Below are 115,343 nucleotides of genomic sequence, written 5' to 3'. Positions count from 1 at the left end.
ACCACAAAGTTCTTCCACAATTTTTGATACTTTACGAGTTGAAACGCCTGATACATACATTTCCAACATTGAAGCCATGAGGGCTTTTTCGTTTCGTTGATAACGTTCAAACACTGTGGGTGAAAAATGGCCATCACGTGTTCTGGGTACTTTTAATTCTAGCGTGCCTACACGTGTCGTAAAGCTGCGCTCATAATAGCCATTTCGTTGACTTTGTCGGTTTTCTGTTCGTTCATATTCTTTTGCTTGAATATATTCTGTTCGTTGATTTTCCATTAGTTGATTAAATACCGTTGTTAAAATATTTTTAGAAACGTCATCCTTTACAGAATATTCAATAATGCTTTGAATCTCTTCGCTTTTCAGTGTAAAATGTACTTGGGTCATGTAAAAGTCCTCCTGGGTATGTTTTTGTCGTTAATAAAACAGCTAATACACCGGTTGAACCAGCAAACATAGAAGTAAACAATCCTACGTTTGTCATATCACCTGTTTTTACAGGGTTCTTTTGTCCGCTAGGCTTTGTTGGAGTAGTTGGCTTGCTCGGTTTCTGTGGCTGTTGTGGACTTACAGGTTTATTTGTTACTTTTTCTTTTACGGTAACTGTAATTGTTTTTTCAGTAATTGCACCATTTTTATCTACTACACGGAAAGTTACATGATAAGTGCCAGCCTTAGAAGTATCTACATCATTTGCAATAATGTTATCTTTTGTTAAAATAATCGTTCCGTCCTCTTTATCTGTTGCTGTCACATTTGCCAATGGGTCGAACGTATCGCCTACATTCAATGTAACATCATTTGCTGAAATGATTGGAGCAGAGTTAAGGTCGCCTGTATTTTGTTTCACAGTTACAGTAATCGTTTTTTTAGCAGAAGCTCCGTTTTTATCTGTTACTTTATAAGTCACATGGTAAGTACCAGCCTTAGAAGTATCTACATCATTTGCAACAATATTATCTTTTGTCAAAGTGATAGTTCCGTCCTCTTTATCTGTTGCTGTTACATTTGCCAATGGGTCGAAAGTATCGCCTACATTCAATGTAACATCATTTGCAGAAATAGTTGGTGCTGTATTATCTTCTCCTTGTGAGTTTAACGATAATTCTACTTTTAAAACAACGTTTCCGTCTTTATAAGTACCGCAATCATACTCATAAGTAACTGGTTTTTTTACATCATCTACCGTTATAATTCCTGTATCTTTATCTAAAGTTCCATTTGCAGTAACTTTTACTTTTGAAATATCTATTCCTTGTTCAACATCTTTTTTTAAGTCGATTTTATTCCCTTTAATATCAATATAACCGTTGCCTACAAAAGCATGATTATTTTCAAGAACTTTATTCTCTCCGACATTTAACCAGTATAAATCATCGCAAATTAATTTTTTAATTTTTGTGTTTTTACTTATATCAAGACCTCTTATCCCTTGTTCAAAAATTTCACCGCAACGTAGCATTTCAAGTTCTAAATTATTGCTTAAATCTAATTTTTTAATAGTTGTATCATGACAAAAAAGGCGTGTCAGTTTTGTGTTTTTTGTTACATCTAATTCAGCTATATTTGTCATATAACATGATAGTTGTTTCAAATTAGGGTTCTTACTTATATCAAGTGTTTTTACTTTTGTATCTCCTATATCTAAAGTGACTAATTGCGGATTATGTGTGACATCAAGTTCCATTAATCCTGTATTGCTACAAGATAGTTGTTCTAAGTTAGGATTGTTTGTTACATCTAAATTGGAAATAGAGGTACTATCTGCAAATAACGTATTCAATTTTTCATTCTTAGATACATCAAGACTGTTAATTGATGTATTATCGCAAACGAAAGCTTCCAAATTCGGATAACGTGTTAAATCAACGCTTCTTACTTTTGAAGAACGACAATCTAATCTTTTTAAAGATGAGTTTTTAACCGGACTTAAGTCTGAAACAGAAGTCGTAGAAACATCTAAAGACTGCAAATTTGTTAGATATTGAATACCCTCTAATGAAGATATCGTTTTCATATCATGCAAGTTTAAGAATTGGGCTTTTGATATTTCATCAACAGATAACACACTATCGCCGTCTTTATCAAATTCTGCAATGATTTGTTCTCTAAATACTTTGTCTGGAAAATGTGCTTCATCAATAGCAATGCTTCCAGCTTTTACTTCTGTATTTTTGCTTGCTTCAACGGTCTTATCTTCGGTAACCACTTCTTTTTCTGGTGTTGCAGGTGTTTCCTGTTTTGTACTTTCTTCTTTTAAAGTTTCTGCATTTTCAGCAGTTTCTTCCTGTTCCTTGTCTGTTATATTCTCTTGTACTTCTGCGTTTTCTGTTTTCTGTTCCACAGGAACTTGCTCTGTCTTGTTTTCTTCTACAACGGCTTCCTGCACAACTTCTGTGTTTTCCTGTGCCATGACAGGAGTAGGAAGCCCTGTAAGTGCAGTTGTTGTTCCAATCATCAATGCGGAACTTACTGCAAGGACTTGTTTTTTCTTCATAGTTTGTTCACTCCTTATTTTTCATAAATTCTTTGCATAGAAAAACGCACAAACTCCCCCTTATAACTGGATAATCTGTGCGTTCTGTTTATTATTGATAGAATTGAAAAAAGGGCAGAATTTACTTGTCTGTCTGTCTGTCTGTCTGTCTGTCTGTCTGTCTGTCGCAAGCGTAACAATGTGTGAACATGACTGTCAACCCTTTCTTTCAAAAAAATTCAATCCTTGCTTCTATACAAAAAACATTATACTGGAAACAAACACCTCTTTCAATCTTTTTATGCGTGCAAGATAAAAAAATTGAGACATCACACTTTTCCTTTTTTCCTCTTGAGTACCCACAACAGAAAAGAAAAAGCCCTGTCAAGAGCTTGCCACCATTGGTGGTGCTTTGCACTCTTGATCGGGCTTTTTGTTTGCTGTATCTTCTCGCAAGAGGAAAAAGATTACTCGTCCTCATCATCAAAATGGTTATTCCTTAATACTTCCCGTAACAGTTCCATATCCTCTTTTGAGTTCGGATTTATCATTTTCACGACTTGATAAGGTGTCCTATATTTATGTCCCTCTATGCTTTCCCCAAACATATCCATACTGTATAAATCATCATAGCGGTCTAGTAATTTTTGAAACTTCAAATGCTGGATAAATTCTTTGATTGGGTAAAGGTCGGACGCTTCAATGCTTTTCCCGTTGATATAGTCTGTAATGTATTCCCGTAACTTTTCCAACTCATATTCCAGCCATTCTTCCTCGCTGTCAAAGAAGTTATCATAGTGTCCGTGTTTCAGTTCTGCATTTAGACGTTCTTCTGTTCTTAAAAACTGACAGACTTCTTTTTCAGACTGATTGACATACTTCCATTCTCCCGATAATAATTCATTCGGCGTTACGTCCAGCACTTCCATTATCTTTTCCAGCGTTTCATAAGCAGGATAGTTCAACCCTCTTTCAATCTTGGAAAGGCTCTGCATATTGATACCGATTTTGTCCGCAAGTTCCTGTTGTTTCATTCCCCTAAATTTTCTTATGGTCTGTATATTATTTCCTAAATGGCTTATTTTCATTGCACAACCCTCCATATCTCGTTATATCTTCACTGTTATAAGTCTATCATGCTTAATATGATTTGTAAAGACAAAAAAAGATATTGACAAATAAGCATATAAGAATTACTATGCTATTGTGAGTGAATAAGCACAATAGCATGAAATACAAAAACATTCAAAAAGAAATACCCATCTGATTAAACCCGTAGATATGAATATTGGTTGAAATGGAACTTGTTAGAAAAGGCAAAACAGGACTTGCTGACAAAGTATTTCTGACACGGTGGCGGAAGCCTCTCAGGCTTACCGCCATGACACCTTGTGTCAAGGGGAAGAAATGCTTTGTCGGCTGGCGAGCCTGCGAGCCTTGACTGTGCCCCCGTTATCTAACAGGGGGGCACTATTTCACAAAAGACAAGTCAAAAACCATACAACCCCAAACCTGTGAGTAGTAATGAGAAGTTTTAAGAAGATAGTAATTTCACATTCTTTTGAATAGTGGTTTACAGGTATTTCAAGGCTGTTGTGGGATTGGAGGAATACAATGAACAATTTAGAATTTGCACTTGAAATGAAGAACAAACGTCTTGCAAGCGGTCTTTCACAAGGAGAACTTGCAAGTCTTACCCATGTATCAAGATATAGTATCAACCGCTTTGAGAACGGAAAAGCCAACGCAAGTAAAGAAACACAGAACATTATCCTGCGTTGTCTGAATTACTATGTCTGTGATAAGCCTTTTTATCTGCTCGTTGATTATCTGTCTGTCCGTTTTCCAACGACTGACGCATTAGAAGTTATCCGAAAGGTGCTTGGCATGAAAGCGGACTATTTTATCCATTATGACTATGGGTATTATGGCTATAAGGAGCATTATGCCTACGGGGAAATCAAGGTCATGGCTTCTGATGATGAACACATGGGTGTATTTTTAGAATTAAAAGGGGCAGGCTCACGCAACATGGAATATGTCTTACAGGCACAGAACAGGGATTGGTATTCATTTTTAAACCGCTGTCTTGACTGTGGCGGTGTTATCCGACGTTTTGACTTGGCAATCAATGATATGTGCGGTCTGCTGGATATTCCCGTTTTGTCTGAAAAATACAAAAATGGCGGTGCGGATTGTCGCTGTAAAAACTATGAAAATGTACAAGGTGGAAAACTAAGCGGAAAAAACCGTAATTTAGCAAGTACCCTTTATATCGGCTCAAAGGCAAGCACAAAATATTTCTGCCTGTATGAAAAACAAAAGGAACAGGCAACCAAAAAGAAACATACGGATATTATCAACCGTTTTGAAATTCGTCTGCGTGATAAAAAGGCAGTACAGGCAGTTGAGGAATTGTTATTGACATATAACCCTCATGGGTTGGTGTTTTACCTTATTACTGATTTTGTGCAATTTCCCGATTATCCGCTGTGGGAGATATTCATTTCCCATGACAGTTTACCTTTTGAAATGAACCCCGTACCTGTCAATATGGAACGCACTCTGCAATGGCTGGAAAGACAGGTCATGCCGTCAATCGTGATGATAGAGGAAATCGACAGGCTGACAGGCTCAAACTACATGAAAATGATTGATGAATGTACCAACCTTTCCGAAAAACAGGAAATGCTTGTAGAACAGATGTGTACGGATATAGCAGATGTAATCGAAAGTGAGGGGGTGTTTTATGAGTAATGCACAGGATATTCCCGTATGGGAAAAATATACCCTTACCATTGAAGAAGCGTCAAAGTATTTCCGTATCGGAGAAAACAAGTTAAGACGCTTAGCAGAGGAAAACAAGGACGCTGGCTGGCTCATTATGAATGGCAACCGCATACAGATTAAACGCCGACAGTTTGAACAGGTTATTGACAAATTGGACGCAATCTAATGCAAATGAGCCTTGTATGTGTTATGATGAACACAAGTCATATCAAGGCTCTTTCCAACAAGGAAAGGAGCAGACACCATGAAAGAAAAAAGACGGGATAGTAAAGGACGTATCCTGCATACTGGAGAGAGCCAACGAACAGACGGGAAATACTTATATAAATATGTAGACGCATTTGGAAACACAAAATATGTGTATGCTTGGAGATTGACACCCACAGACCCGACACCAAAGGAAAAACGGGAAAAACCCTCACTTCGTGAACTGGAACAGCAGATAAGACGGGATATTGAGGACGGTATCGACAGCACAGGCAAGAAAATGACGCTTTGCCAACTCTATGCCAAACAGAACTTACAGAGGGCGAATGTGAAGAAAAGCACACAAAAACAACGGGAACAACTCATGCGGTTATTGAAAGAGGACAAGTTGGGTGCTAGGAGCATTGATGCGATAAAACCCTCTGACGCTAAGGAATGGGCGTTACGCATGAAAGATAAAGGCTTTTCCTATAACACCATTAACAACCATAAACGCTCGTTAAAAGCGTCATTCTATATCGCCATACAAGACGATTGTGTAAGGAAGAACCCTTTTGATTTTAAGTTAAGTGAAGTCCTAGAAAATGATACCAAAGAGAAAGTCGCATTGACAGAGGAACAGGAACAAGCCTTACTCTCATTTATCAAGACAGACAATGTGTATCACAAGCATTATGATGATGTGCTGATACTGTTAAAGACTGGACTTCGTATCTCGGAACTGTGCGGACTGACAGTAGCTGATATTGATTTCAAGAATGAAGTTGTAATTATCGACCACCAGTTACTAAAGAGCAAGGAACAGGGCTATTATATTGAAACGCCTAAGACGAAAAGCGGAATAAGACAAGTGCCATTAAGTAGAGAAACAATACAGGCATTTCAACGGGTTATGAAGAAACGCCCAAAGGCAGAACCATTTGTGATAGACGGACAGAGCAATTTCTTATTTGTCAATCATAAAGGCAAGCCCAAAGTTGCGATTGATTACAACGCCTTATTTGTCCGTATGGTAAAGAAATATAACAAGCACCACAAGGACAATCCCTTGCCACATATCACACCGCATACGCTACGCCATACATTCTGCACAAGACTGGCAAGCAAGAACATGAACCCAAAAGATTTACAGTATATCATGGGACATTCAAACATTAGTATCACAATGAACTGGTACGCTCATGCGTCCATAGATACCGCAAAATCAGAGGTTCAGCGTCTAATCGCATAGAAGTATTTACCACGATTTTAACCACGCTTGATAGCGAAAATATAAGAAGATAGACCTAGATATGTGAGGTTTACCACAAAAGCAAAATGCCCGTAGAGCCTATAAAATAAGGCTTTGCGGACATTTAAGGAGATATAAAAAGATAGTCAAAAAGACATATATAATTTTCTACTAATTTTTGAAAATATCGACAAACCTCCTGCCAATCTCATATTCAGACATATTTCTCTATGAAATGATTTCCCGGTATTTCTTTATATGTTTCCGGATCATTAATATTGGAAAAATACCAGTCCGCGACCTGGCTTTCGTAGCATTCGTATCCATTTTTCCGCAGAAAAGCAAATACTGCGCCTTTCCGCTCTGTGATTTCTTCAAGCATGGCATCTGCCAGGTCTGTACAGTATACTCCCATAAGAGGTTCCTCATGCCCGCCGTGGCTCAGTATCACTGCTTTTGCATCTGAATGCAGAGATTGGCGAATCAGTGCAGCCAGTTCCTCTGCCGGAACCAGAGGAACATCTACACCAAGTACCAGGCAATATGGATTCTTTGCTTTACGAAAACAGGCTTCCAGCCCTCCCAACGGACCTTTTCCCGGGAAGCGGTCTGGTATAATGGGATATTTATATCTATTTTCACCATGATAGCCAGACAGAAGAATATCACTGATTCCAAGCTTTTCCCCCTTTTCTATCTGCATCTCAAGAAATGTCTTCCCATCTATCGTCAGATCTGATTTGTCCCGTCCCATGCGGCTGCTGGCACCGCCAGCAAGAATAATCATAGAAATTTCTTTCTTTCTCATTATCAGTTTTCCTTTTTGTTTATATAAATCATCAATAAAAGTATTGATTTTTTTCTTCATATTACATATAATAAAATCACAGACAGAAATGTCTGTATAGCGGTTAGAGTGTCCAGCCAAAACACTCGTTTAAAAGCGGTTAGGTTGTCCAATTAAAACAATCGATTAACAGTAATGGGTGGAGTAATCCACCCACTTTTTACTTTCAGGAGGTTTTATGAATTGGTATATTGTTGATAAAAAATATATAAATTACCTAACACAATTTGATTCCCACGTTGGATATGTGGAATATGGGGAACGTTTAAAACTTCATGTAGGAACTCTTCTTACAATTGGAAATTTTCATTACTATGTTCCTATCTCTTCCGCCAAACCCAAACATCAGAAAATGTCAAACAGTCTGGATTTCCACAAACTTCAGGATGAATCTACCAGATATCTTTATGCAGTATTAAATATCAATAACATGATTCCCGTTCCAGACAATTGTCTTACGCAATTAAAATATAATCAGATTGATTGTTTCCGTTCTTTTAAAAGTGACAAAGAAAAAACCGATTATATTTATCTGCTCCAAAAAGAAAAATTTCTGATTGACAATATTCAGAATACTTTGCAAAACAAAGCCATGAAATTATACCAGAAGTGTATTGCCAAACCAGATTCTTCCCTTGCCGCAAGATGCTGCAATTTCAAAATGTTAGAAGAAAAGTGTCTTTCTTATTTACATATCTCACCCGCCAATCTGTGACATTCCTCTGATTTCATCCTGTTCTGTCTTCGTTTGATAAAAATTATGGCTCACCGGTTTATTCCAGACTACCTGATAAATTGCTTCTTTCAGTTCCGAATCCATGCATCCGCCGCGCATAAGCCCCCGCAGGTCTGTACCTTTCTGATACTGGAGGCATCCTTTCATGAATCCTTCGGATGTAAGACGTACTCGGTTGCACTGACTGCAGAATTTGTGGGTCATTGCACTGATAAATCCGATTTTTCCCTTAAATCCTGCGATTTCATAGTAATGGCATGGGCCGTTTCCGTAGCGTTCATTGACTGCATGCATCGGACCGTAGGCTTCTTCCAGTACTGCTTTGATAGATTCTTCATCCTGGAATGGGAACTGTTTTCCAAATCCGATTGGCATCATCTCGATAAAACGCACATGGATTGGATATTTCTGCGCCAGTCCTGCAATCCCGATGAAGTTTTCTTTTTCCTTGATCACCGGAACGCTGTTGATCTTCAGGGAAAGTCCCGGATGTGCAAGTGCTGCTTCGATTCCCTCAAATACCTTTTCCAGTCCGTCACGTCTCGCTACTTTTTTGAACAGTTCCGAATCCAAAGTATCCAGACTGATATTAATGGCGTCAATTCCTGCATCCAGTAATGCATCCAGCTGCTCGGCGAGCAGGATTCCATTTGTTGTTAATGTCACTTTCTCAATTCCCGGGATCGCCTTGATCTGTTTTGCAAGACTTGCACAGCCCTTACGAACAAGAGGCTCACCGCCTGTCAGTTTAATCTTACGGATTCCCAGATCTGCTGCGCACCTGCAGATGCGGAGAATCTCATCGTATGTGAGGATTTCTGCATGAGAAAGGGATTTTACGCCTTCTTCCGGCATACAGTAAATGCATCTCAGATTACATCTGTCTGTCAGGGAAATCCTTAAATAATCTATTTCTCTTCCATATTTGTCTATCATCGGCTCTACCTGCCTTTTACTTTCTAATAATTGATTTTCCTGTTACCGGATACGGGTGAACCGCAACCTTTGTAACCTTTTCTTCTGTTATTCGCCGTCAAAATCACAGGCAATATTTTCTCTCATAATCGTTTGACACTCCATACTCCGCAGTCTATACTTAATGTATCAAGATTATTAAAATCCTTACCGGACGAAAGGAACTGTCCTATGAAAATCAACGAACAATACCACGACCTGAATCTGCTCGAGAATGTTACCTATGAGTTTCTGGGTCGTGACGGGGAAACTCATGAGGAAACAGAACCCATTCTTGTGGAACACATGATGGATGTATATGTAAATGAACGTCTGACCATGAAACTGGTCTGTATCCCACAACATCTGGCTGAACTGGTTCTGGGGCGTCTTTTTACTGAAGGAATCATCTCTTCTGCTGATGACGTTGACCAGATCTACATCTGTGAATTCGGCAAACGTGCCCGCGTTATCCTGAGTAAAAATAAATCCGGGCAGTCTCATGAGGAAAATGAAGATTATGTTGCTCCTACTCCGACCTGCTGCACCGGAAATCGTGTTCTTAATGATTATTTTATCACAGATCAGCCAATGACGCCAGTTACACCTGTCCCATGGAAAAAACAGTGGATTTTTGACCTTGCAGACTGTTTCGCCAATGGTACCCCGCTTCACAGCCAGACCTGGGCAACTCACAGCTGTTTCCTTGCCTGTGACGGAGAACTGCTCTTCCAGTGCGAAGATATCGGACGCCATAATGCTCTGGATAAGGCCATCGGTTATGCCCTACGCCATAATATTGACCTGAAGAAATGCGTGGTTTATTCCAGTGGACGTATCCCTACAGATATGGCGATCAAGGCAATCCGCGCCGGGATTCCGGTTCTGGCAAGCAAGGCATCCCCTTCTGCCGAGGCAGTTGCCATGGCCAAAGAATACCACCTTACCCTTATCTGCGCCGCACGCAGAGACCGTATGAAACTTTTTACCGGAAATAATCCGACAGAATAAATTCTGCAATACACTCTGCATTGTCCAGTTCAAAGAATGGAACATTTTCCAGTACAGACAGTGCTTCTCTTTCCTCTGCATCCAGATTTGTGGCGATCGCCATCAGTTTCTTCGGATTGCAGACACTTTCTGCTGAATTTCCCTTACGGATAATTTCAATTTTCGGATAAGTACTGTATTTAAATCCTTCCAGTAAGATCAGATCTGCCTCCGGAAAAAATTCTGCCAGCTCTTTTTCGGAAATCTGCGGCTGCTGTTTTACCAGCATATATTTGCCTGCTGAAAAAACTGCTGTGCCGTAGGCTCCGGACTGAAGCTGACAGTATGTATCCGTTCCCGGTACGTCCGGCACAAAATCATGCCCGTCATGCTTCAGCACTGCCACTTTAAGGCCCTTGTCTTTAAAAATCTCCAAAAGCCTGCAGATCAGAGTTGTTTTCCCTGAATTCTTTACACCGCTGATTGCAAATATTCTTTTTCTTTCCACCTGTTTGCTGCTCCTCTCAAAGCAAAATCGCGCTCACTTTATCCCCTGCGTTCAGGCTTCTGCTTTCCTGATTTTCCATGGTTTTTGTATCGATCAGGCAATTGCAGCCGGCCATGGAACTGAGGACTCCGTTAGAGTGAAGACCATTGGGAAGATGAAATTTTCCATTTTCCAGATATGCCCGGATAAAGCGGCGGCCCTTGATTCCTTTTTCAAAATTATCAGCCATAATGCCATTTACTTCTTTCAGACCGATTGATGGATCCTGCATCATCTTTTCCAGTGCAGGACGGATCAAAAGTTCTATGCTGACTGCAACACCAAAAGGATTTCCGGAGAGACTGATGATCGGAATCTCTCTTTCTGAAGCGCAATGATCTGTTGCAGTTATATCGGAAGTCTTTTTATATGCAGAAAACAATGTAGGCATTCCCGGTTTCATCTTTACCCTCCAGAAAATCCGCTCTGCCCCCATCAGTCTCAGGGACTCATGCATGATATCCTTCTTGCCTACAGATACACCTCCCGTAGTGATGATCATATCTGCCGCTTCTGCTGCTTCTTTTAATTTCTCAGACATAACCGTCGGATCATCTTTGACTGCTTCCATATGCAAAGATTCGATTCCCAGTTCACGCAGTCTGGCAGACAGCATTGTCATATTGCTGTTATAAATTTTTCCTTCCGGCAATGGAATTCCCGGTTCTACCACCTCATCTCCTGTAGTCAGAAGCACAATTCTCGGCTGACGGTAAACCGGCACTTTCGCCACTCCTATCCCGGCCAGAATTGCTGCCTCCACATATCCGATATGTGTTCCTTTTTTCAGAAGTGTAGTTCCCTTTTTAAAATCCTCTCCTGCGAAGCAATAATTACTCCACCGCTTCTGTTCGCTGTAAACTTCTACCGAATCTTCGCCATAATCGGTATCCTCCTGATAAATACAGCAATTGCAGCCATTGGGTATTGCAGCACCTGTCATAATGCGCACTGCCTGTCCCTGCTGGATTTCTCTTTCCGAATACTGTCCGGCATCAATCTCTTCCACGACTTTCAGCCTCACCGGATGCTCTTTAGCGGCACCTGTAAGGTCCTCTGCCTTACACGCATAGCCATCTACCGGAGAGCGGTCAAAAGGAGGATTGTCAAACCCTGCCACCATATCCTGCGCCAGGATTCTTCCCCCTGCTTTATTCAGTTCTGTTTCTTCTGTCTCGTTTATTACAGGCGTATGCTGCAGAATCTGTTCCACTGCCTGTTCTACACTGATTCCCTCCACGCACTAATTCCTCCTCTTGTATATTACATTTTTATAGTCTTTTCAATGCCTTTATAACCACCGGGTCAATTGACGGATATATTAGTTTTACTTTTTGAACTCTATAGCAATTTCAGAGAATAATATCACTAAGATACTCCATTAGAGCCTTATTTTTTATAAACCAAATTGTCTTCAGTATTTTGGAAATTGCTATAACATCATAATATTCAGCCCACTGCTGAAGAATTACATATTTTTCATCTCTGTTGGAGAATGATTTCTCCTTCTCTCAGCCTCCCTGCCTCCAGAATCTGACAGAATACAAACCAGGGTTCCATGGGCGTGCATACCTTTTCTCCCTTATAGGCATCTGATGCAGGACCGCCCGCACCGATCCTGACTGCTTCCAGAAGTACATCTCCACAACGAAATCTGTTCCCCTCCGCAATACTGTTCCAGTCAATCCCTTCCACAAGGAGATTTTCTCCAAACCGGCCATATCTGAATTCTTCTTCGGACTGTTCGAAATATTCTTTTACCTTCTCATAAGGAAGAAGACTGACCTGCTTTCTTCCGCCCATTCCATAATGCACATCTCCCACAAGTCCCTGCAGATCAGCTTCGCATTCATGAATGTTCTGCGAGCAGGTCTTGCGTTCCTTACTGATGCATACACATAATATCTTCGCCATTTTCTGCCTCATCCTTCCTGATGTGTTACTGTTCACTCCGTTCACAGCAACACGCTTCGCGATGCACAGAATTTATGCTAATCGCATAAATTCGCGCGGTATGTCTCGGGTTTTCTGTGACCTTCGCTCACAAAAAACACCTCGCGGGATATTACCAGTGAACAGTAACCCTGATATCTCTTTATAAAACCATGTACTGCTGTTTTTCCTGCTTTCTCAGATCGCCCAGAATGCAATATTCACATTCTTTCCTGCATTCTGCAGATGCTCCACAAGTTCTTCTGCTGCCTGTTCTTTCCTTTTTTCTGTGATTCCCAGTTCCACGTTACTCTTATTGATAGCACCACCGAAGTAGAAATTAATATCCGTTGCCTGCTCAAACAGCATCACACCAAGCAATGCTGCCGCATCTTTTTTTCGTTTCAGCCTGTTAAAGGACAGCCTGTCCTCCATCCATTCTTCACAATATTCAAGCAAATGCTCAATCGTAAGAAATCCCTCTGTCACCAGCTCTGTACCTTCCAGCTTATAATAGGCAGGAACGTCTCCGCAGGCAGTTTCACTAAGAGAGATCAGCTCTTTATCCAGATATCTGGCAGCACACTGTGCAGTAGTTCCGCCGCAGATTACATGATATCCCTCTGAATCGAAAAAGGACTTCAGATATCGCTCATCATGCTCCTCCTTACTTGGCGGGCCGATCATAAGGTTTACCACCTGTTTATGCCGCATCCGCAGGACAATGGCTGTAATATCATCATCCGTTTCATTCAGATTCAGATCCAGGCTGGCCTCTGCCAGATAGCCTGCCATCTCCTGTGCGCTCATCCCTTTATGGTACTTTGCCCTGCAGAAAGCCATTACATCATCTCTTCCCCAACCGCCGTTGGTAGTTTTTCCCATTCCCGCATTGGTGACACCGTCGGACATAACGATCAGCATATCCTCATCTTTCAGTTCAAAACAGCTTTTATGGATTTCCTTTTCTTCGATCATACTTGTCTCCACCGGATAATCAAAGAGCTTGCCATCCCGGATCAGAATTGCATCCGGATTATCAAACTGATAAAGACTTACCTGTTTCCCCTGAAAATTCAGCACTGTAAAAGTGGCATATGCCAGATTTCTCACACTGCACACAGGAAGCGTTTTCGCCACTGCACGCACTGCCTCATCCAGTTCCACCTGATTAATGATCATAGTACTGAGCATGGTCGCAGTCAGCGTGGAAAGGATATTCGCCTTTACTCCGCTCCCAAGTCCGTCAGAAAGCACCAGAACATGGTCTTCATCATTTTCTTCAATCTTATAGCAGTCCCCACAGAGAAATTCTTTCTTTTTATTCAGGCTCACATGACCAAAATCCATGCATAAGCCGTCAAATTCCACATTCAGTCCATGATGCTTATTTCTTTTCATTCTCTTCTTCACTCTCCAGAAGTATGGTATTTTTCAGTTTTTCTACTGCCACTTTGGTGTCTGCAGCAGTTTCTCCAAGAAGTCCGGCGATCTGCTGCACGATCTTCAGCTGTTCTTCTACCAGCTTATCTGCCATACGCGCAGCTTCAATCTGAGCATTATGAATCTGATCTTTATGCTTCCGCTCCTTTGTAATATCCTTCATAATGCAGAGAATCATTTTATTTTCTTTATCATTCGTCATTACGCGATCCAGATAACATTTCTGATCCTCCAGATAAATCTCATCCTGCATCAGATTCCGTTCAAAAGCCAGTATACTCGCCAGACTGTAATCATCCATGATCTCCGATACCGGTTTCCCGATCAGGCGCCGCTTTTTCGGCATATTGAACAATTTGGACGCCGCCTCATTCATCTGAATGATCTTCAGATTATAATCCACAGTTACCAGAAGTCCGGGCATGGCATTAAAGACTTTATTGGAGTAACTTTCCTGTTTTGCCCGCATATATGGAATACACATGGCAACCTCAGCCTTATTCTGGATAATGGCAATTGCCTTTTCCCTGCATGTGTTGTACCCGCAGGCACCGCAGTTTAATTCATCTTTTGGAGAAAATTTTCCCATTTCCGCCAGAGCATCCCTGATTTCTTCTTCTGAGACCTCATCCTGCTCCTGTGCCGGACAGTAGCCGAAATTCTTTCTCAGTTCAAATCCCGGAAGTTCATAGTCTCCCTGTTCTCTGTGAAAATCTTTTCCAAAGGCTGCATTCTTCACTGCCAGAACGTCTGCCAGATAATGTCCCCTCTTCATCTGGAAAGAAGGACCTGCCACACAGCCGCCACTGCATGCATACATCTCAAGAAAGCAATTTTCGAAATCCTCCGGATGAAGTTCTTCCAGAACCTCCCTGCACTGCTCCATCCCACTTACAGAAAGCCTGCGGATTCCCCTTACAGCCCCAAGCAGGTCTGTTAAACCATCCGCAATGGCAATTTCTCTGGAACGGTAGGCAATCTGCTCAGGTTCTTTCTCAGTTATGGAAATCCCTTCTTTTTTCATCCATTGCACCAGCTCTTCCAATGTGATCACATAATCCACTTCATTTCCTGAGTCTCTCAACTCTGACATAGCTGAAATACAGGGACTTACATAGACAATCTCTGCCTTCGGATATTTTTTTTTCAGATAACTGGCATGAAACTGCATCATAGAGGCAGACTGTACCAGATTTCCCAGAAGATGCGGATAGTGTTTCTTGACAAGCTGTACGATTACAGGGCAGGCAGAAGAGATCATTATTCCCGGCTCTTTCTGTTCCGCAAAAAGTGCTCTGTACTGCGAGGTCATCAGGCTTGCACCTTCTGCTGCATCTGCTGCATCTGCAAATCCCAACTTCTTCATCGCTTCCCTTATTCCGTTGATACCGGTTACCCCAAAACGTGCCAGATATGCCGGATGAAGAGAGGCTATAACCTGCGTCTTATTCTCCATTGCATTGCAGATTGCAGGAATCATATTCTGCTCTTCCTTGGCATCCTGCGGGCAGACAAGGATACACTTCTCACAGTAAATACACTGACTTTCTATGATCCTGGCCTGATGATCATGAACACGTATCGCCTTGACCGGGCAGTTCCGGACACATTTGTAACAATTTTTACAACTGACTTTTTTAAACTGAAGGATTGACTGAAATCTCTGCATGCCTCGTACTCCTTATTATGTAACACTATATTTTTCACAAAAAATTATCTGTAACCGTTCCGTACTTTCACAGAATGATGTACTGCCGAATGATTATTTTTGCCTTTCCATAAAGGAATATGGAGCTGCCGCAAGGACAGCAGATCCATGTGCGACAGCCCCATATAATATTTACGATATCAGATCCGGAACTTTGTCTCCGATATTGTTTTATGCTTTCTCAATCTTAATTGCGCATACCTTATATTCAGGAATTCTTGCGTATTTGTCAAGTGCGGCGTTGGTCAGCCAGTTTGCATTTCCATCCGGGAAGTGGAATGGCATCCAGCTCTCACCCGGTGAGGTCTTTGTACCTACACGAGCGGTAGATTCAATGGATCCTCGTCTGGAAGAAACTCTGACTTTATCACCGTTTTTGATACCCAGCTTATCGGCATCTACGATGTTCATTTCGATAAATGACTTACCTTCGATCTCCATAAGCTCAGGTGTCTTTCCTGTCATGGCTCTTGTTGTGTAATGATACAGGATACGTCCTGTCATCAGGATGATCGGATATTCCTCATCCGGAAGCTCTGCTGACGGTACATATTTTGCAGGGTAGAACCATCCAAGACCACGGGAGAATTTACCAACATGCATGATCGGTGTTCCCGGATGATTCTTGGAGGTACATGGCCACTGAAGCCCCTGTCCGTGAACTTCTTCACTGTCAAGACGTTCATGGCTGATACCTGCGAAGCTCGGTGTCAGAGATGCGATCTCATCCATGATCTGAGCAGATGTCAGATGTGGCTGCGGATATCCCATACGGTTCATCAGATCAATAATAATATCTGTATCCAGTCTCATCTCGCCAGGCACTGTGACAGCCTTGCGGACTCTCTGTACGCGGCGCTCTGTATTGGTAAATGTACCCTCCTTCTCTGCATAGCTTACGCCAGGAAGAATAACATCTGCATACTGAGCTGTCTCTGTCATGAAAAGTTCCTGAAGTACAAAGAAATCAAGACTCTTTAATGCTTTGATAATGTGTGTGGTATCCGGATCAGTAACTACCGGGTCCTCACCATAAATATACAGACCCTTGATCTCGCCTGTGATTGCCTTCGGGAATACATCAGTTGCATGAGTTCCGATATTCGGATCAAGTTTTACACCCCATGCTTTCTCGAATTTCTCACGAACTGCAGGATCAGTAACCTTCTGATATCCGGGATATACATTCGGCTGAGCACCCATATCGCAGGCACCCTGTACGTTATTCTGTCCACGAAGCGGGTTAACACCACAGCCTTCACGTCCAAGCTTGCCAACCATCATTGCCATATTGGACATGGACATAACGCCCTCTGTACCTGTGGAATGTTCGGTTACACCAAGGCAGTAGATGATCGGAGCGCGGTCTGCTTTTGCATACATGATTGCTGCTTTTCTCAGATCGTCTGCGTCAATGTGGCAGATCTCAGCTACCTTCTCAGGTGTGTAATCTTTTACGATTTCCTTTAATTCTTCGAAACCTTCTGTACGCTCTGCGATGAACTTGTCATCCTGAAGACCTTCAGAAAGGATCACATTCATGATACCGTTTGCAAAAGCAACATTTGTACCTGGTTTCAGTTTCAGATGGATATCTGCTTTCTTAGCCAGACCGATATCACGAGGGTCAACTACGATCAGCTTGCAGCCTCTCTTGATGGCCTGACGGATCTGCATGCCGACTACAGGATGTGCTTCCTCAGGATTGGAACCAACCAGCATGATCAGATCTGCATTCTTTGTGATATCTTCGATAGGGTTTGTCATGGCACCTGAGCCAAGAGTCATTGCAAGACCTGATACAGATGCGGAATGACATACACGTGCACAGTTGTCTGTATTGTTTGTGCCGAAGCAGCAGCGAACCATCTTCTGTACCATGTAAATATCTTCATTGGGTGATCTGGAGCACGCAAAACCAGCAAGGGAATCAGAGCCATACTGTTTCTTGATCTCCATAAATTTGGAAGCAACAAGATCCAGTGCCTCATCCCATGTTGCACGTTCGAATTCACCTGTCTCTTTATTCTTGATCAGCGGATATTTAATACGCTCCGGTGACTGTACGAAATCGAAACATCCGCTGCGTCCCTTAACACAGAGCAGTCCTTTGTTGGACGGTCCGTTTACAGCTTCTGTATCTACAATCTTTCCGTCTTTTACAAGGAGATAATACTGGCAGCCTGTTGCACAGTGAGGACAGGTAGTCAGAACCTTCTTGTCAATCTGGTACGGACGGTATTTCTTTCTGCGCTTCATGGTCAGTGCACCTGTCGGACAGGCCTGCACACAGTTACCACAGGATTCACAGATACCTTCGTTCCATTTATGTTTGTAATGTGCACCGATCACTGACTGGAAACCACGGTCCATAGTGTCGATCGCACCTCTTCCCACGATTTCCTTACATGTATTCACGCAGCGATGGCAGAGAATACACAGGCTTGGATCATAGGTAAAGAATTTATTGGTATCATCGATGGGCATATCCTTCATTTCACCAGGATAGCTTGTCTCAGTCACACCATATTCAAAACAGTAATCCTGTAATTTACAGTCGCCGTTTGCCTCGCAGGAGAAGCAGTGTACACGGTGGTCAGAAAGAAGGAGATCCAGTGTATCTTTACGATATGCAACTACCTTCTCTGACATTGTCTGTACTTCATCACCTTCTGAGCAGCGAAGTGTACATGCCGTATCAAATTTGGTTCTTCCGTTGTTTGTTACTTCTACCACGCACAAACGACAGGAACCATCCGGCAATACATCTTCCAGATAGCAGAGTGTAGGAATCTCCACTCCGATCTGTCTGGCAGCCTGCAGAATGGTCGTACCCTTTTCCACTTCTACAGGAATTCCATCTATTGTCAAATGAATCATCTTTTCACCCTCCTTAATTCACAGAAATTGCGCCGAATACACAATTTTCCAGACATGTTCCGCACTTAATACACTTGGAGGTATCAATGCTGTGAGGCTCTTTCTTATTGCCTGTGATCGCACCAACCGGACAGTTTCTTGCACACTTGGTACATCCTTTACATTTCTCAGGATCAATCACATAAGAACGCATTGCCTTACATACATGAGCCGCGCACTTTTTATCAACGATATGCTCTACATATTCATCTCTGAAGTTTCTTAATGTGGAAAGTACAGGAAGCGGTGCACTCTTTCCAAGTCCGCAGAGTGAACGGTCCTTGATAAAGTTTCCAAGATGTTCCAGTTTCTCCAGATCTTCCATCTCACCTTTACCATCTACGATCTTCTCAAGAATCTCAAGCATACGTTTCGTACCGATACGGCAAGGTCCGCATTTACCGCAGGATTCTCTCTGAGTAAAGCCCATGAAGAATCGTGCAACCTCTACCATACAGGTATGTTCGTCCATAACTACCAGACCACCGGAACCAACGATCGCTCCGTATTTCTTGACAGAGTCAAAGTCAAGCGGTACATCCAGATGTTCTTCTGTCAGACATCCGCCGGACGGACCACCAATCTGAACAGCCTTGAATGCAGCGCCGGATTTCAGACCTCCACCGATATCGAAAATAATCTCTCTTAAAGTTGTTCCCATCGGAACTTCGATCAGACCTGTATTTTCGATAGAACCGGTCAATGAGAAAGTCTTTGTTCCAGGTGAACCCTCTGTACCGATACTTCTGTACCAGTCAGCTCCTTTGAGAATGATCTCCGGAATATTTGCATAAGTTTCTACGTTATTCAGAACAGTAGGCTTTGCCCATAATCCCTGTTCAACTGTACGGGGCGGTTTTACACGAGGCATGCCTCTGCTTCCTTCGATAGATGCAGTCAGGGCAGAACCTTCACCACATACAAAAGCTCCTGCACCACGGTTGATATGCATATGGAAAGAGAATCCTGTTCCAAGAATATTGTCTCCCAGAAGTCCGTTCTCCTCCAGAACTGCAATTGCATGTTTCAGACGTGCTACAGACTGCGGATATTCTGCACGTACATAAATATATCCATGCTGTGCTCTTACTGCGTAAGCTGCAAGCATCATACCTTCGATCAGACGATACGGATCACCTTCCATTACGGAGCCATCCATAAATGCTCCCGGGTCACCCTCATCACCGTTACAAACCACATAATGAACAGGATCAGCCTGGCGTGCTACCTGAATCCATTTCTTACCTGCCGGGAAGCCGCCGCCACCACGTCCGCGGATACCGGATTTATCAACCTGATCAATAACCAGATCCGGATCCATCTCAAACATTGCTTTCTCCAGAGCCTGGAAACCGCCGCTTGCTATGTACTCATTCAGAGATTCTGCATCAAACTTACCACAGTTCTTCAAAACAATACGGGTCTGTTTCGCGATAAACGGAATATCTTCCGGTCCGCGGCTTACTTTACCGCCTTTCTGATAAAGCAGTCTCTCGATAGTCTCATTACCCTGAACACTCTTCTCAAAAATCTCCTGGCAGTCTTCGATCTGAACCTTCGTATACTGGATCACATCGTCGCCTTTCTGGATACGAACAAGTGGTCCAAGCTCACAGACACCCTGACATCCTGTTTTCTTTACACCTACATGTGCATCTTTGTCATGAGGTCCAAACTCAATGGTAACTCCCGGAGCATCTTTGGCAATCTCCATGAATTTCTCATAGATTTTCTGAGAACCGGTTGCCACACATCCGGTACCTGAACAGACAAGAATACGACAGTCATAAGAATTAAGTTCTTTCACAGCTTCTTCTCTGATCTGCTCCAATACTTCCTTATTCTGGATCATCCCTGTTCGCCCCCTCTCAGTTTATCAATCAGCTCATCTGCCTTCTCCGGAGTCATTCTCGGATATACCTCTTCATTGACCATCATAGTCGGTGCAAGTCCGCAGGCACCAAGACAGGAAACTGTTTCCACAGTAAACATCATATCGTCTGTCGTCTTCTTTGTCTTTGACAGCCCCAGTTTCTTATAAAGTTCCTCCAGAACCGGTATTGATTTTCTTACATGACAGGCTGTTCCGTCACAGACCTTGATCACATATTTACCTTTCGCATCAAATGAGAAATTCTCATAAAATGTGGCAACACTGAACGCTTTCGCTTCTGTCACACCGATCTGCTCCGCAACATATGTAAGCAATTCTTCCGGGAGATATCTGTACACCCCCTGAATATCCTGCATGATCGGAATCAGTGATGCCGGCTTTTTACCATAGAAAGCAATGATCTCATCCGCTTTCTGATAAAATGACTGATCTAGCATTTCGCACCCTCCTTATACCTGTTTTTTCTCTTTTTATTGCACTCTTTACATATTGTAACGTTAATTATATGCCTTTTTCGTCATTTTCACAAGCGCATTTATAGAAATTTTCTAATTTTTTATCATTTTCCTCTATAGATGTTTGTTTTGTTTGTCTAATTTTTATCAGCTTTGTTCAATACTAAACCATCTCAGATGTAAACCAAACTAAACTGAATCAAACTAAACTGCCACTCTTTCTCTAGAGCGTGTCTGAAAAAGGCTTTCTGCAAGATGTGCATCACAATCAGTCCTAACAAAAAACAGACCACATTTTATGATCTTTGTTTCATAAAATGCAGTCTGTCTGTTTCATGCGTTCTTTTTATTGTGCCTGGAAATAATATCCAACGCCCCATTTGGTGTGTACATACTTCGGTTCACTTGGATTGGTTTCAATCTTCTCACGGAGACGGCGGATATGTACATCCACAGTACGCACATCACCCGGATACTCATATCCCCATACAATGTTCAGCAGGTTCTCACGACTGTAAACCTTATTCGGATTAAATACCAGAAGCTCCAGTACATCAAATTCCTTTGCTGTCAGATTAATCTCTCTACCTGCAATAAATACACGTCTGCCTTCACAGTCCATACGAAGATCGCCCACCTGAATGCTCTTTGCCTTTTCTTTCTCCTCGTGGTCGCTTCCCGCACGGCGCATGATCGCTTTGATACGTGCCTTAACTTCCAGGATATTGAACGGTTTGGTGATATAATCATCCGCACCATATTCAAGACCAAGGATCTTATCCATATCCTCGCCCTTAGCTGTCAGCATCACGATCGGCACATTGGAAAATTCGCGGATCTGCTGGCATACTTCCAGCCCGTCCATCTTCGGCAGCATCAGATCCAGAAGGATAATATCATATTTTTTATCTTTTGCTTTCTCTACTGCCTCTTCTCCATCATAAGCGCAGTCTACCTCCATACCATCCTGTTCCAGACTAAAACGGATTCCTTTTACGATCAGTTTCTCATCATCTACTACCAAAACTTTCCTGCTCATTCGGTTCTCCTTATCCTACTACTATCTCATCTTTTATCTTTGCAAAAGTACCTTCTTTGATACCCTGTACATTCATAATATCCTCTATCGCAGCAAATGGCCCGTTCTCTTCTCTGTAGGCAATGATCGCCTGCGCACGTGTTGCACCGATCCCCGTCAGCGTAGTAAGCTGAGCTTCATCTGCTGTATTTATGTTGATCCTGTTATCCTGCTGAACCTGAGCGACCATCCCTGTGTTCTGTCCTGTCCCGGCACTTCCATTCATCTGTCCATCTGATGCTTTGGCCATCTCTGCAGGATCCAGTCCCTGCCGCTCCATCTCTTCCTGTGTGAGAATATAAAGCTGCTGTCCGTCTGTCAGAACTCCTGCACGGTTTACACAGGTTAGAGCTGCCTCGGGAAGATATCCTCCCGCCGCCTCAATCGCCTGAAACACCCGGCTCCCGGCTGCCAGCTGAAAAACTCCCGGATTCGCAACTGCTCCGCAGACATCAACATAGATCATCGCCTGCTGCATTTCCTTATCAGAAACTGCTTCTGACCCATTATCTATATCAACATCTGAAGTATGTTTCCCAGAATCACTTCCTGTCCCATTACCTGCATCTGAACCATCTGATTCTGCCTGTTTTTTCCGGGACTCTGCAGAACTGCCATCATCATTCTGTCGGTCTTCTGTATCAGCGTTCTTCTCATCTGTATCTTTCTTCGACTTCTGTCCTGATGTTTTCTCTTCCGATGACTCCGCATCCACCTCTGCTTTCGCTTCCTGCAGTCCTTCAATCAGAAACTGTGCCTCTCTGCTCTTACAACCTGTCAGTCCTGTAAGAAACAAAGTTCCACACAATATCAGCGTCACAGTATAACAACATCTGTTTTTTATTTTTATCATAAGGGTCCTCCTCTTATTTCTCAGAGTAAGAGTCCCCCTGTCCATAATGCCACCCTTATTGTAACGAAATCTTAATGATTTTACAATAGTAAACTCTTATTTTTGCCACTTAAATATAACAATTCCGGAAATCGCGATCAGCAATCCAAGGATTTTGCGCCATTCAAAAGGTTCTTTATCTACCCCAAACAATCCAAATAATTCAATTACATAAGCAACTGCCAGCTGCGAAATGACGATCAGCATTGCCGCCCTGGCAGGTCCAAGAGCTCCCATGCTCTGGATTACTGTAATTGTAATAAACGCTCCGATCACACCACCAAGGAGTGTATATTTATTGTCCACCTGCCAGAGCGCAGCCACACTTTCCCGTCCTGTGAAAAGCCAGGCAAGAACACAGACTGCAAAAGCCGACAGCTGCACCCAGCCGGTTGATACCCAGAGACTGGTCTGCTTTGTCACCTCCGTGTTAAAAACACCCTGAATACTCATCAGCGCCCCTGAAATCAATGCCACTATAAATTCCCACATAAATCTGTCCTCCTGGATAATATGATCATTCTGCTTACTCCGGTAATCATTCCTGTACCGAAAAGAGGCACCGCCTTTTAGCAGTACCTCTTGTTTTCTTTAGTATTAGTCTATTCAGTTACGAAAAAAACATACAGTAAATTTCTTCATTGTGGAGTATGGACTGTAAACTCTGGATTTATTCTTGGAGGTCTTATTCCAGGATCGCACTGTCACATACCAGGTACCTTTCTTTACGTTTGTAAAGGTTACAGTTACGGTATTTTTGCCTTCTGTACGTTTCACATATTTCTTAACCGGATACTTCTCTCCTGCGGAGGTCTTGTATTTGGTTCCGAGCAGAATCTCATAACCTGTGGCATTTTTGCATTTTGTGTAAGTAATAGTCACAGTGTTTCCTTTTACAACGATATCCCTGATCTTTGGCTGCTGTGGTGTGACAACTGTGATCTTGATCTTTTTAACCTTTGTCCAGGAACCATAGACCTTATTGCCCTGTGCATCCAGAACCCAGCTTCGGGCTGCCACATACCAGGTACCTTTTGAAAGATATCTGAAGGATGCCTGCGGCTTGCCGGTTGAGGAAACTGTTTTGCTGAATTTACCTGTCTGGAGCATATCCGATTTCCTGCTGATCACGAAGTCATAACCCTGAGCACCGGCACATCCTTTGGCAAGTTTGACAGTAAGCTTGTTTCTGTCAATGGAGTGGCTGGAAATCTTTGTGTCGGCAGGTCGCAGGTATGCACCGTTTTCATCTGTGATACTTCCGTCTGTGTGAATAACTCTGCCATTGAGAGATTCTGTACCAAATGCTATGAAATAATCCTGTCCTTTGGAAAGGGTAAAGTCAGCATATGGAATACTGCGCTCAAATGCACCGCCTACAGTTACAGTCTGGATACACTGCAGAACCCCATTCTCAACATCATACCAGAACAGATTTGCCATAAGTCCTGCACAGGAGGCATCTGCTTTTACAGAAAGCACAGCCGGGAAATCAAAAATTCCATTTCTTCCAAGATGGAAACCGAAATCATTCTGGTTTGTGGAGATCAGACTGTATAATGCTGCCGGGATATATTCTGTTGTGTTTATAACAGAAAGATCGGTATCTGCAGGTGTTTCTGCTGTAATGGAAGTACCGTTGATCTTCCAGATGAAACCATTCTCCATATCAAGGTTCAGGGAAATATCTTTGCCTTTTATCCCGGATAAAACGGAAGCAGGAAGTGTCCTGGCACCATTCATGATAATGGAGATGGTATCTTTTTCTTTGGATGTCTTGATCAGATCATTAACAGTATCCCAGCCTTTCTTCTGGAAACTTCCCTCAATGTAAGGTTCCCCGTCACCAAGCTTTCCGAGATTTTTTGTATCCTGATGTTTGCAGCGTTTACAGGTGTAAGTTATGATTCCGTCAATTTCTGTAGTTGGTTCTGTAGTGATAACGCCGTTGTCATAGTCATGGCCGTATGCGGAAATGGTATAACCATAGGAAAGTGTTTCATTACAGTCTGTGCAGTAGGTATCTCCGCTATATCCGCTGGAAGTACAGGATGGAGAGGAGTAATAACGTCCGGCGGTGTGTTCGTGCGTGCATTGACTTCTGGTGATTGTGTAAGTAATAGATTCTTTTTCGTAATTCCCCTTATCGTCGCCATTGTAAATTGCGGTAGCTGTAATGGGTTTTCCAACTTGTAATTCCTGATCAGGATTAACGTTATCCCAGTTCCAGTCAGCCGAAAAAGGGTTGGCAATGTCGCTGATCTTTTTACAGGACCATAGAACGGATATAGAAGTTTTATTAAAATCTGCTCCTGGTGCTACAGGGGCTTTTTCAATAGTAAATGTCCATTTTGGACTTAGTAATCCTTTATGTGCAAAATAGGATTTACTTGCCTCTATCTCAGCCTTTACGGTATATGTGCCTGCATTTACAGGAACACCTTGGAGCGGTTGAGTGTTCTCATTGATATCATTGTAGTTACCTTTATAATATACCAATGAGATTTTTCTGTTATTTTCATGTGTAGGTTTAAATTTAAACTCTAATGAGGCTTCTTTAGGCTGACCATCGTAAATAGTAGGCTTTACAGGGGACTTAAATATAAAATCATTAACAACTTGAGCAGCTTTAAATGTGTTGGTAACGGTGTCGAATGAATAATTCCGTATTCGAGATTCTGAACCGTTTTTTGGGTCAAGTATAATCAAATAGCTGTTTGTAGAATTGCCTTCGAGCTTGGGTAGCCAAACATACAGATTAGTGTCATCAGGGTCGAGAGAGGAATGGTTTACAGGCTTCCAATTACCTGTTCCAGGTTTGATTGTTACGTTCGCATTTTCGGGATTTTCAATAGTACAACAGTAAACCTCTTTCCCTTCGTTTGTTGGGGAACCGGATACAGAAGAGGCTTTTACCGAGCCGCCATTAATGGTAATATTTTTGCAAGAACCTCCATATCCCTTGCCGCCACCAATTCCGGCACCATACTTAGAACTAGCAGTTACAGAACTACTATTAATGGTAATATTTTCGCAAGAATTTCCTTCGCCGCCACCAATTCCGGCACCATTCGTAGAACTAGCAGTTACAGAACTATTATTAATGATAATATCACTGCCATCGCCGTAAAGGCCGCCACCAATTCCGGCACCATCCGTAGAACGAGCAGTTACAGAAGCACTATTAATGGTAATTTTACTGCCAGCGCCTTGATTGTTGCCACCAATTCCAGCACCATACTTAGAACTAGCAATTACAGAACAACTATTAATAGTAATATTACTGCCACCAATTCCGGCGCCATTCCCATCGCTACTACCATGAGCATTTAAGATTCCTGCAGTAGTGTCTAAAACCTTGGTTGTTATTATAAGCGAAGCTTTGTTAGCTTTATGTAAACCGGCATACCATGTATTCTTTGCTATAAGATTATTTGTGCCTGTTAAATAGATAGTGACTGTAGCTTTAACATTAACATTTATTTGCAGTGCCGGACCAGTAGATGTATTGATATTTACTTTATTAAGATAAATGTTGATGCTGTCTTCCGGTGAAATTCCCTCTCCATCAACCACAATTCTATTTCCTGTTTCCTGGCTACATATGAATTTGTGATCTCCTGCCGAACTTATAGTATAAATTCCGCCCGAAACATTAGCTAAATCAATTCCTTCATTTTCCGCAGCAGCCATTGCCTCATCGGGGGCATCATTAAATTCAGGAACCTCGTCTGAACTGAATACAGACAGTTCCTCATCTGTCTCTCCTGCCGCTTCCAGCTCCTCATTGGTAAAAATCTCCGGAGTTTCTTCCTCAGACACTACATCCTGATTTCCGGAAGTAAATTCTTCCGCAAATATGGTCTGGGGGGGCATATTTGTAGAACACAGTGCAAGTGCCAGAATCCCGGCTAATAACTTTTTCCTCATGCTTTCCACCTTTCCTTTCTTTATACATGATCTTCTGCGTCTTGACTCTTTTGTCCTCTTTTTCTGAATTTGATACATAATGCGGTAATCACGACTGCCACATTAAAGGAAATGACAGCCACCAACACATAGCCGCCTGCGTCCTCATGCAGCAGAATTGTGCCGTACATTCCCGTAACGTTTATTGGCTGGCTTTGCATTATCCCCGTTGCTCCCACAAGAGACAGGAATAACAGGGTACACAGAACAGACAGCCGGCAGACTGCGCGCCGCTCCTGGCGGCGGTGGTATTCATGCATTCGCTTTTTTACCAATTCGATACGGGTTTTGGTATCGTACATGCCTTCCAACCTCCTTCCCAAAAAACAGTCTAAAAAAGTCTTTCACTTATATAGGTACAAAAAAACCGAAAAACTCTCACCTGAAAATCAAATTTTTTTTAAAAAATTTGAGAGCTGCCGAAACAGCTCCCAAAAACGGAAAATCAGGTTATATTATTGTATCGAATCTCCTTCAGATTCCCAGAACAGCGGATATCTTAATCTCTTTTTCCGTTTCACTGAGATCAAAGTCACCACCATCTTCCACAGTCATGTGTACCTCATACAGTACGTCTTCGGATAATGTATCCGGTGTTTCACCATCTTCTGTCTGGATATGCCATTTCTCTGCCGGAACTTCTTTCAAGGTACCATCTGCGCCATATGCATACAGCTTCATAGAACCTGTTTCCCCTGAGATTCCTTTCATACGTATTGCAACAGTCGTATTCGGATGTACATTCTCAATTGTGATCGTGTTCAGCCATCCTTCCACATCTCCCTGGCCGCCGTCTGCTTCAAATTTCTCCTGGCTTAACACATTGCGCATTGCCTGATCCAGATCCACCTTGCGGTAAGGCATTTCCGGCAGATATACAAACCTGTCCTGAAGTCTCAGAAGTTCCAGATAACCGGTCGGACAATAAAGTGAATTTCCGCTGTTTCCGGCATACATACCGATAGCCATGTTATTGTATCCCGGTTTGTCAGAAATATCCATGGTAAATACAGTCTCGCCTGTCTCAAAATCAAGCATGATATACTGCCACATACCAGTTTCCAGATTCTGTACATATCCGTAGATATATCCGGTTGCTGTAGATAATTTCATCATGGAAGTATCTGACAGATCACTTCTGCACCAGATACTCTTCATTTCATATCCATCCTCAGTCTTAATCGTATCTACTCGTTCCACACCCGGCGCGATCATTTTATTGCCCTGTCTCAGCCAGCCCACATCATAAATATTCTCATAGCTTTGTATTGAGGAATCATTGTCTGCTTCTCCAAGCTTCGCACTTCCTGCACCAAACCAGTTACATACGATCGTGCTTACTGTTCCCTCTCCATCATCATATACAATTGCAGAATTTTCCACAGACACCTGTGTACCTTCCGGAAGCTCATCTATAACAGGCATACTCGCAACCTGTTCTCCTGTTTTCATATCCACCGCAATAAGATTTACCGGATCCTGATTATCTGTAAACATAACCAGATCTTTGGTCAGAGACGGGGAACATCCACCTCCCCATGCAAGACCGCCACCTGTCGTCTCATCGCCTTCTTTGCTTTCCTTGGCACCCACACTTTTATAGGAAGTTTCCCAGACTTTTTTCACACCATTATCCGCCTGGAGCAGATAACACTTCAGATTTGTCAGAATGACCGCACCCTCCTTAGATGCCGCAATACCATTCTCTGCACCCTCTCCCGGTTCCAGTTCATATACAAACACTGAATCTGACAGATCCACATCTTCTCCATTCAAGATCTTATCGATAGCTGCACGTGAAACATAGCCAAAGGTTCCCTGCTGTTTTCTGTCAGGATAAATGCGGAAGCCTCCTGTTGCAAACCAGAGATTTCCCTCATAATCAAAAACTACAGATAACAGATTCTGATCCAGTGTTTTTCCAAGTGCAGCCTCTGCTGCGGCTTTAATATCAATATCCAGCACTTTCTCAAATTCCGGAAGTACATTTCCCTCCTCATCTGTAGCCTTAAGCATAAGTACCCGATTATCGTTCGTCGGACACACAATGCGATTGCTCTCATCTACAAAAGAATATGAACTCTGTATCAGATAGCTTCCATTGTCATGCTGTTTTGGTGAAAAATAGCCCAAGGTCTGTGTCTCATCTGCATTAATATCACGGATTGCCAGGCCACCCAGAAGCGGAACCACAGAATGTCCATAGGAATCAAAAAAGACTGCCGGGGAAGCATTGGGATTAACTTTTTCATAAGAAACATTGATCTCAGAATAAATATCAACAGGCAATACCTCATCTGTTGAATCTGTATTATAGCAGTCATGATGAATATTGGAATCACTTGCTGCCATATAAGGATTCACATCCATAGCCTTCGGTGTAAGTGCCTTGACTGGAAGTTCTGATGCCTCTTCCGCATGAACAATACTAATTGTATAATCAGATGAAGCTGTTACCATAAACGCTGCCATCGCAAGAATTAAAACTCTTTTCTTCATATTATTTCCTCCTGAATCATAATAATATTCCTGTTACATTGCCTTACTGTGTTTCAGCCAGACAGAAAAACCTTCTCTTATCTTCTGCTCGTCCACAGGTTCCATAAAAAAATACTCAACCCGCAATCTGAAAGCATGAAGCGAAAAATCAAGGTCACTGCACCAAATGACACCACATCCCGGATATAAGGAGCGGAGATGTTCTGCTGCATTCAGTCCGGACACTCCGGGCAGTGCAAGAAGCACTACAGCCGGCACAGTTTTCTGTATCTGTTCAAAAAAGCTTTCCTGGTTCTGATAGAGTTCAACCAATGGAAAGATACTTCTCTCAGTACAGTAATCAATAATATATTTTGCATAATCCTGTCCTTCTTTTTCATTGACAGCCAACACAGCAATACAGTACACCAAACCCCTCCTTTTTTCTGTTAAACTCTTTCCTGTACCTGTTAAGCACATTATAAGAAAGCAGAAATTTATTTCAATGATTCTGTCACGAAAGGAATAAAAATAGCACGAATTGTAAATCAGCCACCTGTTTTTGTGATATACTGTTTCCAGAACGTACCATTACCGATACAAAATAAAAAGGAAGATTTACTATGCGAATTGCAATTGTTGATGATATTTCAGAGGAACGGACACTGCTTCGCAACAGACTGGACTCTCAGTTTTCCAGGCGCAATGTCCACGTAGATATATTTGAATATGAAAATGGAGAAACTTTCCTCACTGCAGCGAAGGAATGTCCTTTCACGGTAGTGTTTCTGGATATTTATATGAATGGTTCTAACGGGATTGATACAGCAAAAGAACTTCGCAGATCAGACACTGACTGTCTGCTGATCTTTACAACAACTTCCACTGACCATGCATTAGAGGGATTCCAGGTCCGGGCTCTGCACTATCTTGTAAAGCCCTACAGTGAAAATGATATTTCCGCACTGACAGACGAAATCCTTTCCCGCATCCCGGATTCCGGGAAATACATAGATGTAAAGGTAAACGGCAGTAATATTCAAATCCCCTTTCGGAAAATAATCTACGCAGAGCATTTTTCCCATATGATCCACATCCACACTGCCGGTGAAAGGGAACTGATCACCCGCCAGTCCTTTGATTCCTTCATAACCTCCCTGAAAATGGACTCACGTTTCTATCGGTGTAACCGGGGCGTTGTGATCAATCTGGAGCATGCAGTTGATTTTGACGGATCAGGCTTTCGCCTTGATAACGGAAGCAATGTCCCTGTCAGCCGGAAGCTGCTGAAAAACGCCAGACAGACATTTATGGAATTTCTGTTCCAAAGGAGGTCCTGAAATGACTGACATACTTCGCCCTGTACTTGAACTTTCCGTAATCATTCCCGGTATACTGCTGGCATATCTGCCTGTAAAGAACTATCTGAGGCAGACACCGCTTAAGCTGACAGCATGGCTTCTTCCCCTTCTTCTGGGAATCTGTATTTTGGGAGGGGCAGTTTGCTGTGCCCTGCAAATTCCCACCAGATGGTTCCTGTTTCCTCTGCTGCCTGTGATTATGCTCATTTATCACAAAACGCTGAAAATCTCTGTCTGGAAATCTGTCAGTATTTTTCTTGCAGTCTTCGCAGTTTTTACATGTGTCAAAAGTTTGTCCCGGGCAGTTAATGCACTTATGACCGCAGACCTGCATATTACAGAAAATGAACTGTGGTTTCACACCGGTGCCGGGATTTTCTATAACGTGATCTGCCTGCTTTTTGTTCTGGCAGCCTGGTATCCTGCCCGCCACTGTGTACAGACAATGATCACAGACGAGAACTTTGCCCAGACCTGGTACGTATTCTGGATTCTTCCGGTAATCTTCATCGGAGTGAATCTTTTTATGATTCCTAAATACCGCAATACTTTATATACCGGACGGGTCCTGCAGTGCTATATTGTTTTCAGTCTTGTACTGCTCATAATCCTGCTCCTGTTTTATGCCATGTTTCTTATGATGGCAGTCAGCCTGAACAGAAATGCCAGACTTCAGCAGGAGAACCATTTTCTTTCCCTTCAACAGGAAAGATACGAGAATCTCTGCATGGCCATTGAAGAAGCAAGGCAGGCACGTCACGATATCCGCCATCATTTTGTCCGTCTGTCCACTCTGGCAGAACAGGGTGACATAGAAAAAATTAAAGAATATCTCTCTGCTGCAACCGGCAAAATCTCTGACTATAACCTGCATTTCTGTGAAAATCAGGCTGTTGACAGTGTTTTCGGATATTATTCCACCATTGCAGAAAGAGAAAACATTCCTTTTCATGCAGTGGTTTCCCTGCCTGCTGATCTTTCCATAGATGAGATCAATCTGTGCCTTGTGTTCTCCAATCTGCTGGAAAATGCCATCCAGGCAAGTGTGAAAACAGTACCCGCCCGCAGAAAGATTAATGTGGAAGTTTATCCCCACCATAATCATCTCCTTCTGATCCATGTGGAGAATACCTTCGATGGCAAAATACAGCAAAAAAACAATATTTTCCAATCCTCCAAACGCTCTGGAAACGGCATAGGAATCGAATCTGTCCGCCACATTACCGACAAAAACGGCGGTGCCTGTGACTTTACCTATAAAGATGGTATTTTCTCTGCAAAAATAATGCTCCGGATATAATCAGTTACTGATTATATCCGGAGCATTTTGCAAAAATATTCAAATATCTCTTGAAGTATCTAAAATTATTCCATACACTCATCCAGAATAGCAGCCATCTTGTCAATGTGTTCTTTTGTGATCACAAGCGGAGGTACGATTCTGAGTACATCACTGCCTGCAGAGATCACCAACAGTCCTTTTGCAAGAGCAGCCTTTACAACTTCACCAACCGGGCGGCCCTGGATTACGATTCCCTGCATGAAGCCCATGCCTCGTCTTGTTGCAGCGCATTCATGTTTTGCAACAATTTCATCCAGTTTCTGTTCCAGATATGGAGTCATTTCCTGTACATGTTCAATGATCTTATCATTCTTATAAATGTCAAATACTTTGCTGACTGCAGCACATACAAACGGGTTTCCACCATAAGTTGTACCATGATCACCTGGCTCCAGAGAAGCTTTGGCAGCTTTCTCATTCAATACAAACGCACCTACCGGCACACCACATCCAAGAGCTTTCGCACTTGTCATAATATCCGGCTGTACACCGTATGCCTGCCATGCAAAATAATGTCCGGTTCTTCCCATACCGCACTGAATCTCATCGAAAATCAGCATAATATCTTTCTCGTCACAAATCTGGCGCAGACCTTCCAGAAATTCTTTCTTCGCCGGATAAATACCACCCTCACCCTGAACAACCTCAGTGATAATTGCGCAGGTCTTATCTGTGATCTGAGCCTTTACGCTCTCAAGGTCATTAAAATCCGCAAACTTCACACCACCCATCAGAGGCTCAAAGGGCTCTCTGTAATGAGCAGTTCCTGTTACGGAAAGTGCTCCGATACTTCTTCCATGGAAGGAATGGTTCATGGCAATGATCTCATGATCTGCATGTCCGTCACGTACATATGCATATTTCTTAGCTGCTTTTAAAGCACCTTCGATTGCTTCTGTACCACTGTTAGTAAAGAATGTCTTGCTCATTTTACTTGCCTTTACCAACTTCGCACCTGCTTCAATGATCGGCTCATTGTAATATAAGTTGGAAATATGCATCAGCTTATCAATCTGATCTTTTAATGCTTCATCATATCCCGGATAATGATATCCCAGAGAATTTACAGCAATACCTGCTGCAAAATCCAGATATTCCTTTCCTTCGGAATCATATAAATAACATCCCTGTCCCTTTTCAAAAACAACAGGAAAACGATTATAAGTGTGAAGGATACTCTCTTCGGATTCCTTCATCTGTTCATTCATGTTCATTGTAATATTTCTCCCCGTCTTCTCTCAGAATCGCAGTACCAATACCTTTGTTTGTAAAGATCTCCAGCAGTAAGCTGTGAGGAATTCTTCCGTCAAGGATATGGACTCTGTTAACGCCTTCTTCAATGGCATCAATACAGTTTTTCAGCTTCGGAATCATACCTCCGCCTACATAACCGTCATCGATCAGTTTCTGTGCTTCATCTACATGAAGTTCAGAGATCAGGCTGGACGGATCATCCTTGTCTTTATAAACGCCTTCAATATCAGAAAGGAATGCAAGCTTCTCAGCATGAACAGCCTCTGCAATGGCACATGCCGCATCATCCGCATTAATATTATAAGTAGCGAACTCATCGTCATAACCTACCGGGAAAATGATCGGCAGGAAATCTTTCTCCAGAAGATCCTCCAGAATCTTCGGCTCAACCTTTGTAACTTCACCAACAAATCCGATGTCTCCGCCCTCTGTCTGTTTCTTGCGGCATTTCAGCAGACCACCGTCTTTACCGCTGATACCAACAGCATTTACACCAAGAGATTCCACCATGGCAACCAGTTCCTTGTTCACCTTCGCAAGAACCATCTCTGCGATCTCCATAGTATCTTTATCTGTAACACGAAGACCGTTAATAAATTTCGGCTCCATACCTACCTTGCCAACCCAGCGGCTGATTTCCTTACCACCACCATGAACGATGATCGGTTTGAAACCAACCAGTTTCAGAAGAACAACGTCCTTGATCACATTCTTCTTCAGTTCATCATCCAGCATGGCGCTTCCGCCGTACTTTACAACTACAATCTTACGATTAAATCTCTGAATATAAGGAAGCGCCTCGATCAGCACCTCCGCCTTGTCCAAATATTTCTGATTAACCATTATTCTCTCCTTTTTCCAGTCAATGTCTGTTCTCCATCCACTGCTTATTGCTTTTCGCAATTAAAGCAGGAGACTTACCTGATTCGGTTAAAATCACCCTTATTCACAGAATTTTGTTATGAACGGTAATCTGCATTGATTTTTATATAATCATAAGTCAGGTCACAGCCCCATGCAGTTGCTGTGGCATCACCCATCTTCACATCAGCGATTGCTGTGACAGCTTCCTCAGAAAGAATCTTCGTTGCCTCTTCTTCACTGTAATCCACAGCCACACCATTCTCAATAATCTGGATCTTACCAGCCTTACTCTCAAAGAACAGATCCACCTTCTCAGGATCAAACTTCGCACCGGAATATCCCATAGCACACAGGATTCTTCCCCAGTTCGCATCATGACCGTAGATAGCAGCCTTTGTCAGAGAAGAAGTAACAACAGACTTACTCAGTGTAACTGCCTGCTCCTTAGACTCTGCACCAATGATCTTCACCTCAAACAGTGCAGTCGCACCCTCTCCGTCACCTGCGATCTTTTTCGCCAGAGTAGTATTGATATAATTCAGCGCAGCCTTGAAGGTTTCGTAATCCTCACCCTTCTCTGTGATCTCCGGATTCTCAGCCAGACCATTGGCCAGAAGAAGCACTGTATCATTGGTAGAAGTATCTCCATCAACAGAAACCATATTGTAAGTATCCTTAACATCCTCACTTAACGCTTCCTGCAGCATCTTCTTGGAAATCTTCGCATCAGTAGTAACAAACCCAAGCATGGTACACATATTCGGATGGATCATACCGGAACCCTTACACATACCACCAACAGTAACCGTCTTACCGCCAATTTCAATCTGAACAGCAACCTCTTTCTTCTTGGTATCAGTAGTCATGATCGCCTTCGCCGCCTCAGTACCAGCCTCCAGAGAACCATCCAGCTTCGGCGCCATCATCTTCACACCATTCTTAATACGGTCAATGGGAACCTGCATACCAATCACACCTGTAGAAGCAACCAGCACACTGTCAGCAGCCACCCCAAGAATCTCAGCAGCCGCATCTGCAGTCTCCTTACAATAACCATAACCTTCTGCACCAGTACATGCATTGGCAATACCACTGTTACAGATCACCACCTGTGCAGACGGATGATTATAAACAATATCCTGATCCCATTTAACAGGCGCAGCCTTCACCACATTGGTAGTAAAAGTCCCCGCAGCCACACAAGGCACCTCACTGTAAACCATAGCCATATCCGTTCTACCCTTATACTTAATCTCAGCCGCAGCCGCCGCTGCCTTAAATCCCTTAGCCGCCGTAACGCCGCCCTCTATAATCTTCATAAAACCTCAATCCTTTCTATATAATAAGACAAACTATCTTGTTTCCCGTCCACATCCTCCACGCTCAGCGACTGCCGCAACTCCCCTGCGCAGTCACGTCCGTCAGACATCCACATCTCTTCCGTCCTGAAAAGTCAGCTCCGGAAATTATTTGGTTTTGAACGCATTTGCAGGGGCTGTAGTAACTCTTAGAGTTAGTAAGCCCCGAAACCGCGTTCAAAACCAAATAATTTCCGGAGCGTCCCTTTCCATTAATCTATCACGGACACATCGGCACCTGCAGCAGTCCCTCAGCCTCCTTAAATCCAAACATCAGATTCATATTCTGCACAGCCTGTCCTGCTGCACCTTTCACCAGATTATCCATAGCCCCCATCATAATAACTCTATGAGTTCTCGGATCAATCTTAAAGTTCACATCCACATAATTACTTCCTTCCACACACTTAGTCTGCGGACAAACATCCTTATCCAGCACACGAACGAAAGTCTCATTCTCATAATACTTATCATAAACTGCCTTCACCTCTTCATAAGAAACATCCTTAGTCAGAGAAGCATAAGCAGTCACCAGAATACCACGATTCATAGGAATCAGATGAGGTGTAAAATTAATCAGCACCTCTTTGCCACACGCATAACCAAGCTGATCCTCAATCTCCGGTGTATGTCTGTGACTTGCAACACCATAAGCCTTAATATTCTCATTCACTTCACAGAACAGATTGGCAACCTTCGCTCCACGTCCTGCTCCTGAAGTACCGGACTTCGCATCAATAATAATGGTAGACGGATCGATCAGTCCCTCTTTAATCAGCGGATAAATAGAAAGTGTGGAACATGTAGGATAACATCCCGGATTCGCAATCAATCTTGCCTTCTTAATCTCCTCACGATTAATCTCACACAAACCATAAACCGCCTCATCAATAAACTGCGGAGCTTTATGCTTAATTCCGTACCATTTCTCATATTTCTTCACATCTTTAATACGGAAATCCGCACTCAGATCAATAACTTTCGCCTTAGAAAGAATTCCTTCATTAATTAAAGAAGCACACAGTCCCTGAGGAGTAGCTGTAAAGATCACATCCACTTCATCAGCTAATGCTTCCATATTATCATCCATACATTTCGCATCTACCAGCTTAAAAAAGTTCTGATAAACATCTGCATATTTCTGGTCAATGTAACTTCTTGAACCATACCACGCAACTTCCACATCTTTATGTCCCAGAAGCAGTCTCACGATCTCGTTACCTGCATATCCTGTGGCACCGATAATTCCTGCTTTAATCATAATAATTTCCTCCATCTTCGCCTCATCCGGCGATCTTCATTTCATAGTAAAACTTTACTCTATCAGAGTGCTGGACTAATTATACATCTTACCTGCATAATATGCAATAGTCATTTTTCAATGTTTTTACATGGATTCTATTTTGCTTCACGAATTTCCCCCTGTCTTTTCCTATATTATGTTGCATATTTATGCAAAAACAGATAAAACTTTTTTGCATTTTTCTATTGCATATTTATAAAAAAAGGTGTATATTATCACTTGTTAAGCGGAATCATACGAAATCATCTTGTTCCGCATTGAATATTTATTCAAAAATTTCAATCAGAAATTACCGCATTTATTCAAAAATAATGCGCTGAACTCCCGACCTATTCATTTACTTTCGGCAAACGGATATCTCAGGAAATTTTTACAAATCAGGAAAATAATAAAATCCAATTTCAGGAGGAATACAATCATGAAAGAAAAAGTCGTTTTAGCATACTCAGGCGGTCTTGATACCACAGCCTTAATCCCATGGTTAAAAGAAACATTTGATTACGATGTTGTCTGCTGCTGCGTAAACTGCGGTCAGGGAAACGAACTGGACGGACTGGATGAAAGAGCAAAGCTTTCCGGTGCTTCCAAATTATATATCGAAGATATCGTAGATGAATTCTGTGATGACTTCATCGTTCCATGTGTACAGGCAGGTGCTGTATACGAACACAAATATCTCCTTGGTACATCCATGGCCCGTCCGGCAATCGCTAAGAAATTAGTTGAGATCGCACGTAAAGAAGGCGCAGTTGCCATCTGCCACGGTGCTACAGGTAAAGGTAATGACCAGATCCGTTTCGAACTTGGCATCAAAGCTCTTGCTCCTGACATCAAAATCATCGCTCCATGGCGTATGACAGACAAATGGACCATGCAGTCACGTGAAGATGAAATTGCATTCTGTAAAGCTCACGGAATCGACCTTCCATTCGATGCAAGCCACAGCTACAGCCGTGACAGAAACTTATGGCATATCAGCCATGAAGGTCTGGAACTGGAAGATCCTTCACAGGCTCCAAATTATGACAATATGCTTGTTTTAGGTGTTACACCTGAGAAAGCCCCTGATAAAGAAACAGAAGTTACCATGACATTCGAGCAGGGTGTTCCGAAAACATTAAACGGCAAAGAAATGAAAGTTTCCGAGATCATCACTGAGCTTAACAAATTAGGCGGCGAGAACGGTATCGGTATCGTTGATATCGTTGAGAACCGTGTTGTTGGTATGAAATCACGTGGCGTATATGAGACTCCTGGCGGAACCATCCTGATGGCAGCTCATGAACAGCTCGAAGAACTTACACTTGACCGCGAGACAATGGAAACCAAGAAGAAACTTGGCAGCCAGTTCGCTCAGGTTGTTTACGAAGGAAAATGGTATACACCACTTCGCGAGGCAATCCAGGCATTCGTTGAATCCACACAGAAATATGTAACAGGTGAAGTGAAATTCAAACTGTACAAAGGCAATATCATCAAAGCCGGTACAACTTCTCCATACAGCCTGTACAATGAATCTCTTGCATCTTTCACAACAGGTGACCTCTATGACCACCACGATGCAGATGGATTCATCACACTGTTCGGACTTCCACTGAAAGTTCGCGCTATGATGTTAAAAGAAGTTGAGCAGAACAAGAAATAATTAATTGATAACAGATTCAGCCAGATGGACACTTTATTCATCTGGCTGTTTTTATTACCTGATACAGTATTGCAATTCTGTAAAAAATGGCACAAAAAAGACACAGCCAGATGGCCATGTCCGTTTTATCTGCTATGTTTATGATTATCTGCTTTCCAGTTCCGCACGTTTCTTATCGATAAGCTCCTGAAGTTTTTCCAGCTCTTCCACTGTAATCCCATCAGATTCCAGAAGCGCATTCATCATTTCCACCGGATTAATCTTTCTGCTTTTGGCATTTCCCTTTAAATAATCCTCTCTTGAAAGAAGAGGGGTATAATTTCTTGCATACACCTTGCCGTTCATTGAAGTTCCCGCAACCTGGATCAGGTTCTCTTTCAAAAGAAGCTCCAGGCATCTTCTTACTGTCGGCATTTTCAGTTCCGGTGCAATGTCATTGATCTCAAAAGCAGACAATGGTCTTCCCTCTTCCCAAAGCACATTCATAATATCATAACGTTTACCTTTTAAGATGTCCATCTTAAGATCTCCTTCCATTTTTAACCAGATATCACTATAATACAGAAATATCGAATTAATTACAATTACAGAGACCTTACACTGATTTACAGTCCTTTTACAAATTTGTTACCAAGTTTATCCGGACAATAATACATCTTTCTACACATCACGAATCATTTCGTCATAAAACAAGCTGTTTTTTCTCAAGACGGGCATATACCCACTCTCTGAAAAGTGTATAGATGACAGATACTGTCGGAATGAAGATCAGCATTCCCGCAATTCCCATCAGACTGCCGCCAAGTGTTACAGCTACCAGTACCCAGATGGATGGAAGCCCGACAGAACCACCTACCACATGAGGATAGATCAGGTTTCCTTCTATCTGCTGCAGGATAAGGAAAAGTCCCAGAAACAGAACTGCTTTTACAGGACTTATCATAAGGATCAGAAAAAATGCTACCCAACATCCGATAATTCCGCCAAACAGCGGGATCAATGCTGTAAATGAAATCAGGACACCCACCAGCATTGCATATGGAAAATGCAGGATTGTCATGGATACAAAGAACATACTTCCAAGAATCACAGCTTCGATACACTGTCCGGTAATAAAGCTGGAAAAAATCCTGTTTGCCAGATTCCATACATGTGCCAGATATCTGACCGGTTTTTCAGGGAACATTGCGTACATTGCTTTTTTTATCTGCTGCAGGAGCTTTTCTTTCTGTAAAAGGACGTAGCAGGCGAATACAAAGCCAATGGATACATTCATTGCAGTAGTCAGAAGTCCCATGGTGATGGACACTGTGGAAGAAACAATGTTATTGACTCCGTTCTTCAGTACGCCGAGTACAGAATCGATTATTTTTCCCGGCTCAATGTCAAGAGACTGCGCCCATTTCACAACTTCCGGATTGTTTCCGAATACATTGTCGATCCATTTCTGGAAAACCGGAATATTTTCTTCTATCTTTTTCGCTATGTTTACGAATGTTGCCCCCAGTTCCGGTACTACTACCAGCATAACGATCACGATTATACAGATCACAAAGCAGATAGAAAGCACTAGGCTGACCGGCCTTGCCAGTTTTTGTGCTGTTTTTTTCTCTTGTTTCAAGGCTTTTCCAAACAGATGATGTTCTATGAATTTCATTGGAATATTGAGGATAAAAGCGATTCCGAAACCAATGATGAACGGAAAGAGAAAGCCAAGCAGAACTCTGGCAGTGCTGATGACCATGTGCAGGTTCTGGACACCCAGGTATAGGAGAATTGCGAATGCGATGAGCCATCGGATTTTTTTTATGTTTTCTTTATCTAGCTGCATGTTTGTTTTTCCTTTCTTTTTGATATTGGAGAGTATTATATCATATTTTCCCAAAAAACGGACGCTTAGAAAAATATTTTATCTGCTATGCGGTTTCGGCATCTAAGAGATTCTAAGTCATCTGAAATCTGCTAAAAGCATGAGAAGAAAAGTCTATGATTGCTCGCTGGTGCTCAGGCAATGGACTTTTCTTCTCATAACGCAGATTTAAGAGGACTAAGAATCTCTAAGATGCCTGCAAATGCATAGCAGATAAAATATTTTTCTAAACTGGTAATTGGAAGGTGGAAAATATCGTATCAATTCGCATGTTAAAAGCCTACATGAATAAGAAAGACTTTAAATATGAAAGAGATTGTATAAGTTCACATGGGATATCATATACTTTATATAAATTCTGCCTGTAAAATGCTTTATAGACTATGAATTATCAAATAGCAATGCAAAAAGAATATTAAATTAAATCGCAGAAAGGAATTGACAGTTAACTACAAATATTTTATAATCATTTTATAAACAATATAAGTAAACTTATATATGTCCATAATCGGTTGGACGTTTCTACCAACTACCGTAATAGTTGTCTATAAGTTCTCTCCCCAGGGAGAAAGAATGAGGTAAAGGCAGCATCGGTAGATTTTTTTTGCCTTTCCTTAACCACAAAAAGGAGGTATGGTTATGAACGAACGGACTTTTGTTTTAAAGGGAACAATTTGCTACAGTAATTCTCTGACAGAACTTTCCATCACTGAAAATGGATATTTAGTATGTGAAGATGGGCGATGTGCAGGGGTGTTTGATGAGCTTCCTGAGAAATTTGCAGGAATCTCATGTACAGATTTTGGCGATGAGCTGATCATTCCGGGACTGACTGATCTGCATCTTCATGCTCCGCAGTATACGTTTCGTGCCTCGGGTATGGATCTTGAACTGCTGGACTGGCTGAATACTTATACTTTTCCGCAGGAAGCACGTTATGAAGATACAGAGTTTGCAAAAGAGGCTTATTCTATTTTCACTGAGGATATGAAGAAGAGCCCGAATACAAGAGCATGTATTTTCGGAACTCTGCATGTCCCTGCTACCGAGATCCTGATGGAACAGCTGGATAAAACCGGAATAAAGGCTATGGTCGGCAAGGTAAATATGGACCGTAATGGTTCTCCGCAGTTGCAGGAAGAGAGTGCTCAGGCTTCTGCTGATGCTACGGTTCAGTGGATTAAGGATACGCTTGATAAATTTGAAAATGTAAAGCCAATCCTTACTCCGAGATTTACTCCGTCCTGTTCTGATGCACTGATGGAGAAGCTTTCGGAGATTCAGAAAAAGTATCACCTGCCGATGCAGTCTCACCTTTCTGAGAATTTCGGTGAAATTGCCTGGGTGAAGGAGCTTTGCCCGAATACACATTTTTATGGAGAAGCATATAGCCAGTTTGATCTTTTCGGCGGTGACTGTCCGACGATCATGGCTCATTGTGTTCATTCTTCGGATGAAGAAATTGCCCTTATGAAAAAGCAGGGCGTTTATATTGCTCATTGTCCGCAGTCTAACACAAATCTCGCCTCAGGTATCTCTCCTATGAGACGTTATCTGGACGAAGGTTTACACATCGGACTGGGATCTGACATTGCAGGTGGAACTTCCGTTTCTATTCTGCGTGCTATGGCTGATGCTATTCAGGTTTCCAAGCTGTACTGGCGGTTGGTTGATTCTTCCATGAAGCCGCTTACTGTTGAAGAGGCCTTTTATATGGGAACAGAAGGAGGCGGTTCCTTCTTTGGAAAGGTTGGAAGCTTTAAGGAGGGGTATGAATTTGATGCGGTTGTGCTTAATGACAGCACTATTCCAACTCCACTGAAGCTCTCTCCGAGGGACAGACTTGAAAGACTGATCTACCTTTCCGATGACCGTAATATTACCGCTAAATATGTAGCCGGAAGAAAGATTCTGTAACTGCAGGAAATACAGATTCTGATGGTGTTTTTCCGGCATATCGTTAACAAAACGATATGCCGGGACGATTGATTCCAGGAGTTTCACCCTGTTTTTTCGGGATGATTATCTGAGGCACCACAAAACGGCCGGCAATTTTTAAAATCAAAAGGGGGAAAGATTATGAATCTTGACAAATTATTCCATCTCAAAGAGAACCACACAGATGTAAAGACCGAAGTTATGGCAGGTATTACCACATTCATGACAATGGCATACATTCTGGCTGTAAACCCAAACATTCTGGAAGCATCCGGCATGGACAGAGGAGCTGTTTTTACAGCGACCGCACTGTCATCCTTTATTGCCACCTGTCTGATGGCTGCGCTTTCTAATTATCCATTCGTTCTTGCACCTGGCATGGGCCTGAATGCCTACTTTGCCTACACTGTTGTTCTTGGCATGGGTTACAGCTGGCAGCAGGCACTGGCAGCTGTATTTGTAGAGGGTATTATTTTTATCCTGTTATCTCTGACCAATGTGCGTGAGGCAATTTTCAATGCGATCCCAATGAACCTGAAACATGCAGTATCTGTTGGTATCGGACTGTTTATTGCTTTCATCGGACTGCAGAATGCTAAGATCGTAGTTAACAACGACTCCACTCTGGTAAGTGTATTTTCCTTTAAATCCTCCGTTTCCGGCGGAACCTTCAATACAGAAGGAATTACAGTTCTTCTGGCGCTGATTGGACTTCTCATCACCGCCATCCTTCTTGTTAAGAGTGTAAAAGGAAACATTCTCTGGGGTATCCTGATCACATGGGGACTTGGCATTATCTGTCAGTTGACAGGACTTTACAAACCTGATCCTGCAGCCGGCTGGTTCAGCCTCCTGCCTGATTTTTCAAACGGAATCTCCATTCCAAGCATGGCTCCCACATTTATGAAAATGGACTTCTCCATTGTCTTCACACTTGATTTCGTAGTCATTATGTTTGCATTCCTGTTTGTAGATATGTTCGATACACTTGGAACACTGATCGGTGTTGCTTCCAAAGCTGATATGCTTGACAAAGAAGGCAAACTTCCAAACATCAAAGGTGCTCTTCTTTCTGACGCAGTAGGAACTACAGTAGGTGCTATGTGTGGTACTTCCACAGTTACTACTTTCGTAGAGAGTGCTTCCGGTGTTGCTGAAGGCGGACGTACAGGACTTACTTCCCTGATAGCAGCCATCCTCTTCGGATTATCACTGCTGTTATCCCCGATTTTCCTGGCAATCCCGTCCTTTGCCACAGCACCGGCTCTGATCATCGTTGGATTCCTGATGCTCACATCAGTAACCAAGATTGATTTCAACGACCTGACGGAAGCCATCCCAGCATTTATCGCGATCATCGCAATGCCATTCCTGTACAGCATTTCTGAAGGTATCTCCATGGGTGTTATCTCCTATGTGATCATCAACGTTGTTACAGGTAAAGCTAAGGAAAAGAAAATCAGCGTACTGATGTATGTACTGGCTGTATTGTTTATTTTGAAATATATCTTTATCTGATATAAATATCAGATACACATTTACAAAAAGAAGTCTCCTGCAGAGGCTTCTTTTTATTTCTACAATCTTCTTTCTCTTTTTACATTTATGATGTATAATTATGAAAGTGTTTCTTCATTTTCAGATCAATAAGGCACTGGCACTCTTAAAATATATTTGAAACATTTTATAACTATGAGGGCACTGAACAGTTACAAAATTTCAGTGCTTCTGTCCACACTGAATGAATAAATATTTTGTTTTATCCACATTTTATACATTCTATTTACACATTAATATAAGGAAGGATTACACACATCATGCAAAAACAACAGATTCCATTAAAAAATTCCCTGCTCCTGCTTCTCGCAGCGATCATCTGGGGTATCGCTTTTGTAGCTCAAAGCGTAGGAATGAAATACGTAGGAGGCTTTACTTTTAATGCCGTCCGTTCCCTTATCGGAGCAGTCGTTCTGATTCCACTGATTTTTATTCTGAAAAAGAGAAACTCTCCTTCAGATTCTGCTTCCAAAGCATCTGGCAGATCTGACACCTCAAGTAATACTGTATCCAATATGCAGGAGAAAAAAACTCTGATTATCGGCGGTATCGCCTGCGGTATCTGCCTCTGTCTGGCAAGCAATTTCCAACAGTTTGGCATCAAGTATACAACCGTCGGAAAAGCCGGCTTTATCACTGCCTGTTATATTGTGATCGTCCCTGTCATCGGACTGTTCCTTGGCAAAAAATGCACGAAATTTATCTGGGCTGCCGTTGCAATGGCTCTGATCGGACTTTATCTCCTGTGCATCACAGATGGATTTTCCATTGGAAAGGGAGATCTGCTCGTACTGGTATGCGCTTTTCTTTTTTCGTTGCACATACTGGTCATCGACTACTTTTCTCCGAAAGTAGACGGAGTAAAGCTCTCCTGTATTCAGTTCCTGACATGTGGAGTTCTTTCCGGCATTCCCGCTCTGCTCCTTGAGCATCCGGAACTCTCATCCATCCTGGCAGCATGGCAGCCAATCCTCTACGCAGGTGTTATGTCATGCGGAGTAGCTTACACCTTGCAGATTATCGGTCAGAAAAACATGAACCCAACTGTAGCATCCCTGATACTCAGCCTGGAATCCTGCATCTCTGTCCTAGCCGGATGGATCATCCTCAGACAGCAACTGAGTACTAAAGAAATCCTTGGATGTGTCATCATGTTTGCCGCTATCATCCTTGCACAGCTTCCACAGAAGCAGACAGAATAATATGTAGAGTAGGTCAGAGGGTCTATTCCCTCTTTCCTCTCATCAAACTGCATGTGAATTTCTCCTTCATACGACTATACAGCTTTCCAGCATTCTTCTTTCTACAGCATTGTACCACACCACCATTCGTTGTAAGCCTTTTTTCGCAATCCTTATTCTGCTCCATGGATATTTCAAACAGAAGATGGAAAAGAAAAAGTTATTGCTATAGACGGGCATGGAAGCTATGTAACAGAAATAGTAGATGACTAACTTTAAAAAATAAACTCCCCACTTCGTCAGAAATTCATCCGACGGGGGGAGTTTATTTTATCCGCTATTCAACTTCCCCAATCACCTTGTGGAAGTGCTCCTTTATCCTAGTAAAACTCTCATCGCTCAGGTCATGCTCTAACTTACACGCATCTTCTTTTGCAACTTCCGGGCTTACGCCGAGATGTTCCAGCATCTTACTCAACACTGTATGGCGTTCATAAATATGCGTTGCAATCTGAGCCCCTTTATCCAGAAGCGTCACCGTACCATAACGATCCATCGCGATATAGCCATCCTCACGTAACAGTTTCATCGCATGACTTACACTCGGTTTCGATACCCCAAGCATCGTTGCAATATCAATAGAACGAACTCCGCCCCCCTGTTTTGACAATACCAGGATTGCCTCCAAATAATCCTCCGCTGATTTTCTGATCTGCATTCAAAATACCTCCCATATTGTTTTGATATTAACACAATATGGAAAATTTTTCAATCGCTCTTCTTGAGAACAGTCGTCATTAACTGTTACTGCTCACTCCGTTCTCAGTAACGTAGCCAAAATTTTATTCATTCCATATGAAAAAACAGCGTCGAAAAATATTTCATTTCATGTGCATTTGCAGGATACTTAGATATTCTTAGCCGCCAAAAATCTGCGTTATGAGCCATCAAGGACACTGTCTGAGCGAAGCGAGTTTGTCCTTGATGGCTCATGCTTTTAGCAGATTTTTGACGGCTTAGAATATCTTAGTGTCCGAAACCGCACATGAAATGAAATATTTTTTGACGCGTCCCTACTGAATTAAAAAAAAGCCCTCTGACCAGTATTCCCACATACCAGCCAAAGAGCCTTTTTATACCGGGATTATCCTTTAAATTCCTAAAGCAATCTCCATCATCCTGTTAAACGAAGTCTGCCTGGCCTCCGCAGAAATTGCCTCATCCCTGAAAACATGATCCGAAATCGTAAGAATCCCCAATGCCTCCTTACCGGCTCTCGCAGCATTCATAAACAGCGCCGCACACTCCATCTCCACACAGAGAACCCCCATCTTTCTCCATGCCTTCGAACTCTCCGGATTATCTCCATAGAACGCATCCGAAGATACAACAGAACCCACGCGAACCGGTGTACCCTGCTCCTTCGCGACCTCTACAGCCCTTGCAACCAGTTCATAACTTGCTGTAGGAGCAAAAGTCCCCGGCAGCTGATACTGGCTTGCATAATTTGAATCCGTACATGCACTCATAGCGATCACAACGTCCATTACGCTTACATCATCCTGCAGCGCACCTGCAGAACCTATACGAATGATCTTCTCTACATCATAAAAATTATAAAGCTCATAACTGTAAATACCCATAGATGGCATCCCCATACCGCTGCCCATGACAGATATCTGCTCACCCTTATAAGTTCCGGTATAACCAAACATATTTCTCACTGTGTTAAAACATACCGGATTCTCCAGATATGTCTCCGCAATATACTTCGCACGCAGCGGATCTCCCGGCATCAGAACCTTCTTTGCAATATCACCTTTCTTTGCACTGTTGTGTGGTGTTGGAATACTCATAATCACCCTCTCCTTTCCCGTAATGCTACATCACTGCATTATTTATCATCACCTGTAAGCCGCAGCACATCCCTGATCTCTTCTTCATCCATATCAAGAATGATCGCCAGCTCCTCTACACTGAACTTTGAACTTTCATCCTCTTCATCCTCTGTAAGTTCCCGGACTGCCGCTTCCAGCTTCTCCACCTTTGCTACCAGATAGTCATCCTCAAATTTCCTCTGTGTCTGCTCCTCGATAGCATGGCGGATCCCACACCGGATACGTCCAAGCAGCCATTTCTCATCTTTCTCTTCCGGTTCTTCCTCTCCCAGAGCCATTAGAAGGCTTATATTTGCCTCCTGAATCAGATCAGCGATAAAAATCTCCTCACAGTTCATTTCAACCGCCATTTCGGCTGCTGCATGCAGATACTTCTGTGACAGCTCTGCCTGTGCCAGAGCATCTCCCTTTGAAAGCAGTTCAAAAAGTTCTTCCGCACTTCTCTCTCCCTGCTCCTGTTCTTCAAGACCTTCCAGATATTCTTTCAGATACGCCTCTTCCTCTGCTGTCAGAGGAACTTTTTCTTCTTTTTCTTCGGATACTTCTTCCGGTCCGGCCTGAGATGCTGCTGAGATCTCCTCCGCACCTTCAATGGAAATACCTTTTAATTTTAAATACTGTAATATCTTGATCAGCTGTGACTTATCCAGGTCAAGTTCGCCAAAGCATTCCTTTATCTGTTCCGGTTTCAATACTTTGCCATTCTTCTCTCCAAGTTCACATACTTCTGTAAGTTTCTGCTGAAATTTCTGTATATCCATAGTCAAAATCTCCCTGTCCTGTTTATAACTTAACTATACAACAAAAAACCATGTCTGTAAAACAAAAAAGCACCGTTTTAACCGGTACTTTTTCTGAATGCGGATAACAGGACTTGAACCTGCACGGGAAGCCCACTGGTACCTAAAACCAGCGCGTCTGCCAATTCCGCCATATCCGCATTTTCTCATATTTTCAGAGTGTATCCGAAAAATCATTCTCACACTCTGCAAAAGCAATAAAATAGCGGAAACCTCACAAAAGATTTCCGCTATTAATGAAGCATCGGGGATTCGAACCCCGGACAACTTGATTAAAAGTCAAGTGCTCTACCAACTGAGCTAATGCTCCATATTAAGACTGGGCTAGCTGGATTCGAACCAGCGAATGCAGCAGTCAAAGTGCTGTGCCTTACCGCTTGGCGATAGCCCAAAGGCGAAGGGTGGATACAGGGATTCGAACCCTGGGCCTCCAGAGCCACAATCTGGCGCGCTAACCAACTGCGCTATACCCACCACAGCGTGCCTGAAGGGATTCGAACCCCCGACCCACGGCTTAGAAGGCCGTTGCTCTATCCAGCTGAGCTACAGACACATCTCTCTGTACATACAGAGAAGCGGGTGATGGGAATCGAACCCACGTATCTAGCTTGGAAGGCTAGTGTTCTACCATTGAACTACACCCGCATTTCGCTGAAACGGTAATGTTGTTGTTACAGCAGTCGGGGTGACAGGATTCGAACCTGCGGCCTCCTGGTCCCAAACCAGGCGCTCTAGCCAAGCTGAGCCACACCCCGCTGTTTTTCTTTATTTATTTGTGCTTCGTTGTCCGACGCAAGACATATTATATGTTAAGCGACCCCAAATGTCAACACCTTTTTTCAATTTTTTTTGATTTTTTTTAAAAAAGTGATTTTTTATCCCTCAAAAAGTCCCTGAAACCCGCTAAATACAAGGCTTTGCGGGCTTTTCACTTTTTTCAAAAAAATCGTTTTTTTTGTTCGCAAAAAGGGATTTTTTACTGGTTTTTGAGATTTTTTTTAAAAAGATATTTTTTTCATACAATAAAAAAATCTTAACTTTTTTTATTTTTTCTTCTATTCTTTTACTGTCACGTATCTGTAAAAAGAGGTATTGCCGTTATCCGATCAACAATACCTCAAAAATATACAGTCAGATGAGTCAGGCGGATATTCGCAACCTCCGCAAGTAACTTACCTGATTCAGTTAAATAATTTTTCAGAGGTATCTGATCTCGACCTGAGGATCTTTTCCCTCTTCTATCTGCATAACTGCATAGCTTGGCCTGCGGCCTCTCTGACGCGGGTAGGTAAGACTGCCGGGATTAATTACCAGAATCCCATCCTCATTCTCGATCACAGGCATGTGAGTATGACCATACATTGCAATCTTACATCCCTTAGCCTGCGCATTCTCAACAAGTTTATCATAATCCCGGGACACAAAATAGTGATGTCCATGTGTAACCAGTATCTTATGTCCCTCCAGGGTAACTTCTTCATCATAGGGAAGATCTGTAAAAAAGTCATTATTTCCTGCGACAATCGTACATGGGCACTCTGCCAGTGCCTCAATGAAAATCTCTCTGCCTTCCACATCCCCGCAGTGGATCAGATAATCAAAGGGAGCTTCTCTGAGCACTGTCTCTTCCAGATTCTCATCCTGTCCATGAGTATCGCTGACGATCAGTACCTTCATTTCAGTTCATCCTTTATGGCACGTAATGCTTTTCCCCTGTGGCTGATCTTATTTTTCTCTTCGCCGGAAAGCTCTGCAGAAGTACATCCATATTCCGGCAGGTAGAAGATCGGATCATAGCCGAAGCCGTTCTCTCCCTTCTCCTCATAGCCTATACGGCCTTCCATTGTTCCACGCACTGTTTTTACACTTCCATCCGGAAAAGCCGCTGCAACGGCGCATACGAACCTTGCAGTACGCTTCTCGTCCGGAACTCCGTTCAGTCTCTCTATCAGACTTGCATTTTTGATATGATATGAGGTATCTTCTCCCATATAACGGGCAGAATAAATGCCCGGCTCTTTATTCAGATAGTCAATCTCCAGACCGGAATCATCTGCCAGAGTGATCTCCCCTGTCAGTTCACAGATTGTCTTCGCCTTGATCACAGCATTTTCCTCAAAAGTAGAACCATCCTCTACAATATCTGCATGGATTCCCGCTTCTTTCATAGAAACAACCTCTGCATCTATATCTGCAAGGATCTCGCAGATTTCTCTCATTTTATCCTGATTTCCGGTAGCAAAAATTATTTTTTTCATAATCCTTTGTATCCTCTTTTTATTTTGATTTTTCGCAATTACAGAAGCACTCAGCTACGGTTTTTCTTCGGTGGGCGCGGCCCAAGGAACTGATAGTAATAGGTCTTAAGCATACCATTATAGATCTTACGGTTTTTATCTGCTTTTCGCCCGATATCGTTCTCCGCTTTCTCATAAGATGTGATCAGATACATGGACCACTTGTCAAGCCTTTCATAGCTTTCCCCGATTTCACGATAAAGCTGAGTTAAATTCTCTTTTTCTTCCAGTCGTTCCCCATAAGGAGGGTTTGTGATGATGAATCCATATGGTTTGGGATGGCGGAGATCTTTTACCGCTCTCTGCTGGAAATGGATCAGCTTGTCCACACCTGCCATTTTTGCATTAGCTCTGGCAGCCTTCAACGCCTCAGGATCAATGTCAAAGCCCTGGATATCTGTTTCAATATTAAGATTTATCCTGTCCTGTGCCTCTTCATTTGCATCATACCAGCATTTTCTCGGAACCAGATGCTTCCATTCCTCAGCAAGGAAGGAACGGTTCATGCCGGGTGCAATATCTGCTGCCATCATTGCTGCTTCAATAGGAAAGGTACCGCTTCCGCAGAAAGGATCTACCAGAATCCTGTCTTTATTCCATGGCGTAAGCATGATCAGAGCAGATGCCAGTGTTTCTGTGATCGGAGCTTTCACTGTCATTTTACGATATCCTCTTTTATGCAGAGATACCCCTGAGGTATCAATACCGATCGTGGCCACATCTTTCATAAATGCCACGCGGATAGGAAAGCTTGCCCCATCCTCTTCAAACCAGGACACCCCGTATACGCCCTTCAGACGCTCTACAATGGCTTTTTTCATAATGGACTGGATATCAGACGGGCTAAAGAGCTTACTCTTCACAGAATTGGCCTTGGCAACCCAGAATTTCCCATCCTTGGGAATATAATTTTCCCATGGCAGGGCTTTTGTCTTTTCAAAAAGCTCGTCAAAGGTTTCTGCCTTTACTTCTGCTACTTTCAGCAGGATTCTTTCTGTGGAACGCAGAAAGATATTGGCATCTGCGATTCCCTGTGCATCTGCCTCGAATGTTACTTTTCCATCCTCTACTTTGGTAATCTCATAACCCAGATCAAGGATCTCACGTTTCAGCACAGCTTCCATACCGAAATGACATGGAGCGATCAGTTCAAATTTTTCCATTCTTTATCCTTTCTATATGTAGATGGGACTTCCCTATAATTCTATGCTCTTAACAATATTTCCCTCAAAATCCTTAATTGTAAACACACCGTCCTCAAAGATCGCATATGTAGGCGGGTTTCCTTCTTTTGGAATGGAAACAGAACCCGGGTTGAGAAGTACATAGCCTTCTTTCTGCTCTGCTTTCAGTACATGGGTATGTCCATGGATCAGAATATCTCCTTCCTGGATCGGAGGCAGATTATTTTCATTGTAAATATGCCCATGTGTGGCATAAAAGGTTCTTCCATCCAGGTTCAGAATACAGTAGTCTGCCATAACCGGAAACTGCAGGACCATCTGATCGACCTCAGCTTCACAATTCCCACGTACAGCATAAATTTCTTTCTTCATGTCATTAAGCATGGAAATGACCTGTTTGGGAGCATATTCTCTGGGAAGATCATTTCTCGGGCCATGATAGAGCAGATCGCCCAGCAGTACCAGGCGTTCTGCCTTTTCTTCTTTATAGGCATCCAGCATTTTTCTGCAGTAGTATGCAGAACCATGGACATCTGATGCAAACATATATTTCATAGTTTTGTGTCTCCTCTTTTATTGGTATGCCGACAGATTGATTTCTGAAATAACCTGAAGATATACCGGTTCGTATTTTTTCTCTTACACCTTATCATGCTTATGGCGAAATTACAAGATTTCTTCCCCGATATGCTCCAAAACCGCCTATAACAGACCTGGTACAGTACCCAAGCTTTGCAAGCTGCCTTGCAAGCAGAAGGCTTGCCCCGCCCCTGTCGCAGTACAGAACCAGTATTTTCCCTTTTGGAAAGGCTGTATATCCGTCTATTTCTCCATATGGCATGTTTACGGCTCCTTTTACATGACTGTGCATATAGGACTCTTTTTCTCTCAGATCTATAATCAACGTGTCCCTTCGGCCCACATAATAATCCAGCATTTTTGCAGAAATCGTTTCCACCGGAAACATGGCAGACTCCTTTTTGTTATATCATATGATATCAGGGACAGATATGCCACTGCCTGACAAAAAACAGCCGACACATAAATTGGCTCACAGCAGATCAGGAGGGGCATTTCCCCCTCCTGATCCAATCAATATCTGTCTTCTTCTGAGCTGTAAGACTGGGAAGTTTTATTTTTTGCTTTACTTCTACAATCTGTCTCGTTTTTGCTTTTCACACTGTTTTTTGCATTACCAGCATGGTTCATTTCATTACCATAGCTGTTCTTATCTGAAGTTCCTGTGTAATTTCTGCTGTTTTTACTCTCAGATTCATAGTTTTTTGCCATTATTATTTTCCTCCTGATGAGATTTATCTGCCCGGATCTCCTGATACTCTGCAAAATCCGGTTTTTTTCTTCCACACTTCATCGCTGAAAGTGCTTCACATTGACTATTATCCCAAAAACCGGGGGGAATATTCATCAAAATATGTTGCTTTTTTCACCAAGCTATATTATAATCATAGCTGTAAAAAGAATTTACCCTTCAAAAATTTTTTTTACATAAACCCCTTATTTAATTATTTATACTCCCCTTGAAAGTCCCGGCAGCTCCCCTGCCGGGGCTTTCTCTTTGTATTTATTCGGCTGCGAATCACTTGATAACAATTTCAGAAAAACTGCAAAAAACAGCATCGCCGGTCTCATGATCTGCGATGCTGCTCTGTTTTTTATATTCTTCTTTTCCTATTCATTTTCATATGCGCCGGCAAACAGTTTGTTTCTCAACATTTACCAGATTTCAGACTCTACTGCTGCTCTTTCAATAGAAAGACCTTTCATATAGCTGTCCATAAATGCATTGAATCCAGCCACACCTTCCGGTTTTGGATCCAGTGTGCTGCTTTCCTGATCTGCAAACACTTTATTATCAAGGAAGCTTTCCAGAGTCTCACCTTCTTCTTTATTTACCAGATAAGAAGCAAGAAGTGCGATTCCCCAGGCTCCGCCCTCACCTGCAGTAGCCATTACAGATACCGGTGCATTGACAGCATCTGCCAGAATCTGCTGTCCTACGCCTTTTGTCTTGAATAATCCTCCATGACCAAGAAGACGGTCTACTTTTACATTTTCTTTCTCAAACAGAAGGTTCAGACCTACTCTCATGGCTCCAAGGCATGTATACAGATTAGTTCTCATAAAGTTTGCAAGGTTAAATTTGCTTTCAGGAGAACGTACAAATAACGGACGTCCTTCTTCAAAGCCTGTCATATGCTCACCTGAGAAATAACAGTAGGACAAAAGTCCGCCACAGTCCGGATCTCCTTCAAGTGCTTTATTATAAAGGGTTCCGAACAGTTTGTTCATATCCACTTCCATACCCATAGCTTCTGCAAACTCTTTAAATATATTTACCCATGCATTCAGGTCAGAAGTACAGTTGTTGGAATGAGCCATAGCTACCAGATGTCCAGACGGAGTGGTAACCATATCAATTTCTTTATAAGGTCTGGAAAGCTCTTTTTCCAGAACGATCATGGCAAATACAGAAGTTCCTGCGGAAACATTACCCGTACGTACTGCTACACTGTTTGTGGCAACCATGCCTGTTCCTGCATCACCTTCCGGAGGGCACATCGGGATTCCGGCTTTCAGTTTTCCTGTTACGTCGAGAAGTTTCGCACCTTCTTCTGTAAGAACACCGGCATCTTCACCTGCAACAAGGGCTTTCGGCATAATATCGCGAAGTTTCCATGAGAATCCATAAGGAGCAACCAGTTCATCGAATTTATCAACCATCTCCTGGTTGTAATCTGCCTTTGTGGTATCAATCGGGAACATACCTGCTGCGTCACCGATACCGAGAACTCTCTTTCCTGTCAGTTTCCAGTGGACATAAGCCTCCAGAGTTGTAATATAATCGATATCTTTTACATGTTCCTCGCCATTAAGAATTGCCTGGTACAGATGTGCGATACTCCATCTCTGAGGAATATTGTAATTAAACAGCTCCATCAGCTTTTCACTGGCTTCCCCTGTAATATTATTTCTCCATGTACGGAATGGTACAAGAAGTTCTCCCTCTTTGTTAAATGGCATATATCCATGCATCATGGCGCTGACGCCAAATGCACCTACAGATTCCAGTTCTATGTCATATTTTGCCTTCACATCCCTTGCCATATCCTGATAACAGTCCTGAATGCCTGTCCAGATATCATCAAGGCTATATGTCCAGACACCGTTTTCATAACGATTTTCCCATTCATGACCGCCAGATGCGATTGGCTGATTTTTATCATCTACAAGTACTGCTTTGATCCTGGTAGAACCAAATTCAATACCAAGCGCTGTTTTGTTAGCGAGAATCGCTGCTTTTGCTTCTGCTGCTCCCATTTTTATGTACCTCCCTGTTTCTCTGTTATTTATGATTACAGATCATTCGACAATCTATAATCATATATTGTTTGTACACCAATATTATTGCATTTCTTTTATTGTTTTACCATGGAAATTTTACGGTTTTAACATACTTTTTATTACTTTAAACTTCTCAGGGCTGCCATCCCAGGCAATTAATTTCAGCCTGATATGGCAGCCTCTGTATTAATTACAAAAATTATTATTTTCTGAATGCAAGTTCATTCCATCTCAGTTCATTCTTGAAATCACGAATATTTGTATCTTTATCAATGTAAACAGCTTCAATACCCATAGCTGCTGCCCAGTCACCCATCTGCTCTGCTGTCAGGTCATAGGAGAATGCTGTATGGTGGGCTCCGCCTGCAAGGATCCATGCTTCTGCACCTGTCTTAAGATTTGGCTGTGGTGTCCAGAACGCACTTCCTACAGGAAGCTTCGGCATCGGTTTCTCAACCTTCTTGCATTCCACATCGTTGATGATCAGACGGAAACGGTCTCCAAGATCGATCAGGGATGTTGCAATACCCGGGCCTGTCTTGCTTGTGAATACAAGTCTTGCAGGATCTTCTCTGTCACCCATGGAAAGCGGGCATACTTTAATGCCAATCTTACCATCTGCGACAGACGGGCATACCTCAAGCATATGAGACTGAAGGATTCCTTCTTTTCCAGGTACAAAGTTATATGTATAGTCTTCCATCATGGAAGTTCCTTTTGCATCTTTTACACCAGCTGTCATGATCTTCATCAGACGAACCATTGCAGCTGTCTTCCAGTCGCCTTCTGCACCGAATCCATAGCCTTTTTCCATAAGTCTCTGGATTGCAAGTCCGGGAAGCTGTTTAAGAGCACCCAGATCTCCAAAGTGTGTAACGATTGCCTGATAATTTTTCTCTTCCAGGAATTTCTCAAATCCGATCTCAATCTGAGCCTGAACTGCTACATGACGTTTAAATTCTTCCGGATCTCTTCCCTCAAGAAGAATATCATATTTGCTGTAGTATTCATCTACCAGCGCATCTACATCACCTTTAGCTACATCTTTTACATAATCAGCAATCTCATTTACAGGATAAGCATCAACTTCCCATCCGAATTTAATCTGTGCTTCTACTTTATCACCTTCTGTAACAGCTACGTTTCTCATGTTATCTGCTACACGACATACGCGGATATGACTGCTCTCCATGATACCAACTGCTGTACGCATCCAGGAAGCAAGTCTTTCCTGAACATCTTTATCTGCCCAGTGTCCGACAATAACTTTTCTTTCGATTCCCATTCTTGTAACAATATGACCATATTCACGACCGCCATGAGCAGACTGGTTTTCATTCATAAAATCCATATCAATGGTATCATAAGGAATCTCCTCATTAAACTGTGTATGAAGATGGCAAAGCGGTTTTCTGTATTCTTTCAGACCAAGGATCCATGATTTTGCCGGTGAGAAAGTATGCATCCATGTGATAACACCTGCACAGTCCTCATCTGCATTTGCCTCATTAAATGTTTTACGGATCAGTTCGTTTGTGATCAGTGTTGGTTTCCATACTAATTCAAATGGAAGAACACCGCTCTTGTTTAATTCCTCAACAATGATTCTGGAATGCTCAGCAACTTTTCTTAAGCACTCATCTCCGTAAAGATCCTGTGAACCTGTACAAAACCAGAACTTATAGTTTCTTCCTGTTTTCATGATAAAATTCCTCCTGGATTTATTCTTATTTTTTATTTATTTCATTTGTTTACAATATTTTTCTGCATGATCCCCGTATGATCAGTTCCGGATAAATCAGTCTTTCAACCTTACTTTCTTCTTCAGGAACTCCGTTGATCTTCTCAAGTATAAGCTCTGCTGCCATTTCTCCCAGCTTTTCCTGCGGATGAGCTATCGTTGTGATTCCGCTTCCTCGCTGAGCATACAGTGAATTGTCATAACCGGTAATGGAAATATCATCCGGTATCCTGACTCCCATTTTCTCCAGTTCTTCCATAACCTGAACAGCAATCTGATCATTGTAACAGACGATTCCATCCGGAAGCTGTCCGCTCTGTACCATTTCTTTTGCCATCAGTGCAGGTTTTACTTTCCTGTCCTCTGTATGAAACCAGACAACATCATCAGGATCATAGGCAATCCCTGACTCCTGTAAGGCCTTCACATATCCCTTGTGGCGCTCCAGTCCCTGCATATCGTCTGCCTTAAAGAAACCCTTGATCTTTTTATGTCCCAGTTCCAGCAGATATTTTGTTACAAGATAGCCTCCCTGTGCATCATCCATAAGAATATGAGGTTTATCCCTCATTTCTGAATAGATTCCCTGAATAAACACATACGGAATTTCAAATTTATCCAGATTCTGATAAAGATTTCTGTGTTTACAGATCATCTCACTTTTGCTTGGTTCAATGATCAGTCCATCAATATCTTTCTTCAGAAGTTCCTCCAGACATCTGGCCTCCTTCTGTCTGCTGTTTGCTGTGTTTTTCAGGATAATACTGTAACCGCTTTCTGAAAGGACATTATCCATTCCCTGTATCAGTCTCGGAAAAATATAATCAGAAATATATGTGGTCACTACCGCAATATTCTTTGAATTCTTTATATGGCGCATATTCTCAGAGCAATAAGTACCTCTTCCGTGAAATGCCTCTACATATCCGTCCTGCTCCAGGATTCCCAGTGCTTTACGAACTGTATGTCTACTCAGGGAATATTTCTGTGAAAGCTCGTTTTCTGAAGGAAGCTTCTCTCCCGGTCGGATAGCTCCTGACATAATATCACTTCTGAGCTGTTCCATCAGTGAGAAATATTTCGGCTTTCCATTATCTGTCATGTCTTCTTCCCTCCTGTATTTAGGATACAACTTGTACGCACGTACGAACAAGTTGTTTTTTATGCATAAATTATACAAAATATTGAGAGATTTTTCATTAGTTTTTTCCAAAACACCTCGAGGGATAGTGATATGTAAACAGTAACAGTTCATCCTTTACGAAAGTTACCAATATCCGATTGATTTCAACATCACTTCGGCTCAGCTTTTTCTATACCATAACATTCATGGCAAATCCCATGTACCGCCATACGTATTTCTTTATCCAGACGTGAATTACAGGTGATCAGAGTCACCATTCTCTCCCTTTCATCAGGCTCTACTCCTGTGTCATACATGGAATTATTTTTCAATATAGATAATTGTCTCCTGTATGCAGGACTGGATAACTTGTATCCATATTCAAATGCCGGGCTTTGGGAAGATGCCTGTTCCACAGAAAAAATTTTGTACAGAAACTTTCTTTTTGGTGTTGTGATCTCAATTTCAGGACATTTTTTCAGAAATTCAGGTTGTTCATAACGGTTCAGATTTGCAAACATCATATTACCTTCTATATTATGCCCGTAAAGAATACTGTGGGAATCTGTAAAATTCTTTTTTATGTCATGTTCCAGAAAAATACATCCAAACAGATCTTCCTCTCCTCTGAAATTATGTTTCAGGTAATATTCATCATCCGCCGCCTGAACTACAGGATAAGAAATATCGGCTCCCGGGACAGTAATCCAGGCAACTGTCTGAGAGTTGATCTTTCTTAAATTTTCCCAGGAAATCCCGAAGGATTCCCTGATTTCATCTGCATGGTTTTTGTTTTTTGATTCAGAAGATCTTCTCTGTTTTTTCCTGCGTTTTTTTTCACTGTTTTTTGTACTGCTGTCTTCATCAGTTTTTTTGCCATCTGCCAATAATCCGGCACCTTCTCTGTTCTTCACCCCTGCCATTTGGGAAAGCTCTGCATATTCCTGCCTTGCTGCAAGATTCTGTTCATAACTTTTTATATAGAAGCCGGCACAATATATAAGAAGCCCAATTGCTGCTATGATCATACTTACTGCAAATGTTCTGAGTTTTTTCATTTCCGCGGCATACCCTTTATATTTCTTTTCCCGGAAACAGTTCTTCTGTAGATCACCACACCTCCTATCAGCAGTCCCATTCCGATAAGGCCAAGAACAGCCATCATTTTAAACGGTCTGACATCTCCTGTTTTAGAACTTCCTGCCATGGAACCACCCTGATAGCTTCCGTATCCACCGGTATATCCACCCGAATTTGCGTAACTGCTGCCTCCGCTTCCGGAAGTTATGCCTCCATTATTTCCACCATTGTAAGATGCTAACGGTGCTTTCGTCGGTACAGGAGTCATTTTCGGGCAGGTTCCCGGTACAGATGGTGTTGGTGTGGCTTTTGGCTGCTCCGTCGGTTTCGGTACTTCTGTAGGTTTTGGTGTCTCTGTCGGCTTTGGTGTTTCTGTTGGTTTCGGTGTTGCAGACGGTGTTGGTGTGGCAGTCGGTTCTGCTTTTGCTTTCACATATGCCTCCTGCTGTGCAGTAATTTCCGGTGAAATATCACCTCTTGCTTTCGCTGTGTTTACAATTTTTTCAGGCTCTGTGCTTTCTGTTTTAAATACCATTTCATAGCAGACTTCAATTTTATCCATATCTGACAACGATGCTCCTGTCTGAATTACAAATCCTGTATCATCTGCCTCTATTTTGGCATCTTTCAGTTCTATACCGTTTTTTTTCACAAAAATGCTGTCTTTTACAATGGAAGCCCCTTGGGTTTCCAGTTTATCTTCGATAACAATATTCTGATCTGTGACATCCTCACGCAGTTGTCTTACTGTCAGTTTATAGTATCCTTTCTCACCGGACGCATACTCTTTCTTATCTGATTCCTTCACAATTTCCAGAATCGGACTGTGTACCTCTGTCTCTGCTTTCCCGGTTGCAGGTATCTTTTCACTGCTGTCTACAACTGCAGTATTGTGCACCTTCTGTCCTGCCAGGGCTGCATCAATCACTGCTGCCTGATATTCCACGATCATACTTTTCTGTTCCTGACAGTCCAGAGGATTATACATTACCTGCTCAAAAAGACCGCCTTTATCATTATCGCAGATACTATATCTGCTATCCCTGACCAGTGTCCTGCCTGTTGACATCAGGAAAGTATTATCATCATTAATCTGTACATCAGCATCTGCCACATTTCCTTTCTCATCCATCAGAATCACCGAATCCTTCAGAAGACGTACTCCCTGAGTATCGATCACATCCTGCAAAGTAACATTACGCGCCACACATCCGGTCTGCTCCTGTGTCAGGACAATGCGGTATGTAATAATATCACCATATTTGTAAAATGGTTTGTCCGTCGTCTTCTCTACTTTAAGAACAGGCGAGTTCACCCAGATTTTTGAGGAGTCCTTTACTTTCTGTGCATTATCTGCATACGCCTGTGCTGTATTTACGATCTCCATCCCATTTACGCTTTCCTGCGCAGTACAGCGGAAATTAACAGTCACAGGTGTCTGATACGGAAGATCTGAAATCGTCACGATCCATCCGGTTCCCTGACGTGTAACCTGACAGCTGACCGGTTTTTCCACTGTTTCTTTATAATTTTCCGGATTCAGCTGATTTCCTGCATCATCAGTTCCTGCCACCGGATTCTGAACAACAGCCGGAACACCGCTTACAGTAACAGCATCTTCAGCTCCGTCCAGAGCCAGCCCTTCAGGAAGGGAAAGATCACTGATCACAAGATTTCTTGCGATAGATCCCTTCTGAAGATTATTAACCGTAACCTGATAATTCACCTGTTCTCCTACCCGAAATTCATTTTCCGCACGTCCGTCCCCGGCTGCCAGATATGGATTCTGAAAACTTTTCTCAATAGAAAGAACTGCTGTATTTACATACACTTCTGCGTCATCCTGTGAAACAGGGGCATTCTGCGCCTGCACATTGGCAACATTAATGCTTTCCATTCCATTTGCCGCTTCCGTAACTGTGCAAAGGAAAGAAATCATAACCGGAGTATTTGCCGGAAGATCTGAAATGTTCAGTCTCCATCCGCTTCCCTCCTGAAGAAATTCATAATTCACCGGTTTCTCTGATGTCTCATTATAAAATTCCGGATTGAGCTGGTTCAAAATATCTTTGGTCCCTGCTGTCAGCTGCGTAATATTCTGTGGGATTCCGCTTACCGATACATCCTCTGCCGATGAAAGCGCAAGTCCTGCCGGCATACCGGTATCCCAGACAGTTACGTTCCGGGCCACTGTACCTGCTTTTTTATTCTCCACCACCACATTGTACTGTACCTGTTCTCCGACCTGCCATTCATAATGATCTGCAGATTTCTCAATCCAGAATTCTCCTGAATTTACATATACTTCTGCATCATCAGATCTCTCATCTGTATTAGCAGCTTTTACAGTTGCTGCATTTACGCTTTCGTGTCCATTTGCCTCTTCCTGTGCGATACAATGGAAAATAATCGTTACAGGCTGACTGTATGGTACATAAGAACAATAAAAGGAAAATCCGTTCTCATCTGCATTCAACTGAGAATCCACAGGTCTCGCTTCATATGCCTGTCCTGTTTTCTTATCCGGTACGGGATAGTTTACCTGTTGCTGAACTCCCAGTACTTCCATGCTCTGTGTACCACCTGCCAGAACCAGTCCCTGCGGCAGACCAATATCAGTAACAGTTACATCTTTTGCAATTGTTCCTGCCGTCACATTATTCACCACAATCCGGTAAGCTACCTGCTCTCCTGCCTGCCATTCATATTTGTCTGCTGTTTTATCAATTTCAAGCTGTGGACTGTTCGGCCATACTTCTGCCATATCCTTTCTGGATTCCTGTTCTCCTGTCTCAGGATTGATCAGATTATCCGCTGTTGCAGTCACAATATTTTCCCATTCCTGTCCATTGGAATCCGCAGATGCCTGACATTTAAAACGGATTGTGATCGTCTCTCCATACTTCAGGGACGGACACTCTGCTTTCCATCCATTTTCTCCCTGTCCGGTAAGCGTACAGTTCTCACCTCCCTGACTTGTCTCTGCAGCATACTGCCCTTCCAGAAGCTGCAGACATGATGGAAGCTCGTCTGTAATAACAACATTTACTGCTTTTACATCCTGTTTTGTCTGAGAAACCAGAACCTCATAATCTATGATATCTCCCGTTTTCCATTCATACTGAGAAGTATTTTTCTTTACTTCCAGTTCCGGTGGAATCACACCCTTTACCCACACTGTTTCCGTATCCATTGTATCTCCGCTTCCGTTTGTACGTTCATAACTCATGGATGCATGGTTTGGTACAAGAATACTGTATCCATCCTCTGCAAGGTATTTTGAAATGTTAATTTCTGATTCCGGTCTCTGGCGTACTTTTAAAGTAAATGTGTAAGTCTGATTATCTGTAAATGCTTCATCCTGAAGGCTCTCTGCTTTGGCCCTGCAGGTCACTTTCTGTCCTTCAACAGCAACATCAAACCAGTCTGTCACTGTCTGCCCTGCATCATTCACAATACTGACTTTTGATGCATCCTCTATAGTAAGACAATCCTCAAGTATATCCTGTACCACAAAGGATTTCAGTCTATTGGGTGTCACCTCCGCCCGGATCATATACTGAAATTCCTGTCCCTGACGAATGCCAAAAGGTTTTTCTTTTGATGCGGCAGCTGCCTGTTCCCATGTACAGTTTGCCTCTCCCACACGTTTCTCAGGCGCTTTTTTCATCTCAACATCACCGAAACAATAGGATGTAAAATCAAAATATGCATATGCTTTGCAGTATTTCTGTCCTTTAAAGTTCGAACAATAACTGTTGCCTGATGGATCCAGATATTTATTTCTTGTAATCTCTGCCCATCTTTCCTGAGAACCGGCTTTTGCAATGGCATCTTCACGACTTTTATCCCATTTATCCAGTCTGAACTGATGACAGAATTCTACCGTAAAATTATCTGTATCATAAAAAAGATTCAGCCATCCTCTCGGATCATCCGGCTCAACGGAACCAAGGGGTGAGCTTACAGAATTTCCATCTACCGTCAGATAATCATTGTTTTTCAGAACATATGCATTATCCAGACTGCTGTCTGACGGAATACGGACTCCCTGTCCCGCATCAATATCACGTATGGTTCCATGGCCACTGATCGGCAGTGTTTCTTCTGTTCCATGCCTCAGAAACTGAAACTTAACCTTTGCGTATCCTACAGAATAAATAAATACACCGATACTGTTTTTGGAAAAGCCAACCATTGGATAAGCTTCATTATCTTTCCATGCAAACGTAGCTCCGCCTTTATTCTGAACAATCGATTCTGCAGTGCGCAGATCATAACGGGGTTCTGCATTCTCTACTCCCACAAGAATGAGTCTGACATCAACAATATTTCCATTTCCATCTTTTCCTACATTGTTATAACGCATCCCTGCGCTTCCGGCTTTATAGTCCACTCCTACACGAACGCACTCTGTGTCGCGTTCGCTTTTTCCATTGTCTGAAAAAGCTTCCCTGTCCAGATTATCACACCCAAAAGATTCATATGTGGTAATTCCGGGCTGAAACTTCATGTTAAAGCGATAACCATAATCTACCACCTTGTCACTGTCCCATGTTTCTACAGTTAACGGTGCCGCCTGAGTTACGCAGACAGGCACAAGCCCCAGAATTGCCTGCAGAATAAAAAGCATTGCAAGCAGCAAAGCTCCAAGGCGTTCTTTCAGTTTGAAATTGTGTTTCATTTTCCGTCTCCTTTCCGAACAAAAAATATAAAAATGAATGTGGGATTTTTCCCTGCACCAGGCAGGATTAAAGAATAGAAATAAGTTGAAATGTATGATTATAAATATTCAAGGGGAATTAATATCGTGAAACAAGAACGTTTACACTTAAGATTTTAAGATTCTGCGCAGGGTTCCTTTTCTGAAACCCTGCACAGATTTTCATTGATCATTTCTTTTCTTCAGCCATGAAAGAAAATAAAGAATAATTGCAAGAATAATAAAAAACGGAATCGCAACTCCGATTATCAGTATCAGTAAAATAATTATAACAGCCGCTGCTGCAATAACAACAGCCCTGCCATGCCAGGTAGAAAGATCGATTACTTTTTTCCATCTTTTCTCCTGCTGATGAGGAAGCTCTGTCTCATTGCCATAACTGCTTCCGTAAGAAGAATACTCTCCGTAATCTTCCTGTGTACTTCCATCATCTGTATCGATCAGAGTTTTTGCTATCAGATGTGGATCTCCCAGTTCCTGCAGTACCTCCTGCTCTGAACGTCCGCCACGTACCTGAGACTGTATATAATCTTCATAATACCTGATATGTGCCGCTGCTTTGCCTTCCTGCATCTGCCCGGCAAGCTGGCTTCTCAGGATTTCCAAAAATTCTTTTCTGTTCATCTTCTACACTCCATTTTGCCAGAAATACATATCAAAACTCTACTGCTCTCTCCGTTATCAGTAACGTTCGTACTCTTATTTTACCATATATACCGCAGGTAGCAACTAATATAATCATAAACTTTTTATGAAATTCTTATAAACTCAGTTACTGTTCACTCCGTTCTCAGTAACTGAGCCAAAATTCATTCCAGATTGCCTGCGGCAATGGAAGTTTGGCTCGTATGTCATTTCCCGACAATTTTTGCATACATCTCCGGTCTGCGGTCTCTGAAAAGTCCCCAGTTCAGTCTGTCTGCCTTTAATGCATCCAGGTCAAAAGTGCTTACAAGCACCCCCTCTTCCCCTCCGGGCAGTTCTGCACAGAGAGCGCCTGTGTTGTCTGTGATAAAAGAAGAGCCGTAAAAATTAAGAGCAGATTTCTGCATTCCGTTTTCCGGACATGGCTCTACTGTTTCCTCACCGATTCTATTGGCAGCGATCACAGGGATCAGGTTGGAGGCAGCGTGTCCCTGCATACATCTTCTCCAGTGTTCCATGCTGTCACATTCCAGGATGGGTTCACTTCCGATGGCAGTGGGATAAAAGAGAAGCTCTGCTCCCTGCAGTGCCATACATCTTGCCGTTTCCGGGAACCACTGATCCCAGCAGATTCCAACTCCAATGGTTCCAAATCTGGTATCAAAAACCTTAAAGCCGGTATCTCCCGGTGTGAAATAGAATTTTTCCTGATAATAATGGTCATCCGGAATATGTGTTTTCCGATAAATACCGAGATTCTTTCCATCTGCATCCAGAACCGCAACGCTGTTATAAGTATTATTGACCTCTTTTTCATAAAAGCTGACCGGAATCACAATCCCCAGCTCTGCCGCTACCCTGCTGAAATGACGCACTGCAGGGTTTTCCTCTGCAGTCTGCGCATATTCATAATACTCGTATCTGCGCTCCTGGCAGAAATAGGGCCGTTCAAAAAGCTCCGGAAGAAGAACAATCTCAGCTCCCTTTGCTGCTGCCTGACGCACCAGTTCCTCTGCATGGGCAATATTTTTCTCCACACTTTTACTGCATTTCATCTGAACTGCTGCCACTGTTACATTTCTCATCCTGTCTGTTCCTCCTGCTCCTGTTTACATAAGTAAGTTTTTTCATAACTTTCAGGTATAACCCTCAAACACATGACTCTCAAAGTTTTTCTGCATCAGGGTCAGATATTTTTTCCGGGGATCTGCTGGGTAATACAGTGAATATTTCCACCGCCGACAATGATGGCTCTGGCATCAATGGGATAAATCCTTCTTTCAGGAAAACACTTCTGCAGAATCTCCACTGCCCTTTTGTCATTTTCATCCCCAAATTGTGGAAGGATGATCCCTCCATTGGAAATATAAAAATTCACATAACTGGCAGCCATCCGTTCTCCTGCTTCCCGTTCGTCTTCTCCCTCTTCAAACACAAAGCCATCCACATCTTCCCGGGTAAGGCAGACCGGTTTCTGAGGAATCGGAAGCTTATGAATCTTAAATTTTCTGCCTTTTGCATCTGTTTCCTGTTCCAGCACCTTCAGATCAGCCAAAGACATGGCATACTGCGGATCTGTCTCATCCTCTGTCCATGCAAGCACAACCTCTCCGGGCCTTACAAAAGCGCACACGTTATCCACATGCTCATTGGTTTCATCCTGATAGATTCCACATGGAAGCCAGATAATCTTGTGGACACCGAGCCAGTACTTCAACTGTTCCTCTATCTGTTCCCTGCTCATCTGAGGATTGCGTCCCTGACTCAGAAGACAGGCCTCTGTAACGATCAGAGTCCCCTCTCCGTCAGAATGGATGGAACCGCCCTCAAGCACAAAAGGTCTGGCATCCAGACATGGACAACCAAGAGTCCTGCAGATAAAGGCAGCCACCCTGTCGTCCTTCTCCCAGTTCCGGTAAAGCCCGTCAAAGTCTCCTCCCCAGGCATTAAACTGCCAGTCAACTCCACAGACCGCCCCTTTCTCATCCAGAACCATGGTTGCTCCCACATCTCTGGCCCAGGCGTCATCTGTCTCGCATTCCAGCAAAGTCACACCGGAAACATTCCCAAGCTGATTCTTTGCATTCTCCATCTGAGCTTTGGAAACCAGCATATACACCTTTTCGCTCTCTCCAATAGCCTCTGCAACTTTCACAAATGCTTTCTGTGCTTCCCTTGCCCCATAATTCCAGGAACCGGGACGTTCCGGCCAGATCATCACACATCCCTCATGAGGCTCAAATTCTCCGGGCATACGATATTTTGTTCTGTTCTTCTCTGTAACTTCCATGTCTGTCTCCTTTTCTTTGATAACCCGGCAGATATCAGGAAAGCCGGCTCTTAAAGTCTTCGTATCCGAAATGTCTGATAACCTCACACTCTCCGTCCTCATGCATAACCGCAATATCCGGCAGCGGCATACCGTTAAATGTATTATTCTTCACCATAGAATAAATCGCCATATCCATAAAATACAGCTTGTCCCCGATCCGGATCTCTCTGTCAAAGGAATAATCTCCGATCACATCTCCTGCCAGGCAGGTGCAGGAAGATAAGCGGTAGGTATATGCCTTCTCCCCTGCTTCCCCGCTGTCCTTAAGAGGCGGACGATAGGGCATCTCCAGCACATCCGGCATATGGCAGGCTGCAGAAGCATCCAGAACCAGCGTTCTGATTCCATTTTCCACAATGTCCATAACCTCTGTCACCAGATATCCGGCATTCAGGGCAACAGCCTCCCCGGGCTCCAGATAAATATCCAGATCATAGGTTTCCTTCATATGCTGAATACATTTTTCCAGGAGCTTTACATCATAATCCTCTCTGGTAATATGATGTCCGCCGCCCATATTCAGCCAGGAAACCTCAGACAGAAATTCTCCAAACTTCTCCTCTACCGCCTGCAATGTTTTCTCCAGGTCATCCGCATTCTGTTCGCAGAGCGTATGAAAATGCAGTCCGTCGATCCATTTCAGACATTCCCCGTCAAAGTTCTCTCTGGTAACCCCCAGCCTGGAACCCGGCGCACAGGGATCATAGATCGCATGATCCCCCTGAGTGGAGCATTCCGGATTAATACGGAGTCCCAGACTGGCTCCGGTACACACTTCTTTAAATTTTTTCAGCTGTGCTGTGGAATTAAAGATAATATGGTCACAGATCCGATCCAGTTCCTCCATATCTTCTGTACGGTAAGCAGGGGAAAAAACATGATTCTCTTTCCCCATCTCTTCATATCCAAGCCTTGCCTCAAACAGACCGCTGGCAGTGGTACCTGCCAGATATTTTCCGATCATGGGATACAGGGCAAAGCCGGAAAACGCTTTCTGCGCCAGAAGGATCTTACACCCGGTATCCTCCTGGACTTTTTTCAAAATCTCCAGATTCTCCCGCATCTTCTTCTCATCGATCACATAGCAGGGAGTTTGCAGTTGATCAATCTTCATTGGCTTTCCAGACCTTTACCAGTTCAGGATCTTCGCAGACTTTCCATGGAAGTCCCCATTTGTTCAGTGCTTCCATATATGGATCCGGATCAAATTCTTCCACATTAAATACACCCGGCTTCTTCCACTGTCCTGTCACTACCATCATGGAACCGATCATAGCCGGAACACCTGTTGTATAGGAGATTGCCTGGGATTCCACCTCTTTATAGCATTCCTGATGATCACATACATTATAAATATAAATACTTTTCTCTTTTCCGTCCTTAACACCTGTGAAAATACAGCCGATATTTGTTTTACCCACTGTTCTCGGGCCCAGAGATGCAGGATCCGGCAGAAGAGCTTTCAAAAACTGGATCGGCACAATCTCCTGTCCATTAAATTCCACAGGTGCGGTGGAAAGCATTCCTACATTTTCCAGACATTTCATATGTGTCAGATAACTCTGTCCGAATGTCATAAAGAAACGGATCCTCTGTACTCCCGGAATATTTTTTGCCAGTGATTCAATCTCTTCATGATGAAGAAGATACATATCCTTCTTTCCTACCTCAGGAAAATCGTAGACAGATTTAAATTCCATAGGCTCTGTTTCTACCCAATGTCCGTCTTCCCAGTAGGAACCATTTGCGGAAACCTCTCGAAGATTGATCTCCGGGTTAAAGTTTGTGGCAAAAGGATATCCATGATCACCGCCGTTACAGTCCAGAATATCAATGGTATGGATTTCATCAAAATAATGCTTCAGGGCATAAGCACTGAATACACTGGTAACACCCGGATCAAAACCGGTTCCCAGAAGAGCAGTCAGTCCTGCTTCCTTAAATTTCTCATCATAAGCCCACTGCCAGGAATAATCGAAATATGCAGTAAAGCCTTTTTCTTTACATCTCTTTTCATAGATTGCACGCCATGTGGGATCTTCTGTATCCTCTGCTTCATAATTGGCAGTATCAATATAATCCGCACCGGCTTCCAGACATGCATCCATGATGGTAAGATCCTGATATGGAAGTGCCACATTCAGGACAGCATCCGGCTTATAGGCTCTGATCAATTCTGCGACCTCTGCTGCATTATCCGCATCTATCTTTGCTGTCTCAATTTTTGTCTTCGTTGTACTTTCAATCTTCTCTTTGAGTGCATCGCATTTTTCCTTTGTCCTGCTTGCGATCATAATCTCTGTAAAAACATCGCTATTCTGACAGCATTTGCGAATTGCCACTGAAGCTACCCCACCACATCCGATTACCAATAATCTGCTCATAAACTGTTTTCCTCCTCTTCCAGTAAATCTTCTACATATTTTGGAAGCATAAATGCTCCTCTGTGAAGGTTTGTTGTATAATACCATGTTTCTATATTAAGATTATCAAACCTCTCCGGCCTGAAATCTTCCAGTGGATGATATTTCTTTGATGCAAATCCAAAAAGCCAGTATCCCGAGGGACAGGTAGGGATATGTGCCTGATAAACCCTGCTCACCGGAAATGACCGGAAAACCTTTCTGTGCATCTTTCTGCATTCCACCTCATCCTCATCATAAAAAGGACTTCCATGCTGATAAACCATGATTCCGTCATCTCTGAGAGCCTTATAACAGCTTCCGTAGAATTCCTTTGTAAAAAGTCCCTCTGTATGTCCCAGCGGATCTGTGGAATCATTGATGATCAGGTCATATCTGGCCTTTTTATTCCGCAGGAACCGAAGGCCGTCTTCATAATAAATGTTGACTCTCTCATCCTTCAGTCCCTGGGCAATATCCGGAAACATCTCCGCACATACATCCACAAACATTTTATCGGATTCCACCACATCAATGCTCTCAATCTGTGGATAATGGATCAGTTCTCTGGCAACTCCACCGTCACCGCCGCCGATGATCAGAACATTTTTTACATTGGGATGTACTGTCATTGGCACATGCGTGACCATCTCATCATAAATAAATTCATCTTTATCAGAGAATACGATCTCACCGTCCAGAGCCACAAATCTCCCAAATTCTTCAGACTCAAACACATCGATTCTCTGAAATTCACTTTCCCCTGAAAATAACTGTCGGTTAATCCGGACAGAAAGCTTTACATTTCCTGTATGGAACTCGGAATACCATAATTCCATGATCAGATACCCCCTTTCAGAACCTGAAGATATTCTACCTTCGGATCCTCCATTCCCTGCATGGAACAGCCTTTGTCTCTTGCATAAAGAATGTATTCTACAATTTCCTGTGTCACCATTTCCCCAGGAGCAAGAATCGGGATTCCCGGAGGATAACACATAACAAATTCACCACTGATCCTGCCTGCCGCCTGTTCCATGGGCAGAGATTCTTTCTCCGCATAAAATGCCTGCTGTGGAGACGCCACCACTGCAGGTGCGATATATTCCCCGGAAAGCATACCTGTGCTGTCCTTCTTATACAGACGTTCAATATCAGCCAATGCCCCTACCAGTCTCTCAATATCCTGAAGCCTGTCTCCGATGGAAATGTAAGCCAGAATATTACAGATATCTCCAAACTCGATCTGAATATCATATTCATCTCTGAGAAGATCATAAACTTCAATACCTGCCAGCCCATTTCCCAGTGTATAAATAGAGAGTTTTGTAACATCAAAATCAAAAACACTGGTTCCATTGATCAGATCCATACCATATGCATAATAACCGCCGATCTCATTGATCTCCTCTCTGGCATACTGCGCCATCCCTGCAACCTTTTCAAAGGATTCCTCTCCCCTGAGTGCCAGATTTCTTCTGGAGATATCCAGACTGGACAACAGAAGATAAGAAGCGCTTGTGGTCTGAGTCAGATTGATGATCTGGCGCACTTTCTCTGCATTCATACTCTTATTCAAAAGCAGCAGCGAACTCTGTGTCAGACTTCCGCCGGATTTGTGCATGGAAACTGCCGCCATGTCAGCACCTGCCGCCATTCCGGATACAGGAAGGTTTCTGCCGAAATAAAGATGGGTTCCATGAGCCTCATCTGCCAGCACCTTCATTCCTCTTGCATGAGCCTTCTTTACGATAGTCCGCAGATCCGAACAAATTCCATAATAGGTAGGGTTATTTACAAGAACTGCCACCGCATCCGGATTCTCATCCATAGCCTTCTCCACCTGACTGACTTCCATGCCAAGGGAAATGCCCAGCTGCGCATTCACCTCCGGGTTTACATAAACCGGAATTGCACCGCACAGTACCAGGGCATTGATGGCACTTTTATGTACATTTCGCGGCAGAATGATCTTATCCCCTGCCTTGCAGACAGACAGGATCATGCTCTGCACTGCAGATGTGGTTCCTCCTACCATAAGGAATGCATGCGCTGCGCCAAAAGCATCTGCTGCAAGCTCCTCCGCTTCTCTGATCACCGAAACCGGGTGGCAGAGATTGTCCAGCGGCTTCATAGAATTAACATCCAGCCCCACACATTTCTCTCCCAGCAACTGTGCAAGCTCCGGATTTCCTCTTCCTCTTTTATGTCCCGGCACATCAAAGGGAACGACTCTCTTCTTTCGGAAACGTTCCAGTGCTTCATATATGGGCGCATGCTGTTGTCTTTCATAATCCATTTGACATGTTCCTCTTTTCCTGTCGTCATGTACCGGCAAATACAGTTCTATCATTCAGCAATTGTATACTGCCTCAAACCGGCACAATGATTCAATTATTTCTCTATATATTCAAGTCGAACGCATGTGAGACACATCCCCGCAAAGCGTTTATCTCCAACCATATCCTTTATATTTGCTATATCTGCACAAAAAAAGAAGCAGATAAGTTCATTCACCATCTGCTTCTCTCATGATCTATAGAATTTCTCAGGCTCTGTCTCTTTATATACTGACCGGATTTCCCGTATAAATCCGTCTGTATCCTGTGCCTGTTCCCGTATTCTGAAATATTCATGACTGCTGTCGTCTTCAATCGCTGGCAAATATATGCTATGCTCTTATTGACCGTTTCACAAGATGATGTGTGCTTACGCACTGATTATTATAAAGTAATCAACTTATAAAATTTGAGCTTCTAACTCAATCAATAATGTGGTGTCTCCCACCCGGCAACTGCCCCGCCTGTCCGTATGGCTTAACATTCAGAAACTGTCTCTGAATGTGAGCAAATATTTGCATGAAAACGATAGTGTCTTTTCATACTAAAGATGAGAATAACATATCTTCTGAACTGTTGTCAATTCCATTTTCCATATTTTGCACAGTCTTTACCCGCTTTTTATATTTTCTTCATTTGTCAGGGAAAACTGTGTTTATTTTTTAACAATTTCTTCCCTTGAGAAAACGTATTTTCTTTCATTACCAGGGATTACGATTCTCTTCTCTTATCAATTTGCACAACTTTTATCCAGTTTACTCACATTTTTTGACGTTTCAACAAAAATTTTCTTGACATTTTTTTCTCAAAATGATATATTGTATTCATCAATTGAAAGAACCTTCGAGTACTGACGGAAAGAGTGGAGTGCAAACCACGTGGAGTCGGAGGTTTGTGGGAGCCGACCGTCTGGGCAGTATTTGAAATATTCAGATACTGGCCTTTTTTTATAACTTTCAGGGCAGAAATCAGGAATACCAGGCAGACCGGCCAATACTTCTTTCAATTAATAATTGTTGCTGATCGCAGAGTGAACAGCAACAGAAGTTTTTCATGTTATGCGGAAACGAAAGGAGAAAAACAATTATGGGATTCAAATCAGACATTGAAATTGCACAGGAATGCGAGATGCTTCCAATTACTCAGATCGCAGAGAAAGCAGGTATTGACGACAAATATCTGGAGCAGTACGGAAAATACAAAGCAAAAATCGACTACAATCTTCTGAAAGAAAGTGATAAGAAGGACGGAAAATTAATCCTCGTTACAGCTATCAACCCAACTCCAGCAGGAGAAGGTAAAACTACTACTACTGTAGGTCTTGCAGATGGTATGCAGAGACTTGGCAAGAGTGTTATGGTAGCTCTTCGTGAGCCATCCTTAGGACCGGTATTCGGTGTAAAAGGTGGTGCAGCAGGCGGCGGATATGCACAGGTTGTTCCTATGGAAGATATTAACCTTCACTTCACAGGTGACTTCCATGCCATTGGCGCAGCTAACAACTTACTGGCAGCTATGATCGATAACCATATCTTCCAGGGCAATGCATTAAACATCGACCCACGTAAGATCACATGGAGAAGATGTGTAGATATGAACGACCGTCAGCTTCGTAACGTAGTAGATGGTCTTGGCGGAAAGACAAACGGTATGCCTCGTGAAGACGGATACGACATCACAGTTGCATCTGAAATCATGGCAGTTCTCTGTCTTGCAAGCGACATCAAAGACCTGAAAGAAAGATTATCCAAGATCATCATCGGATATACATACGGAAAAGTTTCCGAGCAGAAACCTGTAACAGCAGGTGACCTTCACGCAGAAGGCGCTATGACAGCCCTGTTAAAAGATGCTCTGAAACCAAACCTTGTACAGACTCTGGAACACGTTCCTGCAATCGTACATGGCGGACCATTCGCAAACATCGCTCATGGATGTAACTCTGTAACAGCTACAAAGATGGCTATGAAGCTTGCTGATTATGCAATCACAGAAGCTGGTTTCGGTGCTGACCTTGGTGCTGAGAAATTCCTTGATATCAAATGCCGTATGGCTGGTTTAAAACCAAGCGCAGTTGTAATCGTAGCTACAGTACGTGCCCTGAAATACAACGGCGGCGTTGCTAAAGCTGACCTTAACAATGAAAACCTGGAAGCTCTTGAAAAAGGTATCCCGAACCTGTTAAAACACGTTTCCAACATCAAAAACGTATACAAACTTCCATGTGTTGTTGCTATCAACGCATTCCCTACAGATACAAAAGCAGAGCTTGACTTTGTAGAAGCTAAATGTAAAGAACTGGGCGTTAACGTTGCTCTTTCTGAAGTGTGGGCAAAAGGCGGCGAAGGCGGAATCAAACTTGCAGAAGAAGTTATCCGTCTTGTTGAAGAACCAAACGACTTCTCCTATGCATATGAACTGGAAGGTTCTATCGAAGACAAACTGAACCAGATCGTTCAGAAAGTATATGGCGGTAAGAAAGTAGTTCTGACAGCTAACGCTCAGAAACAGGCGAAACAGTTAGAAGCTCTTGGATTCGGCAACTGCCCAATCTGTGTAGCTAAGACTCAGTACAGCTTAACAGATGACCAGACCAAACTGGGTGCTCCTACTGACTTCGAAGTTACAGTACGTAACCTGAAGATTTCCGCTGGTGCAGGATTCATCGTAGCTCTTACAGGCGAGATCATGACAATGCCAGGTCTTCCTAAAGTTCCGGCTGCTGAGAGAATCGACGTAGACGAGACAGGTAAGATTACAGGTCTGTTCTAATCCGGTTGAAATCAATCGAATAATTCAAAAATATAAAAATCATATTTATATATGATATGTGTCCAGACGATTTTACAGGCGGGAAGATTTTCCCGCCTGTTTTTTTCTTATTTTTTTATAAGATAATCTTTTCCGGAAATACCAGGTTCCGTCATATGGATCGGATCCAGAATGCGATTAAGTTCATCCTCGTCCATAAGCTTTTCTTTCAAAATCAGACTTCTTACAGATTCGCCTGTCTTAATTGCCTTTTTTGCAATATCCGCAGCCTTCTGATATCCAAGATGGGGGCTGATTGCAGTGATAATACCTACACTGTTTTCTACCAGATAACGGCATCTTTCTTCATTTGCTGTAATTCCTACAATACAATTATCCACCAATGTCTGGACTGCATAGCCAAGAGTATCGATAGACTGGAACATGCAATAGAAAATAATCGGCTCAAACGCATTTAATTCCAGCTGACCAGCCTCTGCAGCCATGGTAATGGTAACATCATTACCAATAATATTAAAAGCAACCTGATTCACTACTTCAGGAATAACCGGATTAACTTTACCTGGCATAATAGAGGAACCATTCTGTTTTGCCGGAAGATTAATCTCCCCAAAACCAGTACGTGGACCGGAGGACATCAGACGGAGATCATTTGACATTTTGGAAAGAGTTACCGCACATGCTTTCACAGCACCGGAAACGGCTACAAATGGATCCAGATTCTGAGTGGAATCAATCAGATCAAAAGCCTGTATAAAGTCCATTCCCGATATTTCAGTGAGATTTGGAACAATTCTTCTCAGATAGCCCTCATCTGCATTAATTCCTGTTCCAATAGCAGTACCTCCCATATTAAGAGTCCGCATTTCATCCATTGCTTTATCCATTCTGTGGATATCACGCATGATTGCTACCGAATATGCCTTAAATTCCTGTCCCAGACGAATTGGTACTGCATCCTGCATCTGTGTACGCCCCATTTTTATTATGTGATCAAACTCTGTAGCTTTTTCATTAAGAGCATCATAGAGGCGAAGAAGCTGTTTTTTCAGATTCTGCAACAAACGAAGAGAAGTCATTTTACCGGCAGTAGGAATAACGTCATTGGTAGACTGTCCACAATTCACATCATCGTTAGGATTTATAATTGTATAATCGCCCTTTTTTCCTCCCAGTATCTCAATCGCGCGATTTGCAATTACTTCATTGGCATTCATATTTAAAGATGTGCCAGCTCCTCCCTGAACAGGATCCACAATAAATTCATTATGGAATTTTCCTGAAACAATTTCATCACATGCCTGGACAATCGCCTGTGCTTTTTTCTTCTCAAGAAGCCCCACCTCACAATTGGTTATCGCTGCTGCTTTTTTTATGTATGCAAGACTGTTAATAATTTCCGGATGCATATTCAGCCCCGTAATGTGGAAATTTTCAGCCGCACGTAAGGATTGTACTCCATAATATACATCTTCCGGAATATCCTTTACACCAATAGAATCCCTTTCTACACGATAGTCTGTTTTTTTCATAGTTATTCGCCCTCCCATGTATTTGCCCTCATTATATATCTCTGCTATAATATAATCAAATACATATATTTTTATAAAATATATAGTGTTTAAGTTATATATCGGAGGAGTTTATATGTTTCAGGGAATGGAATACATCTATGAGGTATACAAGGAAAAAAGCTTTTCCAAAGCTGCTGCTGCTCTTTTCATTTCGCAGCCTTCTTTAAGTGCAAATGTAAAACGTGTGGAAAACCGCATTGGTTATCCTATTTTTGATCGAAGTACCAAACCTTTACAGTTAACTGAAGTCGGAAAACATTATATACAGGCTATTGAAAAAGTCATGGATATTGAAAATAATCTCGAAAACTACCTACTGGATCTGGGAAATCTCAAAACAGGAACTCTTAATGTAGGTGGCAGTAACTTTTTTTCTTCGTGGATTCTGCCTCCCCTTATTGCTGATTTTTCCCAAAAATTCCCCCATGTTCAAATTTCTCTTGTAGAAGAAAGTACAGCAAAGCTATCCCAGTTTCTCCAGGCCGGAAAGTTAGATCTGGTGATTGATAACTGTATTCTGGATAACCAGATTTTTGAACATTATATCTACCAGAAAGAACAACTTCTTCTAGCGGTTCCCAAAAATTATTCAGTAAATACCAGACTGCAGGAATATCAGATTCCTATTGAGGAAATCCGGAACGGGCAGTTCCGTTCTTCTCATATTCCTTCTGTTCCATTAAACAAATTCGAGAACGAACCATTTATTATTCTTCGTTCAGATAATGATACCGGTAAGCGTGCACTTACCATTTGTCAGGAAAATCACTTTTCGCCTTCTGTAGTATTTCGCCTGGATCAGCAGATGACTGCCTATAATATTGCATGTTTGGGAATGGGTATCACTTTCATCGGGGATCTTCTGCTCTCCAGAGTTCCAACAAATTCAGAACTTGTTTTTTATAAGCTGCCCGGCCAGAGCAGTAAACGCACTGTGTTTTTTTACTGGAAGAAAGGCCGCTATATCAGCAGAGCCATGGAAGAATTCCTGAAGCTGCCATTTTCCTGATATGTCATAATCAAATAGGTTATGGTGATTGGTCATCATCAGATGTACGTCAAAATGGGGTTGTTGTGCTAAATAAGCACAACAACCCCAGTATGTCAGGCAGATATTCGATTAGAACAATGGCTTCATCGCCGGATACAGAGTTCTGAACTTCTGATATCTCTCTTCATATTTTGCAACCAGTTCAGGATCCGGTTCTACTGTATCAACAACTTTGGCAAATTTCTTACCGATGGTTTCTACATCCGGGTAAGCACCACAGCCTACTGCTGCCAGCATAGCTCCACCCATGGACGGTCCTTCTTCATTCTCCAGAACATCAACCTTCAGGTTCATAACGTTTGCAATGATCTTCTTCCACAGTGGGCTCTTAGCTCCACCACCGCAGATCTTGGTTCTCTCAATCTTGATTCCAAGGTTTCTTGCAACTTCCAGGGAATCACGAAGACCAAAGGCAACACCTTCCAGAACAGCCTGTGTCATGTCTGCTCTTGTGCTGTCCATGGACATTCCGAAGAATACACCTCTTGCATCAGGATTATTATGAGGTGAACGTTCTCCCATCAAATATGGAAGGAAGAATACATGATTCTCTCCCAGCTTCTGAATTGGAGCCTGCTCTGCTGCGAAATCCTTTGTCTGAAGAATCTCCTCTGCCCACCATTTGTTACAGGAAGCTGCGCTGAGCATGCATCCCATCAGATGATAGCTTCCATCTGCATGACAGAAAGAATGAAGTGCGTTATTTTCGTCCACACCAAAGTTTTTACTGGAAATAAACACAGTTCCGGATGTTCCAAGAGAAATATTACACTGACCGTCACCAACTGTACCTGTTCCTACAGCAGCTGCCGCATTGTCACCTGCACCTGCAACAACTTTTACATTCTCACTGAATCCAAGTTCTTTCGCAATCTCAGGTTTCAGAGTTCCTACTACTTCCCAACTCTCATACAGTTTCGGAAGCTGCTCTTCTGTGATTCCACAGATCTCCAGCATTTCTTTTGACCAGCAGCGGTTCTTCACATCAAGAAGAAGCATACCGGAAGCATCAGAAACATCTGTATAAAAAGAACCGGACAGACGATATGCCAGATAATCCTTAGGAAGCATAATCTTTACTACCTTCTTAAAGTTCTCAGGCTCATTTTTCTGCATCCAGAGGATCTTCGGTGCTGTGAAGCCTGCGAAAGCAATATTTGCTGTATACTGTGAAAGTTTGTCTTTTCCGATCACTGTATTCAGATATTCTGTCTCTTCGCCTGTACGTCCGTCATTCCAGAGGATTGCAGGACGGATCACATTATCATCCTTGTCAAGTGTTACCAGACCATGCATCTGGCCGCCAAAACCAATTCCTGCTACCTGCGCTCTGTCGATATCCTTTGTCAGCTCTTTCATACCTTCCATACTCTGCGCAAACCAGTCTTCCGGTTTCTGCTCAGACCAGCCCGGATGTGGGAAGAATAAAGGATATTCTCTGGATACGATGTTACAGATTTTTCCTGATTCTTCCATAAGAAGAAGTTTTACAGCGGAAGTACCAAGGTCAATACCAATATAATACATAAGTGCTCTCCTTTTCTATTTCTAATCTAATACATCCCAGAGCAAAGCCCCGGGATGCCTTTAATATAGTGTCAGTTTATTTATTCTGTATTCAGATTCATTCACTTCACATGAACATTAATAATCCGTTTTACTGATGTCTCATTAACCCCATGGATTCTCTGTCGGATATCTTACACCTGCAGGCTGGTTGTATCCAATCTTCTTAACATCCAGTCCAAGGAATTTCACTACCTCATAGAATGCTTTTCCGTAATGTCCAAACATAACTGCTCCATGATGCGGATAGTTGCCCTCGATCAGTACGTGACGGTAGAATCTTCCCATTTCTTTGATTGCGAAAATACCGATACCACCGAATGATCTTGTAGGTACATCCAGTACTTCACCTTCTGCAACATAAGAAACCAGCTCGCCCTCGGAATTGCACTGTAAACGATAGAATGTAATGTCAGATGCAGCGATATCACCTTCAAGAGTTCCTCTTGTGAAGTCTGGTTCAGATCCTGCCGGCTCAAGAAGTCTGTGCTGGATCAGCTGATATTTAACAGCTCTGGAATCACACATCTTGCATGCAGGAGTATTTCCACAATGGAATCCCATAAATGTATCAGTAAGCTTATAATCGTATTTTCCTTTAATATCTTCATCATAGATATACTGTGGAACAGAGTTGTTGATATCAAGCAGTGTAACTGCATCATTGGAAATGCAAAGTCCGATGTACTCGCTGAGTGCTCCGTAGATATCAACCTCACAGGATACCGGAATTCCTCTGGAAACCAGACGGCTATTTACATAGCAAGGTTCAAATCCAAACTGTGACGGGAATGCAGGCCAACATTTGTCAGCAAATGCAACGTATTTTCTTGCTCCCTTATGAGCCTCTGCCCAGTCAAGAAGTGTAAGCTCAAACTGTGCCATTTTCACATTAAGGTCAGCATAATATTTGCCTTCGCCCATCTCTTTGGCCATATCTGCACAAACTTCCGGGATACGAGGATCATTTTCATGCTCTTTGAAAGAAACAAGAAGATCAAGCTCTGAGTTCTCTTCAATCTCAACACCCAGCTCATAGAGGCCTTTAATAGGTGCGTTGCATGCGAAGAAGTCCTGTGGACGTGGTCCGAAAGTAATGATCTTAAGATTGCTGACACCGATGACTGCACGTGCAACCGGTACGAAATCAGCGATCATCTTTGCAATATCATCTGCTGTTCCAACAGGATATTCCGGAATATATGCTTTCAGATGACGCATTTTTAAGTTGTAGGAGCAGTTAAGCATACCACAGTAAGCATCACCTCTGCCGTTGATCATATCACCGTCACCTTCTGCTGCTGCTACATACATACAAGGTCCGTCAAATCTCTCTGCGATCAGAGTTTCAGGAGTTTCAGGTCCGAAGTTTCCAAGGAAAACAACCAGCGCATTACACTCTGCTTTGTTTACATCTTCAAGAGCTTTCTCCATATCCTTCTCGTTCTCAACAGTTACAGGACATTCATAAAGTTCACCTTTATAAGTTTCCTTGATTGCTGCACGTCTCTTTTCAGAAAGCTGAATCGGAAAACAGTCACGGCTTACTGCGATTAATCCAAGTTTTACTACTGGTATATTGTTCATAATATAAATTCCTCCATATTTGATATGTATTTATATGATTTTGTTATTCATTTACTATATTCTGATACTCTACTGCCACAGATTCCGAGCAACTCAGTCAATGGTGATATTCTCTCCACGAAGTCCGTTTACTGCACCCTCGATTGCCGCATCTTCATGTGCAATGAGCCATTTGTTCTTAGCTGTCAGCAGGCTGTCCTCGCCTGTCTTAGCTGTCTCAAATGTAAGATCTGTATTGGTTCCTGCCGGAAGTACGACTACACACTGGAAACCGCCATCCTGTACATTGCATGGCGCATAATGAAGTGTAGTTGCATATACTTCAATACCTGTTCCTGCAGGTACCAGGAATGCTTCGATCTTAGAAGTATCATATGTAAAATCATCTGTGATATCCTGCTGGCTTCCGATAAGCAGCACCAGATCTGTTACCGCTACATTGATCTCTGAACTGCGGTGATATTCTACTGCATTTAATTTCTTATTATGTCCGTTGCAGTATCCAATTTCGATCGGGATTCCGCCAAATCCTTTATTCTGCAGTGCTTTTGCTACATCCAGAGCTTCCAGCTCCTCAACAGATGGTACATAAACCACATCATCCGGAACCGGTGTATGTTTCATTTCTTTGAGAAGAGCACTGAAGTCATACCCTTCAAGCACCTTTCCATATTTACGGAAGGAAGCATCTGTTACATTCTGAATTTTCACTTCAAAAACCTCCTTATATTCTGTAGATATTACGTTTTCTTGACTGTGCTTAGAATATATCAGAATAAATGGTACTTTTCGCCAGTTTTCTTGTCTAATCTATAGCGTTTTTTTGACCTTTTTCATTTATCTGTTTTCGCATCTCACTTGGAAGTACCCCATATCTTTTCTGAAATTCCCCGGAAAAACCCCTGCTGCTGCAAAATCCATTATCTAGTGCAATCTGACTAATTGTATGGTCTGTATTCAGCAAATCCCTGTACGCATATGCCATACGGATATCCTGCAGATAAGTTTTATAGTTGATTTTTGCATATTTTTGGAACATTCGCGACAAATATGCATCCGAGTATCCAAAAGTAGCCGCCACATCAGAAAGCTTCAGTTCCTCCCTGTAATGCTCACGCATATATGTGGTGATTTTTGACAATGCATCCAGACGGCGGCTGTGTCGGATATCCTTCTCCCTGGTCTCTGTCACACGGTAATCCTTCACCAGGATATACATAATCTCGTAAAAAATAGAAATTGTCCGGAACTCATATCCAATTTTCCGCTCGGAATACACATGATATAATTTACGAAGCAAAGAAGCCAGTTTCTTATCCACCAGCTCCTCCTGCCCCCGAAAACGGATATATCTCTGGGCAGTAAAATAATTCTCAAACTGTTTCAGAGGAATCTGCAGAACTACTGTTTTATTTTTCTCCACAGCATGGATAGAGTGGGTCTCATTGGAATTAATGATTATCTGCTCTCCAGCTTTCAGCGGATATTCATCCTTATTTACAAAAAAATCCAGGCGCCCCTCCATCACAGCAAAAATCTCTACAGACGTATGCCAGTGCTTCTCACGCACATAATTGCCATTTCCTCCTTCAAAAAGAAAAACCTTAAACGGAAATCCCTCATTAGGAATGATCAGTTCATGCTGAAACTCCATATATATATTCACCTCCTAATAAAATACCGCAGTATCCGGACATTCCAGCATACTGCGGCTATTTTGATAACTATCCAGCTTTCTGCATACCAAATCTGCTGGATGATCCTATTCTTCATATAGTCCCACCCACTGCTTATTGCTTTTCGCAATTGAAGCAGGGGACTTACTTGATTCGGTTAAGATAGCACATTATTTGCAGAGCTCTGCCACAACCTGATTAATTACCTTTCCGTCTGCTTTTCCTTTCATATCAGCCATAACAGCCTTCATGATCTGCCCCTTATTTTTCGTTGCGATCACATCTGCAAATTTTTCTTCCAGATATGTCTTTACCTCTGCTGCATCCATCTGTTTTGGTGCATATTTGGCAATCACATCATATCTTGCCTGGTATTCAGCCTTCAGATCCTCACGGCTTTCCGGACAGGTATCCAGCTGTTCTTTTACAGTTTTCAACTCCTTCAAAATAACTCTGTCCACCAAATCACTCTTAATCTCATCACGGCATCCCTCATCGATCGCTACCTTCTTTACCGCAGAAATCAGAGAAGAAACTGCTTCTTTTGTTACTTTATCTTTGGCTTTCATAGCTGCAACCATATCTTTTCTTAATACTTCTAATTCCATTTTATATTCCTCCTCGTTTTTTCTAGTGATTCCATATCGTTCTACTGCTGCACAGTCAAATGCGCCTGCATTCCTGATATTTTTCACTCAAATAATAATTCTATTCATCAGCATACCACGATTTATCTGAAAATCCAATGCTAATTGGCATGAAAATTAATTTTTTAGTCCCCGCTTCATCGTGTTCTCCAGTTCCTCCATTTGTCCCAGGATCAGTTTCTGTCTGTCATCAAACAGTAGTCCCTTGTTGTGACGGTAATACTGGTCAGAACCATTTTCCCGGATAAACCAGATACTGTAAAAGTTTGCATTCAGTTCCGTAATAAATGCTACCATTTCCTGGCTATCACCAAAGGCAGCTTCCATAAAATCAAAAACATTCTGAAGCGTCTGAGAGATATATTCTGTCTGAGTTTCCAGACTGTCAGCCTCCGTTGCAAAAGCTGTTTTTGCCCGCTCATAGGTATCTTTTTCTGAAATTTCAACAGCTTTATTATTCTCTGTTTTATCTTCAGAACCAGTTTCTCCCCTCAGTTCTATCCATAATTTCTCAAGAAAATCCACTGTACGGATAAATACTTTTTCTTCATTTTTAGTGAGAAGCTCAGATTTTTTTGCAATCTGAAAATCATTTTCTGCCTTTTTATAAATGGATTCCAGCGTCATTTCCGGAAGGTTATCTCTGTATTCTGTCATGTAACCATAGAGCTTTGTCACATAGGCATCCATAAAATAACAGTCTGCAAATAACTGGCTGAGCTTTCCGTTCAGCAGACCAACAATACTCAGATGCTCATCCAGTGAAGCATTGCGGATCTTACCCAGAGTGATCGGTGTCCATTTACCCTGAAGCAGATCCTCCACTGCATAGTCTGTCTTATACTTATTGTATAATGCCAGATATGCGGCAAAATCTTTTGCGATCATTGGATGCTGGATATACTGATATACCACCTCTCTGTCCACTTCTTTATCCAGTGTTTCATATACCTGTATCAGCCTAGAAAGATCTTCCCAGCCTCTGGCAGTGGCAAAAATCCGTCCGTCTACTGTGTTCTCCATTCTGTAGAAATTCTTTCTGCGAAGCTCCAGATAAGAGATCACAGCCGGATGGATTCCCTGCTCATAGGCATATTCTTTCCACACTTCAAAATCCGGCTGCACATCAATCCTCTTGATTCTGTCAAGGGTTACTACGTCAAATTCGCGGACAGATTTATTGTATTCCGGCGGGTTTCCTGCTGTCACGATCACCCATCCTTCCGGTACTTTCTGATTGCCAAATGTCTTTCCCTGAAGAAACTGCAGCATCATAGGCGCCAAGGTCTCTGATACGCAGTTAATCTCATCAATAAAAAGAATTCCTTCTCTGAGACCTGTTTTTTCCATCTTTTCATAGACAGAGGCAATAATCTCACTCATAGTATATTCTGTGACAGAAAAAGTCTCCTGACCAAAGGTTTTCTCTTTGATAAACGGCAGTCCTACTGCACTCTGACGGGTGTGATGTGTGATAGTATAAGATACCAGACCTACCTTACATTCCCTGGCGATCTGTTCCATAATCTGCGTCTTTCCAATACCCGGTGCCCCCATAAGGAGAATTGGTCTCTGGCGTATGGCCGGGATCAGATATTCTCCAAATTCATCCTTCGCAAGGTATGCTTCTATTGAGTCCTTTATCTCTTGTTTTGCTCGTTTTATATCCATAATGTAAATCCTTTCCTGCTGAACACTTCTTACTTTTACTCAGTTTTTTATTTCATTACCTGTCTGGCTTCTCAAAATCATCCTCATCCAAAATCAGTTTCATGGCCCATACCGGTACATCCACATCTCTGTAATTATCCTGCATAAACACAAACGCAGTCTTATATGACGGCATTTTCTTCGGGTAAATTCCGAATCCGTCTGTAAAATAGATCAGCCCTTTCAGGTTATGAAATTCATGCTGTTCCAACAGTTTATCAACCCATTCAAATGCAGGCCTGAAATCTGTTCCGCCATCTCCATACAGTTCCAGATGTTCCATATAGTCTTTCATTTCTTTCTGAGAAGTAATCTTTTTATCTGTGTGGACTTTCTCATCACACTGAATGATGTGCACATTTATTTTTGTAAAAAAGCTCTCACTCTCACTAAGTACACCGTAGGTTTCCTCCAGAAACTTTCTCACCAGTTCTCCTGAACAGGACATGGAGGTATCGATAATGATCACGAACTCCTCTATCTTCTTAACTTCTTTGGATTCCAATGGTTCGATCAGCGGCATGTTTCCATAGAGACGCAAACCATAGGTATAGAAATTGTAATCAAAACTGTCATCATCCACTGCCAGTTCTTCATGAAAAACTGCAAATTTCCGCAGGAATTCTCTGTAATCATACCGGCTTCTGTTCTCTGTTTTTATCTGCTCCAGGAAATCTCCGTCCCGCTCACCTGCCTCCTGGGAAAAGGTTTCCAGATCCGTCTCGATTCCATCATTGATCTCCCCCCATTTGCGGCTGAGCATGGGATTCGGTTTCTGATCCGGTTTCTTACTTTCCCAGTATCTGTGGTCATCTGTGCGAAATTCCTGTTCCAGATTTGTAAGATCCTTTTCGTTCAGATTCCATTCTGACAATATTTTATATACTCTCTGTGCGTTGAGGGTTTTTCCCTCTTTTTCAAGGAGACGGTATGTTTCCCTTCGCAGAAGACTGCGTGAGAAACGGATACTCCGATAGCTCATCCCATCTATCATATACTCCACTGCAATGTCACAACTCAGATCACGCATACGTTCCTGGATTGTGATTCCATCGTCTGCCCTCTTCTTACTTTCTGTACCGCTCCATGCAAAATGCCGGAAAATACAGTGGAATACCATATGCAGATACCCTCTGTTCACCAGAATCCTGTTCTCTCTATATAAGCCTCCCAGCATCTGCGGCTGGAAATACATCACTCTTCCATCCGTTCCAAATCCATGGACCTGACCATCCATCTGATAAGAAAAACTGCTCAGCGCCACATCCAAAAACCGCATTCCCAGATATAATTCATCCCGCGCAACCCTGAGAATACTGCTGCCGATTTCCTGCAAACGCTCTGCTCTTTCTGCTATTTCCTGTATTTTATCCTCTGGCTGCATCATTATTTTCCTCTATATCTATCACAGTTCAAACCTCTTTTTTCTTAGTATAGTTCTTCTATTCAAAGATTTTTCTGTAGTTTGTGATTGTTCATTTTTCCCCTGCTCTGTCCTGTCAGCTTCCTGACTATTTTGCAGCTTATCCACATCGATACGTTCACTTCCTGCCGTATTATCCACCAGATTTGCTCTTTCATTCATCAAAAATGCGGATACTTCCGTTTCTTTTCTCTTAGATGCACAATCCAACGCAGAATCAATTCCTTCCAGTGTCCAGAGTTTTTGCGAGGATATCACTTCCAATCTGTGCATATCCTCCTGCTTTACCAGATATTCTGCAATATCTCCCAGATTCTTACGGATATATTCCCTGTAATTCTCCATGGCTTTCCCGGTCAGTTCATAAGGAAACTCCAGTCTGCCAAATGACATATCAACCAGAACTTCCAGCTTATCCATGGCTACCGCCATTTCAAAAAGCCTGTCATATTCCTGATAATTCAGCTCCTTATCATAAAAACACTGCCTGTAATTACTGCCTGATCCATGATATTCCGTATACAAAATACGCGCCGGAGTGTTCTCAACCGCCTCATCATAATGCTCCGGAAATACAAGTCTGGCTTCTTCATACTCATAAAGAAAGTTTACATCTATCCTCTGCCACATCTCGCCCAGCATTTCCTTAACGCCTGACTTCTTTCCCTGTCTCATATGAACAGTCAGCTTCTCCAATGCATGGCAGCCTGTAAATGCACCACAGCCTATCTGCATCAGGCTGTCAGAAAACTCCAGCTTTTTCAGATTTCCGCAGCCATAAAAAATATATCGTCCAATCTCTTTTAAAGTGTAAGGAAAAACAATCTCCTCCACATCATTTCCTGCCAGAACATGCTCTTCTCTGCCAAACCCAAGACCATCTGACACTTCCCACAGGCTGGCATTTTTCAGTTCTTCTTTCTCATCCATATGACTGGAAAATGCATACGGTGCCGCACTGATCACCAATTTGCCATCTATCATTCCCGGAATCTCAACTCTGCCCTCTATTCCAAAACACCGCAGAATTTCAATCCCGCCAGATTTCTCTCTGTAGTAAATCTTCATTTTCTCATTTCTCCCCGAAGATATTTTCTCTCAAAGCACATAAAATCATCCCTGAAAAGTATAATACTTCCCAGGGATTTTTTCTATACTACTGATGCTTAATATTAAACAGATATTCGCACTCCACTACCCACCTATAATCGAATACCGATATAAAGATTACCATTAGCGTAATACTGGCTCCGGTTTAAAATTCAGATAATCTCCTGATACCAGCTTGTACTCTATTCCATCCACATAGCCTTTAAAGCTGTCATCATACCGCTTCTCTCCATGACAGTGAGAATAGATTACCTTCTCGGCGCCAAATTCCTGTGCCATCAGGGTAAACGGACTCTCCATCTCTCCAATACTTGTAGGTGGATAATGAAGAAACATGATAAACTTCTCATATCCTGCTGCCTTCGCCGCTTCAAAAGAGCAGCGCAGCCGCCCCAACTCCCGCTCTCGGATCTTCAGAAAATGCTCATAGCTGTCTTTTCCTTCATAACAGTAGCCTTTGGTTCCCACCAGTGCATAATCCTCATATGTATAAAAATTATTCTGTAAAAATTCCAGCTTTCCTCTGAACATCTCATTCAGATTTTCTGTTTTCTTCGCATCCCAGAACATATCGTGATTTCCCCGAAGCAGAATCTTCCTGCCCGGCAGAGCCATAATAAAATCCAGATCCGCCTGACACTCTGCAAGATCTCTCCCCCAGGAATGATCTCCTGTTATCACTACTGTATCATTCTCTGTTACTCTCTTCTTCCAGTACTTCTCAATCTTAACCACATGGTTCTTCCATCTTTTATCAAATACATCCATAGGTTTATTGACTGTAAACGAAAGATGAAAATCACCGATTGCGTATAGGCTCATTGTACACTCTCCTGTCTGTTCTGCTCGTTAATTATCTTCCAATCTCGATGCTCATGGCATGCCAGGCTTCTCCGCCCCAGGTGGAGTTTGCCTGACCCAGATCTGTAAAGCCGAATTTCTCATACATCTTCACTTTTTCATCCAGACAGGTGAGGAAAAGTTTCTTTCGTCCTTTTTGTGCTTCCTTCTGGCAGTATCGGGATACCAGTTCACGTCCCAGTCCCTGCATACGATATTCCGGACGGACATCCAGACCCAGAAGCATGATATTTTTGCCTTCAGGATTACTCAGGGAAATATCTGTGAAGAATTCGTCTCTGAAAGCCTCCTCATCTGTAGGAACTCCATTAAGAAATGCAGCCAGCTTTCCGGTTTCCTTATCCTCAGCTACCAGAAATGTTTCTGCTGTTGCTTTTATTCTCTCTGTCAGACTTTTCGGGGAACATGCCTCATTTGGCGGGAAACAGATCTGCTCGATCTCTATCGCCTGCTGTGTCTCCTCCGGTCTGATACATCTGAATTCAAATCTATCCATATTGTTTGTACTCATTTTATTATCCTTCTCCTGTTATCTTGTTATTTCCTGCATATTCGGGATCTGCAAGTTTCCCATATAGTTGTTTTATCTACATCGGGCAGCTTCTCTTTGATTTCTCATCCAAATCTTCCCGTACGTAGTGTGCATTAAACTCCATGTTAATGTCGCGGATTTCCTTTGTACCATCAATATATTCCTGATACATCTCTGTCAGTCCCGCCATACAGCCATCACAGCTTGCAGAAATATTCCCAAAAGATTCCTCCACAATCTGTTTTCTTTCTTCTCTGGTTGTGTCCTTTATCATAATACTCTTAATCTCCATAACCTTCACCCCGACTTTCTTTGGTATTCTTTTGATATTTCTTTCCTCATATCTTTTATTTGATTGTAACATCTGAAAGCATTTTTGTGAAGCTAAGAAACAGGCATAAAAAACGGTCTGATTACATCCTCTCAAAACATGTCAGTTTAAAGTGTTAAAGTACTGGAATTTTAGATAACACCATGTTATACTTGTAAAGGAAAATATGCAGGCAGTCCGGTCAGGTATAAAGTATTCCTGAGTTCCGGCATTATCAAAGACCTGCATGTACTTATATGGAGGAAACAGATCATGTCTATGAAAATCAATCACGAGCTCCCTTTACCGGAGGTTCTGAAATCTCAGTACCCTCTCAGCCAGGAACTCAAAGAAGTAAAAAAACAGCGCGATGAAGAAATACGCCGTATCTTCACCGGTGAATCAGATAAATTTATCGTCCTTGTAGGACCTTGTTCCGCTGATAACGAAGATACAGTCTGCGAATATGTACGCAAACTGAAAACAGTGGCAGATAAAGTCTCTGACAAACTGATGATCATCCCGCGAGTTTATACAAATAAGCCCCGTACCACAGGTGACGGTTACAAAGGAATGCTTCATCAGCCAGACCCTGATAAAGCTCCTGACCTTCTTGCCGGAATTATTGCTATCCGCAAGATGCACATGAGAGTTATGCAGGAGACAGGACTCTCTTCCGCAGATGAGATGCTTTATCCTGAAAACCGCAGCTATCTGGATGATATTCTCTCCTACGAAGCTGTAGGTGCACGTTCTGTGGAGAACCAGCAGCATCGTCTCACTGCCAGCGGCATGGATATTCCTGTCGGTATGAAGAATCCTACCAGCGGTGATCTCTCTGTTATGCTGAATTCCGTCACTGCTGCACAGCATCCACACCACTTCATCTACAGAGGAAATGATGTGGAAACTTCAGGAAATGATCTGGCACACACTATTCTCAGAGGTGGTGTAAACCAGTACGGACAGACTATTCCTAACTACCACTATGAAGATCTGATGCATCTGTCTGCTTTGTATGCCAAAAAAGATCTTAAGAACCCTGCCATCATCATAGATGCCAACCACTCAAACTCCAACAAACAATACAAGGAACAAATCCGTATTGTTTCAGAAGTACTTCACAGTCGTAACTATAATCCAGACCTCAGAAAGCTGGTTAAAGGTGTTATGATCGAAAGCTACCTTCTCGAAGGCCGCCAGGATATCAGCGATCACATGACCCCAGGATGCTCCATCACTGATCCTTGTCTCGGATGGGAAGATACGGAGCGCCTCATCTATGATATTGCTGAGAAATGCTGATGTCCAACGGATAAAATTATCTGCTTCATCACTGGCTTAATTCAATAAAAAAGATATAAACAAATCCTGGAATATTCTGGCATGAAATTAACCATAACAGAATATTCCGAGATTTTTTATCATAACCTGACCAACCAAAGGGTCAAGTAGCCTTGTAGATCGAATTCGTTCGAGTCCGACCCGGACTTGAATAAAAAATAAGACAGTGCATTTGCACTGTCTTATTTTTTATTAGCGTGCGTTAGAGGATTCGAACCCCCGGCCTTTTGGTCCGTAGCCAAACGCTCTATCCAGCTGAGCTAAACGCACATCCTTGTGAAGTTCTTATCTCGTGTCCCTCACAACAATGAGTATTCTACTCTATACTGGAGCATTTGTCAACACTTTTTTTGAATTTTTTATTTTTTTCTTTTGATTCGCAAAATTATAACAATTTACAACTATTCTGTAATGATATCAGTATACAGGTACACCAAAATACCATCGCAGTCCTGTTTTCATTAATTCCGCCGCAAAGCCTCGATCGGGCTCAGTTTTGCTGCTTTCTTCGCAGGATAAATTCCAAAGAATACTCCTACTGCACAGGAAAACAAAGTCGCCGCCATAATTGTACTCAGGCTGATTCCCGGAGTGATGGACATTCCCATACTGCTGCTTATGATTGAACAGATCACATATCCGCCAATCACACCCAGAACAATTCCTATCACCCCTCCAATCACCGTCAGAATTGCCGCCTCTGCCAGAAACTGCATCATAATAGAAGAGGTTTTCGCTCCCAGTGACTTACGGATACCAATCTCTCTGGTACGTTCTGTTACGGAAACCAGCATAATATTCATAACGCCGATACCGCCAACCAGAAGGGAAATTCCCGCCACAAAGGAGATAAAAGCAGTCACCATATCCAGCATCTGATTCATAGAGCTCATAATATCCTGAAAGCTCTGTACCTGAAAGTAATCTTTTCCTGCACACTGATGTCTTTTTTCCATCAGTTTTACCACTTTGTCAGCAACATCCTGACTGTTTAAGTTCTTATCTGCCTGCATTGTTACTGAGAAAAAGTAATCGGATACACCGGTGAATTCATTCATTGTAGTATAGGGAACATTAATAGTCACCGGCATTCCCTCATAAGTATAACTGACAAAGGTTCCATTTTCTTTCTGGGTTGTCACCCCGCAGATACGAAGACTTTTGGTCAGTCCATAACAATTGACATCTACAGTCATTCCAACCACATCATCTGTGCCAAAGAGTCTTTTTGCATCTGCATCGGAAAGCACACAGACATTTTTTGCTTCCTGAACTTCATTTTCCCCGAAATATACTCCATGCTTCATGGTGGCATTATTTAACAGCTTTGCATCCGGTCCCTCACCCGTCAGCATAAGAGAAAAATTCCCCTTACCTGTGGTAGTTTCTCCACTGAATGAATCCGAAACATTTACTCCTTCTATACCGTCTACCGCCCGGATTGCTTCCACATCATCCGCAGTGATCCACTCCTCATCTGTCTGTGCCTCATCACTGACACTGATGGCAATCTGCCCGCCACCGATATCATCAATTTCACTGTTCATCTGGTTCTTGGTTCCTTCACCCACAGATACAATGGCAATTACAGAAGCAATGCCAATGATAATGCCAAGCATAGTCAGAAAAGAACGTCCCTTATTTGCCATAATGTTATGGACTGCCATCTTGATATATTCATACAGATTACTCATCGGCATCCTCTCCTGTCTGTTCAGGAACTGCCTGTACTTCCATTCCCTCTGTGTAATCACCCAGATCTGCGATTACTTCTTCTCCTTCTTTGATTCCGTCCGTAATTTCCACATAATCCTCTGAGCTGATTCCTGTGGTAATATTTCTCTTTGTCACCAGTCCATCTTCTATCACATAGCAGAAGGAGCCTTCTTTTCCGATATTGACCACTTCCACAGGAAGAGTCACCACATTTTTCGCAGAAGCCGCATAAATCTTAACCTTTGCATCTACTCCCAGGAAAATATCTTCATCTGGATTATCAATGCTTACTGTTGCTGAAATGACCGGCGTTCCTTTTTCATTCTGCACCGCAATATGACTCATTTTTGTTACAGTACCCTGATAAGTATTATCCCCCAAGGTAATCTCAACAGACTGCCCCTCTTTCACTGTATTATAATCATATTTAGAGAGAGTCACATCCACACTTGCCTTGTCTGTATTCTCAATAGTAAACAGTTCCATACCCTGAGTAACTGCTGCTCCCTGCTTAATATCTGCCTTGGATATGATTCCGTTAAATTCCGCGGTGATTCCTTTCTTTCCTTCCTTCACCAGTTCCTCGGCTGATTTTGCGTCCAGTTCGGAAAGATTATCTGTTACTTTCAGTTTCTCTTTTTCTTCTTTTGTCAGGCTTGTGGAATCTGCCTCTGCGATAGCTTTCTCAGAAGCCAAATCTGACTGAAGCTCTGCAAGTTCATCGCTTGCTGTCTCAAGTGCACTTTCCAGAGCAGAAGTATCCGCAGTTACTGTCCCGCCATCACTTCCACTGTAATCATATCCGTAGGAGGAAGAATCTTCCCCATCGCTGTCATCTGCATCTGAACCGTCTGAAATTCCCCATGAGTAATCTGCACTGCTTTCTATGAAATCAGAAAGTACCGGCATTTTCGGTGTCTGCTGCTTAAGATCATTATAAGTCTGCTGTGCCTGCTGCATTGCGAGCTGTGCCTGTGTTCTTGCAGCCTCCGCATTATCCAGAGCCTGTGTATTCTCATCTGAAGGGTCTGCCTGCCATGTTGCAAATGCCATCTGATATGTGGTGTCTGCCTGATTATAATCGCTTTGTGCCTGATTATACTGTGCATTCAGATCTGAGAGCTGCTGCTGGTACTGCGGAAGAGTCTCCGTCTTGTATGTATAAAGTGCGGCCTGATATTTACTCTGGATTTCCTCCTGTTTCTTTGCCTCTGCCTGGGCTTTTGCCTGAGCTTCCTGCTGCTGTGCCTGAGCCTGAGCTGCTGCCTGTGCGGATGCCTGAGCTGCCGCTTCACGCTGTGCCGCTGCTGCTGCCGCTGAAATCTGTGATTTCAGAGACGAGACATAAGCTTTTTTATCCTTTATTTTCTTCTCAAGCTCCTGAACATTCTTTTTGGCATCCTTCTGCTTCTTCTCTGCTTTGTCAGATTTATTTCTTGTATCCTTTGTATCATACTTTGTTGATTTCAGATTCAGTTCTGCTTTCCGATTATCTTTCTCCAGATCCTCTGTATTAAACTCGATCAGTTTTGTTCCCTTTTTCACCACATCTCCCTGGGCAAAAGAAACCGTTTTCAGCTCTGCATTTACAGGAGAATAATAGGTCTTCTCCTCTTCACTTCCCACTGTTCCTGTAGCATCTACAATTTCCTCAACATCACCCTTCTCTGCAATTACCACCTGAACCTGCGGGATCTGATTTTCTGTGGAATTCCTCTGACCTGCTACTGTAACTCCGCCGGCAACAACGAGAACAGCCGCTGCTCCAATAATAATTTTCTTTTTACTTTTCTTTTTTTTCATAATATTTGTCTCCTTGTAACCGGGTTTATGCATCCAGCTGATTTTTTATATATTCTTCTTTCCCATAGTTTTTATTGATAAAATCTGACTCTATCTTTCCATCCATAATTCTGACTACACGCCTTGCCTGAGCAGCAATCCCATTATCATGTGTGATCAATATGACCGTTTTTCCCTGCTCGTGCATACTTTTAAGAATCTGAAGAATCTCCTTACTGGATGCAGAATCCAGATTTCCTGTAGGTTCATCTGCCAGGATCACCGGTGGCTGGGCCGCGATTGCTCTTGCAATAGCCACCCTCTGCTGCTGTCCTCCTGACATTTCATTTGGTCTGTGATCCATACGTTTCTCAAGCCCTACCATGGTCAGTGACTCTACTGCCAGCTTATGTCTCGTTTTTCTGTCTACCCCTCTGTAAACCAGCGGTAATTCCACATTTTCAATTGCAGTCAGATTTGAGATCAGATTAAATCCCTGAAAAATAAATCCGATCTCCCGGTTTCTGACTTCTGAGAGTTCATTGTCTTCCATTGTGGACACATCAGTTCCATTCAGAAAATATTCGCCGGATGTAGGCACATCCAGACAACCCAGCATATTCATAAATGTAGACTTTCCTGAACCTGACTGTCCGATAATAGCAACAAACTCACCCTTATTAATTTCCAGATTAATATGATCCAGCGCCCGTACTTCATTCTCGCCGGGATTATATATTTTACACAAATCTTTTACTCTGATCAGCGCTTCCTCCATCTTTCCCTCCCGTCTATTAAATATCCTGCTCCAATCCAGATCTTACAGAATCGCAACCTGTCTTTCGTAAGATATCAGAAATACCTTTTACAATCATAACCTCACTTATATGTTAAAAGGGCAGCGCTTCAGTTTTCCAAAAGCTCTGCCCTTATCTGCGGAATCTGCAAGTCTCTGTTATCAGAAACGATACAGCTTCCACGATTTCTTCATATTTTTATTCCGCATCTGCCTGACTTTTTATGCTTCCAGCAGAAATGCCTTATATGCTTTCTTAGCTTCGTAAATATCTGCCTTACTTGTCACTTCCCATGGTGCATGCATACTGAGCACTGCCACACCGCTGTCAATGACTTCCATTCCATAAAGTGCTGCGATATAAGCGATTGTTCCGCCTCCGCCTACATCAACTTTACCAAGCTCAGCTGTCTGGAACGCAACTTCATGGCTGTCAAAAATATTTCTGACTCTTGCCACATATTCTGCATTTGCATCATTCGAGCCGGATTTACCTCTTGCTCCGGTAAATTTATTTAATACGATACCTCTTCCAAGATAAGCTGCATTCTTTTTCTCAAATGCCTCCCCATAAGCCGGATCATAGCCTGCACTTACATCAGAGGAAAGCATACTGGAATTCTTCAGAGTTCTTCTCAATCTCAGATCACTGTAGCATCCCATTGCATCCAGAAGTTCAGCCACTGCGTTCTCAAAGAAACGTGACTGCATACCGGTTGCACCTACGCTTCCAATCTCTTCTTTATCAGTAAACAGACAGCAGGAAGTGTGTTTCGGGGTGTCCATCCCAAGCATTGCAAGCAGAGAAGTATATGCGCACACTCTGTCATCCTGTCCATAAGCAGCGATCATACTTCTGTCCAGACCACACTCTCTTGCCTTTCCTGCCGGTACGATCTCCAGCTCTGCAGAAAGAAAATCTTCCTCTTCCATATCATACTTCTCTTTAAGGATATTCAATACATTCTGTTTTACTGCCTCTTTCTTCTTATCATCTTCCAGGTCTTTCAGTGGTCTGCTGCCGATCAGGATGTCCAGATTCTCTCCCTCAATCACTTCTGCCGCTTTTTTCTGCATCTGCTTTCCTGCAAGATGGATCAGAAGGTCTGTGATATATACGATCGGATCATCCTCATCCTCACCGATATTTACTTCTGCTGTACTTCCGTCTTTCTTTACCACTACGCCATGGATTGCCAGGGGAAGAGTCACCCACTGGTATTTCTTAACACCGCCATAATAATGGGTATCCAGATATGCAAGATCCGTATCCTCATATAATGGATTCTGTTTGACATCAAGACGTGGAGAATCAATGTGTGCTCCCAGAATATTCATTCCCTCAGAAATATCATCCTGTCCGATATGAAACAGTGCAATGATCTTCTTCATTCCGACTGTATAAACTTTATCTCCTGCTTTCAGTTTCTCACCCTTCGCAGTCTTCTCTTCCAGAGATTCATAACCTGCTGCCCGTGCTTCTCTGATGATCTGCGTCACACATTCACGCTCTGTTTTTCCCACATTAAGAAAATTGCGATACGCTTTTGCAACCTGCTCCAGTTCTTTTTCTTCTGCTTCTGTATAAGAAAGCCATGCATTTCTACGTTCCATTTACTGTTCCGCCTTTCTTTATGACTGTCATTCATAGTATTGCTTTGATAACGGTAACTATTCATCAGTTCGCTATTATGTAATGATATTGAACAATTACCTGTTTTTCATTATAAAACATCCTCTGAAAATTTTCCATATGATTAATATTTATTTGTCAGTGGACATTATGATTCATTTCCGCTATAGTTGATGGCAGGTTAATGTTTCTCCTCTCAAATTCATTATTTGCGAGGATTATTATAAAAATATCTGCAATACCAGGAGGTTCTGTCATGAAAAATTCAGAGGAACTGCGTCAGCAGCTTCGTTCCATAAACCGCAAAAGTTATCCGGCATATAAAGGGCTGAAAGGTCTGTATCATTTTGGAAATTATATTCTGTCCATCGACCATGTGCAGGGAGATCCTTTTGCTTCTCCCTCTCATGTCAGCATTCAGATTTCACACAGAGATGCCGGATTTCCCGTCGAATATTATAAAGATACGCTTACCGGGACTACTCTTTGCGACTATCTTACACGTCAGTTTGAAAAACAGGTCAGTCAGTACAGCTTTCGTGCAAAAGGCTCCGGAAAAAGCGGCCTGCTCACTGTCAGTCATTGTGGTCAGGAGATTCTTTCCCGGACAGCCTGTGAAATAACAGAAAAAGGCATAACCGCCCGCTTTTTTGTGGGCTTCCCTGCTAATGGCCGCACGATCAATGCCACTGAACTGGAGAAAATCCTTTTTGATTTTCTGCCTGTATGCATTCAAAAATCCTTTTTCTATTCCAGCCTTAATGCAAAGGAATTACAGAATTATATAGAGCTTGCAGAGGATCAGGAATTTATCCGTCAGACGCTGCCCGCAAAAAATCTCTGCGCATTCATAGCCGACGGCTCCATCCTCCCAAGAGAAAGCGGTATTTCCTCCCGCCCTATGAAAGCTTCCGTTCCCTTTACTTCTCCGGACAGTCTGCGCATTTCCATAAATCTTCCCCATAAAGGAAAAATCACAGGCATGGGGATTCCAAAGGGAATCACTCTGATCGTAGGCGGTGGATATCATGGCAAATCCACGCTTCTGAATGCACTTGAACTTGGTGTATACAATCATATCCCCGGAGATGGACGTGAATACGTGATCACAGATGCAACTGCTGTCAAACTGCGTTCAGAAGATGGCCGTTTTATCAAGGATGTGGATATTTCCATGTTTATAAATGATCTTCCAAACAAGAAAGATACCCGCTGTTTCTCTACACTGGATGCCAGTGGAAGCACTTCCCAGGCAGCCGGTATCGTAGAAAGCATGGAAGCCGGAAGCCACCTTTTTCTTCTTGACGAAGACACCTCCGCAACTAACTTCATGGTTCGTGATGCTTTCATGCAGCAGGTTATCCAGCGTGAGAAAGAGCCGATCACTCCGTTTCTGGAGCGTGCAGAGGATCTTTATAAAAAAGCAGGGATTTCTACAATTCTTGTTGCCGGAAGTTCCGGGGCATTCTTTCATATTGCAGATACAATTATCCAGATGGACAATTACGTTCCAAAAGATATTACAGCTTCTGTCAAAAAATTATGCAGCCAATATCCTCTGCCTGCTGTTTCAGTTACTGATTTTCAGCTTCCGCACAGCCATCGCATTATGAGCAGACCTGCCGAATCTTCTAAGCGCCTCAGACATAACAGTCGTGGAAATCATTCCGATTCCGGTGCCGCAAAACCTGAGCGCCTGAAAACCAGAATCTCCGGAACAGATGGCTTCTCTCTCGGCAGACAGGAGATTGATCTCCGCTATACAGAACAGCTTATTGACGCAGAACAGACCGCTGCCTTAAGTCTCCTGCTGAAATATGCAGTTGAACATCTGGCAGACGGCAGACGTACCCTGCCTGAGATTGTGCAGTTTCTCTGGAAAAATCTCTCTTTACATGGTCTGTCCTTCTTTACGGAGAATCAAAAAATTTCCTGTGGTTACGCTACTCCCCGTATTCAGGAAATTTATGCCTGTCTTAATCGTTACAGAGGTTTATAAGAAAGAATCCTGCTTCAGTGACATAATAAAATCACCGCTTCTCCGTCGATCTTGTCGGCTAAGCGGTGATTCACGTTCATTTTACACTTTTTAGGGAAAGGAAAGATTTTCTCTTAAGGTACGTCATTTCCTTAAGATGTAAATATCATAACCTATAAATGTGAGAGAAATTTGTCTAATTTCTAATATAATTATAAAATCTATAAAAAAACTGCAAAGAATGTTGATTTTGCGGGATTCCCGGAATGCAAATTTTAGTTTTACCCCAATTATTACCCCAATCCGCTGATTTTATTCATAAAAAGAGGCAGCAGTTATAAAACTGCCACCCCAATAAAACCATTTTCTACTTGTTTCATTTCCTGCTGCTTTGTACTCGGAAGAACATGAGCGTACAGATCTGCTGTCATAGCCAGGCTACTATGTCCCAGAATTTTCTGGAGCGTCTGCATATTCCCACCCTCTTCTATATATCGTGTCGCAAATGTATCTCTGAAAGCATGGTGGGTAAATCTCTCAATCTCTATACCCTGCTGCCGGAGTCTCTTTAAAACATTGTTTATAGAAAACACCACTGTAGAAGATGCCACCGCCTTGGATCCGTTGCTCCCGATAAATATATTGCTGTCCATTTTCCTCGCAACAATTTCGCCGTAAATCATAGCCATTTTCTTTCTCTGCATCTGCAGAACCTTTTTAATTGTATCATTCATAGGAATATCACGTTTACTTGTCTCTGATTTCGGAGAAGTCTCTATAATCCCTCCGCCTTGTTTCCAGCTCACTGTTTTAGTCACATGAATCACATTATTGATATAATCTATATCCTGCCATTTCAGAGCCACAATCTCATTAAGTCTCATTCCGGTACATAAGGAAAAGCAAAAGAACTCATAAAGCCACTCCTGTTTAGCTTCCTGGATAAATGCCTGCTGTTCCTCTCTGGTTAATGCCCGGTGAATAGTTTCACTTGCTTTCGGTCTGTCGTCCATTCTCAGTGGCTTCACACTGGCAGCAGGATTCTTGATAATAATCTCATCATCAACTGCTGCATTTAATACCGTTTTTAATAATACTATAACGCTGTTAGTTGTTGATGCACTCAGTTTTTGTGCCAAATTTTGCTGAAGCTTTACAATCTCACGCTTCTCAATCTTCTGAAGCTTGGTTTCTCCCAACACTGACTTGATATGATTGTTATACCTTGACCGGTTCATCTTGATACTGCTGTCCTTAATCACTCCTGTTCTGGATTTTTCCCACTCATCAAAATAAGAGTCCAGCGTTATATTCCTGTTGGAAGTATACAGCCCTGCTTTTATCTCTTCACGCATCAGGGTTTCATTTTCTGTGCATTCCTTCACATTGTGCCCATAAGCACTGTAACGTTTGCCGTCCACAGTAAAACGCTTTTCAAATAATCCATTTGCTTTCTTCCTCATTCCTGACGGGATTCTTGCCATTTATACCTCACTCCTTCCTACCAGCCCTCTCAATCAGCTCCATCAGCTCTCTGTGTCTCTGATTAAACTCTTCACTGTTCACCTGCAGGTGTTTTTCTTCCTGGTCCACCAACTTATCAAGCATCTGCTTAAACTCTTTGTCATTCATACGATCACCCCTGTATATAAAAGAGCCGGCCCAACTGCTGCCATATTACAGGTCCCTAGTTGCGCCGGCGCAATTTCTTTTTTATCAAATCATATCTCTTAGCTCTGTTTAAGTACTTTTCCCTTTATGATAAGTGAATCTGCAAATTCTTCAATTTCTTTCCATACTTCTGAATTTCCCATCTCCAAAAGAGCCCATAATTCTTTTTTTAATGGCAGGCTTTTCCCCATCAATATATAACCCTTCGCAAAGCCAAGCAATTCTATTTGTGCATCTGGATTAAGTTCATCAAACTTTACATCAATTCTTAGAAGTGGATTATCTATATCGTCTTCGTTATATTTTTCTGCCATTTTCTTTCTAAGCCATTCGTCAATACGGTATTTTTTATATTTTTCCTGGTCCTTAATATACATAACTTTACAAACTGCATTTTTCTCTGCTATCTCGTCGTTTTTATACATTTTGTCACCTCTTTTTCATTTCCCGTTATCTCATTATCTAATTCGGTTATTTGCTCCAAAACTTGGTAACCATCTTAATCCAGTTTTTCAGTATGTTCAGATTTCAGCTTTTCATTTCCTTCCAGATATGCGTAATACAATGTTTCAATCATTATTTTTTCCTCCTGCATTTCTTTTTTGCCCGGAAGATGATATACTCAATACATCCGGGCTTATGGGTATTTGCCTTGGATCTACAAGTCCTTATCAGTGGTGGTGCACTGGTAGGGGCTTTTCTTATCTTTTTCCATGAGTGTAATCGTAATACAATGTAGACATCACACCAGACAGGAAAATAACTATTACATCTAAAACTGTCATTTCTATGCCTCCTGTACAATTGGCTGGACCTGAGAGATACCAAAGAAACTTGCTTTATACTCTTTGTTATCTCCTCTACTTCCCCAGATCAGTGAGCAACCAAACAATGCCTTGGAACCATGAACCACTTTATAACCAAGTTCTTTCCATTTGCTGTATGTATTGGTTTTCTCGGTGACTCCGGCTACCTGTTTTGCTGTTTCAATCCTCTTTGCGTTGATTTCCTCGGCCTTAGCTGATAACCATGCTCTGTGAAGCGATTCTGCAAAGTTAATACCTTTTTCTTTGTTCTGGCGGTAAATCTTCCATGCCTTCAGCATGATCTTTGATAAATTGTACGTTCTCATATATGCCCCTTTCTGAATCAGCCCCAGCAGGCATTAAGCATCTATCGTTCTACTCAGTGCATCTCAATCTCTCTTATCCTGTTTCCCGGTGTTATGTGGTACTCTTGCTTTCCCTTTTGGTACTCCCGTCCACCTTCGCTGATTCTGTTATTTTCCTGTTCCTTTGAACTGATTATATTATATATCTATTTACACCAATAGTACATTGGCACTTTAACTATATTTACACCAATATATTTAAGCATTTTCTATATTTACATCAATAGATTTTTATAATATACTTCAGTTATGGTGGAGAAAATAAACCTATCTCTACCGCCTTTTATTATACTTAGAAAGTAGGTGCAAACATGCCAGAGGAAAATAAGGTAAGTAAGGCTCAACAAAAAGCTGTAAATAAATATGTTAAAAACAATTACGATCGCATTAATGTAACCTTTCCTAAAGGCCAAAAGGAAGTTATCATGCAGGCAGCAGAAGCTGCCGGCGAAAGTGTAAACGGCTACATCAAAAAAGCAGTAGATCAGCGGATGGAACGCGACAACGCATAACCACTATTATTCACAAAAGGATGTGCTCTCATGGCAAAACGTCTATATACCTGTGACGATATTATGAATTTACCTGACTTTATCCAAGTCGAATTAATTGACGGAGTAATCTATACAGATGACTGGACCAATCTAAAAATTGATGAGGAAGTTTTCCAGAATCCACCATCTGAAGATCATCACGTTACCTATCGTCTTTCTATCGTAAAGGACTAAAGCAACAATTTTGTAGATTAAGTTAAAGGGAAAATAATTATTTCCGATAATACTCATATATACAAATTAAAGGAGGAACAACCATGAAAATCAAAGTAAGCTCTTTCTCAAAAGAAGCTGCAACCAAGTCCAAAGGATTAGTCCTGAGAGAGGAAATAGAAAAAGGGCTTCATACTGCAGATGAGATTAATGTTGATTTCTCTGATATTAATCGTTTTGCATCCCCATTTTTTAACAACAGTTTTGCTGCCCTTGCTTTAAAATACGGATTCGATAGAATTGAAAAAATCTCCTGCCTGAATCTTTCAAATGTAGGACTGGATGCCTATGAGTCATCCATGGAAAATGCAAAAATGCTTTCTTCCAGTCCTGAGTTTGCAGCTAAAATGACGATGATAACGATTTTGCCTCTGTAGACGGAATAAAACTCTACACTGCTAATACGACTTCTCTTTCTATCCTTACATACACACATAAGAAATAGCCGCCCTGCTCTCTGGTAAAGAATAGGCGGCTACATCTTAGCTAAACATATTTGCCAGGACGGGACCCAACCTCCCTTACTGGCTGTCTTGATAAGTATCATCATATGCCAGCTTCAGAAATTTGTCAATTTTCCATTTGCTTACACTCTCACCTGTTGCAGCTTCACTTATTTAATTGATCGAAGCATTATTTCAGTGATACCCTTTAATATCTCCAAGCCATTTGTTACCCTATAATAAGTGGCTATTTTCGTTTGTTCCGCTTTCCCCTATATTCAAGTACACTTGCACTGTTTTCATCCATTCTCGTCCTTTTTACGCATTATATAATACAAGTATTCGTCTTAATTCGGCATAGCTCCAGAAGCCTTAAATCGCTCTATTTCAACCATTAAATTTTCGTAGTAAATATTCTCTCTGCAAGTTCTTCCACTGCTTTATTTTTATCATTATATATTGTCACTCTGCTTACTTTATAAGCTTCCGCTAAACTTTGCATTGTCAATGGTTCATCTGCTATATAAAGAGAAAATACTACATCATAACGTCTTTGATTGGTTGCATCTCCTCTCTGGCAATATTGCCAATATTCATCAAATATCAAATCGATGGTATGAATAATATCTGCAGTTCTATCCGAAGAGCTTCTAAGCTCATTTATAAATTCATCCGGATCCTTATTTCTCATTAAAGAATCAAACCACTTCCAACTCTCTTTATAATTTTCTGCACGTTGATATCGATCTAATATTGCTTTTTCGCATCCTTGTTTTATTTTTCTATATCCCTTTAAAATAAACTGAGTGTTTTGAATTGCCCGTTCTCGCTTTAAAATATCTGATATCTTCTTTTCTGACAATTGTTCATCAGCAACTAATCCTTTTTTCAAATCACTTTTGACAGCCTCAAGAACTTCTGCAGATATTTCGTTTTTCCATTGTTGTAGTTGATCAGTTTCAATCAAAACAGCTTTTACTTGTTCTCCATTTATTTTTAAACGTAGTTTTTTCACGGCAATACCTCTTTTAAAAACTCGTTTTGTTCCATTTCTGCTTTCTTTCTCCGCAAACTTTCTTCCGGCATTTGTAATTCCACACTGACTTTTACAATCCTGTCTCTGGTCCTTGCGTCCACATTCAGATTGTCTGTACTCATGTTTGAAGTGTAGATTGTGACATTTCCGTCTTCCATACGCTTGTTAATCAACCGAAACAATTCTTGTCTCTGCCAGTCTTTGTCTGCCTGTGCACCGATATCATCCAACACCAACAATTTACATTCCCGGTACACTTCGCTCGAATCCAACTCACCTCTGTCTCTCTTATAACTATCTCCGACTACACTTATGTAATCCGGAGCCGTAATAAACCGCATCTGCAGGTCATACTTCATCATCAGGGATCTTGCAAGGCAGCAGGCAAGGAATGTTTTACCACTTCCCGTTGTTTTGCTCCAAAGATATAATCCTTTTCCCTGTTTTTCCCATCTGCTAAACTCATTGACAAAATTCGTAACAATCTTTCGGAAATTCTCCATTCTGCTTTTATATGCTTCAAAATTAAACTTTGTAAGATCCGCACTACAATACTCCGGTGGTACACCTGTCTGATCATTTATTCGCCTTTTTCCCTTACACTTTGAACATCTTCTTGTAAATTCCAATGGTTCCTTATAGCCTTCTGGAGTTTCTCTATAGATTTCCCATCCAGTGCCATGACACACAGGACACTCACCATAACCGGACGGAATTTGTTGGTTCTGCTTCATCTCTCGCTACTCCTTCCTGATCTTTTCTCACCCAGGTTCTAACTGCTGCTTTCCAATTCTTCATTTTGTTTTTTCCAACCATCCAGCCCTTACACTCATAAAAATCAACAAAGCGCTGAGCATCAAGGGTATAACTATTTTCCAGACAATACTGTCTTACCTCTTCTACTGTAGGTGGAACAAATCTTGAAGTCTTTTTCCTTTGAATTGCTTTTGGTGGAGTATCAACCTCTGGTTGTACACATATATCTTTATTATTGTTATTGTTTATATTGTTACTGTTTATATTGTTATTGTTAGTTGCCCTATGAGCCGTATACCGTTTACCCGTATACTCATTTTGGGGAATCGGCTTTTCACTTATCCCGACTTCATGAGTTAACTTGTATACTACTTTTTGAAATTTACCTTTATTGTCCTTAGTTTGTCTCTTTTCAACAACACCTGCCGCCACCAAAGCATTAATCTGGCGATAAAAGGTATCTTTCCCCATTCCCATTTCTGCAATAATTGTTGCCACGCTCGGATAACATTCATCAGATGTGCCACAGAAAGAAGATAAATACGCATACAATCCCTTGGCTGCTGGAGAGAGAGTTTTATTCCTTGTAACCTCCTGATAAACCATACCGTACCCTCCTTTTTTCATTCATCTGCACAAAGTCCTTTCTATTTTATTCACTGATCATGTCAATGTATTTCTGCACTTTTTTCACATTCCAAAGTACTCTTCGGCCACTTTGAACCTTTGCTTCAGCATCTGTGCCAATCCTTACTGCTGCCGCTCTCCCTGCACATAGCATCTGCTTCAACTCTTCCGTATCAACCAGCAGCTTTGGTGCTTCACACTCTTGTTTCTTTGTTTTTCTCATATTTTATCTGCCCCTTTCATGTTTTAAGTTATTTTATCCTTGACAAATTCATTTTAACAGGTTTTAATATGTATTAACAGACGTACTAATCCCATATATAAGGAGTGATTTATTTGGGTAGAAAACGTGTTTTATTACGTAGTTTGGGTGAAAAGATCAAAAGTCTTAGAAAAAGAAAAAGTTTAACTCAGGAAGAATTTGCAGTGAATTTAAATATCAGTCTTGATACTGTTAAAAATTGGGAACAAGGATATAACTATCCATCAGTAGATATGTTGGTTACTATTGCAGAATATTTTAAATGTGATTTTGACTACCTCTTAGGTAAACAAGATACGCCTAACAAAGAATACAAACATTTCTCTGAATATACCGGCCTATCTGAAGAGGCAATCAAAACTTTGCTTTATTTTTGTCGAAAAGGTTCTGTACTTCCGGAGATTTTAGAAAATAAGGATTTTATTTTTTACTTAGATGAAATTATAAATGAAAAATATAAAGCTTTTTTCAAATTTTACTTTCATAATCCTGATGATTTCTCAATGAACTCAGAAGATACTATTGAATATACCAACCTTGGCCGTGCAGCCAAACTCGAACTTTACAACTGCCTAAGTGATTTTATAAATAATGCACGAAAAAAAAGAGATCTGGAGCCTATTTAAAAACTCGCAAGGTCCTGACATTCATATCTCCACAAATTTTGGTTATATAAGCTTTTCTTAAATACAGCGTTACAATAGATTTTGTTCTCTTTTCTAAAAATGAACGTTCGGATAAAATAGCGAACACTCTGTATTTCAAAGTACCAAGCTTTCGGAGTATACGCTGTATTCGTTTCGTTTCGGCATACGCCCAAGGCAGCAGACCTCTATACTGCTGCCATAAAAAAATGATGCTCTGACAGAAGGCGTAGAAATTTCTGCGTCTTTCACAGATAAACAATATAATATACTTACCTGGGGAACTGGGGGACGTGCTCTTTACCAAATCCGGACACCTTACGGAGGAGGTGAAGTTTATGAGCGATTACGAGACATTTATGATTATTTTGACAACTGCTAATCTGATCATAGCTATACTTACATACGCGCATAAAAAATAGCCGTCCTGAACTTTGGCGAGTTGGCGGCTATTTTTTAGCTAACTATTTTCGCCGGGTCGGGTGAAGTGCACTCACCTTCCGGCTCCCTTGTTAAGTATATTATACAAATCGCTGAAATATTTGTCAAACTGTATTTATTGCTATTCTTGCACTGTATAAGCCATTACACCACACATATCTTTTGTACCCCAATTTTTACCCCAATAGACAATTATCATCAGATAAAAAAATACTGCTATTTGACATATAGAGATAAAATACCTTTTGTAAAATTTCCAGTAAACACAAGGGTTTGAGACCTTTTCAAATGTAGTATAATGCCACTAGATAAAAGCAGATAATCCATAGCACATAGAATTATAAAATTTATTAAAAAACTGCAAAAATTTGTTACTGTTCACTCCGTTCTCAGCAACACAAAAATTTTACACTTTTAGAAATTTTGCAGGAATCAGTTGCATCTCCCTTTCAATCCGTTATAATATTAGATGTATGTAACTATTTAATAATCAAAGAAATCTCTGCGGAACAGTTATCTGATATAGAGCTGCATAACACAACAAAGGTTAGTACACCGTTTTCGAAATAACTATACCACTCACTTGTCTGCGAATCCGATTGGTATAGTTATTTACGAAACGATGTACCAGGAAAGAGGAAAATAAATGTTTAGAAAAATAGATAAAACCAGTACATTCAACGATGTTCTGAAACAAATTATCGAAAATATCCAAAACGGAGAATTACAACCCGGCGACGCACTTCCTGCTGAACGTATTCTGGCAGAAGAATTCGGAATCTCCAGACCAGCATTACGAGAAGTCCTGAAGGCTCTTTCCCTGCTCGGGATTACTGTCAGCGTACATGGCGGTGCCAATTATATTGCAAATGATCTTCACAGCTGTCTTACTGAACCTCTGTCTATCATATTTCAAATGTACAACAGCAAAATTCAGGATGCATTGCAGCTTCGAGGCGCACTGGAAAGCAAAGCTGCTTTTCTCGCCGCCCAAAACTGTACACCGCTGGATGCTGCTGAACTCCAGCTTATCATTGCCAGACTGGACAGCACTCAGGATGAAAAAATCCGCGGTGATCTGGATCGTGATCTGCATCTGAAAATTGCTCAGATTTCTGCCAATCCATTAATACTGAGTGTCTTAAATGCCTCTGCACAGATTACCGAAAATATGATCGTTGGAATACGTTCCTATCTTATGCAGAAAAATAACGATGCACCGGAGATTGATTCCCAGCACACTCGGCTTGTTCAGGCAATAACCAATAATGATGCACCTCTTGCAGAAAAAGTTATGAACGAACATATGCATACTATAGAATATCTCCTGAATGAAATTACGTCTGACAACCTCACAATTTCTGATAACATTCAACAACCATAAATTACCCTGATCATGTTATCAAAAATTATATGTCAGACCCACTTATCAAACCTATGGCAATCCTCTAAAATCATACTTTATCTGGAGAATTGCCATATCTGCTTTACAATCATTCTGTTTCTTCACCAAAAACCTCGCACATCAGCCTTGCCCCTGTTTTAAATCCCATGGCAAAACTTTCTTCCAGCTCCTGTGGATATATTTCCATATGTTTATTCATCAGTTCATCCAGTTCTTCAGCAAGCTCATCTGTCAGTTGAACTCTCAATTTCTGATAGCACTGGTATGCCGCCTCTTTTTTCGCTTTACATAAATCATCATGTATTTCTGACATTTCATTTTCTTCCCCATTGTCATTATCCATATACATACCATACAATTTCCGAATCACATTTTCCATATATTTACCCAGTCTCTCTGAAAATATTTATTTACTGCATTCTAGAGCGTGTCTGAAAAAGGCTTTCTGCAAGATGTGCGTCACAATTTGTGGGATATTTTGCCCGGATGAGGGCGCCGTAGCGGGCTACGGCAACTGAATTCAGGTGAAATATCCCGCAAAGTGGGGCGTGCAGATTGCGGGAATGATTTTTCAGACACACTCTAATGTTACAAGTATTCCCCACATATTCATAACTCACTCATACTATCGCATCAAATTGATTCTTACAACAGTCTCGCAGGATAACCTTTCTATTTCAAAGCGGAGAAAAGTAATACTAATATGTATTATAAATTTGTGTTATATCAATGTCAATCCTGTGTAACTATACTTTATATCATAACAGTGATTACGGAGATCAAAATTATAGCAATCCTCGTAAATAATGCATTTAAGACAGTTCAGCAGAGTGCGAAAGACAAGGAAGATATCTGCAGGCGTGCTGACGCACGACAAAGATATCTGACGCAGGATTTCACACTCTGATGGGCTGGATTAAGATGCATTATTTCAGAGAATTGCTATAGAATAAGCAATATCAATTATGATAACCATTCACTAATAAATGTTTATACAGGAGGGATAATCATGCCAAACGACTTTATTGTCCGGCCAAAATGTACAGATAAAAAAGAAGACAGATCAATCACCATGACCATTCGCCTTGAACGTGAACTGCAGGAACAATATGATGACTTGTCTGCCAAAAGCGGACGCTCAAGAAATGAATTAATGTGCATGGCACTCCGCTATGCTCTTGATAATCTGAAATTTATCGAATAAATTATATGTATATGCGGAAAAAAGTCCCTGAAAATATCTGAATAAATGAATGATTATTTAAGTATTGTATGAAATAATGTTATAATTGACGAACTAATACTCATAGATATACAATTACTTCAATAACAGCAATAAATTATCTGACATTATTTACCATATTACTTTATACAGGGAGGTTTTTTTATGCATTCATTATCAGATTCTACTCAGGGATACACTTACACCATTAAATGGATGTTCGGATTGCCGGAAGTTATGAAATCCATGCACGATATGGATATTCATGAAGGCAGCACAATTCGTGTTCTCCGCAAATTCCACGATTCTCTGATTATTTCTTCTGCAAACCGAAAGATTGTTCTTGGAAATGAAGTTGCAGACAGAATACAGGTATAGTGCTTTATATTTAAATGTGGCGAAATTTACAAGACAAAGGCCGGATAAATGCTGTAACATTCAGCATTTATCCGGCTTATTCTTATCTCTGTTCTATCAGGCATCAGTTCTCCGTCTTAATAATTGTTCTCTGAATTATAAGAAGAAAGAAACGCAGATGAGGTATACAACTGTAAAAATTGTATTCAAGTGTGTTCAAAACCTATAAGCAAAAAAATAAGAGAAACGCTGTGAAATCAACGTTTCTCTCACTTAAAATCATGCCGCAGACCGGAATCGAACCGTTTTTCTTAATCTCAAATACTGATAGAAAGGGGCTTTGAAGACTTCATCACGGTTGCGGTGTTCAAAAAGTGTTCAAACGTTTGTCGCATACAAACTAAAAAGTTGTTACTTTCTGCATAGTGTATTTTCTAAAATGATAATTACTACGACATCAACCAAAATAATCCCCAATGCAATATATACAAAAAATGCAGGCAAAATATTTTCAAGCAAGCCCATTGTCAATGCAAGAATTGCTATAATAGACATTCCAATTCCCATTGTTCTGCATAACTTCTTTTCATCATATTTTTCCTTTTCTTCTTTTGAAGCCGTATTATATCCGGAAATAAACCAACTCCCGTGTCCAGAAAGTAAAATAATAGAAAATACAGCAAATATCACAAAGACAATCCACACTATCCAATCAGAACCTGTTGCTAAATCTACTAATTTCATTTATAAGCACCTCCTTAAATTCCGTTTTTCTTAATTCGATAAACTTGAATTTATACCCGGTACTTGTCTCGATTTATAGTCATATCAACCAAATGAAATACAAGTAAGATAATAAAAAAAACGGAAACTATTATTATTCCTGCGCCCAGCTTGATAAAATCAATTATACCGCCAAGACAAAAGAGCATTGCCCATGTCTTAATCCGTTTTCCAGTAACTCTGCATATTTTCTCTGTGTTTAATCCAGTATAATCTCCTGATAAAAACAGCACACTTCTTTCTGTATTCCTTGATTTGATAAAAAATCTTCCAACAAAAAAGAGAACAGTTGCCATCAGTAAATCAATAAATATAATTATTATTTTCATTTTCAACACCTCTAATTCTAAGTTCACAACTTCAAATTGTTTTAATTCTTCTCAGTTCCACCTTCTTTCCCTTCGGACAAGAAGTATCCCTCGCTCAAAGAGCTCGGTCAATTCAAATCTTCTATTGCTTTCAGTCTCTGCTGAAGACTGAAAGTTACCTTCGCTTTACTATTTCTAATAGTTTTCTCACATAATCATTTGCGTGGTTTATTGAAAACTCTCCATGATACATATTAGGAAGAACTTGTATAAAACTATCCTGCAATTTTTCATGAATGATTTTAGCGGATTTTTTCATTGATTGCTTTTCTTTTTCTCCAACATAAATTTGAACGGTTGCTTCACACTCTCCAATGCCATCTTTTAGTGAATATACTGAGTTTTCCTGTAAAAAGGCAATCATATCACTCTTTCTAATAGCACAAGTATCTTTGTAATATTCATCAAACAAATTCGACTTTATTCGTAGTGATTTGAATTGCAATTTTGAAAACCACTTATACTTTATTAAGCCATAGCAACTTCCAAACGCCGGTTTAATCATAGAATATGTAAATTTTGAAGGTATCACAAGTACACTTTCCACTATTGCATACTTACATATATCTTTGCGTTGAGATAAAATTTCAAGCAAAATCTGCCCTCCAAGCGATAGTCCTCCCATCATTAAAACAGAACCGCCCAATTTGCTATTTACAAATTCTATAATATCCAAAGCATTATTCTCTATCGTTGTAAACTGCTTATCACATCCTGCATGACCATCTAATATAGGCAAAACCACATGATAATCTGTTTGAAGTCTTTCAGCAACCTCTTTGTAATTCCACCATGATAAACCGCCTCCGTGTAAGAGGATAATTACATCGCTGTTTTCTTTTCCATATTCTACATAATTCAACCTCTTTCACCTCACTGTAAACTTCCGATTTTCTCAATTCTCCAAACTTGAATTTACTTTAATAAATATTTTTCAAACGCTTTATGATTATCAAAGTGGACTTCTCTAAAAAACAGAACTAACCAAATAATATAGGTTGGTATAGCTATATATGGGGTTAAAAAGCAGGATAATAATGCTCCTGCCAACATTATAATAGCCCACATAAAGCACTGATTTCTTATATCACGAGAGATATGAGCTTTATCATACAATGCCTGTTCTTCTTTAGAAAATGAATTAAATCCTGAAACAAATTTTGCTGCTTTTGCCTTAAAAATCGCAAATAAAACACCTATAATCAGAAATGGTATTACCAAAATTATACACGACCAAAATCCTATATTCATAATACATACCTCCGCTTCAAACTTTGATTTCTCTGTTTCATGTTATTCACAGTATAATTCCATTTTATAAAATATTCAATTAAAAAGGTATGCGAATATTTTTTATTTCCGCATACCCATTTATCACTTTATTCTTTTACATATCGAATTAACTCACCAATTTCACATTCAAAATAGTTGCATAGTTTACAGATTAAATTTGCATCCAGTCTTTGAAATTCATTTCTGCAATATCTATTGAAATTTGACCTTGGGATATCGAGTTCCTTACAAATCATATTCTTACTGATACCTTTTTCTTGTAACAGTTCTTCTATTCTTAATTCTAAATGTCCATAATTCATGTTCCGCACCTCTACATAAAGTATATTTATTAAATCTTTATGTAGTAATTCACTATATAGTGAGGTACTATATAGTCAGTCCCTTGTTAATAACACAAAAGAGGTATGTACATGAAAAAGAAAATCATAGCAACAATCACAATGCTCTGTTTACTGACCGTTCTCTATAATTATCTCAGACTGCCGGACTATCATATTACTAACAGCATATCCTTTAGCAGTGCAGATACCAGAGATACTGAATTGACTGTAATTGTTTACAAATGTTGGGAAATTGATGGATTAATCAAAGACATTGAAAATGAACATAACAAAATCAATGGTACGCCTACCACCTTGGAAATCAAGCTCTATTATCCAACTTATTACTTGCACAATAATAGCAAACCATTCCGAACTACAACCATTGAATATAATAAAAAAGAATAGCACTCTATTACTGCTTTTGAAGTAGTATCGGCTATTCCCTCTCCTTATATTCTTTTGTTCGTATTTTCGCAAACTAACGTTCCGCAAGGATGCCCAGTGCGACGGTTCCTAACAGGGCGGCGGGTCGACTGGGCAAGTGGACGGCTGAAAAGCATTTTCTACTCAACGACATATTTAACGTTTGATTCTCTCCGTCCCTCATATTTCTCCTGTGCCAACAGTTTATCAAGAAATTCTGACACTTCTTCCATGTCTTCACTGTCTATCAAATCCAGTTTTATCAATACATCAAGGTCTGTCTGATTCTTCGGTTGTATTGAGATCGGCTGAGATGTATCCACAACCACTTTCAACTGTTTTGTCTTATTTGCTGTTTCAATATCCGTAGTTAATCCCATAACGTGGCTTTTACTCACGCCGAATATCTGTGATAATTTTTCCCATATAGATTCATCTCTCGGCGTTCCGTTTCCATTTTCATAGTTCGTAAGCATACTTTGTGAAATGCCTAATTCTTTTGCAAGTTCCGCAACGGTTATATTCTTTTCTTTCCGCAATTCTTTTATTTTATTCATAGCGAACCTCCTTTATAAGCACATTATATTTCATCAAATTTTCTCTGTCAATCTTTTTATCGGATATTCAGATATTTTCTATTGACATTCTGCAACGCTTGTTTTATCATAAGATTATCTTAATATCTGATAATCAGATATCTGTAAGGAGGTGAAACGATGATTAGAGGAAATGACTTTATTTTAAATCCAGACAAACTGCAAGAGGAATTTCAGTTAGTAGAAGTTTCCGACTGGATAGACTTTTCTACAAAAGAAAAATTAGGATTCTACTATACAGTTCTTCTTCCAAAATTAAAGTTTGAGAAAGTCAAAGTAGGCATTAAAGCCAACACAGCGATTGTTACCAACGAGGAACTTGAACAAAAAGGGCAGATTCCAGTCTCATTTGATGGCTTACATACTTGGGCTAGTCTCTATAATGGACGTCTTTCTGTCAAAGCAGAAGCTTCCAATATCAGAAAAGTGGAAATGAAATAATTTCCCTACTATGTCAGCCAGTCAGTGCCGGACAACGTCATAGGTGCTGAACTGGCTGACCTCTATACTTGATATATAAAACAACATCTTCCGAAAACAATCGGAACATTCATTACAAAAATTGGGATATGAGGTGATATTCGTGAGCAAAACAAAAGAGTGTTTTGCATACAATACGAAAATCATTGAAACTCCTACTACAAAAGAAGTATATATTTACGAAAACCCTATTTTTATTCACTCGAAAGAAAAGGCAGATTTAACAGACATAAGTAACCGAAAAAAATTTGATGAAATGTCAGCTCATAAGCAATATGACAGTTTAAAACGCAAGCAGAAGCATTACGAACAGGCTCGTTGGGATATTGCCCGTATTGTTGACTGCAACTTTGATAACAGAACAAAATTTGTAACACTGACATTTAAAGAAAACATTCAGGAAATCCTGATAACCAACAGAGAATTTAAGTATTTTATCCAGCGATTAAATTATTATTTGTATCATACCAAAACCCAGTTATTAAAATACCTTGCAACGTGGGAGAAACAGAAGCGTGGAGCAATCCATTATCATGTTATTTTCTTTGATTTTCCGTATATAGCAAAAGAAAAATTACAGAATTTATGGTCACATGGATTTATTAAAATCAATCGCATTGATGTAGACAGCAAAGAAAACAGAGGTCGTTATCTTAGCAAGTATTTTGGAAAAGACCTTGATTTGAAAGAACATAAGAAAAAAGCCTTTTTTAAATCTCAAAATCTGAAAGTTCCACACGAAACAAAAGTCATGCTGACCGAAGACATTTTACATGACTTACAAAAAGAAAATATCGTCTTTCAGAAAGAATACACAAGGCAAATTTACGATACCAACGCTTTCTTATCTACTGGTTCATGCTTAAAGGACAGCAGTGTTATCTACATCAAAATTAAAAAAGAAAATCCTTGCGTAAAGGGGGAATCTTATGGATAATCCCGTTACGTTTTCAGATATAACATTATTGAATACGTTAGCCACCTGTGCTAACATGAGCACAGATGAAGTCTTCAAAGATTTTAAAATTATGGCAAATAAAAAAATCTTGAAGAATCACAAATATGAAATTTATTACTCGGAATCAGAAAAAAGCTGGCGTACTTATTTACCCGATGAAACCAAACCTAACAAACGCCGTCCTGTTAAGAGGAAGAGTAAAGAGAACCTTGAAAAAGAAATCATCAGATTTTATCTCGAAAAGCAGAAAGCTGAAAACCGTCAGAATGTCACACTGGAAGAATTATATGTTGAATGGCTTTTGTATAAAAGAGATTATACTTCCGTAAAAGCAAAAACAATTCAAGAGTATGTATCTGAATGGAATAGATTTTTCAAAGATACAGAACTTGTTAAAATGAAGATAGGCGAAATCAAACCAATCACGCTTATCCGCTTTTTCAGAGAAGCTACAAAAGACCGACAGTTCACGCACAAGCGAGTCAGTAATGCCCGTTCTGTTTTGAATGGAGTAATGAGTTATGCGATCGAAGAAGAAATTATATCACATAATCCTGTCTCTGATGTGAATTTCAAACAGTTTACCTATAAGCCAGTAGAAGTACAAAGTGACAATGTATTTTCTCGTGATGATACGCATAAGTTATTAAATTATCTTCGGTGTATCATAGAGCCATATTCTCTTGCAATACAGTTATCTTTCTATCTGTTTATCCGTGTTGGAGAAACAAAAGCTATCCGTTGGGAAGATATTGACTACAATAACAGGCTTGTATATCTTCACAGACAGGCGACCTGTGAACGTACATTGAATGATGATTTAACATTCTCAAGCCGAAAAGTAAAAGTAGTAAATCAAATGAAAGGAAATACTTCTCATGGATTCCGTAAACAGTTCCTTACAGACGAAGCACTTAAAATTCTTCACAAAGCAAAGGAATTAAATCCAAATGGAATATATGTCTTTGAACCCAACGGCGAGATTATGACAACAGACAGCTTTAATCGCCGTTTGAAGAAATATTGCAAAGAAGCCGGTGTTCCTTATCATTCCAGTCATAAAATCCGCTTTTACAATGCTTCAACAGCTTTTGACGGAAATAATCTTACAACCCTTAGTTATTTAATGGGGCATAGTGAGACAGCTACAACATTGCATTACTTGCGGAATGTCAATAAGAGGAAGAATGACAGGCTTGCTTTTCAGAATCTTGGTATTTCATCATAAAGTGTTCAAAGGTGTTCAAACTTTTTGAAGCAAAAAAATAAGAGAAACGCTGTAAATTCAACGTTTCTCCTACTTTTTACTAATGCCGCAGACCGGAATCGAACCGGTACGGGTATCACTACCCACGGGATTTTAAGTCCCGGGCGTCTGCCAGTTCCGCCACTGCGGCATATGGAACCTATAGGGCTCGAACCTATGACCCTCTGCTTGTAAGGCAGATGCTCTCCCAGCTGAGCTAAGATTCCATATACTTATGCAATTTACCAAACTCGTCAGCAAATTGCTAACGACCCAGAAGAGACTCGAACTCTCGACCTTCGCCGTGACAGGGCGACGCTCTAACCAACTGAGCCACTGGGCCAAAATAATTTAAAAATGGACCTTCGGGGACTCGAACCCAGGACCGACCGGTTATGAGCCGGTTGCTCTAACCAACTGAGCTAAAGGTCCAAAAAGCCGATGATCGGACTCGAACCGATAACCTGCTGATTACAAATCAGCTGCTCTGCCAATTGAGCCACATCGGCATGTTGTAACAGAATCAAGCCTCAAAAATCACATTTCCATTATTTAAATGACTCCAAGGGGATTTGAACCCCTGTTACCGCCGTGAAAGGGCGGTGTCTTAACCGCTTGACCATGGAGCCAAAACTCCCCCTGTTGGACTCGAACCAACGACACTGCGGTTAACAGCCGCATGCTCTACCGACTGAGCTAAGGAGGAATAAAGGTTTTTGCACCTTCAAAACTACATACATGTTGACATTTCCTTGAGATTCATTCTTCCTGCGATTCTTGGTCAAGCCCTCACCCGATTAGTAACAGTCAGCTCCATGCATTGCTGCACTTCCACCTCTGCCCTATCTACCTCG

The 115,343-nt window shown here is 41.6% G+C and carries 105 protein-coding genes, 15 tRNA genes, 2 pseudogenes and 2 riboswitches (1 of these 124 running past the window's edge); of the genes and pseudogenes, 27 read left to right on the top strand and 95 right to left on the bottom strand.

Annotated elements, in window-relative coordinates:
• The 3 genes from I4V44_RS06380 to I4V44_RS06370 form a co-directional block, all read right to left on the bottom strand.
• Positions 1-387, bottom strand: partial view of an IS256-like element IS256 family transposase gene (locus tag I4V44_RS06380; protein ID WP_000195429.1) — the beginning only. It extends 786 nt beyond the left edge of the window; the window shows 387 of its 1,173 coding nt (coding positions 1-387); its start codon is at positions 385-387; its stop codon lies beyond the left edge, outside the window.
• On the bottom strand, positions 335-2,497 hold the full coding sequence (locus I4V44_RS06375; RefSeq protein ID WP_021361842.1) for an immunoglobulin-like domain-containing protein: 2,163 nt from the start codon (positions 2,495-2,497) through the stop codon (positions 335-337). The genes I4V44_RS06380 and I4V44_RS06375 overlap by 53 nt, the downstream gene beginning before the upstream one ends.
• A 446-nt stretch (positions 2,498-2,943) precedes the next feature.
• Positions 2,944-3,564: a helix-turn-helix domain-containing protein gene (locus tag I4V44_RS06370; RefSeq protein ID WP_009242236.1), complete on the bottom strand. Its 621-nt coding sequence runs from the start codon at positions 3,562-3,564 to the stop codon at positions 2,944-2,946.
• 526 nt (positions 3,565-4,090) lie between these two features.
• On the opposite strand from I4V44_RS06370, the gene I4V44_RS06365 reads away from it, so the two are divergent.
• The 3 genes from I4V44_RS06365 (at position 4,091) to I4V44_RS06355 (ending at position 6,704) form a co-directional block, all read left to right on the top strand.
• The gene (locus tag I4V44_RS06365) at positions 4,091-5,233 is read left to right on the top strand and encodes an XRE family transcriptional regulator (protein ID WP_021361841.1); all 1,143 of its coding nucleotides are present in this window, start codon (positions 4,091-4,093) and stop codon (positions 5,231-5,233) included.
• Positions 5,226-5,432, top strand: a complete 207-nt coding sequence (locus tag I4V44_RS06360) for an excisionase (RefSeq protein WP_002341493.1) — start codon at positions 5,226-5,228, stop codon at positions 5,430-5,432. The genes I4V44_RS06365 and I4V44_RS06360 overlap by 8 nt, the downstream gene beginning before the upstream one ends.
• Before the next feature lie 78 nt (positions 5,433-5,510).
• Entirely contained in the window at positions 5,511-6,704 is a 1,194-nt protein-coding gene (locus tag I4V44_RS06355; protein ID WP_021361840.1) for a site-specific integrase, read from the top strand.
• Between the two features lie 214 nt (positions 6,705-6,918).
• Here I4V44_RS06355 and mobA read toward each other — a convergent pair whose 3' ends face one another.
• Positions 6,919-7,512: a molybdenum cofactor guanylyltransferase gene (mobA, locus tag I4V44_RS06350; RefSeq protein WP_182437835.1), complete on the bottom strand. Its 594-nt coding sequence runs from the start codon at positions 7,510-7,512 to the stop codon at positions 6,919-6,921.
• Between the two features lie 217 nt (positions 7,513-7,729).
• Between mobA and I4V44_RS06345 the strand changes: the two genes are divergently transcribed.
• Positions 7,730-8,266 carry a type III toxin-antitoxin system ToxN/AbiQ family toxin gene (locus I4V44_RS06345; RefSeq protein WP_008706177.1) on the top strand — a complete coding sequence of 179 codons (537 nt, stop codon included), beginning with the start codon at positions 7,730-7,732 and terminating at the stop codon, positions 8,264-8,266.
• Here I4V44_RS06345 and moaA read toward each other — a convergent pair.
• Positions 8,249-9,223 carry a GTP 3',8-cyclase MoaA gene (moaA, locus tag I4V44_RS06340; protein WP_118586798.1) on the bottom strand — a complete coding sequence of 325 codons (975 nt, stop codon included), beginning with the start codon at positions 9,221-9,223 and terminating at the stop codon, positions 8,249-8,251. The genes I4V44_RS06345 and moaA overlap by 18 nt on opposite strands.
• A 210-nt stretch (positions 9,224-9,433) precedes the next feature.
• On the opposite strand from moaA, the gene fdhD reads away from it, so the two are divergent.
• Entirely contained in the window at positions 9,434-10,252 is an 819-nt protein-coding gene (fdhD, locus tag I4V44_RS06335; protein ID WP_243100797.1) for a formate dehydrogenase accessory sulfurtransferase FdhD, read from the top strand.
• Here the strand turns inward: fdhD and mobB are convergent.
• The 16 genes from mobB to I4V44_RS06260 form a co-directional block, all read right to left on the bottom strand.
• Positions 10,227-10,739, bottom strand: coding sequence for a molybdopterin-guanine dinucleotide biosynthesis protein B (gene mobB / locus I4V44_RS06330; protein WP_118586801.1), 513 nt, complete (start codon positions 10,737-10,739; stop codon positions 10,227-10,229). The two genes, fdhD and mobB, sit on opposite strands and share 26 nt — an antisense overlap.
• A 16-nt stretch (positions 10,740-10,755) precedes the next feature.
• On the bottom strand, positions 10,756-12,018 hold the full coding sequence (locus tag I4V44_RS06325; RefSeq protein WP_118586803.1) for a molybdopterin molybdotransferase MoeA: 1,263 nt from the start codon (positions 12,016-12,018) through the stop codon (positions 10,756-10,758).
• A gap of 239 nt (positions 12,019-12,257) precedes the next feature.
• Positions 12,258-12,692 (bottom strand): MOSC domain-containing protein, encoded by a 435-nt coding sequence (locus I4V44_RS06320; RefSeq protein WP_022380639.1) that lies wholly within the window; start codon positions 12,690-12,692, stop codon positions 12,258-12,260.
• 216 nt (positions 12,693-12,908) lie between these two features.
• Positions 12,909-14,111 (bottom strand): PP2C family protein-serine/threonine phosphatase, encoded by a 1,203-nt coding sequence (locus I4V44_RS06315; RefSeq protein WP_207744231.1) that lies wholly within the window; start codon positions 14,109-14,111, stop codon positions 12,909-12,911.
• Complete coding sequence (locus I4V44_RS06310) at positions 14,098-15,822, bottom strand: [Fe-Fe] hydrogenase large subunit C-terminal domain-containing protein (protein WP_118586806.1); 1,725 nt, start codon at positions 15,820-15,822, stop codon at positions 14,098-14,100. Before I4V44_RS06310 ends, I4V44_RS06315 begins: the two co-directional genes overlap by 14 nt.
• Before the next feature lie 210 nt (positions 15,823-16,032).
• Positions 16,033-18,741, bottom strand: coding sequence for a formate dehydrogenase subunit alpha (gene fdhF, locus I4V44_RS06305; RefSeq protein WP_196002501.1), 2,709 nt, complete (start codon positions 18,739-18,741; stop codon positions 16,033-16,035).
• A gap of 13 nt (positions 18,742-18,754) precedes the next feature.
• Complete coding sequence (locus tag I4V44_RS06300) at positions 18,755-20,632, bottom strand: NADH-quinone oxidoreductase subunit NuoF (protein ID WP_196002500.1); 1,878 nt, start codon at positions 20,630-20,632, stop codon at positions 18,755-18,757.
• Entirely contained in the window at positions 20,629-21,111 is a 483-nt protein-coding gene (locus tag I4V44_RS06295) for a complex I 24 kDa subunit family protein (protein WP_008706192.1), read from the bottom strand. Before I4V44_RS06295 ends, I4V44_RS06300 begins: the two co-directional genes overlap by 4 nt.
• Before the next feature lie 222 nt (positions 21,112-21,333).
• The gene (locus I4V44_RS18490; protein WP_420314552.1) at positions 21,334-21,417 is read right to left on the bottom strand and encodes a DUF6783 domain-containing protein; all 84 of its coding nucleotides are present in this window, start codon (positions 21,415-21,417) and stop codon (positions 21,334-21,336) included.
• Between the two features lie 58 nt (positions 21,418-21,475).
• Positions 21,476-22,168 carry a response regulator transcription factor gene (locus tag I4V44_RS06290; protein ID WP_025578647.1) on the bottom strand — a complete coding sequence of 231 codons (693 nt, stop codon included), beginning with the start codon at positions 22,166-22,168 and terminating at the stop codon, positions 21,476-21,478.
• 10 nt (positions 22,169-22,178) lie between these two features.
• The gene (locus tag I4V44_RS06285; RefSeq protein WP_243280222.1) at positions 22,179-23,060 is read right to left on the bottom strand and encodes a ComEA family DNA-binding protein; all 882 of its coding nucleotides are present in this window, start codon (positions 23,058-23,060) and stop codon (positions 22,179-22,181) included.
• A 96-nt stretch (positions 23,061-23,156) separates the two neighbouring features.
• On the bottom strand, positions 23,157-23,591 hold the full coding sequence (locus tag I4V44_RS06280) for a DMT family transporter (protein ID WP_196002499.1): 435 nt from the start codon (positions 23,589-23,591) through the stop codon (positions 23,157-23,159).
• Between the two features lie 114 nt (positions 23,592-23,705).
• Positions 23,706-27,029, bottom strand: coding sequence for a hypothetical protein (locus I4V44_RS06275; protein WP_196002498.1), 3,324 nt, complete (start codon positions 27,027-27,029; stop codon positions 23,706-23,708).
• A 20-nt stretch (positions 27,030-27,049) separates the two neighbouring features.
• The gene (locus I4V44_RS06270) at positions 27,050-27,370 is read right to left on the bottom strand and encodes a hypothetical protein (protein WP_055152687.1); all 321 of its coding nucleotides are present in this window, start codon (positions 27,368-27,370) and stop codon (positions 27,050-27,052) included.
• A gap of 172 nt (positions 27,371-27,542) precedes the next feature.
• Positions 27,543-29,567 carry a hypothetical protein gene (locus I4V44_RS06265; protein WP_196002497.1) on the bottom strand — a complete coding sequence of 675 codons (2,025 nt, stop codon included), beginning with the start codon at positions 29,565-29,567 and terminating at the stop codon, positions 27,543-27,545.
• A gap of 33 nt (positions 29,568-29,600) precedes the next feature.
• Positions 29,601-29,975, bottom strand: a complete 375-nt coding sequence (locus tag I4V44_RS06260) for a response regulator (protein WP_173705687.1) — start codon at positions 29,973-29,975, stop codon at positions 29,601-29,603.
• A 194-nt stretch (positions 29,976-30,169) separates the two neighbouring features.
• Between I4V44_RS06260 and I4V44_RS06255 the strand changes: the two genes are divergently transcribed.
• Positions 30,170-30,886 (top strand): LytR/AlgR family response regulator transcription factor, encoded by a 717-nt coding sequence (locus tag I4V44_RS06255; protein ID WP_118409085.1) that lies wholly within the window; start codon positions 30,170-30,172, stop codon positions 30,884-30,886.
• 1 nt (position 30,887) lies between these two features.
• Positions 30,888-32,207 carry a sensor histidine kinase gene (locus I4V44_RS06250; protein WP_196002496.1) on the top strand — a complete coding sequence of 440 codons (1,320 nt, stop codon included), beginning with the start codon at positions 30,888-30,890 and terminating at the stop codon, positions 32,205-32,207.
• Between the two features lie 65 nt (positions 32,208-32,272).
• Here I4V44_RS06250 and I4V44_RS06245 read toward each other — a convergent pair whose 3' ends face one another.
• From I4V44_RS06245 to argC, 4 genes are all read right to left on the bottom strand, one after another.
• Positions 32,273-33,463: an aspartate aminotransferase family protein gene (locus I4V44_RS06245; protein WP_196002495.1), complete on the bottom strand. Its 1,191-nt coding sequence runs from the start codon at positions 33,461-33,463 to the stop codon at positions 32,273-32,275.
• Positions 33,450-34,346: an acetylglutamate kinase gene (gene argB, locus I4V44_RS06240; RefSeq protein WP_020993510.1), complete on the bottom strand. Its 897-nt coding sequence runs from the start codon at positions 34,344-34,346 to the stop codon at positions 33,450-33,452. Before argB ends, I4V44_RS06245 begins: the two co-directional genes overlap by 14 nt.
• 116 nt (positions 34,347-34,462) lie before the next feature.
• A complete protein-coding gene (gene argJ / locus I4V44_RS06235) occupies positions 34,463-35,686 on the bottom strand; it encodes a bifunctional glutamate N-acetyltransferase/amino-acid acetyltransferase ArgJ (RefSeq protein WP_118409082.1) in 1,224 nt (407 codons plus the stop codon).
• Between the two features lie 259 nt (positions 35,687-35,945).
• Positions 35,946-36,986, bottom strand: coding sequence for an N-acetyl-gamma-glutamyl-phosphate reductase (argC, locus tag I4V44_RS06230; protein WP_196002494.1), 1,041 nt, complete (start codon positions 36,984-36,986; stop codon positions 35,946-35,948).
• A 460-nt stretch (positions 36,987-37,446) separates the two neighbouring features.
• Between argC and I4V44_RS06225 the strand changes: the two genes are divergently transcribed.
• Positions 37,447-38,673, top strand: coding sequence for an argininosuccinate synthase (locus I4V44_RS06225; RefSeq protein ID WP_008706208.1), 1,227 nt, complete (start codon positions 37,447-37,449; stop codon positions 38,671-38,673).
• Between the two features lie 144 nt (positions 38,674-38,817).
• Here I4V44_RS06225 and I4V44_RS06220 read toward each other — a convergent pair whose 3' ends face one another.
• Positions 38,818-39,192: a BlaI/MecI/CopY family transcriptional regulator gene (locus I4V44_RS06220; protein WP_020993513.1), complete on the bottom strand. Its 375-nt coding sequence runs from the start codon at positions 39,190-39,192 to the stop codon at positions 38,818-38,820.
• A 163-nt stretch (positions 39,193-39,355) separates the two neighbouring features.
• Positions 39,356-40,504: an AI-2E family transporter gene (locus I4V44_RS06215; RefSeq protein WP_118409081.1), complete on the bottom strand. Its 1,149-nt coding sequence runs from the start codon at positions 40,502-40,504 to the stop codon at positions 39,356-39,358.
• A 511-nt stretch (positions 40,505-41,015) separates the two neighbouring features.
• Positions 41,016-41,111: riboswitch (purine riboswitch) on the top strand.
• Between the two features lie 65 nt (positions 41,112-41,176).
• Between I4V44_RS06215 and I4V44_RS06210 the strand changes: the two genes are divergently transcribed.
• The 3 genes from I4V44_RS06210 (at position 41,177) to I4V44_RS06200 (ending at position 45,240) form a co-directional block, all read left to right on the top strand.
• Positions 41,177-42,460 (top strand): amidohydrolase family protein, encoded by a 1,284-nt coding sequence (locus tag I4V44_RS06210; RefSeq protein ID WP_196002493.1) that lies wholly within the window; start codon positions 41,177-41,179, stop codon positions 42,458-42,460.
• A gap of 162 nt (positions 42,461-42,622) precedes the next feature.
• On the top strand, positions 42,623-43,999 hold the full coding sequence (locus I4V44_RS06205; RefSeq protein WP_022380052.1) for an NCS2 family permease: 1,377 nt from the start codon (positions 42,623-42,625) through the stop codon (positions 43,997-43,999).
• A 314-nt stretch (positions 44,000-44,313) separates the two neighbouring features.
• Positions 44,314-45,240: a DMT family transporter gene (locus I4V44_RS06200; RefSeq protein ID WP_062807477.1), complete on the top strand. Its 927-nt coding sequence runs from the start codon at positions 44,314-44,316 to the stop codon at positions 45,238-45,240.
• A gap of 316 nt (positions 45,241-45,556) precedes the next feature.
• Here I4V44_RS06200 and I4V44_RS06195 read toward each other — a convergent pair whose 3' ends face one another.
• The 28 genes from I4V44_RS06195 to I4V44_RS06060 all read right to left on the bottom strand — a co-directional run bounded on the left by I4V44_RS06195 (position 45,557) and on the right by I4V44_RS06060 (position 71,106).
• Positions 45,557-45,937, bottom strand: a complete 381-nt coding sequence (locus I4V44_RS06195) for a metal-dependent transcriptional regulator (protein WP_196002492.1) — start codon at positions 45,935-45,937, stop codon at positions 45,557-45,559.
• Between the two features lie 433 nt (positions 45,938-46,370).
• A complete protein-coding gene (gene deoD, locus I4V44_RS06190; protein ID WP_022380050.1) occupies positions 46,371-47,075 on the bottom strand; it encodes a purine-nucleoside phosphorylase in 705 nt (234 codons plus the stop codon).
• A 38-nt stretch (positions 47,076-47,113) separates the two neighbouring features.
• On the bottom strand, positions 47,114-47,878 hold the full coding sequence (locus tag I4V44_RS06185) for a hypothetical protein (RefSeq protein WP_118569039.1): 765 nt from the start codon (positions 47,876-47,878) through the stop codon (positions 47,114-47,116).
• 98 nt (positions 47,879-47,976) lie between these two features.
• Positions 47,977-48,057 (bottom strand) — tRNA-Leu (locus I4V44_RS06180).
• Between the two features lie 97 nt (positions 48,058-48,154).
• A tRNA-Lys gene (locus tag I4V44_RS06175) sits at positions 48,155-48,227 on the bottom strand.
• Between the two features lie 9 nt (positions 48,228-48,236).
• Positions 48,237-48,308: transfer RNA gene (locus tag I4V44_RS06170), tRNA-Gln, on the bottom strand.
• Positions 48,309-48,317: 9 nt separating this feature from the next.
• Positions 48,318-48,391 (bottom strand) — tRNA-His (locus I4V44_RS06165).
• A gap of 5 nt (positions 48,392-48,396) precedes the next feature.
• Positions 48,397-48,470, bottom strand: a tRNA-Arg gene (locus I4V44_RS06160).
• A gap of 21 nt (positions 48,471-48,491) precedes the next feature.
• Positions 48,492-48,562, bottom strand: a tRNA-Gly gene (locus tag I4V44_RS06155).
• Positions 48,563-48,597: 35 nt separating this feature from the next.
• Positions 48,598-48,672: transfer RNA gene (locus I4V44_RS06150), tRNA-Pro, on the bottom strand.
• Positions 48,673-49,114: 442 nt separating this feature from the next.
• Positions 49,115-49,594, bottom strand: coding sequence for a metallophosphoesterase family protein (locus I4V44_RS06145; protein WP_055053061.1), 480 nt, complete (start codon positions 49,592-49,594; stop codon positions 49,115-49,117).
• A complete protein-coding gene (locus I4V44_RS06140) occupies positions 49,591-50,175 on the bottom strand; it encodes an XTP/dITP diphosphatase (RefSeq protein WP_196002491.1) in 585 nt (194 codons plus the stop codon). The genes I4V44_RS06145 and I4V44_RS06140 overlap by 4 nt, the downstream gene beginning before the upstream one ends.
• Positions 50,176-50,225: 50 nt before the next feature.
• Positions 50,226-51,377 (bottom strand): THUMP domain-containing class I SAM-dependent RNA methyltransferase, encoded by a 1,152-nt coding sequence (locus I4V44_RS06135; protein ID WP_008706223.1) that lies wholly within the window; start codon positions 51,375-51,377, stop codon positions 50,226-50,228.
• 33 nt (positions 51,378-51,410) lie between these two features.
• A complete protein-coding gene (gene yfcE / locus I4V44_RS06130) occupies positions 51,411-51,953 on the bottom strand; it encodes a phosphodiesterase (protein WP_055053062.1) in 543 nt (180 codons plus the stop codon).
• A 100-nt stretch (positions 51,954-52,053) separates the two neighbouring features.
• Positions 52,054-52,365, bottom strand: a complete 312-nt coding sequence (locus I4V44_RS06125) for a rhodanese-like domain-containing protein (protein ID WP_025581338.1) — start codon at positions 52,363-52,365, stop codon at positions 52,054-52,056.
• A gap of 125 nt (positions 52,366-52,490) precedes the next feature.
• The gene (locus I4V44_RS06120; protein WP_022379894.1) at positions 52,491-52,688 is read right to left on the bottom strand and encodes a hypothetical protein; all 198 of its coding nucleotides are present in this window, start codon (positions 52,686-52,688) and stop codon (positions 52,491-52,493) included.
• A gap of 444 nt (positions 52,689-53,132) precedes the next feature.
• Entirely contained in the window at positions 53,133-54,737 is a 1,605-nt protein-coding gene (locus tag I4V44_RS06115; RefSeq protein WP_055053063.1) for a xylulokinase, read from the bottom strand.
• 226 nt (positions 54,738-54,963) lie between these two features.
• Positions 54,964-56,463, bottom strand: a complete 1,500-nt coding sequence (gene araA / locus I4V44_RS06110; protein WP_008708151.1) for an L-arabinose isomerase — start codon at positions 56,461-56,463, stop codon at positions 54,964-54,966.
• Between the two features lie 49 nt (positions 56,464-56,512).
• Complete coding sequence (locus tag I4V44_RS06105; RefSeq protein ID WP_008708150.1) at positions 56,513-57,604, bottom strand: GntR family transcriptional regulator; 1,092 nt, start codon at positions 57,602-57,604, stop codon at positions 56,513-56,515.
• Positions 57,605-57,795: 191 nt separating this feature from the next.
• Positions 57,796-58,683, bottom strand: coding sequence for a class B sortase (gene srtB, locus I4V44_RS06100; protein WP_243100801.1), 888 nt, complete (start codon positions 58,681-58,683; stop codon positions 57,796-57,798).
• Positions 58,680-63,389, bottom strand: coding sequence for an isopeptide-forming domain-containing fimbrial protein (locus tag I4V44_RS17755; RefSeq protein ID WP_118586835.1), 4,710 nt, complete (start codon positions 63,387-63,389; stop codon positions 58,680-58,682). Before I4V44_RS17755 ends, srtB begins: the two co-directional genes overlap by 4 nt.
• 201 nt (positions 63,390-63,590) lie before the next feature.
• On the bottom strand, positions 63,591-64,052 hold the full coding sequence (locus I4V44_RS06090) for a DUF1700 domain-containing protein (RefSeq protein WP_118409074.1): 462 nt from the start codon (positions 64,050-64,052) through the stop codon (positions 63,591-63,593).
• A 227-nt stretch (positions 64,053-64,279) separates the two neighbouring features.
• The gene (aguB, locus tag I4V44_RS06085; RefSeq protein WP_008708143.1) at positions 64,280-65,158 is read right to left on the bottom strand and encodes an N-carbamoylputrescine amidase; all 879 of its coding nucleotides are present in this window, start codon (positions 65,156-65,158) and stop codon (positions 64,280-64,282) included.
• A 101-nt stretch (positions 65,159-65,259) separates the two neighbouring features.
• Positions 65,260-66,363, bottom strand: coding sequence for an agmatine deiminase (gene aguA / locus I4V44_RS06080; protein ID WP_128866614.1), 1,104 nt, complete (start codon positions 66,361-66,363; stop codon positions 65,260-65,262).
• Positions 66,364-66,397: 34 nt separating this feature from the next.
• Positions 66,398-67,519 carry a carboxynorspermidine decarboxylase gene (gene nspC / locus I4V44_RS06075; RefSeq protein WP_196002490.1) on the bottom strand — a complete coding sequence of 374 codons (1,122 nt, stop codon included), beginning with the start codon at positions 67,517-67,519 and terminating at the stop codon, positions 66,398-66,400.
• Positions 67,509-68,789, bottom strand: coding sequence for a saccharopine dehydrogenase family protein (locus I4V44_RS06070; protein WP_026649004.1), 1,281 nt, complete (start codon positions 68,787-68,789; stop codon positions 67,509-67,511). Before I4V44_RS06070 ends, nspC begins: the two co-directional genes overlap by 11 nt.
• A complete protein-coding gene (speE, locus tag I4V44_RS06065; RefSeq protein WP_008708139.1) occupies positions 68,786-69,646 on the bottom strand; it encodes a polyamine aminopropyltransferase in 861 nt (286 codons plus the stop codon). The genes I4V44_RS06070 and speE overlap by 4 nt, the downstream gene beginning before the upstream one ends.
• Positions 69,647-69,648: 2 nt before the next feature.
• On the bottom strand, positions 69,649-71,106 hold the full coding sequence (locus I4V44_RS06060) for an aminotransferase class I/II-fold pyridoxal phosphate-dependent enzyme (RefSeq protein ID WP_055053065.1): 1,458 nt from the start codon (positions 71,104-71,106) through the stop codon (positions 69,649-69,651).
• An 876-nt stretch (positions 71,107-71,982) separates the two neighbouring features.
• Positions 71,983-72,068, top strand: a riboswitch (ZMP/ZTP riboswitch).
• A 164-nt stretch (positions 72,069-72,232) separates the two neighbouring features.
• Here I4V44_RS06060 and I4V44_RS06055 point away from each other — a divergent pair.
• Positions 72,233-73,918: a formate--tetrahydrofolate ligase gene (locus tag I4V44_RS06055; protein WP_008708136.1), complete on the top strand. Its 1,686-nt coding sequence runs from the start codon at positions 72,233-72,235 to the stop codon at positions 73,916-73,918.
• Between the two features lie 107 nt (positions 73,919-74,025).
• Here I4V44_RS06055 and I4V44_RS06050 read toward each other — a convergent pair whose 3' ends face one another.
• Positions 74,026-75,468, bottom strand: a complete 1,443-nt coding sequence (locus I4V44_RS06050; protein ID WP_008708134.1) for an aspartate ammonia-lyase — start codon at positions 75,466-75,468, stop codon at positions 74,026-74,028.
• Between the two features lie 97 nt (positions 75,469-75,565).
• Here I4V44_RS06050 and I4V44_RS06045 point away from each other — a divergent pair, with 97 nt between their 5' ends.
• Complete coding sequence (locus I4V44_RS06045; protein ID WP_022380824.1) at positions 75,566-76,501, top strand: LysR family transcriptional regulator; 936 nt, start codon at positions 75,566-75,568, stop codon at positions 76,499-76,501.
• A 111-nt stretch (positions 76,502-76,612) separates the two neighbouring features.
• Here the strand turns inward: I4V44_RS06045 and xylB are convergent, their stop codons facing one another.
• The 11 genes from xylB to I4V44_RS05990 all read right to left on the bottom strand — a co-directional run bounded on the left by xylB (position 76,613) and on the right by I4V44_RS05990 (position 87,947).
• On the bottom strand, positions 76,613-78,070 hold the full coding sequence (gene xylB, locus I4V44_RS06040) for a xylulokinase (RefSeq protein ID WP_196002489.1): 1,458 nt from the start codon (positions 78,068-78,070) through the stop codon (positions 76,613-76,615).
• Between the two features lie 144 nt (positions 78,071-78,214).
• Positions 78,215-79,696, bottom strand: a complete 1,482-nt coding sequence (locus I4V44_RS06035; RefSeq protein WP_008708129.1) for an L-fucose/L-arabinose isomerase family protein — start codon at positions 79,694-79,696, stop codon at positions 78,215-78,217.
• Between the two features lie 93 nt (positions 79,697-79,789).
• The gene (locus I4V44_RS06030) at positions 79,790-80,407 is read right to left on the bottom strand and encodes a DUF4867 family protein (RefSeq protein ID WP_008708127.1); all 618 of its coding nucleotides are present in this window, start codon (positions 80,405-80,407) and stop codon (positions 79,790-79,792) included.
• Positions 80,408-80,501: 94 nt separating this feature from the next.
• Positions 80,502-81,350 carry an AraC family transcriptional regulator gene (locus I4V44_RS06025; RefSeq protein WP_008708125.1) on the bottom strand — a complete coding sequence of 283 codons (849 nt, stop codon included), beginning with the start codon at positions 81,348-81,350 and terminating at the stop codon, positions 80,502-80,504.
• A gap of 192 nt (positions 81,351-81,542) precedes the next feature.
• Complete coding sequence (locus tag I4V44_RS06020) at positions 81,543-81,980, bottom strand: GatB/YqeY domain-containing protein (protein WP_025578938.1); 438 nt, start codon at positions 81,978-81,980, stop codon at positions 81,543-81,545.
• Positions 81,981-82,136: 156 nt separating this feature from the next.
• Positions 82,137-83,690 (bottom strand): ATP-binding protein, encoded by a 1,554-nt coding sequence (locus I4V44_RS06015; RefSeq protein ID WP_196002488.1) that lies wholly within the window; start codon positions 83,688-83,690, stop codon positions 82,137-82,139.
• 55 nt (positions 83,691-83,745) lie between these two features.
• On the bottom strand, positions 83,746-85,113 hold the full coding sequence (locus I4V44_RS06010) for a vWA domain-containing protein (protein WP_196002502.1): 1,368 nt from the start codon (positions 85,111-85,113) through the stop codon (positions 83,746-83,748).
• A gap of 21 nt (positions 85,114-85,134) precedes the next feature.
• Positions 85,135-86,220: a leucine-rich repeat protein gene (locus tag I4V44_RS06005; RefSeq protein ID WP_196002487.1), complete on the bottom strand. Its 1,086-nt coding sequence runs from the start codon at positions 86,218-86,220 to the stop codon at positions 85,135-85,137.
• 165 nt (positions 86,221-86,385) lie between these two features.
• A complete protein-coding gene (locus tag I4V44_RS06000; protein WP_020437249.1) occupies positions 86,386-87,084 on the bottom strand; it encodes a metallophosphoesterase in 699 nt (232 codons plus the stop codon).
• Positions 87,085-87,115: 31 nt separating this feature from the next.
• On the bottom strand, positions 87,116-87,634 hold the full coding sequence (locus I4V44_RS05995) for a GNAT family N-acetyltransferase (protein ID WP_020437248.1): 519 nt from the start codon (positions 87,632-87,634) through the stop codon (positions 87,116-87,118).
• Positions 87,635-87,710: 76 nt separating this feature from the next.
• Positions 87,711-87,947, bottom strand: coding sequence for a purine biosynthesis protein PurH (locus I4V44_RS05990; protein WP_196002486.1), 237 nt, complete (start codon positions 87,945-87,947; stop codon positions 87,711-87,713).
• 291 nt (positions 87,948-88,238) lie between these two features.
• On the opposite strand from I4V44_RS05990, the gene I4V44_RS05985 reads away from it, so the two are divergent.
• Entirely contained in the window at positions 88,239-89,270 is a 1,032-nt protein-coding gene (locus I4V44_RS05985; RefSeq protein ID WP_196002485.1) for a 3-deoxy-7-phosphoheptulonate synthase, read from the top strand.
• Between the two features lie 235 nt (positions 89,271-89,505).
• Here the strand turns inward: I4V44_RS05985 and I4V44_RS05980 are convergent.
• The 5 genes from I4V44_RS05980 to I4V44_RS05960 form a co-directional block, all read right to left on the bottom strand.
• Positions 89,506-89,579 (bottom strand) — tRNA-Arg (locus tag I4V44_RS05980).
• 191 nt (positions 89,580-89,770) lie between these two features.
• Positions 89,771-91,003: an ABC transporter permease gene (locus tag I4V44_RS05975; protein ID WP_118339611.1), complete on the bottom strand. Its 1,233-nt coding sequence runs from the start codon at positions 91,001-91,003 to the stop codon at positions 89,771-89,773.
• A complete protein-coding gene (locus tag I4V44_RS05970) occupies positions 90,996-92,828 on the bottom strand; it encodes an efflux RND transporter periplasmic adaptor subunit (protein WP_118339609.1) in 1,833 nt (610 codons plus the stop codon). The genes I4V44_RS05975 and I4V44_RS05970 overlap by 8 nt, the downstream gene beginning before the upstream one ends.
• A 25-nt stretch (positions 92,829-92,853) precedes the next feature.
• The gene (locus I4V44_RS05965) at positions 92,854-93,585 is read right to left on the bottom strand and encodes an ABC transporter ATP-binding protein (RefSeq protein WP_008708059.1); all 732 of its coding nucleotides are present in this window, start codon (positions 93,583-93,585) and stop codon (positions 92,854-92,856) included.
• Between the two features lie 240 nt (positions 93,586-93,825).
• Positions 93,826-95,217: an aminopeptidase gene (locus tag I4V44_RS05960; protein WP_022380787.1), complete on the bottom strand. Its 1,392-nt coding sequence runs from the start codon at positions 95,215-95,217 to the stop codon at positions 93,826-93,828.
• 275 nt (positions 95,218-95,492) lie between these two features.
• Between I4V44_RS05960 and I4V44_RS05955 the strand changes: the two genes are divergently transcribed.
• Positions 95,493-97,235, top strand: a complete 1,743-nt coding sequence (locus I4V44_RS05955; protein ID WP_196002484.1) for an ABC-ATPase domain-containing protein — start codon at positions 95,493-95,495, stop codon at positions 97,233-97,235.
• A 314-nt stretch (positions 97,236-97,549) separates the two neighbouring features.
• On the opposite strand, the gene I4V44_RS05950 is transcribed toward I4V44_RS05955, so the two are convergent.
• The 4 genes from I4V44_RS05950 to I4V44_RS05935 all read right to left on the bottom strand — a co-directional run bounded on the left by I4V44_RS05950 (position 97,550) and on the right by I4V44_RS05935 (position 100,017).
• The gene (locus I4V44_RS05950) at positions 97,550-98,698 is read right to left on the bottom strand and encodes a tyrosine-type recombinase/integrase (RefSeq protein WP_196002483.1); all 1,149 of its coding nucleotides are present in this window, start codon (positions 98,696-98,698) and stop codon (positions 97,550-97,552) included.
• Positions 98,699-98,705: 7 nt separating this feature from the next.
• Positions 98,706-98,846, bottom strand: a complete 141-nt coding sequence (locus tag I4V44_RS05945; RefSeq protein ID WP_196002482.1) for a hypothetical protein — start codon at positions 98,844-98,846, stop codon at positions 98,706-98,708.
• Between the two features lie 98 nt (positions 98,847-98,944).
• Positions 98,945-99,310 (bottom strand): hypothetical protein, encoded by a 366-nt coding sequence (locus tag I4V44_RS05940; protein ID WP_196002481.1) that lies wholly within the window; start codon positions 99,308-99,310, stop codon positions 98,945-98,947.
• Between the two features lie 362 nt (positions 99,311-99,672).
• Positions 99,673-100,017, bottom strand: coding sequence for a hypothetical protein (locus I4V44_RS05935; protein ID WP_196002480.1), 345 nt, complete (start codon positions 100,015-100,017; stop codon positions 99,673-99,675).
• A gap of 350 nt (positions 100,018-100,367) precedes the next feature.
• On the opposite strand from I4V44_RS05935, the gene I4V44_RS05930 reads away from it, so the two are divergent.
• The 3 genes from I4V44_RS05930 to I4V44_RS05920 all read left to right on the top strand — a co-directional run bounded on the left by I4V44_RS05930 (position 100,368) and on the right by I4V44_RS05920 (position 101,200).
• Positions 100,368-100,568, top strand: a complete 201-nt coding sequence (locus I4V44_RS05930) for a hypothetical protein (RefSeq protein ID WP_196002479.1) — start codon at positions 100,368-100,370, stop codon at positions 100,566-100,568.
• A 30-nt stretch (positions 100,569-100,598) separates the two neighbouring features.
• A complete protein-coding gene (locus I4V44_RS05925) occupies positions 100,599-100,784 on the top strand; it encodes a hypothetical protein (protein WP_196002478.1) in 186 nt (61 codons plus the stop codon).
• An 83-nt stretch (positions 100,785-100,867) separates the two neighbouring features.
• On the top strand, positions 100,868-101,200 hold the full coding sequence (locus tag I4V44_RS05920; RefSeq protein WP_196002477.1) for an STAS-like domain-containing protein: 333 nt from the start codon (positions 100,868-100,870) through the stop codon (positions 101,198-101,200).
• Between the two features lie 460 nt (positions 101,201-101,660).
• Here I4V44_RS05920 and I4V44_RS17880 read toward each other — a convergent pair whose 3' ends face one another.
• Genes I4V44_RS17880 through I4V44_RS05900 form a run of 4 tightly spaced genes read right to left on the bottom strand, consistent with a single transcriptional unit; the run spans position 101,661 to position 103,908 of the window.
• Complete coding sequence (locus I4V44_RS17880; protein WP_196002476.1) at positions 101,661-102,281, bottom strand: HTH domain-containing protein; 621 nt, start codon at positions 102,279-102,281, stop codon at positions 101,661-101,663.
• Complete coding sequence (locus tag I4V44_RS05910; RefSeq protein WP_196002475.1) at positions 102,278-103,036, bottom strand: ATP-binding protein; 759 nt, start codon at positions 103,034-103,036, stop codon at positions 102,278-102,280. Before I4V44_RS05910 ends, I4V44_RS17880 begins: the two co-directional genes overlap by 4 nt.
• The gene (locus I4V44_RS05905) at positions 102,999-103,664 is read right to left on the bottom strand and encodes a helix-turn-helix domain-containing protein (RefSeq protein WP_196002474.1); all 666 of its coding nucleotides are present in this window, start codon (positions 103,662-103,664) and stop codon (positions 102,999-103,001) included. The genes I4V44_RS05910 and I4V44_RS05905 overlap by 38 nt, the downstream gene beginning before the upstream one ends.
• 46 nt (positions 103,665-103,710) lie before the next feature.
• Positions 103,711-103,908: a hypothetical protein gene (locus I4V44_RS05900; protein WP_026650261.1), complete on the bottom strand. Its 198-nt coding sequence runs from the start codon at positions 103,906-103,908 to the stop codon at positions 103,711-103,713.
• Between the two features lie 113 nt (positions 103,909-104,021).
• Between I4V44_RS05900 and I4V44_RS05895 the strand changes: the two genes are divergently transcribed.
• Both I4V44_RS05895 and I4V44_RS05890 read left to right on the top strand, forming a co-directional pair.
• The gene (locus I4V44_RS05895; protein WP_196002473.1) at positions 104,022-104,573 is read left to right on the top strand and encodes a helix-turn-helix domain-containing protein; all 552 of its coding nucleotides are present in this window, start codon (positions 104,022-104,024) and stop codon (positions 104,571-104,573) included.
• 1,105 nt (positions 104,574-105,678) lie between these two features.
• Complete coding sequence (locus I4V44_RS05890; protein WP_118670195.1) at positions 105,679-106,416, top strand: FadR/GntR family transcriptional regulator; 738 nt, start codon at positions 105,679-105,681, stop codon at positions 106,414-106,416.
• A gap of 109 nt (positions 106,417-106,525) precedes the next feature.
• Here I4V44_RS05890 and I4V44_RS05885 read toward each other — a convergent pair whose 3' ends face one another.
• Together I4V44_RS05885 and I4V44_RS18165 are read right to left on the bottom strand one after the other, a co-directional pair.
• Positions 106,526-106,816 carry a DUF6809 family protein gene (locus I4V44_RS05885; protein ID WP_128867864.1) on the bottom strand — a complete coding sequence of 97 codons (291 nt, stop codon included), beginning with the start codon at positions 106,814-106,816 and terminating at the stop codon, positions 106,526-106,528.
• 31 nt (positions 106,817-106,847) lie between these two features.
• Positions 106,848-106,952 (bottom strand): annotated as a pseudogene (locus I4V44_RS18165) (DUF6783 domain-containing protein); the annotation flags it as partial.
• Between I4V44_RS18165 and I4V44_RS18160 the strand changes: the two are divergent.
• The 3 genes and pseudogenes from I4V44_RS18160 (at position 106,911) to I4V44_RS05875 (ending at position 108,037) form a co-directional block, all read left to right on the top strand.
• Positions 106,911-107,183, top strand: a pseudogene (locus tag I4V44_RS18160) (DUF6783 domain-containing protein). The pseudogenes I4V44_RS18165 and I4V44_RS18160 sit on opposite strands and share 42 nt — an antisense overlap.
• 263 nt (positions 107,184-107,446) lie before the next feature.
• Complete coding sequence (locus tag I4V44_RS05880; protein WP_025581347.1) at positions 107,447-107,641, top strand: hypothetical protein; 195 nt, start codon at positions 107,447-107,449, stop codon at positions 107,639-107,641.
• A gap of 183 nt (positions 107,642-107,824) precedes the next feature.
• A complete protein-coding gene (locus tag I4V44_RS05875; protein WP_022380784.1) occupies positions 107,825-108,037 on the top strand; it encodes a FeoA family protein in 213 nt (70 codons plus the stop codon).
• A gap of 390 nt (positions 108,038-108,427) precedes the next feature.
• Here the strand turns inward: I4V44_RS05875 and I4V44_RS05870 are convergent, their stop codons facing one another.
• The 5 genes from I4V44_RS05870 to I4V44_RS05850 form a co-directional block, all read right to left on the bottom strand.
• Complete coding sequence (locus tag I4V44_RS05870; protein ID WP_117455464.1) at positions 108,428-108,760, bottom strand: DUF3784 domain-containing protein; 333 nt, start codon at positions 108,758-108,760, stop codon at positions 108,428-108,430.
• A 50-nt stretch (positions 108,761-108,810) separates the two neighbouring features.
• Positions 108,811-109,128, bottom strand: a complete 318-nt coding sequence (locus I4V44_RS05865; protein WP_005611085.1) for a hypothetical protein — start codon at positions 109,126-109,128, stop codon at positions 108,811-108,813.
• Between the two features lie 154 nt (positions 109,129-109,282).
• The gene (locus I4V44_RS05860; protein WP_117455466.1) at positions 109,283-110,029 is read right to left on the bottom strand and encodes an alpha/beta fold hydrolase; all 747 of its coding nucleotides are present in this window, start codon (positions 110,027-110,029) and stop codon (positions 109,283-109,285) included.
• A gap of 53 nt (positions 110,030-110,082) precedes the next feature.
• A complete protein-coding gene (locus tag I4V44_RS05855) occupies positions 110,083-110,418 on the bottom strand; it encodes a DUF3784 domain-containing protein (protein ID WP_117455468.1) in 336 nt (111 codons plus the stop codon).
• A 128-nt stretch (positions 110,419-110,546) separates the two neighbouring features.
• The gene (locus tag I4V44_RS05850; protein ID WP_004845965.1) at positions 110,547-110,762 is read right to left on the bottom strand and encodes a helix-turn-helix domain-containing protein; all 216 of its coding nucleotides are present in this window, start codon (positions 110,760-110,762) and stop codon (positions 110,547-110,549) included.
• Positions 110,763-110,873: 111 nt separating this feature from the next.
• Here I4V44_RS05850 and I4V44_RS05845 point away from each other — a divergent pair, with 111 nt between their 5' ends.
• Positions 110,874-111,191, top strand: a complete 318-nt coding sequence (locus I4V44_RS05845; protein ID WP_040015282.1) for a hypothetical protein — start codon at positions 110,874-110,876, stop codon at positions 111,189-111,191.
• Positions 111,192-111,349: 158 nt separating this feature from the next.
• Here I4V44_RS05845 and I4V44_RS05840 read toward each other — a convergent pair whose 3' ends face one another.
• Positions 111,350-111,766 carry a helix-turn-helix domain-containing protein gene (locus I4V44_RS05840; RefSeq protein ID WP_005424130.1) on the bottom strand — a complete coding sequence of 139 codons (417 nt, stop codon included), beginning with the start codon at positions 111,764-111,766 and terminating at the stop codon, positions 111,350-111,352.
• Positions 111,767-111,925: 159 nt separating this feature from the next.
• Here I4V44_RS05840 and I4V44_RS05835 point away from each other — a divergent pair, with 159 nt between their 5' ends.
• The 3 genes from I4V44_RS05835 to I4V44_RS05825 all read left to right on the top strand — a co-directional run bounded on the left by I4V44_RS05835 (position 111,926) and on the right by I4V44_RS05825 (position 114,471).
• Positions 111,926-112,246 carry a hypothetical protein gene (locus tag I4V44_RS05835; protein WP_055195245.1) on the top strand — a complete coding sequence of 107 codons (321 nt, stop codon included), beginning with the start codon at positions 111,926-111,928 and terminating at the stop codon, positions 112,244-112,246.
• A 142-nt stretch (positions 112,247-112,388) separates the two neighbouring features.
• On the top strand, positions 112,389-113,222 hold the full coding sequence (locus I4V44_RS05830) for a rolling circle replication-associated protein (protein WP_173822866.1): 834 nt from the start codon (positions 112,389-112,391) through the stop codon (positions 113,220-113,222).
• 91 nt (positions 113,223-113,313) lie between these two features.
• On the top strand, positions 113,314-114,471 hold the full coding sequence (locus I4V44_RS05825; protein WP_243004832.1) for a tyrosine-type recombinase/integrase: 1,158 nt from the start codon (positions 113,314-113,316) through the stop codon (positions 114,469-114,471).
• Between the two features lie 83 nt (positions 114,472-114,554).
• On the opposite strand, the gene I4V44_RS05820 is transcribed toward I4V44_RS05825, so the two are convergent.
• The 7 genes from I4V44_RS05820 to I4V44_RS05790 form a co-directional block, all read right to left on the bottom strand.
• Positions 114,555-114,640: transfer RNA gene (locus I4V44_RS05820), tRNA-Leu, on the bottom strand.
• Positions 114,641-114,643: 3 nt separating this feature from the next.
• A tRNA-Val gene (locus I4V44_RS05815) sits at positions 114,644-114,716 on the bottom strand.
• Between the two features lie 42 nt (positions 114,717-114,758).
• Positions 114,759-114,832: transfer RNA gene (locus I4V44_RS05810), tRNA-Asp, on the bottom strand.
• A gap of 15 nt (positions 114,833-114,847) precedes the next feature.
• Positions 114,848-114,921, bottom strand: a tRNA-Ile gene (locus tag I4V44_RS05805).
• 4 nt (positions 114,922-114,925) lie between these two features.
• Positions 114,926-114,998 (bottom strand) — tRNA-Thr (locus I4V44_RS05800).
• A 48-nt stretch (positions 114,999-115,046) separates the two neighbouring features.
• Positions 115,047-115,118, bottom strand: a tRNA-Glu gene (locus I4V44_RS05795).
• Positions 115,119-115,122: 4 nt separating this feature from the next.
• Positions 115,123-115,195: transfer RNA gene (locus I4V44_RS05790), tRNA-Asn, on the bottom strand.
• Positions 115,196-115,343: the final 148 nt, after the last annotated feature.

This window comes from Blautia sp. 1001283B150304_161114_C9, from assembly GCF_015668165.1.
GTDB lineage: Bacteria > Bacillota > Clostridia > Lachnospirales > Lachnospiraceae > Blautia_A > Blautia_A wexlerae.
The sequence above is the reverse complement of the archived record's forward strand: the minus strand, read 5'-3'. Positions and strand labels throughout refer to the sequence as shown.

What these genes read in the sequence shown, in the direction of transcription:
- I4V44_RS05845 (WP_040015282.1), top strand. Translation starts at nt 110,874, where the DNA reads ATGAAAAAGAAAATCATAGCAACAATCACAATGCTCTGTTTACTGACC.
- I4V44_RS05990 (WP_196002486.1), bottom strand. Translation starts at nt 87,947, where the DNA reads ATGGAGATTAAGAGTATTATGATAAAGGACACAACCAGAGAAGAAAGA.
- I4V44_RS05880 (WP_025581347.1), top strand. Translation starts at nt 107,447, where the DNA reads ATGCCAAACGACTTTATTGTCCGGCCAAAATGTACAGATAAAAAAGAA.
- I4V44_RS05960 (WP_022380787.1), bottom strand. Translation starts at nt 95,217, where the DNA reads ATGGAACGTAGAAATGCATGGCTTTCTTATACAGAAGCAGAAGAAAAA.
- moaA (WP_118586798.1), bottom strand. Translation starts at nt 9,223, where the DNA reads ATGATAGACAAATATGGAAGAGAAATAGATTATTTAAGGATTTCCCTG.
- I4V44_RS06000 (WP_020437249.1), bottom strand. Translation starts at nt 87,084, where the DNA reads ATGAGCCTATACGCAATCGGTGATTTTCATCTTTCGTTTACAGTCAAT.
- aguA (WP_128866614.1), bottom strand. Translation starts at nt 66,363, where the DNA reads ATGGAAGTTACAGAGAAGAACAGAACAAAATATCGTATGCCCGGAGAA.
- I4V44_RS06375 (WP_021361842.1), bottom strand. Translation starts at nt 2,497, where the DNA reads ATGAAGAAAAAACAAGTCCTTGCAGTAAGTTCCGCATTGATGATTGGA.
- I4V44_RS05885 (WP_128867864.1), bottom strand. Translation starts at nt 106,816, where the DNA reads ATGGAAAATGTGATTCGGAAATTGTATGGTATGTATATGGATAATGAC.
- I4V44_RS06145 (WP_055053061.1), bottom strand. Translation starts at nt 49,594, where the DNA reads ATGAAGGTACTGATCGTCAGCGATACTCATGGACAGGATGAGAATCTG.
- I4V44_RS06210 (WP_196002493.1), top strand. Translation starts at nt 41,177, where the DNA reads ATGGTTATGAACGAACGGACTTTTGTTTTAAAGGGAACAATTTGCTAC.
- I4V44_RS06320 (WP_022380639.1), bottom strand. Translation starts at nt 12,692, where the DNA reads ATGGCGAAGATATTATGTGTATGCATCAGTAAGGAACGCAAGACCTGC.
- yfcE (WP_055053062.1), bottom strand. Translation starts at nt 51,953, where the DNA reads ATGAAATATATGTTTGCATCAGATGTCCATGGTTCTGCATACTACTGC.
- I4V44_RS06215 (WP_118409081.1), bottom strand. Translation starts at nt 40,504, where the DNA reads ATGCAGCTAGATAAAGAAAACATAAAAAAAATCCGATGGCTCATCGCA.
- I4V44_RS05965 (WP_008708059.1), bottom strand. Translation starts at nt 93,585, where the DNA reads ATGGAGGAAGCGCTGATCAGAGTAAAAGATTTGTGTAAAATATATAAT.
- I4V44_RS06280 (WP_196002499.1), bottom strand. Translation starts at nt 23,591, where the DNA reads ATGTGGGAATTTATAGTGGCATTGATTTCAGGGGCGCTGATGAGTATT.
- I4V44_RS06300 (WP_196002500.1), bottom strand. Translation starts at nt 20,632, where the DNA reads ATGATCCAGAATAAGGAAGTATTGGAGCAGATCAGAGAAGAAGCTGTG.
- I4V44_RS06120 (WP_022379894.1), bottom strand. Translation starts at nt 52,688, where the DNA reads ATGGCAAAAAACTATGAATCTGAGAGTAAAAACAGCAGAAATTACACA.
- I4V44_RS06005 (WP_196002487.1), bottom strand. Translation starts at nt 86,220, where the DNA reads ATGAAGATTTACTACAGAGAGAAATCTGGCGGGATTGAAATTCTGCGG.
- I4V44_RS05970 (WP_118339609.1), bottom strand. Translation starts at nt 92,828, where the DNA reads ATGAAAAAAAAGAAAAGTAAAAAGAAAATTATTATTGGAGCAGCGGCT.
- I4V44_RS06245 (WP_196002495.1), bottom strand. Translation starts at nt 33,463, where the DNA reads ATGAACATGAATGAACAGATGAAGGAATCCGAAGAGAGTATCCTTCAC.
- I4V44_RS05855 (WP_117455468.1), bottom strand. Translation starts at nt 110,418, where the DNA reads ATGAATATAGGATTTTGGTCGTGTATAATTTTGGTAATACCATTTCTG.
- I4V44_RS05955 (WP_196002484.1), top strand. Translation starts at nt 95,493, where the DNA reads ATGAAAAATTCAGAGGAACTGCGTCAGCAGCTTCGTTCCATAAACCGC.
- I4V44_RS05900 (WP_026650261.1), bottom strand. Translation starts at nt 103,908, where the DNA reads ATGAGAAAAACAAAGAAACAAGAGTGTGAAGCACCAAAGCTGCTGGTT.
- I4V44_RS05850 (WP_004845965.1), bottom strand. Translation starts at nt 110,762, where the DNA reads ATGAATTATGGACATTTAGAATTAAGAATAGAAGAACTGTTACAAGAA.
- I4V44_RS06270 (WP_055152687.1), bottom strand. Translation starts at nt 27,370, where the DNA reads ATGTACGATACCAAAACCCGTATCGAATTGGTAAAAAAGCGAATGCAT.
- I4V44_RS05995 (WP_020437248.1), bottom strand. Translation starts at nt 87,634, where the DNA reads ATGAGTACAAACAATATGGATAGATTTGAATTCAGATGTATCAGACCG.
- I4V44_RS05865 (WP_005611085.1), bottom strand. Translation starts at nt 109,128, where the DNA reads ATGAAAATAATAATTATATTTATTGATTTACTGATGGCAACTGTTCTC.
- I4V44_RS06220 (WP_020993513.1), bottom strand. Translation starts at nt 39,192, where the DNA reads ATGGACATCTTAAAAGGTAAACGTTATGATATTATGAATGTGCTTTGG.
- I4V44_RS06090 (WP_118409074.1), bottom strand. Translation starts at nt 64,052, where the DNA reads ATGAACAGAAAAGAATTTTTGGAAATCCTGAGAAGCCAGCTTGCCGGG.
- mobA (WP_182437835.1), bottom strand. Translation starts at nt 7,512, where the DNA reads ATGAGAAAGAAAGAAATTTCTATGATTATTCTTGCTGGCGGTGCCAGC.
- I4V44_RS06295 (WP_008706192.1), bottom strand. Translation starts at nt 21,111, where the DNA reads ATGCTAGATCAGTCATTTTATCAGAAAGCGGATGAGATCATTGCTTTC.
- I4V44_RS06205 (WP_022380052.1), top strand. Translation starts at nt 42,623, where the DNA reads ATGAATCTTGACAAATTATTCCATCTCAAAGAGAACCACACAGATGTA.
- fdhD (WP_243100797.1), top strand. Translation starts at nt 9,434, where the DNA reads ATGAAAATCAACGAACAATACCACGACCTGAATCTGCTCGAGAATGTT.
- srtB (WP_243100801.1), bottom strand. Translation starts at nt 58,683, where the DNA reads ATGAAAAAACTCAGAACATTTGCAGTAAGTATGATCATAGCAGCAATT.
- I4V44_RS05940 (WP_196002481.1), bottom strand. Translation starts at nt 99,310, where the DNA reads ATGTATAAAAACGACGAGATAGCAGAGAAAAATGCAGTTTGTAAAGTT.
- I4V44_RS05925 (WP_196002478.1), top strand. Translation starts at nt 100,599, where the DNA reads ATGGCAAAACGTCTATATACCTGTGACGATATTATGAATTTACCTGAC.
- fdhF (WP_196002501.1), bottom strand. Translation starts at nt 18,741, where the DNA reads ATGATTCATTTGACAATAGATGGAATTCCTGTAGAAGTGGAAAAGGGT.
- I4V44_RS06310 (WP_118586806.1), bottom strand. Translation starts at nt 15,822, where the DNA reads ATGCAGAGATTTCAGTCAATCCTTCAGTTTAAAAAAGTCAGTTGTAAA.
- I4V44_RS05935 (WP_196002480.1), bottom strand. Translation starts at nt 100,017, where the DNA reads ATGAGAACGTACAATTTATCAAAGATCATGCTGAAGGCATGGAAGATT.
- I4V44_RS06345 (WP_008706177.1), top strand. Translation starts at nt 7,730, where the DNA reads ATGAATTGGTATATTGTTGATAAAAAATATATAAATTACCTAACACAA.
- argC (WP_196002494.1), bottom strand. Translation starts at nt 36,986, where the DNA reads ATGATTAAAGCAGGAATTATCGGTGCCACAGGATATGCAGGTAACGAG.
- I4V44_RS06050 (WP_008708134.1), bottom strand. Translation starts at nt 75,468, where the DNA reads ATGGGAGGGCGAATAACTATGAAAAAAACAGACTATCGTGTAGAAAGG.
- I4V44_RS05905 (WP_196002474.1), bottom strand. Translation starts at nt 103,664, where the DNA reads ATGGTTTATCAGGAGGTTACAAGGAATAAAACTCTCTCTCCAGCAGCC.
- I4V44_RS06060 (WP_055053065.1), bottom strand. Translation starts at nt 71,106, where the DNA reads ATGGATTATGAAAGACAACAGCATGCGCCCATATATGAAGCACTGGAA.
- aguB (WP_008708143.1), bottom strand. Translation starts at nt 65,158, where the DNA reads ATGAGAAATGTAACAGTGGCAGCAGTTCAGATGAAATGCAGTAAAAGT.
- I4V44_RS06195 (WP_196002492.1), bottom strand. Translation starts at nt 45,937, where the DNA reads ATGCAGATCAGAAAATCAGCGGAGGATTATTTGGAGGCAATCCTGGTA.
- I4V44_RS06290 (WP_025578647.1), bottom strand. Translation starts at nt 22,168, where the DNA reads ATGAGCAGGAAAGTTTTGGTAGTAGATGATGAGAAACTGATCGTAAAA.
- I4V44_RS06370 (WP_009242236.1), bottom strand. Translation starts at nt 3,564, where the DNA reads ATGAAAATAAGCCATTTAGGAAATAATATACAGACCATAAGAAAATTT.
- I4V44_RS06025 (WP_008708125.1), bottom strand. Translation starts at nt 81,350, where the DNA reads ATGGAGTTTCAGCATGAACTGATCATTCCTAATGAGGGATTTCCGTTT.
- I4V44_RS05945 (WP_196002482.1), bottom strand. Translation starts at nt 98,846, where the DNA reads ATGAATGACAAAGAGTTTAAGCAGATGCTTGATAAGTTGGTGGACCAG.
- I4V44_RS05835 (WP_055195245.1), top strand. Translation starts at nt 111,926, where the DNA reads ATGATTAGAGGAAATGACTTTATTTTAAATCCAGACAAACTGCAAGAG.
- I4V44_RS06250 (WP_196002496.1), top strand. Translation starts at nt 30,888, where the DNA reads ATGACTGACATACTTCGCCCTGTACTTGAACTTTCCGTAATCATTCCC.
- I4V44_RS06315 (WP_207744231.1), bottom strand. Translation starts at nt 14,111, where the DNA reads ATGAAAAGAAATAAGCATCATGGACTGAATGTGGAATTTGACGGCTTA.
- I4V44_RS05950 (WP_196002483.1), bottom strand. Translation starts at nt 98,698, where the DNA reads ATGGCAAGAATCCCGTCAGGAATGAGGAAGAAAGCAAATGGATTATTT.
- I4V44_RS06225 (WP_008706208.1), top strand. Translation starts at nt 37,447, where the DNA reads ATGAAAGAAAAAGTCGTTTTAGCATACTCAGGCGGTCTTGATACCACA.
- I4V44_RS06055 (WP_008708136.1), top strand. Translation starts at nt 72,233, where the DNA reads ATGGGATTCAAATCAGACATTGAAATTGCACAGGAATGCGAGATGCTT.
- deoD (WP_022380050.1), bottom strand. Translation starts at nt 47,075, where the DNA reads ATGAGTATTCCAACACCACACAACAGTGCAAAGAAAGGTGATATTGCA.
- I4V44_RS06360 (WP_002341493.1), top strand. Translation starts at nt 5,226, where the DNA reads ATGAGTAATGCACAGGATATTCCCGTATGGGAAAAATATACCCTTACC.
- argB (WP_020993510.1), bottom strand. Translation starts at nt 34,346, where the DNA reads ATGGTTAATCAGAAATATTTGGACAAGGCGGAGGTGCTGATCGAGGCG.
- I4V44_RS05840 (WP_005424130.1), bottom strand. Translation starts at nt 111,766, where the DNA reads ATGAATAAAATAAAAGAATTGCGGAAAGAAAAGAATATAACCGTTGCG.
- I4V44_RS05985 (WP_196002485.1), top strand. Translation starts at nt 88,239, where the DNA reads ATGTCTATGAAAATCAATCACGAGCTCCCTTTACCGGAGGTTCTGAAA.
- nspC (WP_196002490.1), bottom strand. Translation starts at nt 67,519, where the DNA reads ATGAAGATTGATCAACTGCAAACTCCCTGCTATGTGATCGATGAGAAG.
- I4V44_RS05930 (WP_196002479.1), top strand. Translation starts at nt 100,368, where the DNA reads ATGCCAGAGGAAAATAAGGTAAGTAAGGCTCAACAAAAAGCTGTAAAT.
- I4V44_RS06185 (WP_118569039.1), bottom strand. Translation starts at nt 47,878, where the DNA reads ATGGATATACAGAAATTTCAGCAGAAACTTACAGAAGTATGTGAACTT.
- I4V44_RS17755 (WP_118586835.1), bottom strand. Translation starts at nt 63,389, where the DNA reads ATGAAACACAATTTCAAACTGAAAGAACGCCTTGGAGCTTTGCTGCTT.
- I4V44_RS05910 (WP_196002475.1), bottom strand. Translation starts at nt 103,036, where the DNA reads ATGAAGCAGAACCAACAAATTCCGTCCGGTTATGGTGAGTGTCCTGTG.
- I4V44_RS06355 (WP_021361840.1), top strand. Translation starts at nt 5,511, where the DNA reads ATGAAAGAAAAAAGACGGGATAGTAAAGGACGTATCCTGCATACTGGA.
- I4V44_RS06125 (WP_025581338.1), bottom strand. Translation starts at nt 52,365, where the DNA reads ATGTTTCCGGTGGAAACGATTTCTGCAAAAATGCTGGATTATTATGTG.
- I4V44_RS06255 (WP_118409085.1), top strand. Translation starts at nt 30,170, where the DNA reads ATGCGAATTGCAATTGTTGATGATATTTCAGAGGAACGGACACTGCTT.
- I4V44_RS06140 (WP_196002491.1), bottom strand. Translation starts at nt 50,175, where the DNA reads ATGAAAAAAATAATTTTTGCTACCGGAAATCAGGATAAAATGAGAGAA.
- I4V44_RS06015 (WP_196002488.1), bottom strand. Translation starts at nt 83,690, where the DNA reads ATGGATATAAAACGAGCAAAACAAGAGATAAAGGACTCAATAGAAGCA.
- I4V44_RS06285 (WP_243280222.1), bottom strand. Translation starts at nt 23,060, where the DNA reads ATGATAAAAATAAAAAACAGATGTTGTTATACTGTGACGCTGATATTG.
- I4V44_RS05975 (WP_118339611.1), bottom strand. Translation starts at nt 91,003, where the DNA reads ATGAGTAATCTGTATGAATATATCAAGATGGCAGTCCATAACATTATG.
- I4V44_RS06010 (WP_196002502.1), bottom strand. Translation starts at nt 85,113, where the DNA reads ATGCAGCCAGAGGATAAAATACAGGAAATAGCAGAAAGAGCAGAGCGT.
- I4V44_RS06020 (WP_025578938.1), bottom strand. Translation starts at nt 81,980, where the DNA reads ATGGAATTAGAAGTATTAAGAAAAGATATGGTTGCAGCTATGAAAGCC.
- I4V44_RS06275 (WP_196002498.1), bottom strand. Translation starts at nt 27,029, where the DNA reads ATGAGGAAAAAGTTATTAGCCGGGATTCTGGCACTTGCACTGTGTTCT.
- argJ (WP_118409082.1), bottom strand. Translation starts at nt 35,686, where the DNA reads ATGAAGATTATAGAGGGCGGCGTTACGGCGGCTAAGGGATTTAAGGCA.
- araA (WP_008708151.1), bottom strand. Translation starts at nt 56,463, where the DNA reads ATGAAAACAGGAAGAAACTATAAGTTCTGGTTTTGTACAGGTTCACAG.
- I4V44_RS05920 (WP_196002477.1), top strand. Translation starts at nt 100,868, where the DNA reads ATGAAAATCAAAGTAAGCTCTTTCTCAAAAGAAGCTGCAACCAAGTCC.
- I4V44_RS06265 (WP_196002497.1), bottom strand. Translation starts at nt 29,567, where the DNA reads ATGAAGAAAAGAGTTTTAATTCTTGCGATGGCAGCGTTTATGGTAACA.
- I4V44_RS06070 (WP_026649004.1), bottom strand. Translation starts at nt 68,789, where the DNA reads ATGAGCAGATTATTGGTAATCGGATGTGGTGGGGTAGCTTCAGTGGCA.
- I4V44_RS06105 (WP_008708150.1), bottom strand. Translation starts at nt 57,604, where the DNA reads ATGACAGATAATGGAAAGCCGAAATATTTCTCACTGATGGAACAGCTC.
- I4V44_RS05825 (WP_243004832.1), top strand. Translation starts at nt 113,314, where the DNA reads ATGGCAAATAAAAAAATCTTGAAGAATCACAAATATGAAATTTATTAC.
- xylB (WP_196002489.1), bottom strand. Translation starts at nt 78,070, where the DNA reads ATGTATTATATTGGTATTGACCTTGGTACTTCCGCTGTAAAACTTCTT.
- I4V44_RS06135 (WP_008706223.1), bottom strand. Translation starts at nt 51,377, where the DNA reads ATGGAAAAATTTGAACTGATCGCTCCATGTCATTTCGGTATGGAAGCT.
- I4V44_RS06035 (WP_008708129.1), bottom strand. Translation starts at nt 79,696, where the DNA reads ATGAACAATATACCAGTAGTAAAACTTGGATTAATCGCAGTAAGCCGT.
- I4V44_RS05870 (WP_117455464.1), bottom strand. Translation starts at nt 108,760, where the DNA reads ATGAAATTAGTAGATTTAGCAACAGGTTCTGATTGGATAGTGTGGATT.
- I4V44_RS06045 (WP_022380824.1), top strand. Translation starts at nt 75,566, where the DNA reads ATGTTTCAGGGAATGGAATACATCTATGAGGTATACAAGGAAAAAAGC.
- I4V44_RS06115 (WP_055053063.1), bottom strand. Translation starts at nt 54,737, where the DNA reads ATGGGAGCAGCAGAAGCAAAAGCAGCGATTCTCGCTAACAAAACAGCG.
- I4V44_RS05890 (WP_118670195.1), top strand. Translation starts at nt 105,679, where the DNA reads ATGTTTAGAAAAATAGATAAAACCAGTACATTCAACGATGTTCTGAAA.
- I4V44_RS06365 (WP_021361841.1), top strand. Translation starts at nt 4,091, where the DNA reads ATGAACAATTTAGAATTTGCACTTGAAATGAAGAACAAACGTCTTGCA.
- I4V44_RS05875 (WP_022380784.1), top strand. Translation starts at nt 107,825, where the DNA reads ATGCATTCATTATCAGATTCTACTCAGGGATACACTTACACCATTAAA.
- speE (WP_008708139.1), bottom strand. Translation starts at nt 69,646, where the DNA reads ATGGAATTATGGTATTCCGAGTTCCATACAGGAAATGTAAAGCTTTCT.